This window comes from Actinomycetota bacterium (assembly GCA_030776625.1).
Taxonomy (GTDB): Bacteria; Actinomycetota; CADDZG01; order CADDZG01; family WHSQ01; genus MB1-2.
The window spans coordinates 570,109-683,837 of record JALYHL010000001.1; the positions used below are offsets into that span (position 1 = coordinate 570,109).

Here is a 113,729-nt window from a genome sequence, read left to right on the forward strand (position 1 = left end):
CGAGACGGGCGCGGTGGCCGAGCCAGATGGTCTTGCCGTCTCGTCTGACGAAGGGGTATTCGAGCGACAGGGGCTCACCCGACTTCTTGTGGCGCGCGACCGCATCCTGCGCCTGTTGGCGGTGCGACTGCGGTATCTGACTGGTCCACAGTTGGCGATCGCCGGCGAAATCCTGCGGGAGGAACCCCGTGAGATCTTCGATCTGGTCGCTTAGATAGACAGTCGCCGCCGGATGGTCCAGCGTGTTGATGTAGGTGGCGACCGGAAGCTGCTCCACCAAAGCGCGGAACTTCGCACCCTCTTCCTCGCCCTCGCGCCTGACGTTCCCGTAATGCCTCAACAGGAGCAGCGCTACAACCAGCGCGGCGACAACGTTGACAAGCGCCAGAACGGGAGAACCGCGGTCCCACGCCGCCACCGCCGCGGCGACCGCAACCGCCGCCGCAACATAGGCCCACGTGAAACGCTTCATCAGCTGACGTCCTTTGCCTGGCGCGGGCACGAGCCGCTCGTCAAAGAGACAGGTTGTCCGCCGCCGCAAGGACTCCTGTGACTAGATCAGGGCGAGTTCAGGCTATCCCGCGCCCGTAAGGGAGTATCAGTCGCGGCGTCGTCGTTACCCAATTGTTACTCGGCGGCGCCGCGAGGCCGCCACTCAACCAGGAGGCTTAGGCGCTCTTCTTGCCGTCGCCCGTAGCCGCGGCCACGCGTTGCTTCTCCGCGACGATGTCATCGGCGCTCTTGCCGCAACCAGGGCAGAACTTGGACTCGGCGGGGACGTCGACGTTGCAGAAGGGGCACGGTCCTTCGACGGGCTGCGCCTGGTAGCCCTCTTTCAAGCCGCTCTTGAACTCCTTGCCGGCCTGGCCCATGGAGCGAGCGAGTTGTGGGAGGCGCTTCGCGCCGAACAACAGCATGACGACGACCAGAACGATCAGAAGCTCGGGTCCACCCGGTAATGACATCTCGATACCTCCTAACGCAGCGCGGGGATGATCTCGGCCCCGATGAACTCGACATCCTCTTCGTCGGCTACCTGGAACGGCAGCGCGCCGAGCCCGAAGATGACTTCCTCGACCCCTAGGTCCGAGAGGCGCCCGAGCTGCTCGACCACCTCGTTTGTGGTTCCGGCGATGCGGCCCGTCCGGAACTCCTCCCAGGATACTGCGGCCCGGTCTTTGTGGGGCCGCAAAACACCGTCGGGTGTGCGGTTCAGCAAACGTTCATATCGCCGCGCGACGTCGGCTTCGTCGTGGCCCGCCAGCACGTAGGCGCCGACGGAACGCCTGAGCGTGTACGGCTCACGAGCGGCTCTCTCACACGCTTCGTCCGCGGCCCGCTTCCGCTCGGCGAATGCCTCGATCGAACCGATCCACGAGAAGTTCCAGCCGTCGGCGACCCGGGCGGCGGTCTTCAGCAGGTAGTCACCTTTGCCGCAGATCCATACCGGGGGCCGTGGTTGCTGCGGGGCCAGGGGACGACAGATAGCCCCGTCGACCGCGTAGTGCTTCCCATCCAACACCAGCTCCTCTCCCTCGAGGAGCCTCTGGACGATCTCTACGGCTTCTCCGAGCCGTGCGATCCTGGTTCCGGCGGGATCAAAAGGGATCCCCGCGGCCCCGTACTCGGGCTCGTACCAACCGGCGCCGATCCCCAGGTCCAGCCGTCCTCCCGAGAGGAGATCCAGCGTCGCGACCATCTTCGCGAGGAGCGCGGGGTTACGGAGGTCGTTGCAGAGGGCGAGGGAGCCGATCCGGACGGTGTCGGTTGCAGCAGCGAGCGCGCTCAACGTCGTCCAGCACTCGAGGGCTGCTCGAGGCTCGGTCGAGCCGCCGTACTTGCTCCAATCAAGAAATAGGTGGTCCGAAACCCAGACCGAGTCGAATCCCGCCGCTTCGGCTCGGGTTGCTATGCGGCGCACACCCGGCCAAGAAGCCGGCTCACCCGCAAGGCTGGTGTCGTAATGAGGCAGGGCGAGGCCGAAGCGCATGCGGCGGAGTGTAGAGGTCCACTACAATCTGCGGACCTATGAACGTCTCCGACATCATGACGCCCGCGGCCGTGTGCGATTCCGCCGATGACACGCTGGAGGAGGCCGCATCGAAGATGTGGCAGCAGCAGACCGGATCGCTGTTGATCATGGAAGGCCACCGTCTCGGTGGCATCGTGACCGAGCGAGATGTCATGCGGACCGTTGCAGAGGGGAAGGACCCGAAGTCGGTCTCGCTCCGGGAGGCCATGACCAGCAACGTCGTCACCATCGCCCCCGACACGGGACTCACCGAAGCCGCACAGAAGATGTTCCAGCACTGGTTCCGTCACCTCCCGGTCGTCACCTCCGGTGGGGACGTGGTGGGGATCGTGTCTCTCCGAGACCTACTGGGCCTGGTGAAAGAGGGCCTGGACGAGCCGGCGGCCCTTCAGCACCTGACCGGCCACAAGCTCGTACGCGACATGCGCCTAGAACGAGTAGAAGCCGGAGACCTCGACTAGCGCTAGAGCTTGTGGCGTTCTAGCAGGCGCCGCGCTATGACGGTCTTTTGGATCTCGCTGGTGCCTTCGCCGATCAGCAGGAAGGGTGCGTCGCGGTACAGACGCTCGATCGTGAACTCCTTGGAGTAGCCGTACCCGCCGTGCACCCGCAGCGACTTCAACACGATCTCGTTGCAGGCCTCGGACGCGAACAGCTTCGCCATCCCGGCCTCGAGATCCGACCGCTCCCCCGCTGACTTCTTCTCCGCCGCGGAGTACAGCATCAGCTTCGCCGCCTCCAGCGTCGTGCCCATCTCTGCGAGATGGATCTGGATCGCCTGGTGCTCGCTGATGTTCTTGCCGAAAGCTTTGCGCTCCTGCGCGTACTTGATGGCTTCTTCGAACGCACGACTCGAGACACCGACGGCGCGAGCCGCGACGTTGACGCGGCCTAGCTCGATCCCGTCTAGCACCTGCCGGAACCCTTGACCTTCCTCGGTTCCGAGCAGCGCCGAGGTCGGGATGCGGTAGTCGGAGAAGTTCATCTCGGTCGTCTCGACGCCCTTGTAGCCGAGCTTCTCGATGTTCTTGCCGACGTCAAGCCCGGGGGCGGGGGTGGGGTTGCCGGGCTCTTTCTCGACGATCAGCATGCTCATGCCTTTGTGCGCGGGCTGCGCCTCGGGGTCGGTCTTCACCAGCGTCATCACGACGCCCGAGCGGAGACCATTCGTGAGCCACATCTTCTGACCGTTTACGACGTAGCTGTCGCCGTCTTTGATCGCCTTCGTCCGGATCGCCTGGACGTCAGAACCAGCCTCGGGCTCGCTCATCGCGAGGGCGGCGCGGATCTCGCCGGTGGCCATGCGCGGCAGGAGGCTCTGCTTCTGTTCCTCGGTCCCGAACCGATTGATGAGGTAACAGCCCATGAAGTGCGTGTTGAGGACCCCGGAGAGGCTCATCCACCCCCGCGCCAGCTCGACCACCGTCAGTGCGTAGGTCGTGAGGGTCTCGCCGATGCCGCCGTACTCCTCCGACACCGTGATGCCGAAGAGCCCCATCTCCTTCATCTGCTCGACGATCGCCTCGGGATACTCGTCGCCGTGCTCCATGTCATCCGCGACCGGGATGACTTCCTTCTCCACGAACTCACGGACCATCTCGACCATGGCCTTCTGGGTGTCGTTCAACTGCAGCATCTCGGTTCCTCTCCGTTCTGACGTCGTAGCACCATGGTGGGCGGTAGCTGGGTTACCAGAAAGCGACTAGGACCATTCGGCTTGGAAGTCCTCTAGCTTCTTGACCCGGGTCATGCCGGCCGCGCGACCCCGTTCCGCGAACTGAACGGCCATCTTGCGGGAGGCTTCGTCGATCATCTCGTTGCCGAACATGACCGCGCCGCGGCGATCGATCTCGGTCGAGTACTTGTAAGCATCAAGCAGAGCCTCGGCCTTGTCGTACTCCTCTTGGGTCGGAGTGAAGACCTCGTTCAAGACGTCGATCTGACCCGGGTGAAGCGCCCACTTGCCGTCGTAGCCGAGAGCCCGTGCGCGCATCGCCATCTCGCGGAACCCGTCGAGGTCCTTGATCAAGAGGTACGGCCCGTCGATCACCTGCAGACCCGCGTCGCGGCCGGCGATCAGGATGCGCTCGAGGACGTAGTGCCAGTGGTCTCCCGGGTACCCGGGCATGGGCAAGCCCGCCGTCACGGTGGGGAGACCGAGCGAGGCACTCATGTCGGCCGGCCCGAGGATGATCGTCTCGGCACGGTCCGACGCGTGGGCGATCTCGTGGACGTTGCGCAGCCCCGTCGCGGTCTCGATCTGGATCTCCAGCCCGATCCGCTTGTCGAGGTCGGTATTCGTCTCGATCATCCGCAGCATGTGGTCGACGAACATGACCTCGTGGGCGTGCTGCACCTTCGGCACCATGATGCAGTCGAGGTACTGACCCGCGGCCTCGACCACCGTCTTTAGGTCGTCGGCCGCCCACTGCGTGTCGACCGAGTTGATGCGCACGACGACTGTCTTGTCGCCCCAGTCGTTGTTCTTAAGAGCATCGATGACGTTGCCGCGGGCCTCCTCCTTGGCCAGCGGAGCAACGGAGTCCTCTAGGTCCATGAAGACCTGATCCGCCGGCAATCCCGGAGCCTTCCCGAGCATCTTCGGACTCGAGCCCGGAACCGACAGACACGACCTACGAGCGCGCAACTGAGCCTCCTAGCTGGTTGAAGGTCCTACTCGACGTAGCCGAGACCGCGCAGATGGTCCTCGATCTCGCCTTCCTCATCCGAGGTTAAACCGCTGGAGGCGTCCCCCACCGAGCCGCCGGCCTGCGCTTGGTTCGAGGTCGCCTCGACCTTCAAGTCAACGCCGTCGCCAACCAGTGAACGAAGAACCTTTCCGTCGCGCGGGACCGCGCTGGTGACTCCGAGTGCGGCCATCGCGGTCGGGCCTAGGTCGATCAGCTCGGCGGTTTCCTTCAGCGGGCCCGGCGTTACCTCGGGGCCGGTGGCCACGATCACACCTTCGAGCCGGTGATCGCCGGACAGCCAATCGGCCTCTTCGACAGCGCCCTTGGCATGCGTCAACGAGTACCCCTCCGCGGGCACCAGCAGGATGTCCGGTGCGGTCTCGAGGAATGGCCCCGACAGCACCTCTTCTTTGAGATAGGTCTTCCCCACGGGGTTCTTACCGGTGACGGGGTCTTTGAATGCTTCGACCGCGGCTCGTACCTCGTCGCGTACCCTCTCGTAATCCTTGGGATCGACGATGCCGCCGGGCTCCCTCCCTTTCAGGTTCACCGAGACTCCCTCGCCTGTGGAGACGACGCTCGTGTAGGCGCGCGTCTTCGACCACTCGATCGGCGAGGCGGGAATGGAGACCTTGCCGTGCAGCTTCAACAGGTCATAGACCCTGCGCGCGATCCGGCGGCCGGGCCCCCACCGGATGAGGTTGAACGCGAACGAACCCTTCCCGAACTCCAGGTACCCCATCTGCTGCAGGATGCGGTCCATCGTGCAGCAGCGCCAGCATGCCTGGTGCCCGTGATCCGACATGAAGATGACGAGGTCGTTGTCGGTGGTGCGTTCTAGGAGCTTCGCCAGACCCGCATCCAGCTGCTGGTAAACCGCCCTCGTCTGCTTCGCGACCGGCGAGTCCTTCAGCTCCTCGTACTTCGGGTGGTCGGGTGAGATGTACTCCATCAAGCAGTGCTGGATCCGGTCGGTGGAGACGTAGACCAGAACCCCGAAGTCCCAGTCGGTCGTGTCGAGCAGGTACTCGAAGCTCTTCTGGCGCTTCTCCGTGATCTCGGCCGCCTCCTCGAGGAACGCCTCCGGACGGTTTCGGAACGTCGTCCAGCTCATCCCGTTCACGGGGAACGGCGCGTTCGCGTCCAGCTCCTCTTGCAGCTCGACCGGATGCGTATACGAGCGGCTCGCAGGAAGGACACCACCGCCGATGACCTTCCCCTTGATCGCTGGTGTCGGGAAGGTCAACGGGATGTTGATCGCGAGCGACGTTTTGTCGGCGGCCGTGAAGTCATCGAAGATCGTGCGCGCCTTTATCGACCGGTACGTGACCGGGAGGCGCCGCGTGGCACCAGGCTTGTGCTCCAAGATGTCGAAGACGCCGTGGCCCGCGGGGTTGAGGGCGGTCATGAACGACGGCCACGCGCACCAGGAATGAGAGGGCACGGTGGAAAGACAGTCCCCGTGGGCGCCGCGCTCGATCAGACCCGCTAGGTTCGGCAGCTCCCCCGCATCCAGCATGGGCTGCAGGACCTTCCAGTCGGCCCCGTCCCAGCCGATGATCAGAACTCTGTCGGGCATAGATGTACTTCCTCCTCAAAGGGCTTGGCGGGGACGGCAGGTGACGCCGTCGGACCCACAAGAGACGGGGCTGAGGTTAGCAGGGCAGCCGGCGAAGAAGCGGTTGCTAGTCGTCGCCCTCACGCCGCGCCGGCGACAAACGGTACGCGCGCAGAGCCAGCTGGAGCCGCAGCTTGTCCTCGGGGCTCCGCAGAGACCATCCGGTCAGTCTCTCGATCTGCTTGAGCCGATACGTAACGGTATGGGGGTGCGCGAAGAGGATCTCGCCCGCGAGCTTGACGCTGCCGTCGGCCGAGAAGTACGCCTCGAGCGTCTTCAGGAGCTCGCCCTTGCGCCGCGCGTCGTAGCCGATCAGCGGTCCCAACATCTGCTCGATGAAGCGTTCGACCAGAACCTGCTCGAGCTTCAGGAAGTGGTAGAGGAGTAGGTCGTCGAACCGGAACACCGGACCATCCAGGCTTAGCGCCGTCCCGATCTCCAGCGCCTCGCGCGCTTCTAGGTAGGCGCGACGGATCCCTTCGAGGCCCGGGTCGGGCCCGCCCATGCCGAAGAGCCAGCCACCTCCCAGCTCGGCCACGACCTTCTCTGGAACGACCCCCACGTCCGCGAACGGTTCCGTGGGAAGGAGGGCGATCGTCTGGTCTCCCTTCTGGATCACGATCGGGTCTGCGTTCGCCAGGAGCGACACGCGAGAGACCGCAGACGCGACCGCTGCTTCCTTCCGGCCGTCCACACCGGGACCGCACCCGACCAACGCGATGTAGCTGAGCGACAGGTCATAGCCGAACGTGTGGGCTTTCTGGAGGACCTCGGCAGGCGACGCCTCGGTGCCATAGAGAAGGTCCGCCAGGAACTCTCTGCGCGCGCCCTCTTGTTCGCGCACGATGGCGCGCTGCGCTTGCGCGTATGCCTCGGCGACCGACGTAGAGATCTGGTCGGTGTACCGCAACACCGCCTCCGCGAGGGCGATCACTGCCTCGAAAGCGTCACCGCCGACGGTTCTGCACTCGTCGGACAAGGCGTCCCAGCAAACGCGGGAGACGGTCCTGTACGCGTGGAGGACGTCGTCCAGCGGTATGCCCGCCTCGGCTCTGCGCGCGCCCACAGACTCGATCCTCATCAGCTCTTCGCGGCGAAGCTCGCGGCCCTCGTTGAGGACCTGCGCAAGAGCCGCCACGTTCGCACGCACCGCATCGCGCACGTCGCTCTGCAGCAGGTCACCCGACCGCCCGTAGGAGGGGACGGTCTCCCATATGGCGGCCTGACAACGATCCACGACCTCGTCCAGGCGCTCGAGGAAGCCGGCAACGATGGCCGAGCGCGCGGCGTCTTTCACCATCTAGCCACTCCCTGCAGCGACCAGGCGCAACATCCGTTCCAGGGCGTCCCTGGCGAGGGTGGCTGCCGCACGCGATCGCTCGTCGGCCTCTTCCACCGTGTCCACCGGATCCAGAGCCGCAACGATCGCGCCGCTATCGACCTCCTGGACCACCACATTGCAGGGTAGGTGCACCGCCGCCTGGAGCTGTGAGTCGATGTGCCGGTGCGAAACCGGAGCGTTCCAAACGCCCATGATCAGGTACTGGCGCTGGTCACCAGCGTCGGGCCCGAGCATCCCCCCAACGTGCATCTCCGAGATGATCGAGAAACCCTCGCCCTTCATCGCCAGGCGAGCGCGGAGGACGGCTTCGTCGTAACCCTGCGGAACCTCGACCGTGTAGCCGTAGTCGCTCACCGACCACCTCCTCCACTTGCGACTACGGTACCGCCCGATGACCCTCGTCGCCGTCCCCAACGTCTCGGAGGGGCGAGATCACGAGCTGCTTCGGCGCGCGGTTCAGGCGATCGAAGCGACGCACACCCGCGTGCTCGACCTTCACAGCGACGCCGTGCACAACAGGAGCGTCCTCACCCTCGCCGGCCGCGGGCTAGTGCAGGCCTGCGTGGAGCTGGCGGCCGTCGCATCGTCGATCGACATACGGAGCCACCGGGGCGTCCATCCCCGCCTCGGCGGACTGGACGTGTGCCCGTTCGTTCCGCACGATGAAGACATGGTCGCTGCCGTGCACGCCGCCCGGACGACGGCGCATCTGATCGGCGAACTGGGGCTACCTGTGTATCTCTACGGGCACGCGGCGCGGAGATCCGACACACGCGAGCTGCCGGACCTGCGGCGCGGAGGGCTGGACTCGCTCATCGAACGCTCGACGCTCGGGCTGCTGCCGGATGAGGGTCCGCCCGATATCGATCCGGCGCGAGGTGTCGTCTGTGTCGGTGCGAGGGGCGTCCTGGTCGCGTTCAACGTCTGGCTGCGGAGCGACCTGCCTACGGCCAAGAGGATCGCGGCGGCGGTGCGGAGCCGGAGTGTGCGCGCTCTCGGGCTCGATCTGGGGGAGGGACAGACGCAGGTATCGCTGAACCTGATCGAGCCGCACACGACGGGCGTCGATGAAGCGTTCGGAGCGGTGGCCGCCGAGGCCGAACGCGCAGGAGCAGCGGTAGTGGCTACGGAGTTGGTGGGTCTTGTCCCGGAACGATTCTTGCCCCAGGACGCGACAGTGGCCCGGCTCCTGATCGAGCCGGGCCACTCACTGGAAGAGGCGTTAGAGGTTCTGTCCTAGCGGGAGCCGGTCGACTTCCGTCCCGTGCTCTTCCTGCCGCCGCTCGACTTCCGGGTGCCGCTGGACTTCCGGGTGCCGGTGGACTTGCTGCCCGACGACTTACGCGCCGTGGACTTCTTGCGCGTGCCGGTGGACTTGCTGCCCGACGACTTACGCGCCGTGGACTTCTTGCGCGTGCCGGTGGACCTGCTGCCCGACGACTTACGCGTTCCGGACGAGCGACTGGATGTCGACCTCGTCCCCGATGACTTGCGTGCTGCGGTCTTGCGACCCGTCGTCTTCTTCGCTGCCACTCCTCGCACCTCCTTCGTACCCACCGAGACCATCCCGATCTCGTTCTCCCCACTCCCGGATACGCGCCGTGCGCGCAGCGGGACTAGCAACACGAACGCGCGTCACAAACACGCATTCACAAACTAGATAGACACGAAACCTGCGCGATTGCAAGCATTCACACCGCTGCCAAGAAGAGGTTGCGCGCCCGAACAACTCCCGAAAGAACGCGCAGTTAAGACACCGCGCGCAGTTGACGACGCGCGCGGTCTTTGCGAAGGCGGCGACGTTCGCGTTCGGACGTTCCACCCCAGATACCGAACTGCTCCTTGTTGTTGAGCGCGTATTCGAGACATTGCATCCGCACTTGGCAGTTCGAACACACTTGGCGCGCGGCCTTGCTGGATCCACCGCGCTCGGGAAAGAAGATCTCGGGATCGACCTCGGTACAACGCGCGTGCGTCTGCCATTCGACGGGCTGTAGGAGCTTGTTCGTGATGCGCTGCATTCCCCCGGCCTTCCTGTGAGACATCCCCGGACCCATCCCAGTCCGCCGCGCTGCTGAAGCGAACCGAATTACAATTCTGTAATTCTAAGTATGGGATTCACAGGGCGCAATAGGCCTGACCTGCGTGTTTACAAAAAAAGGGCGCGAAAAACGGGTCGGGCGCGCGGGGTTGTCTACGAGAGCAGCGAGAGAGCGTCCGCCGCGAGGTCCGATGCGTCGATCGGCTTCGTGCGGATCAAGTCGGCGCCCGCCTGGTTCGCGAGCCATCGATCCTGGTCCCGATCGAGCAACATGAGCACCGGCACCTGACGCAGACGCGGATCCTGATCCATGGATTTGCACAACGCGAATCCGCCCGCGCTACCGGTGTGCAGGTCGATCACCACCACGGCAGGCACGTCGCTCTCCATCTGCTGAAGTGCGTCGCGCGCGTCGCGTGCAAGCGCCACTTCGAGGTCGGGTGCGAAGCCGAACCGCGCCTCGTCCCTGATCGCGTCGTCATCGGAAACCACGAGAACGTGTCGCAGATCGACGGCTTCAGGCGAGGAAGACATCAGAAAAATTATTTTTTGATCAGACTGCTTTGGCGGCAGCCTCTTGCTCGCGCACCTGCTGACTGACCTCCGCAAGCAGACCTTCGACATCGATGTCGAATCCTGTTTCCATCGATTGAAGACGCGCGATCGTGTTCACGAAACGGACCGCAGAGTTCTCCGCATCCTCGACCGCGTCAACGAGAACCGTCGAGTAGTGACGGGCGAAGCGAGCGCCGCAGAACGGGCATCGTCCCGGTGCATCGGACTCGGGTCCGATCTGCGACAACAGGAACGTTCTGCGACATCTGTGGCAGTTGCCTTCGATCTTCATGTTCACCTCTCTGATCGCGTAGAGCTCGATGATATGTCCCGGAGCATGATCGCTCCGAGAACGAATGCGATGAGGAAAGAAGGAACGGAGGCGTTCAACCACGGCAGCCGCGCGGCCAGCGGCTCGCCGAAGACGGTCTGGTTGAAGCTCAACCACCACCCGAGCGGGCTTGGGTTGATCCAGTGATAGACGATGAAGCCGCCCAGCCACGGCACCGCCGCTGCCACCCTGATCCCTCCGGTGAACCAGTAACGACCCCGGCGGTCGTAGAGATCCGGCACATGCACCCGCCCCCGCCGGACGACGAAGTGGTCAGCAGCCAAGACGCCAAGCAATGGCACGAAGACCGAGCCGATCAGGAACAGGAACGATTCGTACAGCTCCATGGTCAGCACGGCCGCCAGTGCCGTCCCCACAAGCCCAACGGCGACGACCAGTCCGCGCTGCGACAGCCTCGGGAAAACGTTCTGCAGCGTCACCGCGCCCGAGTAGATGTTGGCGAACGCCTCGTCGGTCTCGCCTGCGAGCAGTCCTACGAGGAAGAGCACCCCGACGATGGACCCGCCGCCGATGGTGATGATCCCGAGAGCGATCCCGCCCGGCGTCGGTGAGGCCTCCGCCGTCAATACGAGAAGGGCGCCGAGCGCGTACAGCCAGACGTTGGCTACGAGGTAACCCCAGAACGTTCCGAAGAAGGCGGAGCGCGGCCGTGACCCGAACCGTGTGTAGTCCGCGACCAGCGGGAACCAGGACACGGGGATCGCGATCACGAGGTCGAGAGCGGGGCCGAAGGTGGGGAAGCCGCCAACACCTACGGCCGACAGCGCGGCGCCGATTCCATCGCTGGTGAGCACCACCACCGTTACCGCGAGCGATATGCCGCCGATCACCCAGGCACCGAACTTCTCCATCCACACCCGCGTCACGCCCACGGGCCCCCACAACGCCAGCCCCGTGCAGGTCAGCGCGCTGATCGCGAGCCAGAGTGGGCGGGCCGAGAAACCGAAGACGCGGCTCGCCACCAGATCGGCAACGAAGCTCATCGCCCACAGCTCGACCGCGGTCCACCCGATGAGCTGGACGATGTTCAGGGCGCTTGCGATCCAAGAGCCGCGGATGCCGAGCACGGGGCGCAGAAGAACCATCGTCGGGACGCCATGCTGCGCGCCTATCGCAGCGGGCATCGCCAACAGCAAGACGCCGATCAGCGAACCCAGCACGATCGCGGTGAAGGCAGCCGAGAACCCAAGACCCGGCACGAGGAGGCCACCGGTGACGAGGACCAACAGACCGATGCCAAGGTCTCCCCACAGAACCGCCATATCCACCGCCGACAAACGGCGTTCCTCGAGAGGAACCGGACGGATGCCCCAAGCCGCGTCGTGCTCGAGCGTGCTCATATCTATCTCCCTTCGCCGGCGTTACCCGGATCAGGTTCCAAGGGTCGGCGGCTCTCAGCCGCCCTCTCAGCCCGGTCGCACCGAGCTCCCCTGCTTGCGCCCGCAGGCTACTGCTAAAGCTCCTGCCTAACGACGTCCACTGCCTTCTTGATGTTCGAGAGCTTCTCTTTAGCCTCGTCGACCGTCCGCGTCTTCAGCCCGCAGTCCGGATCCACGAAGATGCGCTCGGGCGGGATGTGCTTGAGGGCTCGGCGGATGCCGTCGACCAGGTCCTCTACCGATTCCAACTCGTGACTGTGCACATCCGAGATGCCGAGTCCCACGTACTTCGTGAAGGGGTTGTCCGCAAACTCCTCGAGCAGCGAGTAGTCGGAGTTCGCGAACTCGAGATCGATCTGGTCTACGGGGATGTCGAGCATCTTCGGGTACGCGTTATGGAAATCCCCGTAGCAGATGTGGGTGATCGTGTGAGCCGACAGAGGCTCGGTCACGATCGCCATCGCCTCGATCACGAGGTCGAGCTCGTCCATCCGCGTCGACGCCGCGGGTTCGTCGATCTGGATGTAGCGGGCTCCCGCCTTCTCCAGGTCGAGCGCCTCGTCCCGGATGACCTTCGCGAGGTCGAGAACGAAGTCGCGTCTGGTGGCGTAGTGCTCGTTGAAGGACCAGTCACAGATCGTGTAAGGCCCCGTCAGCATCCCTTTGACGGGCGCGTCCGTCAGCGACTGGGCGAACTTCCACCACTCGACCGTGACGGGACGATCCCGCCCGATCGCGCCGACGGCGATCGGCTTCCGGTAGTAGCGGTTGCCGTAGGAGCGAACGAGGCCCCCGATCTCGAGGCCCGGAAGCTCTTCGGCGAAGTAGGCGACCATGTCGCCGCGGTACATCTCGCCGTCAACGACGAGGTCCGTACCGATCGAGTCCTGGAACTCGACCCACTCGCGCGTCGCCTTCTTCTCGAGCTCTTGAAGCTCCTCGCGCTCGATCTCTCGGCGCGCGTACTGGCCCCTTGCCTTCGTCAGATAGTCGGGCTTCGGGAAGCTTCCAACCGATGTCGTCCAGAGACCGGGTCCGGGAAGGTCCACGGTTGTCATGTCATGCACCCACTTTCCGTGCCGCTTCGCACAAGCGTTCGAGCTTCGCTCTCGCCTTTTCCCGAGGGAGGAACTCGAGACCCGACGAGGGCGCCACCTGGAGGCGGTCGGGCCCCACCTGATCGGCTAGGTCTTCGATCGTCTGCTGCAGCGCGTCCGCCTCCTCCAGCTTCGTATTGCGCCCGTCCACGATCCCGGCCTGCAACTTCTTCTCTCCTGGGAGCGACCGGATGAGCTCGCGGTTCTCGGGTCCCGCCACGAGGTCGAGGGCCACGCGGTGCACCGGCAGGTCGAACACGTCGGCCCCCAGACGCTTCGCGTCTCCGAAATAGGTCCCGAGGGTGAGCTCAGCCTCCCCCAGCTCGGCGGTCACGATGCCGAGCGCCTCCCGCGCCAACGTGAGATCCTCCGGCGCGTTCAGGAGCGCCGGTTCGTCGATCTGGATGTGGCGCGCCCCGGCCGCTTCAAGCTCGAATGCCTCTTGCGCGAGCACCCGCGCGATGGCCAGCACGAAAGCTCTGTGATCGCCGTAGTGCTCGTCCACCGACAGCCGGGCGAACGTCACGGGGCCGGGAATCACCGCTTTCACGGCACGAGAGGTCGCGTCGCGTGCGAACTCAAAGCCCGTGACCGAAGAGGGCCCGCCCCACTCGATATCGCCCGTGCAGATCGGGCGCCGGTAGTAGACGTTGTTGTCGAACCAACGCAGCAGACCGCCGATCTCGAACCCGCGCATCGTGCGGGCAAACGGCGTCAGGAGATCGTCCCAGCGCACATGGCCGTCCGTCAGGACATCGACGCCCGCACGTTCCTGCTCGGCGATGACCGCACGGGCAAGCTCGTCCTGAGCCGCGTGCAGATCGTCGAGCGACGCGCTCCCTTTATCGAGCGCCTGGATCGTCTTTCGGACCTTGAAGGTCTCTCCCTCGGTGGGTGGCTTCGGGTACGACCCCACGACGGTCGTCTGGATCGGCATCGCTCTCCTCTCTGCTGCAACTAAAAAAGCCCTCCGTTCCCAGACGGAAGGCTCATCGAGGACACAGCCCGCTCATCCGTCCGGGATTCGCACCTGCCGGCGAGCCGGTGGTTGCGGCGGGATCGTAGGGCCGGGCCCTCCCCCGCTCTTGATGAGCGTGGCGAGCCTATCCCATGAGCTCCGAGATCCAGCCGATCACTACACCGAGAACCGCCTGTGCCACCAACGCGAGGGAGAAGACCTTGAAGAAAAGCAGGGTCGAGTCTCTTCGGTTGCGCTGCTCAACCGGCGTCCTCCTCCGGTAGAGGATCACGGCCACGGCGCCGGCCGCGACCGGCACCGCCAGAGCCATCGCCGTCAATATGACGAGTGCGAGGATGATCTCGGTCATAGAGATCTCGATCGGGCCCGCCAGATCCAAGCGCACGCTGACACTCTGGCCTCTCGACCGCGAAAAGGAAAGGACTCCGGTCACGCCGGGGCCCCGGTAGATCTAGAACGACTGCCTTAGAACTGGGCGGAGTCTCCGCAGGCGCAGGTGCCCTTCGCGTTCGGGTTGTCGATGGTGAACCCGGACTGCTGCAGCGAGTCGAGGTAGTCGATCGTGGCGCCGCGCAGGTAGGGGGCGCTCATCTTGTCGACCCGGATCTCGACGCCGTGCATCTGCTCGATGTGGTCGTCGTCCAGCTTCCGGTCGTCGAAGTACAGCGCATAGCGCAGACCGGCGCAGCCGCCGGGCTGAACGGCCACCCGGAGCGCGTACTCCTTGCCCTCGTGCTCGTCCGGGGCCGCGGACGTTTCGCGATCCAGCAACTCCGTCACCTTCGAGGCGGCGTTCGGGGTGATCGAGAAGATCTGGGTCTGGGTCTCAGGCTGGGTGTTTGGGGTCTCGGTCAGTGACACAGGAGGTCCTCCTTCATATGGCACCGGAGTAAAGGTGCACGTCGATTATAGGCAACGCTCACCCTTTGGCCGCCATTCCGAGCCGCGTTAGTGGACGAATCTCAACTCGATGAACAGCAGGAGTGCCCCCGCGGCGAAGAGACCTATCAAGCTGATCTTCCCGGCGCGCGGAAGGGGCGAGTCGGCCAGCAATGGCCACAGAAGGAGGACCATCGCGGCGGCAGCACCCAACAGCGTGCTTGCGAGGACTCCGATGTGCAGGAGCTGGTGCACCGGCTAGTGGCTGGTGGTCGAGGAGAAGCTGAAACCTTCGACCCGCATCGACGGTGCGACGTTCGACCCGAAAGACCCGAAGTCGGGCGCGAACGCGGAGGAATCGGAGCCGAGCCCCGTCGTCGCGCGAAGAGCGTCGAGAACGCTCTGCGAGAAGCGCAGGTTGCGGACCGGCTCAGCGATCTCCCCACCTCGGATCCGGTACGTGCCGTCTCTCGTCATCCCGGTTAACAACGTGGTGGGCCGGTCCAGGACGTTGACGTAGTGGAACCGCGTCACCAACAAGCCGTCCGCGACTTCTGCGATCAGCTCGGAGGGTGTCGCGCCGCCCTCCCGCAGCACGACGTTCGACGCGTAGGGCCCGAACTCCGCGGAACCTGAGAAGTGACCTGTGGGATCCAAGCCGAGCTTCGGTGCCGTCCTCAGATCGGTCACCGGCCCCACGGCCTCGCCCTCGTGGATAACATCCACGGCTCGCTTGGGCACGCCTTCGAAATCGAAGCCGATCCCCACGGACCGAGCGTCGAACACGTCGTCTGCCACGGTGATGTCCGGAGCGGCAACCTGTTCGCCCGTGCGCGATGCGAGGAAGCTCTCGCCGTCGACCACCTGCTTGGCGCCCATCCCCATGTAGGAGAGGTACTCCATCAACATGGCGCTGGCCGCGGGCTCGAGCACGACCTCATACTTGCCCGGCGCCGCGGCTGCGGGCTCTCGATTCGTCGTCGCCTTGTCCAGCGCGGTTCGAGCCGCGCGTTCTACATCCACGTCGCAGAGCGAGTGCGATGACGCTTCCCCCCAGCCGGAGCCCGCACCGTGATCCGCCAGACAGGTGACGACGCAACGCGTGAATGCATCGAAGCAGTCGATCCCGAGCGAGTTCACGACGACGAAAGAGTGGGCGCTGGTCTCATAGATACCGGCGGCCGCCATCGACTCGGCGACCTGCAGGATCGTCTGGACCGCGCCCGCCCGGCGGTCCGGCGAGGCGGTCGCGGTGTCTTCGTCCCACCGAAAGATCGGCTGCGCGTGCCCCATGCGCTCCGGCGACGGGAGGCCGGGGAACTCTTCGTCGGGCCGCGAGGCACGAGCACCCTCCAGCGCGCGTTCCGCCGCAGCCCGCATCGCGGCGTCGCCCAACTGATTGGTTGCGGCGACGGCTACGTGGTTGCCGACCACGACACGGATGTACGCTCGGCGCTCGCTCCTAACCGTGTTCTGGATGATCTCGGACCGTGCGTACCTCGTCAGCCCCGTCACTGAAGCGGACACCACGACCTCGACCTGGTCCGCTCCCGGAAGCTCGAGTACGGGGGACGCCGCAGCGCGGACGTCGTCAGGATCGAGGGGCAGGGTGCGCCGAACCTCGCTCACGAGCCCACGCCCGTGCTGACGTTTCGGAAGCGGGCAGGCGACGTGCCGTGTCCGACCCGCATCGTCTGCCCAGGTTGGCCCTTGCCGCAGTTCGGCGTTCCGCGCACCAGCCATTCCTGGGACCCGGCGATGGCGTCACACGAAGCCCAGAAGATGGGGGTGATCCCGGTGTATCGCGGGTTCTTCAGCATCCTCGTCAACCGGCCGTTCTTGATCTCCCACGCGATCTCACAACCGAACTGGAAGTTCTTGCGCTTGTCGTCGATCGACCACGACTTATTGGTGGCCATGAAGATGCCATCGTCGACATCTGCGAAGAGATCCTCCAGCGACCCCTCTCCCGGGAGGAGGTTCACGTTCGGCATCCTGATCAGCGGGAAGTTCTCCCACCCCTCGGCCCGCATCGCGCCGTTGGAACGATCCGCACCCGCGGCCGCCGCGGTCTCTCGCGAGCTCTGAAAGCCGACGAGCATCCCGTTCCGGATGAGGTCGACCCTCTGCCCCTCGACCCCCTCGTCGTCGTATCCATAGGTCCCGAGGCCGCCCGGCGTCGTGGCGTCCGACACGATATTCACGATCTCCGAGGCATAGCGGAGATTCCCGAGGTCCGGTACCCCGACGAACGAGGTGCCGGCGAACGCGGCCTCCATCCCGAGGACCCGATCGAGCTCGGTCGGGTGGCCTACGGACTCGTGCACCTGCAGCATCATCTGGTGGCCGTCCAAGACCAGGGTCGTTTGCTTTGCCGGACACTCAGGAGCGCGCAGCAGCGCCGCGGCTTCTTCAGCGGTCCGGCGCGCGTTACCGGCCAGGTCCATCTGCTCCACAGACTCGTATCCGACAGCTCCGTAGTGACCGCGGAAGGAGCCGGGGTAAGACCGCACCTGCACGTCATCACCATCTACCGCCATCGCTTCGATCCCCGCGCCGGTGTGGACGATGGTTTGGTCGATGTCGGAGCCCTCCGACGAGAGGAACCACGTCCGCTGCCTCAGGAGATCGAGCGTCCCCCGCGCCACGCGGACGTCTGGCACCTTCGACATCTCCTGTGTGGCGCTGGTGAACAGCCCCACCTTTTCCTCGAGCGGGACCGCGAACGGGTCTTTCTCTACCGGGGAGCTCCACGATGCGACGTGGACTGGCTCCGGAACAAGCTCCACGGGTGTCGACAGAGCGGTCGCCGTCGCCCGCGCCACCTCTACCGCCAGACGGGCCACGCGCGCACCCTCCCGAAGGTCGAGTTTCGGTGTCGAAGCGAACCCCCACGCACCGTCGACGAGAACACGCACACCGAACCCCTGAGATGTCGCTCGATCCAAGGCCTCTACGGTCTCGCCGCGCACCGCGAGCGACTCGCTCTCTATCTCCGCGCCGCGAACGTCTGCATAGGTCGCGCCATCCGAAGTTGCCGCGTCGAGCGCGGCGGCGAGGAGGTCTTTCAAGCGAGGTTCGACGAGCGCGGGTACGCGATCTCGGGGTCGGTGAGGATGTTGACGACGCTCGGCTCACCGGAGTCGAAAGCGCGTTTCAGAGCAGGCGCGATCTCGGCGGGCTCGATCACGAGCTCGCCGCGGCCGCCGAACGACTCCATCATCTGGTCGTAGCGGATCCCCGGGCGTAGGTCGGCCGCGACGTCGTAGCCGTAGAGGCCGCGCATCGGATGCTTCTCGAGGCCCCAGATCCCATTGTTGCCAACGACGCACACGACGGGGAGGTTGTGTCGGACGAGCGACTCCAGCTCGGTTCCCGCGAAGCCGATCGCCCCGTCACCGTAGAGCAACACGATCTGTCGCTCCGGATGCGCGAGACGCGCCGCCATCGCGTACCCGGGCCCGACCCCGAGGCAGCCGAACGGGCCCGGGTCGAGCCAACAACCGGGTTCGAAGGAAGGCACCTCTCTGCCTGCGTACGAGACGAAGTCGCCGCCGTCGCCGATCACGATCGCATCTCGCTCCAGCAGGGGGACGAGCTCGCCGTAGATCCGCATCGGGTGGATCGGGTTCGCGTCCGACTGCAGCTCGGCTTGCGCGCCGGCTCGCTTCTGCTCCTCGGTCTCCGACAGCGCCTCGACCCACGCCTTCGTGTCGCCGGGGCGCTCCACCGCGTCGGCCAGAGCAGCCAGTGTCTTGTCCAGCGGCGCTCCGACGGAAGCAGCGAGATCCACGTGGCCCGCGATCAGGTCCGCGTGCGAGTCCAGGTGGACGAGGTTCGACAGCCCCTGTCCGAACCCGAGGCGGAAGTCCAGCGGTGTTCCCGCCACGATCACCAGGTCCGCCTCTTTCAGCGCCCGCGACCGCGCCCGGGAGAACGCGAGGCGATGGTCGGCCGGCACGCACCCGCGGCCTTGACCGTTCGCGAACACCGGAAGCTCTGCCGCCTCGACGAGGCGCCTGAGCTCACCCTCGGCGCGGTCCATGAAGACGTTGGAGCCGGCGATGAAGATCGGGCGCTCCGCCTTTGTCAGCAGTCCGGCGATCCGTTCGACCTCACTCGGATCCACCCCAGGCCCCTCCGCGACCTCCGGCGTCTCCCACGCGAATGGAGCCTGGTTGAACACGACGTCGAGAGGAAAGTCCAAGAACCGGGGGCCGCGCGGTGCCGTCGTTGCATCCAGGATGGCTCGGATCAGCTCGGTGGCAACCTGGGTCGTGTCCGTGACGGTTCGCGCCGGCGCTACGGGGTCCACGAAGGGAACGTGATCCATCTCCTGCAGCGACCCCTGCCCCCAGCGGAACGCGGGGGCGCGCCCACCGAGCACCACCACCGGAGCCCGGTTCGCAGCAGCCTGCGCCAGCGGGCTGATCGCGTTCGTCACACCGGGACCCGCCGTGACGGCAGCCACGCCGACCGTCCGCGTGATCCGCGCCCAGCCCTCCGCTCCGAACACGCCATTCGCCTCGTGGCGCACGTCGACGAGCCTGATCCCCTCCTGATGACACCCGTCGAGGAAGGGAAAGATGTGCCCCCCACTCAACGTGAAGACGTGAGTGACGCCAAGCGCCTTTAGAGCCTTAACGGCGAGATGCCCTCCATGCCCGTCGCCTGTCAGCGCGGCACGGGCAGCTTCGACGTCCTCAGAGGTTGGTGTCCAACGGCCAGCAGGCATCGCAGGAGCCTACAGAGTCCAGCCTCAGGAGCCTACAGAGTCCAGCCTGCGGTCACGGGTCTGGTCTCGACCCTATGGAAATGGGCCAACGCGCGGGAGTAATGTCTGGCGATGAAGCTGCTTTACGTGCTCGGGCGGGGGCGAAGTGGCAGCACCGTGTTCGCCAATGTCCTCGGCGAACTAGACGGTTTCTTCTCCGGCGGAGAGATTCGCGCCTTCTGGGATCCTGTGGTCGTTCGCGAGTCCACCTGCGGATGCGGGGCTGCCATCCGCGATTGCCCCATCTGGTCGCATGTCCTAGACCGCCTCTCAGATATCGATCTGGAGAAGGTCTCCGCCTGGCAGCGCTACATCGTCAGAGAGCACCAGACCTACCGGCTATTGCGATATCGCCGCACGCGACGTTGGCGAGCCCTCGAGCGGTATGGAGAAGTCATGTGCCGGCTCTACGACGCGCTGGCGGAAGTCACCGGAGCCCGGGTCATCGTGGACTCCTCCAAGCGGCCGTCTTACGCCGCATTCGTTCGCACCGTTCCGGGGCTGAACCCCTATTTCATCCACCTCGTGCGAGAGCCGCGCGCGTCGGCGTACTCGTGGCTCAGCCGACGCTACGAGTCGTCCCGGGTCGGCCAGGAAGTAACGCGTCGGGGTGCGCTGAACGCGACGCTTCGATGGGACCTTCTGAACCTTGGATCCGACGCGATTATCCGGAGGTCTGAGCCGAATCGCGCCCTCCGCATCCGATACGAGGACTTTGTAGCGCAACCGCGCGACCACGTCGAACTTGCTCGGATACTGCTGGACGAGCCCGCCTTAAGGTCCCCATTCGTAGACGACCACACGGTGCGACTCGGTATCAACCACGCGATCGCGGGAAACCCCTCTCGCTTCGTCACGGGAGTCGTCCAGCTGGAGGAGAGTCGCGAATGGCGTCACGCGCAAACGCGGATCGACCGGTGGGTCACAACTGCGGTGGCACTCCCCTTTCTGCGTCGCTACGGATACCCGATCCACGTGGCTTCACCGCACATCAAAACTCGCATCGCGTAACACTCTCCATCGCGTCCAGCTGCCACCTCGCCGCCTCTTACTAGGAACGGTGGGAAGGTTCTTCGATGCACGATGGGAGAACTGATCTAGATCGCCGGCGAGCCGCTTTCCTCACGAACGCGGAGAACTACGACCAGTATCGACCCGGTTATCCCGAGGCAGCGATCGAGTGGGTGGTGGGACGGTCGCGCAGGCGAATCGTCGACGGCGCCTGGCCGCGTAAGCCCCTGGGCGATGCTCTTTTCGCGTCTAACACCGCTCACCGACCTCGAACGCGAAAGAGCGATCCGGGGAGCGCCAGACTGCGGCCCGGTTATTCGCCGTCGGAGACCCAGCGGGTGCCGCCGGTGTCGCCGCTGGTCGCGGTCTCCGCGGAGGAGCGGCGGATCACGTGGTCGTCGTCGGGCTCGAGGTCGTAGCCTTCCGCTACGCGCGCCTCGGAATCCTCGAGGATGCGGCGCGCGGCCCGCCGCGCCGCTTCGAGGCTGCCGTCGGTCGCCTGGCCGTTGTCGTCACTCTCACGCAGCAGCTTCTGCGCGAGCTTCTCGATCTTCGCCTCGAGAGCCTCGTTCCGCTGAACCTGCTCGACGTACTCCGGCTCCGCGTTGTCGGCCATGCCGTGGAGCCTAGACGGTCCAGGTGTCGCCGGAGCCGAGGAGACGCTCGAGGTCGCCGGGGCCCTGTTGCTCCGCCGCCATCCGAAGCTGGTGCTCCATCCCGTCGCCGTAGACCGGGCGCTGGACGTCTCTGAACACGCCGATCGGAGTCGGCTGCGTCGGACCGGATGCGATGCGGGCGAGAGCGAAGGCGAGGCTCGGGTCGTCGCGGTGCTCGTCATGGACCAGCAGCTTGTCCTCGCCGACGTCGGCGACCTTCACAACCTCGACGCGTCCTTCGGCCGTCATCCGGACGCCGTTCTCGTTGTTCGCGCCGAAGCGGACCGGCTTACCGTGCTCGAGGTAGATGCGGTTCTGCGAGCGGCCGTCTTTGCCCGTCAGGGCAACGAAGGCGCCGTCGTTGAAGATGTTGCAGTTCTGGTAGATCTCGATGAAGGCGGACCCGCGGTGTGCCGCGGCCCTCCGGATGATCTCCGGCAGATGTTTGCGCTCGACGTCGATCGTTCGCGCCACGAAGCTGGCCTCGGCCCCCAGCGCGAGGGCAACCGGGTTGAAGGGGTGCTCCAACGAGCCGAAGGGGGTCGACTTCGTGACCTTCCCCTTTTCCGAGGTCGGCGAGTACTGGCCCTTCGTGAGCCCGTAGATCTGGTTGTTGAAGAGCAGGATCTTGAGGTTCACGTTGCGCCGCAACGCGTGGATGAAGTGGTTGCCACCGATCGAGAGGCCGTCGCCGTCGCCGGTTACCACCCACACCTGCAGGTCGGGCCGCGCGGTTGCGACGCCCGTTGCGATCGCGGGAGCGCGACCGTGGATCCCGTGGATGCCGTAGGTGTTCATGTAGTACGGGAAGCGGCTGGAGCATCCGATCCCGGATACCCACACCATCTTCTCGGGGGGCACGCCCAGAGACGGCATCGCGCTCTGAACCGCCGCCAGGATCGCGTAGTCCCCACAGCCTGGACACCAGCGGACCTCTTGATCGGAGACGAAGTCCTCGCGCGTGAGCGTCCCGATCCCGCCCGATGCCTCGGTGATGCCCCGTTCGTTCGCCGCCCCGCCGCTCATCGTCATAGGTACTTCTCCAATTCGTCTTCTAGTTCGGCTGCGCGGAACGGCAGCCCCTTCACCTTGTTGATCGAGATCGCATCGATGAGGAAGTCGGCCCGGATGAGCTTCGATAGCTGCCCCATGTTCATCTCCGGGACGATGACCTTGTCGAACCGAGCCAGCACCTCGCCGGTGTTCTTCGGCATGGGGTTCAGGTGTTTGAGGTGGGCGCGGCCCACCTTCTTCCCGCGCGAGCGCAACCGCCGACAGGCGGCCCCGATCGCGCCGTAGGTCGAACCCCAGCCCAGGACCAGCACGTCGGCCCCCTCGTCGGCGTCGAACTCGAGCGGCTCGATGTCTTCTTCGATCGCCTTGATCTTGGCCGCGCGCAGAAGCGTCATCAGCTGGTGGTTGTCCGCGTCGTAAGAGATGTTGCCCGTCCCGTCGGCCTTCTCGAGACCTCCCACGCGGTGCTCCAGCCCGGAGGTTCCGGGGATCGCCCAAGGCCGCGCGAGGGTGTCGTCGTCGCGCAGGAACGGCCAGAAGTCATCGCCGGCGTTCGGCTGCGATGCGAACCGAACCTGGATGTCGGGGAGCTTGCTGACGGCAGGGATGCGCCACGGCTCCGCGCCGTTGGCGAGATAGCCGTCGGACAGGATGATCACGGGGGTCATGTACTTGATCGCGATGCGAGCGGCCTCGATCGGTGCCCAGAAGCACGAGGACGGCGACCACGGCGCCACGATCGGAAGCGGAGCCTCGCCGTGCCGGCCGTACATGGCGTGCAGGAGGTCGGACTGCTCGGTCTTCGTCGGCAGACCCGTCGACGGGCCTCCGCGCTGGATGTCGACGACCAGGAGCGGGAGCTCCATCGACAGGGCTAGCCCCAGCGCCTCGGATTTGAGGTCGAGTCCCGGCCCCGACGTGGTTGTGACCCCCAGGTGACCGGAGAACGACGCGCCGATCGCCATGCTGATGGCAGCAATCTCATCTTCGGCTTGAACCGTGCGCACACCGAAGTTCTTGTGGCGGGAGAGCTCGTGCAGGATGTCGGATGCGGGAGTGATCGGATACGAGCCGAGGAACAACGGGAGCTTCGCCTGGACCGCACCGGCGATCAGCCCGAACGCCATCGCCTGGTTGCCCGTGATGCGCCGGTACTTGCCGGGCGCCAGCGTCGCCGGCTTGACCTCGAACGCGCTGAGCTCGGCGGTCTCGCCGAACGCATGACCGGCCTTCAGCGCCGCGATGTTCGACTGCGCGATCGCGGGCTTCTTCGCGAACTTCTTCTCGATCCAGGCCACCGTGGGCTCGATCGGACGCGAGTACATCCACGACACCACGCCGAGAGCCAGCATGTTCTTCGCCCGCTCGGCCTCCTTCTTGCTGACGCCGGAATCCTTCACGGCTTCCACCGTGAGCGTCGTCATGGGGATCTCGTAGATCTGGTAGCCGGCGAGCGACCCGTCCTTCAGAGGGTTAGCGGCGTATCCGGCCTTGTCCAGGTTGCGGTCCTCGAACGCGTCGCTGTTGACGATCAACAGCCCGCCGGGCAGCAGGTCCTTGAGGTTCGCCTTCAACGCCGCGGGGTTCATCGCCACCAGCACGCTCGGCTGGTCGCCGGCGGTCAGGATGTCGTGGTCCGAGAAGTGGAGCTGGAAGGCAGAGACGCCCGCGAGGGTGCCGGCCGGAGCCCTGATCTCGGCCGGATAGTCCGGCATCGTGGCGAGGTCGTTGCCGAAGATGGCGCTGGCGCTGGTGAAGCGGTCGCCGGTGAGCTGCATCCCGTCGCCGGAGTCGCCGGCGAACCGGATCACGACCCGGTCGAGCTCTTTCCGCTCCCCACGCGGCGGAGCGGCCTGCGCAGCCATTAAACGGTCCCCTCTTCTAGAGCCGGAGCGAGGGTCAAGGATAACTCCGGGGCCCCCGCGCTTCCCATACCTTTCAACGTCGAGAAGGGACGTTTGTTCCGGTTATGACCGAGACAGCGGGAACAACTTCGTCGCCGTCACGTCCGCGGCCGCGATCTGTTTCGTTTCACCCGATCGCGTGAGGATCGACACGATCTGGCCGCCGCTTGGGTCGCTTCTCACCGCAGACACGACGCCGATCGCCTCCGAGAAGGGATGCTCGGGGTCGTGGAGCCGGTACCGCAGCGAAACCTTGCGCCCGAGAAGCGGCTTCCAGTCGTCGATCACCGTGTGTCACACCCGGTGCCGCTATGGGAGCGGACTGCGGAGAGGACGGGGCTGGTTACTCCGAGCGCTCTTCGGACGGCGCGTACGGGCTCTCCATGGCACCCCCCTGGGCGTCGGGGTGCTCGACGAACCACTGCGCTTGGGTCTGGGTGAACTGTGCCCACTCCGAGGGGATGTTGTCGGCGGGGAAGATCGCATCCACCGGGCAGGCGGGGAGGCAGGCGTCACAGTCGACGCATTCCTCGGGGTGGATGTAGAGCTGCTCTTCGCCCTCGTAGATGCAGTCCACCGGGCATTCATCGACGCACGCCCGGTCCTTCACGCCGATGCACGGCTCAGCGATGACGTACGTCATCTCGGGTTCCCTCCTGGTTGAGTAGGTAGTTGCGGGCTGATGATACCCACGGATGCTGTTACTACCCGCTCATCTCGCGGCCTTCTCGGCGGGCAGATTGAGGTACACGATCACCGCGTTTTCGCAGGTGGAGCTGCGGATCTGGAGCGAGCCCAGCTGCTTACCCTCCTGGAGGTACAGCTCGGCCTCGAAGCCCTCGTTGTCTTCCTGCAGCACCTCCATCGAGGTCTCCGCTACCGCCTCCTTGTAGCGGACAAACGACTCGTTGACCGAGAACGGGACCGCCAAGGCGGCGATCACCCGCCCCTTCACCACGTCGGTCTTGTTCACGCTCGCCTCGCCGTCGAGGAGATAAGGCGCCGGAACCAGCGTGGGGTCCGCGTCGCGATCGGGAGCCGGTAGGCCGCACTTCCGGAAGTCGGGCGCGGCCTGAACCGTCGGCCCGTCCCGTTCGCATCCCGCCGCTGCCACGATGACCGTGAGGAGGAGGCCCGCGGCGAGGGCGGTCCGCGAGCACCTCAAGCGGATGCGTCCCGGTCCGCTTCTCGCTCGACGAACCTGAACAGCCCCGTTTTGCGCTGGATCTTCGCGGTGACGTCGGGGGACAGGGCGTGGAACACGTCGACGATGTTGCCGAGCCCCTTCGTCACCACGACCTCCGCCCTGTTCTCCTCGATCGCCTGGATCGTCTTCGCGGCGACGTCTGCAGGCTTGACGGTCCGCGCCACCATCGGAGGCGCATCGTCCGGGTGGCGACGAGCGAACATCCCCTCTTCCGCCACGAAGCCGGGGCACACGACCGAGACCTCCACGCCGTACGGCCTCATCTCCTCGCGCAGCGACCAGGAGAACCCGACCACCGCGTGCTTCGAGGACGCGTACACCGTGTTGTAGGGATACGCGGTCCGCCCGGACAACGACGAGATGTTGCAGATGTGGCCGCGCCCTCGCGCGACCATCCCCGGGAGCACGAGACGGGTGAGGCTCTCGACGGCGACCACGTTGGTGTTGATGATCCAGGCGATGTCGTCCAGGTCGAACGACTCGAAGCGGCGGACCTTCTGGACGCCGGCGTTGTTCACGAGCAGGTCGGGGGGGCCGAGTTCCGCTTCCGTTCGTTCGACCAGCCGCTCGAGGTCCTCCCGCTGCGTCACATCCGTAGGCACCGCGATAGCGCGCACGCCTTTCGACTGCACGCGCGCGAGTGTCTCCTCCAGATCGGTTGCCGAGCGCGCCGCGAGCGCCAAGTGCACGCCCCTGGCGGCGAGCGCGTCGGCTAGGTGGACGCCGATGCCGCGGGACGCGCCCGTGAGGATCCCGATCGTGTTGTGAAGCTCCATGTCTCCTCCTGTTGAGGTCTACGAGGCGAGCCGCCAGCGCTTCGCCAGCCGATACTGCACGTACACGACGAGCGCCGTCACCACGAACATCGTGAGCGCGATCGTCGATGCGTAGCCGAGACGGAAGTAGCGGAAGGCCGTGCGATACACGTAGAGCGGAACGTACGTCGTGGCGTAACGGGGACCGCCGTCGGTGACCAGCAGCGCCGGAACGAAGTTCACCTGGAGGGACAAGATGACGTCGCGCAGCGCTAGCAGCGCCAGCATCGGCGCCATCAGCGGAAGCGTCAGTCGCGACAACGTGAACCACGGCGTTGCGCCGTCCACAGCCGCGGCTTCATAGACGTGGCGCGGGATGCTGCGGCGAACCGCGAGCGCCACGATGAACGCCTCGCCGATCTGGAAGGCGCCCATCAGCGCTAGTGACACCCGCGCCCCCCATGGGTTCGTCAACGTGCCCGAAAGCCCGAACAGCGCGGCGGCAGGCCCGTAGAGAGGGTTCAACAACCACAGCCACAGGAGGGCGTAGGCCACGTCCGGCACCACCGTCGGGAGGTACACGAGCGGACGCGCCGCAACCGACGACGTCCGGTGCCGGTTCAACAAAAGCGCGGCGCCGACCGCGGCGAACAGACGCACCGGCACCGCGATCAGGATGTAGATCGCGGTGTTCCCGAAGGACCGCCACAGCGCTTCGTCTCCCAGCAATCGAGCCACATTTTCGAAGCCCGTGAAGCGCGGCGGTTGGACGCCCGAGAACTCCGTGAAGGCGAGGGCGGAGGCGGCGAGCGCGGGGAGGACCACCAGAGCCACCAGCCCCACCAGGAACGGCCACGCCAGCGAGGCAGGAGACCTCACCGGAGCCTGCTTCCGCTCGAGGAGAACTCGTGCACGTCGCGTTCGTTGAACGCCACCGCGACCATGTCACCGACCTGCGGCGCGTCGCGGATGTCTCCACGGACCAACACGATGTCGGCACCGACCTGCACGTGAACGATCACGTCTGCACCCGTGCGCTCTAGGGCCGCGACCTCGCCCCGCAGCCGACCCTCGTCGCCACCGACCAGCCGCATCCTCTCGGGCCTGACGCCGAGGAGCGTCCCGTCGCCCGAGCCGAGAAGACCCGCCGGCATCACGTTCATCGGCGGCGTTCCGAGGAAGCGCGCGACGAAGACGTTCTGCGGGCGCTCGTACACGTGCGTCGGATCGCCAACCTGCTCGAGCTTCCCGGCGCGGAGCACCGCGATCTGGTCCCCCATCGTCATCGCCTCCACCTGATCGTGCGTAACGTAGATCGTGGTGGTCGCTAGAGATCGCTGCAGCGAGCGGATCTCGGTCCGGGTGCGGGCGCGGAGCTCTGCATCCAGGTTCGACAGCGGCTCGTCGAGCAGGAAGGCAGCGGGGTCGCGGACCAGCGCCCGCGCCAGCGCAACCCGCTGGCGTTCGCCGCCGGACAATCGTTCCGGAAGCCGCTCAAGCTGCTCCGTCAGCCCCACTGCTTCGCCCGCGTGCCGGACCTGCGCGTCCACCTGAGACCGTCCGACCTTGCGCGCCCTGAGGCCGAAGGCGATGTTCTCGCGCACCGACAGGTGCGGGTAGAGCGCGTAGTCCTGGAACACCATCGCGACGTCGCGCCGGCCCGGCGGCAGAGTCGTCACGTCGCGGCCCGCAACCTCGATCTTTCCTGCATCGGGGTCCTCGAGACCCGCGATGCAGCGCAACAAAGTCGTCTTGCCCGAGCCGGATGGCCCGACCACTACCGTCATCGTCCCCTGCGGCACCGAGAGGGTCACGTCGTCGAGGACTCGGGTCGCGCCGGCGTCCGAGGAGAAGCTCTTCGACAGCCCCGTGACGCGCAGTGTCACGGAGCCGCCGCCTCTTGGAAGAGAGGTGCGGTCTGGGCGTCCAGCTCCTCGATCGCGCGGTCGATCGAGTAGTCGTCTTCGTAGAACGCGCGCGTCAGGATCTCCTCGGCTACGTCTTCTATCTCGGGCCACGTCGCGATCACCGGCGTCCTTCGGATGAACGGGATCCCGTCAAGGAACACCTCCGGATGTGCCGGAGGTTGCGTCGGGTCCAGGAAGGCGCCGGATCGGGCCACCGAGCGCAACGACGGCACCGTGCGGCCTCCGAGCGCGGTGATCGTCTGGCCCTCTTGTCCCGTCGCGAAGGCGATGAAGCGCGCCGCGGCAGCGCGGCGCTCTGCGTCGCCGCCTGCAGAGAGGCAGTACGCGTCCGAGTGCAGGAGTCCCGCCGGCTCTTCGGCGACGGGGAGGGGCGCCACGTCCCACTGCAGACCCAGCACCTCGCGCAGCACGGGCGTGTCACGCCGCGACGACAGGAACATCCCGAGCTTGCCGGTTACGAAGCGAGTCTCTAGGTCCTGCGCCGCGACCTCTTGCTCCGTCGGAACGACACCGTCTTCGCGCACGAGCGACACGATGAACTCCAGCGCCTCGCGCGCAGCCGGATCGTCGAAGGTAAACCGGGTGGGGTCCTCCAGGTCGTCGACGAGCTCGCCGCCGTTCGACCAGACGAAAGGCGCCAGCCTGATGACGCTGGGCTCGATCCCGAGCCCGTCGACCTCTCCCTTCGTCAGCCGACGCGCCGTCTCGGCGAACTCCTCCCAGGTCCAGCCCGCTTGCGGACGCGCGATCCCCGCGGCGCGGAAGAGCTTCTCGTTGAAGTAGACGACCAGCGACGAGATGTTCTGCGGCATGCACTGGAGCTCGCCGTCGAATGTGAAAGCCTCCAGCGGCTGCGGGAAGTAGTCGGCGGGATCGACCTGGTTCTGCTCGAGGAAGCCTTGGTACGGCTCGATCGCGCCGCGCACGACGAACTGCGCGTACTCGCGGAAGTTCACCAGGAAGACATCAGGCGGGTCGCCGCCGGCGAACGCCGTGGTCAGCTTCGCCAGGTGCTCGTCCTTCTCGGGGACCTCGATCAGGTCGATCTCGATGTCGTCGTTCGCTCGCTCGAAAGCGGTCACCATCGTGCGGTAGACCTTCGTCTCCTCCGGCTCGCCCGACACCTGCACCCGCAGCGGGCGCTGCACGTCGGACGCGGTTCCAGAGTCGCACGCGGAGGGAACCAGTAGCGCCACCACCGCGACGAGCCTGAGGAGCCTCATCAGACGCCGAGTGTCCTGGTGAAGAAGGATCGCTGCGCCGCTAGGAAAGCGACGACCGGAGGCGCGGTGACCATGACCGAGGCCGCGAGCAGGATGGGGTGGTTCGTCGGTTCGAGCGTCTGGAGGGCGCGCAGCCCGACGGAAACCGTCAGCTTCTCGGGCGAAGAGACGTACAGCAGCGGGTCGATGAAGTTCGCCCAGTGCCATGCGAATGCGAGCACCGCGACCGCAAAGGCCGCGGGGACGGCCAACGGCCACGCGACCTTGCGCCAGATGGCGAACGGAGACAGACCCTCTAGACGAGCGGCCTCGAACAACGTTGCTGGGATCCTCGAGTACGCCAGCGCGAAGAGAAGGACGTAGAACGGCGTCGTGGCCATGAGGGCGGGCGCGATCACCGGCCACAGCGTGTCGAGCAACCCCAGCCACCGGAACATCACGAACCGAGGCACCCACAGCGCGCTAAGAGGGATCATCAAAGTGACGAGGCACGCGATCACTAGCCGCCTACGGGTGGCGCGACTCGCGGTGGCGATCGCGAACCCCGCCCACGACGCCACCAGCACGGTGACCGGAACCGCCACGGCCACCACGATCAGCGAGTTGATCAGATACCTGCCGAGGGGCACGAACGCGAAGACCGTTTCGTAGTTGCTCCAGGTCGATCCCTCCGGAACGAGCTCGAACCCGTCTGGGGGCGGTAGTCCCGGCGAGCGCAGTGAGCCCAGGATCATGAAGATCAGCGGCGTCAGGAAGACCGCGCACAGGATCACGACCCCCAACCGCCGAAGAGCGGCGCGCTCAGTCACGCTGATCTAGCCTCCGATAACGTTCGGACTCGTACAGGAGCTTGATCGTGACCTGGCCCGCGCAAGGCCCTTCTCTCAGGCGATAGGTCCCGGTCGTCCCCTTGCCGCGTTCGAAGAATATTTCCGCCTCGAATCCTTCGTTGTCCCCACTCAGGATGCTGTAGCCGGCGTCGACCGTGGCGCGCGCCATCATCGGGTAGAGCTCGACGATCTTCGTCTCGGAGACGGCTCTCGCTCCCACGAAGCCGCCCTGTACCTCGACCTGGTCGACGATCCCCCACTCGTCGAGCGGGACGTCGCGGGGCAACAACGAAAGATCCGCGAGCGGCTGCGGGAGAGGACATCGGTTCGGGACCGCGGAATCCGCTCCGCCACACGCTGCCACCGAAGCGACCACTGCCACGATCGGGACGATGCGCCTCACTGGTCTCCTGTCTCGTGGGGGAGGGCTTCAGTAAGCTAAATGCTCGGGGAGGTGACATGGCGAACGGGTCTCGGCCACGAGTTCGGCTCGGCGCGGCGGCGGTCGCAGCTTGCATGGCTGTCGGGCTGTTGCCCTTGGACGCCGCGGCCGTCCCCGGCGTCACGAGGCGTCGCATCAAGATCGGGGTGCACGCCTCTTTGACGGGTGCGGTGCCGTTGCCCGGCGACTCCGTCCAGAAGGGAGCGAACCTCCTGTGGGAGTGGCTGAAGGAACGGAACCGGCCGGTAAACGGGCGCCACGTAGAGGTCGTGCTCAAGAACGACAACTACAACCCGAGTCAGGCCGTGGCGGTGTGCAAGCAGATGGTGGAGCAGGACAACGTGTTCCTGCTCAGCGGGCTCATGTCCGGCTCGAACGGCGGCGACCAGACCTTGAGCTGCGCGCGCTACGCCGCGTCGGTCGGGGTCCCGTACGTCACCATCGGGTCCTACAAGCTGGGGGTCCGCGAGCTCCGCAACTACTTCGCCGTGACGATGCCCATGGAGGAGCAAGCTCCGCTGCTGGTCGACCACCTGGTGTCGGACCTCGCAGCGAGGAGAGACGTCAACGGCATCGTGCGCTACGACACGCCGATGTACGAGCAGGTGCACGACCGATGGGTGACGGCGATGGCCAAACGGGAGGCCCCGGTCGCCTACGACAGAGCCCTCTCGCGCGGCGCGGCGACCACCGAGGCGCAGCTGATCGTGCGCGAGATGAAGACGGCGGGTGTGGAGAACGTGACGATGTTGGTATCGCCGATCTTCTTCCTTCAGGTGCTACGAGCGGCCGAGACTCAGGAGTTCGCGCCGCTGTGGAACGGCGTGGGGCTGACGATGACGATCTCCGACGAGATCGCGAGCATCGGCTGTCGCAACGGCACGATCGGCGGCGCCAGGTTCCTCTCGCCGCTTCCCGCCTTCATCGACAGGGACAGCTTCGATCGCACCTACGACCGGGCGGTCGAGAAGGTTTATCCGGAATCGAGCGGCGGCGATTCCGTGGTCTGGCTCGGCTGGGCGACCTCAAAGGCGTTGAAGGACATGCTCGAGCTGCCCGGACGCCGCCTCACTAGGCAGCGGTTCATCCGGCGGGCCCAAAGCGGCCGGACCATGAAGACGGGGATCCTTCCCCCGGCGCGGTTCACGAGGCGCGACCGCTTCGGCGGTCGTTCCACGCACCTGCTTGAAGCTCGTTGCAGAGACCAGCGGTGGCACACCGTGCGGAGGTTCGTGAGCGACTTCTAGCGCAGCGCCAGACGCCTCGCGGCCGCTTCGTACTGCTTTCCCGCGTGATAGCTCGAGCGCACCAGCGGGCCTGACTCGACCCATGCGAAACCGAGCTGTTCCTCGCCGTAGGCCTTGTAGCGCGCGAACTCGTCCGGGTGCACCCAGCGATCCACCGGCAGGTGCCATGACACGCTGGGCTGCAGGTATTGGCCGATCGTGACGATGTCACAGCCCGTGTCGCGCAGGTCTCGCAGTGCCTCTAGGACCTCTTCTTCGGTCTCGCCCATGCCGACGATCAGGTTCGACTTCGTGACCTGGTCCGGACGTAGTTCCTTCGCCCACGCGAGCAGGTCCAGGCTCATGCGGTAACCGAAGCCGGGCCGGATCGCCGGATGAAGACGCGCGACGGTCTCCAGATTGTGCGCGAGCACGTCTGGCCTCGCCTCGATCACCCGGGCGAGAGAGGTTCGGGGGTGTTCCCTGCGTCCCTTGAAGTCGGGGATCAGGACCTCGACGCCGCAATCCGGTTGCTCTCGCCTGACCGCTCGGATCGTCGCGGCCCAGTGGTGTGAGGCCGCGTCATCGCGGTCGTCGCGAGCCACGCCGGTGATCACGGCGAACTTCAAGCCCATCAAGCGCACCGCTTCCGCAACCTTGTCCGGTTCCTGTGGATCCAACGGTTGCGGCTTCGCCGTCATGACGTCGCAGAAGCCGCACCGGCGCGTGCACAGATCGCCGCACAGAAGGAATGTGGCCTCGCGTGCCTCCCAACACTCGTAGATGTTGGGGCAAGCCGCCTGCTCGCACACCGTCGCGAGACCCCGCTCGCGCATGATGTTGCGAAGCTCGGTGAAGTTCTCGCCCTGCCGGACGCGCACCTTCAGCCACTCCGGCTTGCGGGTGGGGCGGCCCACGGCTTCGCCGGGGGCCGCGTGCAACGGAACGCCGCGCCGGAGATCCTTTTCGATCTGTTCACGAGTCCTGATGCGAGGCGTGATCACTTGTGCCATGTCGTCAATCTAGCCGTTCGTCGGACAGCACCTCGCCCGGCTGCAGGCGCAGACAGTTGGCCATGACTGCCCTCAACGTCGCAGCCGACACCTGCTTCGCCGATGCGTACACCTGCGTGCCCTCGGGATCCGTCAAACCCGACAGCACCCACACGCCATCCGGTCGCGCTGCGACGTAGACCACAACCTGATCCGTTCGGTCTCGAGCCGTTCTCTTGACGGCGAAGACCCGCGTCACCACGTCGGCACCTGCGATCGCTGCCTCGACTTCGCCCTGCCAGCTCGGTCTCTCGGGGCCGCGCGATGTCAGTGCCGGAGCATCGTCGCGCGCCCACGACTCCGGGTCTGCGAACGATGCCAGCTCGGCCGCGCCTCTGTCCACGCCCGCCAGCCGGAAGAAATGGAGCCCGTCCTCCACACGCTCCTCGAGTACGCCTTCCTCCTGATCACCGTAGAGGAATCGTTTGGCGCGATCGGACAGTCTCTCCGCGACCACTATCTGCAGAGGAGAACGCCGCGTCGCCAAAACGAAACCGAGCGCGCTCTCCTCTAGAGGCTCGCCTGCGCGATCGAGATAGCCGCGGGCGCGCAAGGAACGACGACCCGCCTCGATCGCGACGGCCCGCGCGGGAGCCGAAAGCCCGTCGACCCGCTCCAGAGGAACCAGCCGCTCTCCTCGATGGTCCGGCTCCGCGACCGCGGCAAGCTCCTCGTCGGTGAACACCGGAAGCAGTACCTCTGCGAGCTCCTCGTCGGGGGCTTCGGGCGGCTGCATCAATCCCAAAACGTCACCGCATCGGCAACGTTGTCAACAGCATCTCCCACTGCTCCGCCCACCGCCTCGGCGGCATCTCCGATCGCTTCTCCGGCCTCCTCGATCCGATCGCCGGTCCACTCGACGGTGGACGTGATGGCCTGTCCGATGTCGTCCCTGTTGTCCCAGGCGAGGTTCCCCACCGACCAAACGGCTCCTGTTACCGCTGCCGCGCCGGCGAGCGTAACGAGTGCCGGGGCGGCTGCGAGGCCGAGGGCGGTCGCGCCTACGGCGGCGGCTCCTGTCACCAGACCCCCCAGGGCGAGGGCTCGATCGGCGTCCCCCCTGATGCCGGCGTATTCGGATCCCTGCCAGACGACCACGGCATCGGTCACGAACCCGACGGGCCCCAGTGCCCTGGAGAGTCCCCGCGCCCACTTCACGCTTCGCACGATGTCGGTCCCGTGCCCGACCTGGGTCCACCTCACGGCGACTTTGCCGAATCTGACGCTCTGCCCGAGCGCGACTGCATCGTCGCCCATGTTCGTGACGGCGCGGGCCCAATCGATGGGAAGGCCCCATGCCGAAACCGTCTCCTGCCACTTCAGCCATCGACCCAGAGACCGGAGATCGCCGTACCGTCCGAACTCGTCCAGACTGAGCGCCCGGCTATACAGCTCCCACGCTCGTCGCATCTGCTTGTGGAGACGGACGGCCGTAACGCCATGCGTCGTCTGATCTATGCCCTTCAGCAGACCGATCGCGCCCAGGATCACAAGGGTCGACTCCTCGTCCACCAGGAAGCGAACCCTCTGAACGAGGTCGATCGCCCGCTCCCTCAACCACCGTTCGCACTCCGGCAGCGAGCAGGTGAGGTCCAGCGTCTCGCCAACCGCACCCGCGACTGCGACCGCCTGGAGTCGTATCGTCGCCAGCTCCGCCGCGGCCTCCCCGCAACCTGCTGCGAGCCGGAGCAACGATTCCGGGTCGAGCGCGATGCGCCCGCCACCGGCAGCAACAGGGCTCACGCGGGCTTCTTTCTCATGCAGAGCCTCATCCGCCGAAGATCCTCAAGATCTTGCCCAGCGACCCAGCGGCCATTCCCGCATGGGATCGATCCATCATCTTCCGTTTGGTCTCCACGAGCGCCTCCGCGCGCTGTGCGGGGTCGAGATGCTCGAGTGCCGCTTCCAAGACCGTGTCGATGTGCGGGGTGCGATCGTTTGGGTCGAACCGATCACTCTCGACATACGTTCGGAACAATCCGCCAAAGACCTGCGGATTCAGTACCACACCGCCCTCAACGTCCCTGAAACTCCGACGTCCCCGCACCTGCTGGAGGGGCTCTGCGATAGACAGCACGATCACCGATGCAGCGAATGCGCTCAGGACTATCGCCTCATCCCAATGATTTGCCAGCGCGACCGCAGAGAAACTCACGATCCCGACGATCACGAACATCACTGCGATCTTGACGAACTCGTGGCGCATCTCGCGGTCGAGATCCCACTCTTTTAGCGGAGTAAGCGCCTCTCTCTCGTTGCTGAGCACATGAACATGTCCCTGTGAATCCAACCCGAACTCTGAGTCCGAAGAGATGAAGTCATAAAGAGGTCTTCGTGCAATGAGCCGGATCGCGAGATAGACGCCGGCGCCGATGAGCCACCCGAGCAGGATCTTCGTGAGAGGGAAAACGAAGAAGGGGCCGAGAAGGAGCCCGAAGAATGCTGCCGCGAAAGGCCACGCGTCGGCCAGGCGCGTGCGAAGCGGCGGAAGCTCTAGGTAGCTTCGGTCCATCGCCTCCTCCGCAAACCAGGAGTCACCGCTCCATCTCTTCCCGGCGCGCCTTGAGCGCTAGCTCGTGCTCTAGTGCCTCGGCGCGCGCGAACACCCTCTTGGCGGTCGCACGCAGCTCGTCCGCCGCGCTCCTGCAGACACGGGCCTGCACCGCGAGATCGCTGTGGAATCTCTCGGCGGCCGGACCGATCCAAGTCCCGGAACCCGCCCGGGCACGGACGTGCTCGATCGGCGCGGGGACCCGCTCCGCGAGGGCCCACAGACGACGGGCGGCTTCGCGTAACTCATGGGGAGTCATGGCGAGGGCCGCCGCAGAAGACCCACTAGATCGTCCGGCTAGAAGTCCGCTAGCTTCCGCATCTCTTGTTCGAGGCTGTCGACGTTCGGCATGAACCAGTGCTCGAGGGTCGGCGCGTACGGCATGGCCGGGACGTGCGGCCCCGCGATCCGCTTGATCGGCGCGTCGAGCTCGAACATCGCGTGCTCGGCGATCTGCGCCGCGACCTCGGCCCCCGCGCCGAGGAACTTGTTGTCCTCGTAGACCACCATCGCCTTGTTCGTCTTTCCGACAGACTCCAGCACGGTGTCGATGTCCAGCGGAAAGATGCTGCGCAGGTCGATGACCTCGACCTCGATCCCATCGCCCGCCAGGCGCTCGGCCGCGTCGACGCAGAAGTGGTGCATCAACCCGTAGGACACGACGGTGAGGTCGGCCCCCTCTCGGCGAACGGTTGCCTTCCCGAACGGGACCGTGTAACGCTCGTCCGGCACCTCTCCCTTGATCGAGCGGTAGGTCTTCTTGTGCTCGAGGTAGATCACCGGGTCCGGGTCCTCCAGCGCCTGGATCAGCATCCCCTTCGCGTCGTACGGAGTCGACGGCACCACTACCTTCAGGCCGGGGACGTGAGCGTAGAACGCCTCGACCGACTGCGAGTGATAGAGCGCGCCGTGGACGCCTCCCCCGTAGGGAGCCCTGATCACCATCGGCACGCTGAAGTCGCCGTTGGACCGGTACCGGATGCGGGCAGCCTCCTGCACGATCTGGTTGAAGCCGGGAAAGCTGAAGTCGGCGAACTGCATCTCGGCGACGGGCCGCATCCCGTCGAGGGCGAGTCCGATCCCGACGCCGGCGATCAGGCACTCGTCCAAAGGTGTGTCGATCACACGGTCCTCGCCGAACTCGTCGAGGAAGCCCATCGTGACGCGGAACACGCCACCGCGCGCCCCTACATCCTCGCCCAGCACGAGTACGCGGTCGTCGCGCTTCATCTCGTCGAACAGCGTGTCGTGAACGGTCTGAACCAGATTCTTTTCGGGCATCTGCTACTTCACCTCCACGCGCTCGGCATAGACGTTGTCGTAGCCCGTCGAGGGATCCGGGAAGTCCGCCTGCTCGGCGTCCTTCGCCTGCTCGTCGACCGTCGTCTTTGCTTCGTCTCTCATCTCTTGGATCCGGTTGTCGTCCACGACCTCCACCGAGCGCAGGTACTCCTCGAACCTCGGGATCGGGTCCTTGCGCTTCCACTCCTCGACCTCTTCCTTCTTGCGATAGGTGCGGTCGTCGTCGTCGGAGGTGTGCGAGTAGTGGCGGTAGGTCAGCAGCTCGACCAGCGACGGGCCCTCACCCGCGCGGGCGCGGTCGACCGCCTCCTTCGTCAGCTTGTAAGACTCCAGCACATCGTTGCCGTCGCCGACAGCACCGGGCATCCCATAGCCCGCTGCGCGCCCATGGACCGAGCCGGCTACCTGCTTACTGACATGCACGCTGATCGCGTACTGGTTGTTCTCGACGACGAGCACGAGCGGGAGCTTGTGGATCCCGGAGAAGTTCATCGCGCCGTGCCAGTCCGCCTCCGACGTCCCTCCTTCGCCGCACCACGTACCGACCACGGCGTCGCTGCGCTTGAGCTTCTTCGAGAGAGCGATCCCCGCCGCGTGCAGACACTGCGTCGCGATCGGCGAAGAGCCCGTGATGATGTTGCGATCCCGTGCCCCCCAGTGCGCCGGCATCTGACGGCCGCCCGACGACGGGTCATCCTTCTTCCCGAACAGCCCGAGGAAGACATCTCTCGGCGAGAACCCTGCAACCAAGGTCAGAGCGAGGTCGCGGTAGTAGGGACAGAAGACGTCCTTGCCACGCTCGAAAGCCCACGCGGAACCCACCTGCGCCGCCTCGTGCCCCGATACCGGGACCACGAAAGGAGCCTTGCCCTGCCGGTTAAGGCCCCACTGCCGCTCGTCGCAGAAGCGAGCCAGCAGCATGAACCGGTACATCTCGATCAGGTCTTCTTCCTTCAGACCCAGTTCCGTATGCCTGTCGTTACTCGAGCCGTTGGCCTTGCCCGCTGTGCCCATGTCGGGTTCTCCTCCTCGAGACTCCGGTGACTCCGTCAACTAGTTCGGCGAGAGGACCCCGCCCTCGAAAGATGCAGAAGAGATGAGCGACCGCGGCTCCGCCCAACTGAGCCGCCGCCCGAACACCTCGCTTAGATGCTTCGCCGCGAGTGACGCCACGTCCTTCACATCGTGCACCACCCGCGTCTCCGCCTGGACGGAGGTGACCCACCGATCCTGGATGCCACACGGCACGATCCCGCGGAACATGTCGAGGTCGGTGGTGACGTTGAACGCGAAGCCATGCATCGTGATGCCTCGCGTGATCTTGACGCCGATCGCGCCGATCTTGTTGCGGCCGACCCATACGCCGGTGTGCTCCGGATCGCGCCGCGCTTCGACGCCAAGGTCAGCAGCCGTTCGGATGACCACGTCTTCGAGGGCCCGCAGATAGGCCAAGACGTCGTATCGCTCGCCGAGTTGCAGGATCGGGTACCCCACGAGCTGGCCGGGTCCGTGATAGGTCGCGCGGCCCCCGCGGTCGACGTTGTACAGGCCGATGCCCTGGGACGCCATCTCGGCCTCCCCGTAGACGAGGTCATCGGCCGCGGCGCGGCGGCCGAGGGTGTAGGTGGGCGGATGCTCCAACAGCATCACGGCATCTCCTCGCTCCCCCTCCAGACGAGCGAGATACAGCTCCTTCTGCCACGCCCACGCAGCGGGGTAGTCGACCCGGCCGAGCCACGAAGCGGTGATCCAGGGATCCATCTTCAACTCTCTCTAGCCGTACTGCTGCAGGTCGGCGGAGAAGTCCGTCGTCTCGATGCGCTCGCGAAGCCGAGCGAGGAACTTCGCCGCCTCCGCGCCGTCGATGGTGCGGTGGTCCCACGACATCGACAGGAACCCCATGTGACGGATGCCGATCGAATCGTCCTCGGTCACCACGACGCGCTTCTGGATCGCCTCGAACCCGAGGATCCCGGTCTGGCCCCTCGGGATGATCGGGACCGAGATGATCGAGCCGAAGGGGCCGGGGTTAGTGATCGTGAACGTCCCACCAGCCAGGTCGTCCGGCGTCAGCTTCTTGGTACGCGCCCGTGTCGCGACGTCGTTGACGGCCCGGGCGAGGCCGACCAGGTTCCGCTCGTCCGCAGACTTGATCACCGGAACGATCAGGCCTCCACCCTCCAGAGCGACCGCGATCCCGAGGTTCACGTAGTGCTTCACCAGGTTTGCCTGGTTCTCCTCGTCGAAGGACGAGTTCACCTCGGGCATCTCCATCAGCGTGTCGCACACGACCTTGCAGAGGAACGGCATGTAGGTGAGAGAGAAGCCCTCCCGCTGCTTGAAGCTGTCCTTCACCCGAGTACGGAGCTTCGCGATGTTCGACCAGTCCGCCTCCACCGCGTTCCAAGCGCGAGCCGTTTCGAGACTGGAGGCGACCATGTGCTCTGCCGTTCGTCGCCGGATGTTCGTCCAGGGAACGAGCTCCTCACGACCACCGACTGGGGCTGCCGCGGGTTGCGCGGAGGGCTCGGGCTGCGGCGCAGGCCGCGCCTGGGTCTGCGGCTCAGGCTGCGGCTGCGCGGAGGACGTCGCGACCGCGGCGGGACGGGCTTTCCTCTCCTCCACGAAGCGGAGCACGTCCTGCTTGCGGATCCGACCACCGGTTCCGGTCCCCTCGACCTCGCCCAGGTCGACCCCGTTCTCGTCCGCGAGCCGGCGGACCAACGGCGAGATCACGCCACGCTTGGACGTGTCACCGGGGCTGCCCGTGCCGCCGGAGGGTTGTGCCGGAGACGCTCCCGCCTGAGCTGGCTCCTGGCGCGGGACCTCCTGCTGTCCACTCTGTCCGTTCGAACCCGAGGGCGCACGCTGGTCGCCGGGAGGAGCTTCGGTCTCGCTCCCGCCGCCCGACTGGTCGTCCATCTCCTGCAGCGAGACCTCGTCCTGGCCGTGCGGAGCCTCCGTCGACTCCTGCTGCGGCGCGTCCTCTTGTGCGGGCGCGCCCTCCTGCGCCGGCGGGCTCTCCTGCGCCGTCGCCTGTGCCCCGTCCTGAGCCTCGCCACCGCCCGAGGCCCCGTCGGCTTCGCCAGCCTCCCCGATGATCGCGAGCGGCGTTCCCACCTTCACGGTGTCGCCCTCCTGCACGAGGATCTTCTGGAGGGTGCCGGCCGCGGACGAGGGAACCTCGGAGTCCACCTTGTCGGTGGATATCTCCACGAGGAGGTCGTCGGCCTCCACCTGCTCGCCCTCTTGCTTCAGCCACTTGGTGATCGTGCCTTCGACGACGGTCTCGCCGAGCTGCGGCATCTTGATCTCGGTTCCCATGCGGCAGGACCCCCTTGTCCACGAGGACGCGTTTTGATCTTGAAAAGGAGTCCCCAGAGTACCCGCGGCTGGGCTTCGCCCCGCTAGGGAACGGCTTCGCCTCCGCGGCCGGCGCCCCTATCCGGCGTCAGCCGTGTAGTGGTTTGTCGGCAAGCTCGAGGAAGGTCTCGCCGATCGCCTCCGACAACGTCGGGTGCGGGTGCATCAACTCGGCCAGCTCGGAGGGATATGCCTCCCACGAGGTGACCAGCTGCGCCTCCGTGATCAGGTCGGACGCGCGCGGCCCCACGATGTGGACACCCACCACGGCGCCGTTCTTCTCTGCAACGGTCTTCACGAACCCTTGGCCGCCCCCGAGCATCAGAGCGCGTGCATTGGCGGCGAACGGGTACCGCTTCGTCTCCACCTCCATCCCGAGCTCCTGCGCCTTCCGCTCGGTCAACCCGACGGCTGCGACCTCCGGCTGGCAGTAGATGACGTGCGGGATGTTGCGGTAGTCCACCGCCGCGGGGTTCTCCCCCGCGATCCGCTCCGCCACCTTCTGTCCCTCGGCGAACGCCGTGTGCGCGAGCTGTGGGTGCGGCGTGTCGGAATCCGTGACGTGTACCGCATCGCCGATCGCGTAGACGCCCTCGACGCTGGTGCGGAAAGAGGAGTCAACCGTGATGTAGCCGCGGTCGGTGGTCACGCCGACCTCCTCGAGCCCGATCCCGTCGGTTCTCGCGGCGCGGCCGATGGCCACGAACATACGGTCGGCACTCAGCGTCTCTTCATTTCCGTCTTTCTCTATGCGCACGTTCACGCCCGAGTCTGTTGTCTCCGCGCCGGCCACAGAGACGCCGAGGTGGAACTTGATCCCTCGCCTTTGAAGCAGCTTGAGGAGCGCCTCGGACACGTCGTCGTCCTCCGAGGGAGCGATCTTCGGAAGCATCTCGACGACCTGCACCTCCGCCCCCAGCGAGCGGTAGACGCTGGCGAACTCGAGCCCGATGTAATTGCCGCCGACGATGACGACCGACGACGGGACGTCGCTCGCGCTGAGCGCGTGGTTCGAGTTGTGGATCCGGTCACCGTCGGCCGGCGCGAACGGAAGGTCGCGGGGATACGACCCGGGTGCGAGCAGGATGCCTTTCGTGCCGGTCAACGTTCGCTCTCCTGCGGCGGTCTTGACGGCGATCGTCTGCGCGTCCGTCAATCGCCCCTCGCCCTCGACGAGCTCGATCTTGTTGCGCTTGACGAGCCCCGATAGCCCCTTGTACATGCGGCCCACGACGGACTCTTTGAAGTCCAGGACCTTCCCCCAGTCCACCTGCGGCTCTTGCGTGATGATCCCGAACTCGCCGGACGACTTGATCTCGTCGACGAGGTCCGCCGCGTGCAACAGAGCTTTGGTCGGGATGCAGCCGCGGTGAAGGCACGTGCCGCCGACCTTGTCCCGTTCCACCATCGCCACCGACAGCCCCAGCTTCACGGCGCGGAAGGCAGCTGAATAGCCGCCGTTCCCGCCGCCCAATATGACGAGATCGAAGGTGTCCGAACCGTCGGCCACGAGGAACCTCCTAGCGAGAAATGTGCGAGCGCGGAGCCATTAACCGGCCCGTTTCCGGATCAGGCTCGAAGATACACTCGCCCCCATGAAGGGGGACCGGGTCGAGGTGGTCGTAGACGTCGGTGACGGCACCAAGACCTACGAGATCCTCGCGAGCAAGGCCGGGCGTCGCGTCGAGGTCTCGAATGTCAGAGGGACCGTCGAGGTGTCCGAAGTGACGCGCACCGGCATCGTCGTCAGATCCGGCCGCTTCATGGCGACGCGGGTGGTGGCGATCATCGAACATCCCGCGGAGGACGAGCGCGCGGGAAAGCCGAAGAAACCCACTGCCCAAACCTCCATGCTCTAGAGACCCTCAACCGGGTCGGCGAGCTCCACAGTGCTTGCAGAAGGGGGCGTTGGGCGAGATGACGCCGCCGCACTCGAGACACTGGTCGGGGGCTACCCGACGTGTCCTGAAGCGTCCCGCGGCCGCTATCGCCACCGCTCCGGTCACCGCGATCAATACCAGGATCGTGACGCTCGTCGTATCGAAGCCCTGGTCGACTCCCAGCGCGAGTGCCAGCGCCAAACCGATGACCACGATGCCGATGGTGGCTGCCCTCACGCGAGCGTCCTGTTCAGCCAATCGTTCAGAACGTCGCGCGCCTTTTGCTCGTGACGCAAGATGTGCTGCGCGCCTTCGATGATCACCAGCTCCGCGTGTGGAGCGCGCTCCGCGATCAGATGAGCGTGTTGCACCGGGACGATGTCGTCGGCGGTGCCGTGCACGATCAAGGTCGGAATCGTTACCTCTCCTATCGCCTCGCGCGTAGTGATCTTCTCGAACTCGGCGGCCCACGCGGTCGGGTCCTCGAGCACCTCGGGAGCGAGCGCCATCCCGGCTTCTTCGGTGATCTTTTTGACGCCCGTAGGACCGTCGCCCGCGAAGAACAACCATTCCGCGGGCGCTGCCATGAGAGCAAGAGCGTCGGCGGGCGCGCCCCGACGGATCGCTTCGGCCGCGACGCAGCCTCCGGCGGACGAGCCCACCACCGCCAGCGGAAGCCCTTTAGCAGTGTCGAGGCGCCGCACCTCGTCGACGACCGCCAGCGCGTCTCGCACCCAGCCCTCGATCGAGAAGAACCCGGGCGACCGGCGCACGGCCCGGAGGTCCGCCCACACCGTCAGCCACCCGTCCGCCGCTAGATCGTGTGCCCAGCCCGCGTACCCGCGGTCACCCGGCGGGGGCGGGTCCACGGATGGGATCCCGTGGAGCAACAACACAACGCCGTGAGGAGACTCGTTCGCCGCGTACGAGCAACCCAGCTCCAGGTCGTCGCAGGCGACGCTTACATCCCGTTCCTGGAGCGACGTCACTCCTCCACCACGATGGTTCCCTTCATCCCTTCACCCTCGTGCGGGATGCAGAAGTACTCGTAGGTCCCCGGGACGTCCAACGTCACCTCGTAGGACCCACCCGGGGGGACAAGAGCCTGTGCGAGCTCATCCCGCGCCTCATCCTCGCTGTCGAAGCCGCCGCTTGAGAAGTACGGCGCGCCCTCGGGGATTGCGTCGTCGTAGGCGGTGACCGAGTGCGCGTCATCACCCTCGTTCGGCCATCGCACCGTCGTCCCCGCCGGCACCGTCAGCGTCGCTGGCTCGAACCTGCGGCCGGGCACCATCGCGACCTCGTTTCGTGACTCGCTGGAGCACCCCGGCACGAGAGCAAGCAGCACAAGGACGATCAGCGCGATCCGCAACATCCGCGGAGATTACGAGGCCGGATCGGTCCCTCTCACTCTCGGCCGATTAATAAAACCAATCTGTGTTTGTGATATACCAACGCACTGATGGAGCAACCACAGGATGATCTGGCGGCCGTGGCGGCGCTGAGCGAACCCGCCCGGCGCCGGCTCTACGGATTCGTGCGGGAACAAGGGACGCCGGTCTCGCGAGAGGCAGCGGCAGCCGCGACGGGGATGTCCCTGAATCTGGTCGCCTTTCACCTGGACAAGCTGGTTTCACTCGGTCTGCTGAAATCGCATCACGGGCGGCTTCCCGATGCGCCGGCGCAGCGAGGCAGAGCGCCGAAGCTCTACCAAGTCTCGGGCACCGAGATAAGCGCTTCGGTCCCAGCGCGGAGCTACGACCTCTCCAGTGACATCCTGCTCGACGCGATCGAAGCTCAGCTCGAGGGGGAAACACCCCACGCGACGGTGCTGCGAGCGGCGCGGGCGCGCGGGATGCAACTGGGGCAGCAGGTCCGGGCAGATCGTGAGGACGGGGGCCGCGCGCCCTCTGCGGCCGAGCTAGCCCAACAGGTGCTGGACGAGCAAGGGTTCGAGCCGTACCTGGACGACACGTCGACGATCCGACTGCGTAACTGCGCCTTCCACCGGCTCGCACAACGCTCGCCCGACCTCGTCTGCTCGATGAACCGTGCCTTCATAGAGGGGCTGCTTCGGGGGGTCGGCGACGACGTCGCCGAGGCAGCGCTGGCTCCCCGAGAGGGGCAATGCTGCGTCGCTGTCTCGCCCGTGAAGAGGATCGCGTGACCACTGCAGAGTCGCCGACTAGCTGCAAAGGAGGAACAGCATGAGGATGTTCTCGTTCCGACCCGCCATCGAGTTCCGTGGCCGGAAGTTCAAGGGGCTACGCGGATTCGCGGGAAAGCCGTTCCACCCGCCGCTCACGGACATCCCCGTGGGCGCCTACACGATCGGACCCGTTCTGAGCATCGCCGCCTTCCTGTTCCAGGACGCATCGTGGGCAGACAAGGTGTGGAGCGCGGCGGGCTACACCATGCTGGTAGGCGCGGTCGCTTCCGTTGCGACGTCGATCACGGGGTTCGCCGACTGGCTGAACACTAAGAAGGGGACGCAGATCCGCCGGATGGCGAACGCCCACATGTGGACGATGCTCGTGCTGACCGGCGTGGTCCTGGTGGCGCTCGCGATGCGCTTCTTCGGCGATCAAAACGATTCACCCGACCTGATCGTTCTCGTGCTCGACCTCGTGATCGTGACGCTCGTTACCTTCGGCGGCACGATCGGCGGATCGATGACCTATGACTTCGGCTTCAACGTGGAAACGGCGACCGACAACCACGTCTATCACGTGAGCGAGCACGACATCGTCCATCCACATGACGAACCGCCACCCGAGACGAAGCGCGCCATGGATGCGACGCAGTGACGGGCACATCGTCTCCCATCACCGTCTTAGTCACAGGGGGAACACGGTTCCGCATAGCTTGAACAAGCGACAGCTGTCTAGCGCGCTGGGGCGCTACGTCGTGAACCCGGTTGTCTCTCTCGTGGCCGGATACGTGCCGTGGTGGTCCCTGTTGGAGACGACCGGGAGAAAGAGTGGCGAACCGCGGCGCAATCCCGTCGGGAACGGCCTCGACGGGAACACGTTTTGGATCGTGGCAGAGCACGGCAGTAACGCGGGCTACGTCCGCAACATCAAAGCGAACCCGAACGTGCGCGTGAGGGTGGGCGGGCGATGGCGCACCGGGCAGGCCACGCCGCTGCCCGATGACGATGCGCGCGAGCGACAGCGACAGTTGCGTCCAGTCAATGCCGCGTTCGTCCGCCTGATGGGGACAGATCTGTTGACGGTGCGCATCGATCTGGAACCGCTTTGACCGCCCGGGAGGTGATCGCCGACGGGTTCGCCGCGGGAGCGATCGCGGCGGTAGTGAGCGGCGCTCCTTCCACCGCGGTCGCCGTGGCAACCAGAAGCGACGTGCTCGAGCCGACGCTGGCCGCGGGCTCGATCCTGCTCCCTCACGAAGAGCGCAAGACCCGCCTCGTGCTCGCCGCGTTCGCGGTCCACATGCTGCTTTCGCTCGGCTGGGGGATCATCATCTCCGCGCTGCTGCGCGGCCGCGCCAGCGCCGTACGCGGCGTGCTTGCCGGGACCGGGATCGGCGTATTCGACCTCTTGGTGATCGGACGCCGCTGGCCGCGGATCCGCGATCTGCCGTTCGCGCCCCAGCTCGCCGACCACGTCGCCTTCGGACTCACCGTCGGCGTCGTGTTGCGGCGGAGGCACCGCGCCCGGCGGGAAACTTCCCCCAGGCGTTCAGCCACGTCCGGTTGATCGGTGCCGCGATGAACCTGGCTCACGCCGAACGGCGATGATCTTCAGCTGCGGCGACGTCCGCTGACGACGATCTCGCCGCACATCCCGAGGCACTCGCCGTTAACGAGTTCGGAATGAGACCGCACGTCGCACCGATAGCTGTACGTCCCCGGCCTGGTAAACCTCTTTTCGACGGTGGCGTCGGAAGCGACGTGCTCGGTCGTGTTCCAGGACCCCGCATAGGCCGTGACATGGTGGGTCGTAGTCGTCGGGTTCTCCCAGCGCACCGTCTGACCACGCTCGATCTCAACCGCCTTGGACTCCCATCGCCACAGCAGCGCCGCGGGCCCTCCGCCTGCGACGACCGTCGCCCCCGCTTCGACGGAAAGCTTCGCTCCTGGGACCCGTCCGGACGGGTCGAACTCGTAGCCGACCTCCACCTCGGGCTCGCCGAGCCAGTTGCAGGCCACCATGTCCACCCGCGACCCCGCCTGCAGCCGGGCCGACAGTCTCTCTTCGGCCTCGTCCGCCCCGGTCACCTGCTCGCCCTCGGATTGCGCTAGCCGCCGGCCCGCCGCGTCGACCAGATAGATGTCCCAGTCGCCGGTGAAGCCTGCCGCCGTCATGACGAGCTCGCCCGCAGCGGGAGCTTCGAATGGCTCGGTCACGTAGTTGAGCCCCTCTAGGCCCCCCAGGCAGCTGCCCTTGCCCAGGTAGTAGACGTCGGGGTCGACCAGGGGCAGCGGAAGAGCGCGGGCGGAGAACTTCCCCTGCACGCGCTGCTGCGATGCCGCCGCGGCCACCGAAGGTGCACCGGGAGCAACGAGCGACGCCAGAAGCAGGACGAGAACGAGGATCTTGTGCATCTGCCTACGTGGTTCGCCCCTTGCCGTCGGACTCCTCCGGCTCCGAGTCGGGGCCGTCATGCGTTCCGCCCTCCCGCGCCCCGGCCTGGGGATGCGCTTAGTCCTCGACTGGCGGAGGCTGTGCGTGGCGTTCGACCTGAACTTCGGCGTAGAGGTCGCGCATCTGCTCGGTCAGCTCTGCCGCCATCTCACCGCCACGAAGCCCCGCCTTTATCGCCGCCTTCACAACTGCCCGAGGTCCCTCGCGAAGGACTCCCGCGGCCGACACGACGATCCCGACGCCCATCGCCCAGCCCGCGCCTTTACGCAGCCCCTTCCAAACCTCCGACGTTCTCTCTCGCATGTCACTCAACGACTCGCCTCCTTGGACCGGTGTCCCTGCGTCTTCTGTCCTTCTCAGCTCTCAGGAGTGGCCGCAGGCCGTTGACCGCCGTGGCAACGGTGGTTCCGTTGTGGACGACCGCCGCCATGGTCGGTGCGATCCCTCGCAAGGTTGCGGCTGCGGTGGTGACGAGGTTGACACCCACGACGATGCCGATGTTCTGTCGGACGAGGCGGAGCCCGGCGCGAGCCACTGAAACGGCTGCGGGAAGAGCGGCCAGATCGTTCTCGATCAGGACAACGTCGGCGGTCTCACGCGCGACGGCGGTTGCACCGCCGAACGAAACCGAGACGTCGGAATATGCGAGTGCCGGCAGGTCGTTGATCCCGTCACCCACGAACGCGACCCGGCGGCCGCGGCGATGGAGCTCCTGCACCACTGCCGCCTTCTGCTCGGGAAACAGCTCACCGTGCACGTTGGCCGGAGCGATATCCAGGTCTTGGCCAACCGTCCGAGCCGTCTCCGATCTGTCCCCGGTTAGGAGATGGATCTCCATCCCATGACCGTCACGCAGCTCGGCGATCACCTGCTTCGCCTCCGTCCTGACCAGATCCGCATAAGACAGCACACCCCGCAGGGAGCGGTCTATGGCGACATAGATCCGCGACCCGCTGCCCCCGTTTTCGGCGCCGGAGCTCGGGATCTCCACGCCATGTCGCTCTAGCAGCCGGTCACTGCCGATCAGCACATCTGCACCGTCGATACGTGCGCGGACTCCCAGGCCGATCTCGTAATGCCACTGGCTGCGACGCCCGGGCCTGATCCCGCGCTCGCCCGCATAGCGGACGATCGCCTCGGCGACCGGGTGCGTGAGCCGCTGCTCGACGCTGGCGGCGATCTGGAGCACCTCCCGCACCCCCACATCGGGCGTAACGGCGTGAACGTCGACGATCGCGGGGTTGCCCTCGGTGACGGTGCCGGTCTTGTCGAAAACGATCGTGTCGACGGCGGCCAGCTGCTCCAGCGCGCGGCCGCTGCGGATGAGGACGCCGGCGTGCGCGGCGCTGGTGATCGCGGCCAGCACCGTCGTCGGCACCGAGACGCGGATGCCGGTGGCGAAATCCGCGATCAGGATCGATGCAGCTCGTGTCGGATTCCGGGTCAACACCAGGATCGCTCCCGCTAGGAGGAAGGACGGAAGCACTATCCGGTCCGCGATCTTGCCGGCGTAGTTCTCGATCTGCGTGTCGTGCACGGGAGCCTCGCGCATGAGCTGAACGAGCCGTCCCGCCTGGGTTTCACCGCCCACCTGCTCAACCGCGATGTGCAGGTGCCCCTCACGCATCAAGGTCGACGCATAGACGAGCTCTCCCTCTTCGTGGAGCACCGGCATCGACTCGCCGGTCAACTCATGCTCGTCGACTGACGCCCTGCCCTCGAGCACACGACCATCAACGGGGATGCGGTCTCCTGGGTAGACGACGAGAACGTCGCCACGCCTGACTTGTTCGATGGGAACCTGATGACGCTCGCCTCCGCGTACAACCCACGCGACGTCGGAGATGGAATCGAGGAGGTCGAGCAACTCCCGGCGAGAAGCTCTCGCGGTGCGCTCCCGTATGGCCTCACCGATCTCTACGAGGCCGATGATGGACGCGGGCGCCAGCAGTGACCCCTGCATAGTCGTGAGAGCGATTGCAGTCATGTCGAGGACGTCGAGATTCAGCCGATGATCGACGGTGAGGCTTCGGTAAGCACGTCGTGCTATCGGGATAGAAGCAGTCAAGATCACCACTGCGCCGACCGGAGCAGGGATCGCAAAGCCGAATATGCGGGCGACCAGCGCGGCGGCTCCGGCTACACCGACGAGGACGAGTCTCGGCCGGTGCCCGTCCTGGGATGGTCGAGCGGGCTTAGCCGCATCGGAGGCCTCGTCCGCCTCGCGCAGCAATCCGACCAGCCGTTCACGTGCGTCCGCGAGCGGCACTGACGCTGCCCATTCGATAGCCACCGATGCAGCTGGTCGCATGACACGGACGGTGGCCACCGATTCATCGACCTCGGCGAGGGCGGTCAAACGCCGCGCGTAAGCCTCGTCGCGGCGTATCCGGACGGCCCGACACCGGAGGCGGCCGGGAAGCTCGTGGACGACGGTGTGTTCGGGAGCGACCGAGTGGCCGCTCGTCATACGTCGTCGCCGGCGGTCGGAACCCCTGGCGACGACGCATCCTGCAACCTGGAGAACGAATCTGCGGCGTACATGGCCAGCAGATACCACGGAGCCTCTGTCAAGCGGTCGTCGCCGCGAACGAACTGCCGGACCGATAGAAGTCCCAGCGTCAGAGGGAGGAGCAGCCGAAGGTTTGCCCCACGCACTCGGCGCGCAACAGCGCGATCGATCGCGCTCGCGGCGTCGCGGATCGTCGACGCCGGATCCTGTCGAGGCCGCGCTTTGGCACGGTGGCGTGGGCGGATCCCCATCTCGAGCAGTTGCGCCTCGACCGTGGCCGTCGCCGCCGGGTCGAACTCGATGACCACGCTGGCGCTGTGGGGCCGCACTTCTACGTCCGCGACCTCGCGCAGAGCCGCCAGATTCTGCGCGAGGTGGGCTAGCTCAGCAGATGACTTCGGCCCGCGCACGACGCGCAGCCGGATACGTCCGGCGCTGGCGCCGACAATCTCCGCTCGCGGTGTTGATCCGGAAACGCCCGCGGTCATTTCGATGTCTCCAATCAGCCGACGAACAGCGCGGTGACAGACATCATGTCAGGCCGCCGTTTTTAGGCGGTGAACAAACCTGTGACGTACATGATCGCGAGCCCGGCCATGAATCCCGCAGCTCCAAGGCCCGAGGCCAGCCCCGTGTTCTTGTTCATCCCCTTGGAGATCTGCCAGATCACTTGACCGATCGCTCCCGCCGCCACACCGAACGCGACGGCCGCCCATGCCGGCGAGAAAGCGAACCCACCGACCCACGCGCCCGCGATCGTCGGCGCTCCGGCTACGGCTCCCAGGCCGACGAAGTGCCACAGCGACGGGCGCCTTACGTCGCCGCCGAGCGGAGACACGATCGCGAGGCCCTCGGTGGTGTTGTGGAGCGCGAAACCCAGGATGAGACCTGTCCCAAGAGCTACCTCTCCCGCGGCCAGGGCAGCGCCGACCGCCAGGCCTTCGCCGAGGTTGTGGAGACCGATCCCCGCCGCAATCAGATACGCCAGCGCCAGACCGCGCACCCCCGCTCCCGTCGAGGCCGCGCCACCTGCCGCCGACCTGCGTTTGTCGAGCGCGTTCCCCAACACCGTCAACGCGAGCACCACGCCCAGAGCCCCCGCGCCGAACAGCGCGAGGCCGTCCAGGGATGCCGCGGTCTCACCGGCGAGCTCGACGCCATGGGCGACGGTGTCGATCAACAGGAACGCCAGCAGACCCACGGTCAGAGCGAGGAAGAAACCGATCCAGCGAGCCGAGGCCCTCTTGAGCGCGGGGAAGAACAGCAGCCCGATGGCAACGGGGATGACCCCGATGTAGACGCCGAGCAGCCCGTAGATGACGAACGTGTTGACGTCGGGCTCCGGCGTCAGAGAGGCAACCTCGATCTCGTGCTCTACCAGGCCGCCGGTCGAGGTGACCAGCGCGATCCCGATCGGGAGCCCCTCCTCCCATGGATATGGGATCCGAACCGTCGCGCTTTCCAACCGCGCCAACGTCGAGTTCGTTATGGCGAAGTCGTTGTAGGCCTCGTTCACCAGAACCTGAGCGATCGTGACTGGATCGGGCCCGTCGTTCCTGATGCTGAGGATGATCTCGTTCTCGTTCAAAACCGTCCGCTCGACCGCCACGGCTTCCACCGGGGGCACCTCGCGCAGGGTCCCGATCGGGTTGAGCGCCAAGAACACGATGATCAGCAGGGCGATCGCCGCCAGAGGTATCGCCGCCGTTACCCATGTGGGCAGCCGGTGAGCGGTCGTGGTTGCGGTCGCCATCTAACTCACCTCGAACGAGCTCAGCCAGCCCAGGTCGACGAACTCGGTGACGTGGGCATGGAAGATGAAGTTGCCGGGGAACTTGTAGCTGAACTCGAGCATGTGGCGCTCGGCTTGGCCCATCGAGATGATGTCGGTGAACTCGTCGGGTTCCAGCTTGGTACCGGTGCGGTAGAGGTTGAAGAAGTTCGCGTGCAGGTGAAGTGAGTTGATCGGGTCGAACTCGGTCACGTTGATCAGGTGAACCCTCTGCAGCTCGTTACGTTCGATCTGGATGGGCTCGTTCATGTACGCGAAGGCGACGGTGTTGATCGCGTAGACCTCGTTGCCGCCGTCGAAGTTGGTGTCGAACGCGTTCATGATCATGACCATCTCGTGGGCTTCGGGGCGCCCCTTCTTGGGGTCGACGATGAAGGCGCCGTAGAGGCCGCGGTGGATGTGCTGAAGAAGCGGCAACGAGTGGCAGTGATACAGGTGGGTGCCGAACGGCTCCGCTATGAAGTCGTAGGTGAACGTGCCGCCGGGCTCGGCCTCACCAGCGCCCGGGATGCCGTCCATCTCGGAGGGGTGGATCCCGTGGAAGTGCATCGTGTGCGGGTGTGCGCTCGCGTTGGTCAGGGTCACTCGTACCCGGTCGCCCTCGGTAGCCCGCAGGCTCGGACCCGGGACGCGGCCGTTGTAGGTCCACGCCGGAAAGAACACACCCGGCGCCACCTCGATCTCCTTGTCCACAGCCAGGATCTCGAACTCGCGAACCGTACGACCAGACCTGTCGCGTGACACGGCGCCGGTGTCGAACTCAGTCAGGAGCTCCTGCGGAGTGAAACCGTTGCGGGCGTGGTCGACGCGCCCGACTGCACCGTGCCCGTGGCCGTGAGTGGGTGCACCCGTGGACGAGTGTTGGGCGTCGTGCTGCGACGTCTCCTGGGCGAGGAGCAGGTCCTTGCCGCGGAGCACCGCCGCTCCCCCGAGAGCCCCGGCGGCACCCGCGCGCCTCAAGAAGCTCCTTCTATCTATGCCACCCATACGACCTCCGATATCTCTTTCGACAGAGCGCTCACTTCGTGCGCCCCGTCCTCGACATGGACGAACAGCGGTCCTCCAACAGGCCCTTTTCCGATCACCTGCAGCCGAGAGCCGGGTCTGATCCCCAGGTCGGCGAGGTAGCGAAGCGCCTCGGCCTCCGCGTCCGAGACACGATCCACCGCGACCGACTCCCCAGCGCGCGCCTCCCACAACTTCCGCTTCGACACCGACGGCATCGACCCGTCCTTGCCCGGTATGGGATGCCCGTGCGGATCTACGGTGGGATCGCCGAGACGGGCTGCGATGCGGTCCTCTAGGTCCTCAGACAGCACGTGCTCGAGGATCTCGGCCTCCGCGTGCACCTGGTCCCACGGCACACCGAGCGCCTCCGCCAGGTAGGTCTCGAGCAGGCGGTGGTGACGGATGACCTCCAACGCGATCTTCCGCCCCGGCTCCGTGAGCTCCGCGCCTCGGTAGTTCACGTGGTCCACCAGCCCGAGGGACCCGAGCTTCTTGAGCATGTTGGTGGCCGAGGCGGCGCTGACGCCGAGGCGCGCAGAGAGGGACTGCGTCGAGACGACATGCCCCTCCGGGCGCCCCTCCGTCGACAGCATGTAGATCGCCTTGAGGTAGTCCTGCACCGCAGGTGTATGCGCTGGCATATCCATACTTTAGCCGAGGTTAATAAAGTCGCAAGTCGTGACTACTGGAGAACCGGGTACCTGCTCACGAGCGTCGTCCTTCTCCACCGCTTCCCGAGGCCGAAGACGCCCCCAGCCCCCACCTGAGCGATCCCGACCAGCACTGCGATGTAGACGACGTGCTCGTCAACGAACGGATTGTGCTCCGGAAACACCGACGTGGCGAGATAGATGGAGACCATCCAGGCGATGCCGCCGAGCGCAGCTACCCGCACCGCGATCCCAAACAGGAGCGCCAAGCCGATCCCAGCCATGGACAGCATGAAGAGCCATTCGATCGCGGAGGACCCCGCGAGGCCTTGGAAGAAGCCGACGAGCGGACCCTTCGTGTGGATCCCGTACTGGAGGAGGCCGTCGGTCGGCGACCCGCCTCTGATCCAGGCGTCGGGGCCGAAGAAGTCGATCTGCCCCGTCTCCGAATCGCGACCCGTGGCGAACCCGAGGGCGAGGAGCTTGTCGAGGAACGCCCAGAAGAACGTGAACCCCATCAGCAGACGTAGGACGCCCCAGACCGGGGCGACCGGCGGCGATCCTGCCTCCGCCTCCGGGATCACGATGACTTCCGTCGCCTCGGTACTCGGCAGGTGCTCGGCCGTTCGCAAACGTCGCCTCCTATCGTTCAGCAGCAGTGTCCGCTAAAAATTATTATTAGTCTTAGCTAATCCTGTCAAGTCGAACAGGAGCAGCGTCCCGAAGGGCACCTTTCGCCTCCTCGAGCCCCCCGCTACCCTCGAAGGGTGAAGTCGAGGCCGACGCGCAACGCCGAGCGGGCCGCTCGCGCCGCACTTTCGGTCACGGGCGCGTTGGCGGCCACGAAGATCGCGCTCTGGCTCGCGACCTCCAGCCTTGCCGTTCTGTCGCAGGCACTGGATTCAGCCCTCGACGTGGTCGCGCTGGCTCTGGTGCTGTACGCGGTCCGAGTGGGAGCGCGGCCCGCGGACCGCAGCCACCATTACGGCCACGCGAAGGCGGAGAACCTCGCGGCGTTCGCCCAGACGATCTTCCTCGGGTTCATCGTGGCGGCCGTGGCCGTCGAGGCGATCAGCCGTCTGCTCGGCGACCAGGAGAACGTGGAGGCGCCGGGTTACGCCTTCACCCTGCTGGCGGCGTCCGCAGTGGTGGATGCAGCACGGGCCGGGTTCCTGATCAGAGCGGCGCGATCCGAACGATCCGACGCTCTAAGAGCGGGCGCTCTCAACATCGCTACGGATGTCGGAACGGCTCTCGTCGTTCTCGCGAGCCTCGCCTTCACGAGGGCGGGAGTGGACAAGGCGGATGCGATAGGAGGTCTCCTGGTGGCGGCAGCGGTGGCGGTCGCTGCCTTCCGCGTGGGGAAGCGTTCCGTCGACGTGCTGATGGACAGCGCTCCCACCGCTCGCTTCAAGGCAATCGAAGAGGCGGCCGCCCGAGCGGCCGGAGTCGCCGAGACCCGCCGCGTGCGCGTCCGCGGTACGGGCGATCACTTGTTCGCCGACGTCACCGTGGCTGCGGGAAGAACGGCTTCGCTAGAGCGGGCTCACGACATCGCGGAGGCGGTCGAGCAGGAGATCCGCGCCGTGGCCCCGGGAACCGACGTGGTCGTGCACGTCGAGCCGGTCTCTGAGACGACCGGATTGGTCGAGCGGGCGCAGGCAGCAGCGAGCCGCGTCGAGGGCATCCGGGAGGTGCACAACGTCCTCATCCACTCCTTCCAGCAAGAAGGGGAACGGAAGTTCCATGTAACGCTGCACGCAAAGGTCGGCAACGAGACATCTCTTGCAGATGCACACGCTCTGTCCGACGCGGTGGAGGCCTCGGTCGCGAACGAGCTAGGCGACGGGGTTCGCGTGGACAGCCACATCGAGCCGCTGGGCGCGACCGCCGCGGGTACAGACGTCACCGCGCTGCAGGGCGATCTGGTGCAGGCGGTGGAGGCCGCCGCGGCCGCGGAGCCGGACGTGGTGGACTGTCACGAGGTGCTCGTCACCTCGAGTGATCACGGGCTGTTGGTGGTTGCCCACGTCACCGGCCGCCCGGATCTCCCGCTGGCGCGCCTCCACGACGCGTCGGACCGCATCGAGAAACACCTGCACGCGTCCCGCCCCGAGGTGGGGTCGGTGGTCATCCACTTCGAGCCCGCGCGCTGACGCCGGCGAGCGACAGACGGCGTAGAGCGAGAGTGTCCCCTCTAGGGAACGCTGCAGTTGTTGGCTTCCAGCGACTGCAGCAGCGGGAGAAGCTCGTTGAACTGCTCCTTGCTGAGGTGAGCGTCCGCCCACGCCGGACGGTCCGTGACGACCGAGGAGAACGCGACGATGCAGAGATTGGTCTGCATGCCGCGCAGGACCCGGGCGGCTTCCTCGCCGTTCATCCGCGGCATCGAATAGTCCAGGATGACGTAGTCCGGGTGGTGCCGCAGCGCCAGCGACAGAGCTTCGACGCCGTCCTCGGCTTCCGCAACGATGTCGAAACGAGGGTCCGACTCGAACATCACCTTCAGGAGGGAACGGATCCCCTCTTCGTCATCGACGACTAGGACCTTCTTCGGAGCGCCGGTTTCAGCCATGCGGGAACGTTACCTTGCCTTGTTAGCACCGGCGGGCGTTATCCAGTGTGGATAACGCCGCCGTTAGCCGGAGTGGGGTCAGCGGTAGTGGCACACCCCACCGGGCTAGCGCCAGTACCTCGCCTTACCAGCCGCGGTCTTTCCACTCCTGGAGGTGCGGCCTCTCGGCGCCGATGGTGGTGTCGGCGCCGTGTCCCGGGTAGACGCTGGTGTCGTCCGACAACGCGAACAGCTTGCGCTCGACCGAGTCCATGATCTCCGCGAAGGCCTCGGGATCTCCCCAGGTGTTGCCCGGCCCCCCCGGAAAGAGCGTGTCTCCCGACACGAGGTGCCCCGGGAGCGAGAGACACACGCCCCCCGGCGTGTGCCCCGGAGTGTGAAGGATGGTCGCGCTCCGGTTGCCGAAAGGGATCGTGTCCCCGTCCGCCACCTCCCGATCGATCGGGACCGGGTACTGGTCGCCTGCATGAGCGTGCACCGGAACGCGCAACGCCTCTTTCAGGGACGGCAACGCCTGGACGTGATCGAAGTGACCGTGGGTCTGAACGATCGCCACGATCTCGGCCCCCTCGGCGCCCGCCAGGATCGTGTCGGGTTCGAAGCAGCCGTCGATCAACAGCGCCTCGTGCGTCTCGGGGCACTCCAGGATGTAGACGTTGTTCTCCATGTCGCCGACGCGGATCTTGCGAACGATCAGATCGTCGCCTTCGTAATGGTGTGACATCTACGAAGCAACCGTCGCGCTGATGCCGCCCGCGTCCAGCCGCGAGCCCGCCCCGACCGTGTACCGGACGAGGGCGAGCGCGCCTTCGTCAGAGACGCTCGTGACGTTTCCCACCTTCTGGTCGCCCAGCGTCAGCGGCGTGCCCGGCTGCAACGGTTGCGCCGCTACCAACGCCGCGAGCCTCCTGTTGGGCTTCCCTCGGAAGTGGATCTTCGCCATCGCCTCCTGACCGAGGTAGCAGCCCTTGTCGTACCGGACCGCTATGTGGTCGACGCCAGCCTCCTGCGGGAATGTCTTCTCGTCCATGTCGCGGCCCCAGCGTGGGACGCGGTTCCGGATACGGATCGTTTCGAGGTCCTCCTCCGAGGCCTCCTCCACCCCTGCTGCGCGCAGCGTCTCTGCGGCACCTGCGACCTCCCCCCGCGGGATCCACAGGTACCCGGCCGGCGGCCCGAGCGAGACCGTCTCCTGCACCGCGATCGGCCCGGCGCAGGACGCGGCCGCATCGCGCCATCCTTTCCCCACGACGAGGATCAGCCCGAGGTCATCGCTGACGTCGTCGATCGTCACGCGGGTCGCGAACACGTAACGAGCCAGGTCGTCCGGCAACGTCGGCCGCAGTTCCGGCTCGAAGTGCATGAGGATCGCATCCTCCGTCGCGACCGCCTCCATGAACGCCTTCATCCGCCCATGAGCTGTGATGAAAGCCGCGGCGCGCGACTCACCGGGCGCTATGTCCTCGAAGGCTTGGGTAAGGATCTGGTGCAGGAACCAGCCGCGTTGCTCCCCGGTGAAGCGCAGCTTCCCGCGCTCGGAACGGTCGGCGAACATCAGCTGGTCATCCACGTCCCGAGCGTAAAGGCAGGGAGGACTACCCTGCGGTGGTGGACCTCGAGCTTTCGGATGAGCTGAAGGAGTTCCGGGCCGCTGCGCGCGAGTTCGCGCAGCGGGAGCTGGCGCCGCGGACGGAAGAGGCCGAGCGGGAGGAACGGACCCCGCTGGAGTTGTTCAGGGCGGCCGGACGCGCCGGGTTCCTCGGGATCAGGTACCCCGAGGAGCTGGGTGGCTCCGGCGCGAGCTGCCTCGCGGAGGTGATCCTGCGCGAGGAGATGGGCTACGTGTGCTCGGGGCTCGCCGCCGCGCTGTCGGTCTCGTCGCACCTCGGGACCTATCCCATCTACGCGTTCGGGACCGAAGAGCAGAAGCGGACGTATCTGGTGCCGGTGTTGAAGGGCGAGAAGGTCAGCGCGTTCGGTCTGACCGAGCCGAACGCGGGTTCGGACGTGCGCGGGATCCAGACGAAAGCCGTCGCCGGCGACGGCGGGTGGGTGCTCAACGGCACCAAGACCTTCATCACGAACGCGCCGATCGCGGACTACGTGATAGTCGTCGCCTACACCGATCCCGCGGCGGGCATAGAGGGCATGGCGTTGTTCGTCGTCGAGACATCGCTGCCCGGTGTGCAGATCAACCGGATCAAGAAGATGGGAAACCTCTCGTCGGAGATCGCGGAGGTCGTGCTCCAAGACGTCGTCGTCCCAGACGAAGCTTGCCTCGGCGGCGACCACGGCGCGTTCAAGCGCGTGATGAAGACCCTGAACATCGGCCGCGTCCTGGTTTCCGGCGGCGCTCTCGGCGTCGCGCAAGCGGCACTCGATTCCGCGGTCGCGCACGCGCGGGAGCGCAGCGCCTTCGGGAGCCCGATCGCCAGCTACCAGGGCATCTCGTTCCCGTTGGCGCGCTCACACGCGCAGATCGATGCCGCGCGTCTAGCGGTGTACCGGGCCGCGGTGATGTTCGACGAGGACAAGGACCCGGTCCTAGAGACGTCGGTAGCCAAGTACCTGGCGGGGGAAGCGGCGCTCGAGGTGACGGATCGCGCGATCCGGGTCTTCGGTGGTTACGGATACATGCGCGAGTACCCGATCGAACGCCACTACCGCGACGCCCGCTACTTCGCGATCGTCGAGGGGACGCAAGAGATCCACCTGCGCGTGATCGCGCGGCAGCTGGGATTGGGGCTGAGTTAGCCCGACGCGCGACGGCGCGGCGCGTCTTGCGAGGCCGCAGGGTCGAAGAACCGCAACATCGCCTCCGCGGTGCGGTTCGGGAACTCGATCTGCGGGACGTGTCCGCAGTCCCCCCAGACCTGAACCTCCGCGTGCGGGACGGCGCGCTTGATCTTGTGCGAGAAGTGATGGGTGATCAGGGTGTCGTGCTTGCCGTAGATGTAGAGCGCGGGAGTCTGCATCTGCGCCAGACGCGGCCAGAAGCCGGTGTCGCCGAGCGGCTCGTCCAGGTAGATGTTGCGGAGCGACCGGAAGAACGCGACCCGGGCACGGGGGCTGCGCCACACGGTCAGGAAGTCATCGACGGCGGCCTCGAACCAGCTCTCGTGCAGACGAGCCGGGCGGGCGAAGAGCTGCTTCAGACCCGCCAGCACCTGAGACCGCGGCAACCGTGGCGCCGCCACGCTCAGCTCGGGTCGGAGAAGGCGAACGAGAGCCAGCGCCGGTCGCCGGGAGAACGGCGCCGCGGGACACAGGCACACGATCCGCTCGACGCGCTCCGGCCTCTGCATCGCCATCTCCATCGCGATGCGACCCCCCATCGAGTTGCCCGCGACCAGCGTCCGTGGGATGTGGAGTCCGTCCAGCAGGTCGAACATCTTGTCGGCGAACCAGGGGGCGCTGTAGCTGCCGTACGGCTTGGACGAGGCACCGAAACCCGGTAGATCGATCGCCGTCACGCGGTACCGCCGCGCGAGGGCCGGAGCGACCGTCAGCCACGACGCCTTCGTGGCGCCGAGCCCGTGGATCAACAGGAGGGGCTCCGCGGCCGGGTCACCCGCTTGCAGCGTCGAGACGCGACACCGACCAAACCCCACGTCTTGCAGCGAGTACCGGAGGCCGCCCGCGTCGGGTCTCCTGAACGACGTCTCGAAATGAAGTGACTTTTCGATGCTGCCGCGCACGACCAGCCTTCGCTCGGCGAACGCCTCGATCCCAGACAGGCGTCCCTGATCCATCTCGCGCCAGGTCCCAGCGTCCGTGCATATCTCTGCGTCGGGCTGGCCCCATGGCGCCTCGACGTGACAGGACGAGGGCGTGACGACCACCTCGCAGGAATCGCCGTCGATGGTGAGGCGGTAGCGAGCGCTTATCGCGGAGCCGCTGAAGCGCTCCGGCAGGCGTTCGATCGATCTACGAGCCGCGCTGCTCACGACGGCCAGGATAGGCCTGTATCTACTCGGCGCGGCGCATATCCCGCGTTCCCGAGATACGCCGGCACAGGATCAGGCGAGGATCGCGGCCGCGACCGTCTTGCGGTGGTGACTCCCGAAGCCCTCGAACGACTCGATCCACTGGGCGCGCTTGTAATAGCGATGAAGGACGTGCTCCCAAGTGAAGCCGGTCCCGCCGTGGACCTGTATCGAGCGCTCGCACGCCCGCACCGCCGCCTCGGCTGCGGCCGATTTAGCCGCGGCCACTGCAACCGGCGCCTGCGCGTCCGACTCGGCGACGCACCAAGCCGCCCAGTAGGCAAGGGAGCGCGCCAACTCGGTCTCCATGTAGGTGTCCGCGACCTGATGCGAGACGGCTTGGTACGCGCCGATCGGCTTGTCGAACTGCTTGCGTTCTTTCACGTACGCGATCGCGAGATCCAGCGCCGTCTGCGCCACGCCGACAGCCTCCAGTGCCACCGCCGACAGCGCCCGCAGACGGATCCGCTCCAGCATGGCCGGCGCCTCCCCGGGACGAACCAACATCGTGGCGGGCGTCTCGTTCAGCACTACGCGCCCGAGCCGCCGCGTCGCATCCATCGTGGAGTCTGATCCAACGGTGGCCCGCGCGACCTCGACCGCGAACAGAGCGGTGCCCTCGGGGGCGGCGGCGGCCACAACCGCGATATCGGCGGAGGCTGCGTCGGGCACGAAAGCCTTCTCCCCGGACAGGGTCCAGCTCCCGTTCGATCCAGATGCTTTCGTGGAGACCGAAGCGACATCGTCGAGGCGGTGTGGACCCGACGGCTCCGCCCACGCAAGGGTCGCGGTCGCCTCTCCTGCCAGCACCCGCTCGAGCGACCCGCTGCGCGCGAGCGTTGGAAGCGCGAGGCCAACCGTCGCCAGATACGGCCCCGGATACAGCGCCCGACCGAGCTCCTCGAACAACACGGCCTCTTCGATGAAGCCGAAGCCGGCCCCTCCCTGGTCCTCCGGAACCGAGAGCCCCACCCAGCCGAGCTCGGCGATCTCGCGCCACGACGAGCGGTCCCATGCCTCCGCAGAATCGGCGAGCTCGGCCACCCGCTGGGGCGGGAACCTCGACGCGAGCCAGCTGCGCGCCGACTCCCGCAGCATCTGCTGTTCTTCAGAGAACGCGAAATCCACTAACGGCTCCTCGGCAGGCCCAGGACTCGCTCCGAGATGATGTTGCGCAGGATCTCGGAGGTGCCGGCTTCGATCGTGTTGCCCCGACTGCGGAGTTGCTGGTACTGCCAGAACCCCTCCCACGAGGCCTCGTCGTCGTCGAGTTGCGACGCCGGCCCCAGCACCTCGAGGGCGAGCTTCGTCAGTCGCTGGTTCGACTCCGACCAGTGCAACTTGGCGATCGACCCCTCCGGTCCGGGGATCCCGGTCTTCACCAGCGAGGTCAGCGCCCGGTAGTTGGTGAACTTCAGAGCCTGGAGCTCGACCCACTGGCGAGCGATGCGGTCGCGCAGCAAGGGATCGTCGGCGGCCACGGTGCCGTTGCTCTTGGTCTCTCTAGCCAGCGTGATCAGCTTGCGCATCAGGACCTCGAGCCGGGCGGTCAGCGCAAACCCGAGCGTGCCACGCTCGTGCAGGAGGGTCGTCATCGCGACCTGCCATCCCTCGTTCTCGTTGCCAAGGATGTTGCGCCGCGGCACCCGCACGTCCGAGAAGAAGATCTCGTTGAACTCGGGGTCGCCCGTGATCTGCTTCAGAGGCCGCACCTCGACGCCGGGCGAATGCATATCGACCATCAGGTAGGTGATCCCGCGGTGCTTGACCGCCTGTGGGTCGGTGCGGACGAGCAAGATGCAGTAGTCCGCGATGTGGGCGAAGCTCGACCACACCTTCTGGCCGTTCACGACGTAGTCGTCCCCGTCCGTCTCGGCGCGCGTGCGCAGCGACGCCAGGTCGGAGCCGGAGCCGGGCTCCGAGAAGCCCTGGCACCACACCTCTTCTCCCGACAGGATCTTGCCGAGGTGCGCGGTCTTCTGGTCATCCGTCCCGTGGGCGATGATCGTCGGACCCGCCATCCCGAGGCCGATGACCCCGATGTGCTCAGGTGTCTCGGCGCGGGCGCTCTCTTCCAAGAAGATCGCCTGGTGGGTGTAGGGCGCGCCGGCGCCGCCGAACTCCTTCGGCCACGTCAGGCCCGCGTATCCCGCGTCGTAGAGGCGCTTCGACCACTCGCGCGAGATCTCTTCCTCGGTGCGGCCGCGCGCAGGGCCGCGGTCCTTCCAGCCCTCCGGCAGGTTCGACTCGAACCAAGCGCGCAGCTCGGCGCGGAACGCGGCCTCTTCCGGCGTGTCTCTGAAGTCCATCCGGCGGCACTATAGCGGCGCCCAGGCCGCGCCAACAAGGCGGACTAGCAGGAGGAACGCGCAGATCCGGCGAACCAGTAGCAACTCCGGGAGGAGTACGCTTCCCGGGCCACAGGACCTCGTTTTTTCGGCCGAGGTCCGGCCCGAAGAACCTGGGTTGGGGGATGGATGCCTGAAGTAGAGATCAGTATCAAAGGGCTGACCAAATCGTTCGGTCCTCAGACGGTGCTGGAAGACATCACCTGCGATATCCCGCAGGGCAAGATCACGTTGATGCTCGGTCCTTCGGGGACCGGAAAGAGCGTGTTCCTCAAGCATCTGGTCGGCCTGCTGAAGCCGAACCGCGGCGAGATCTGGATCGGTAACAAGAACGTTCCGGCGCTGAACGAGAAAGAGCTCTACGAGGTCCGTCGGAAGTTCGGGGTCTTGTTCCAGGACGGAGCCCTCTTTGGCTCGATGAACATCTTCGACAACGTCGCCTTTCCGCTTCGCCAGCACACCAAGAAGAAGGAGAGCGAGGTCAAGTCCATCGTCGAGGAGAAGCTGTCGATGGTCGGGCTGACCGGCGCCGAGAAGAAGCTTCCCGGCGAGATCTCGGGCGGGATGAAGAAGAGGGCGGGCCTCGCTCGCGCTCTCGTCCTCGACCCACAGATCGTCCTGTTCGACGAGCCCGACTCGGGCCTAGACCCCGTTCGCACCGCTTTCTTGAACGTGCTGACGATGGACCTGAACAAGCAGCTCGGCGCCACCTTCATCGTGGTGACGCACGACATCGCGACCGCGAAGCAGGTCGCGGACTACATCGGGATGCTCTACCGCAGGAACCTCGTGAAGTTCGGCCCCGCGCGCGAGATGTTCACGTCGGATATCCCGGTCGTACGCCAGTTCCTGTCCGGTGACACCGAGGGCCCCATCGGCATGTCTGAAGAGAAGGACTCGACCAAGACCGGCGATGCCACCCGCAGCCCCTCCGACGTCCAGAGCAGCCGTGGGATGACCGCCGAGGAGACCGAGGAGATGGAGCGCGACGCGGGCGCCCGGGGCGACGGCGAGACCGAGGTCCGCGACCGCGACGACGAGGACGCCGATTTCGAGACGCAGCGGGCGAAAGAGAGCTACGGCGCGGCCCCCAGAAGGAAAACGATCTAGTGGTCGGGCCCGCACGCACCCTCGTGGTCGAGACCGGCAACATGTTCGCCATCACGCTCGAGGCCTTCCGGCTCATGCCGCGGCGGCCCGTCCCGTGGCGAGACTTCATCCGGCAGTCGTGGTTCATCGCCAGCGTCTCGATGTTCCCCGCGGTCCTGGTGTCGATCGCCTTCGGCGCGACCATCGCCCTGCAGGTGGGCAACGTCGCACGCCAGCTGGGTGCCGAGTCGCAGACTGGAGCGGCGATGGTGCTGGCCGTCGTGCGGGAGGCGGCCCCGATCGTTGCGGCGCTGCTGATCTCGGGGGCCGGGGGATCCGCGATGTGCGCCGACATCGGCAGCCGCAAGATCCGCGACGAGATCAGCGCCATGGAGGTGCTGGCGGTCAACCCGATCAAGACTCTGGTCGTCCCCCGCATCTGGGCCGCGGTGTTCGTGGCGATGCTCCTGGACGGTTTCGTCTCCGTGGCAGGGATCGCGGGCGGCTACTTCTTCAACGTGATCATCCAAGGAGGTACGCCCGGTGCGTATCTCGCCTCGTTCTCGTTGCTGGCGCAGACCGCCGACCTGATCGTGGCCATCGGGAAAGCAGGGATCTTCGGCCTGATCGCCGCCATGGTCGCCTGTTACTTCGGCTTCTATGCCAAGGGGGGGCCGAAGGGCGTCGGAGATGCGGTGAACCGCTCGGTGGTCGTGACCTTCATGCTGATCTTCTTCGTGAACTTCATCCTCACCGCGCTGTATTTCGCGATCGTTCCCCAGAAGTTCGGTTAAGGAGCCCGATGGCACAGGCAACGCTTCGCAGGACCTTCGGCGCACCCGGGCGCGTAGCCACCCGCGGCGTGGACGGCCTCGCGAACATCGGCGAACAGCTGAGCTTCATGGCGAAGTCCCTGTTCGACGTGATCCCCGCAGTCCGCCACAGCGGTGAGGTGGCGCGTCTGATCTCGGAGATCACGCTGGGTGCAGGCGCGCTGATCGTCGGCGCCGGCACCGCGGGCGTCATCTTCTTCATGGCTTTCTTCACCGGCACCCAGGTCGGGCTCGAGGGCTTCAAGGGCCTGCAGCTGATCGGGGCCGAGGCCTTCACCGGCTTCGTCTCGGCCTTCGCGAACACCAGAGAGATCACACCTCTGATCGCCGGTGTGACGTTGGCCGCCCAGGTGGGGGCCGGCTTCACGGCAGAGCTGGGCGCCATGCGCGTGAACGAAGAGATCGATGCGCTGGAGACGATGGCGGTGAAGCCCGTGCCGTACCTCATCTCGACACGGATCATCGCGGCCCTCGTCGCAATCACACCTCTTTATCTGATCTCGCTGTTCGCGTCCTACATAGCAACAGAGCTCGTGGTTACCAAGTTGCTCGGTCTGTCCGGCGGAACATACGCGCACTACTTCGGGTTGTTCCTGCCTGCTGTCGATGTCTTTTATTCGTTGATCAAGGCGGTCGTGTTCGCGATAGCGGTCGCGCTCATCCACTGCTACTACGGGTTCAACGCGACGGGCGGACCGGCCGGAGTGGGCATCGCCGTGGGCAAGGCGATCCGGGCGTCCATCGTCGTTGTGAACCTTCTGAACCTGATGATGTCCGCCTTCATGTGGGGGGTTACGGACACCGTCCGCATCGCTGGTTAAACGCTGTTCGGAGGTAGGAAGATCACAAGGCTGCGGCATGTACTGATAGGTGTCATCGCTCTCGCTGCGGGAGTGGGCATGGTCGCGCTCACCGGGATGGTGCTGACGGGCGCGGTCAAAAGCGACGTCGTGGCCGCGACCGCGAGCTTCGAGAACTGCGGCCAGGGTCTCCGCGAGGGCGGCGACGTGAAGCTGCGCGGCGTCCTCGTCGGCAAGATCTCCGCGATCCGGTTGATCGAAGGTGACTGCAAGGTCACGCTCGACCTGAACCCCAACCAGGTCGACCAGATCCCCGAAAATGTCGGTGCACAGGTGCGGGCAAAGACGGTCTTCGGCGAGAAGTGGGTGGAGCTGCTGTTCCCCGACGAGCCCGCCGACGCCCGGATCGCGAGCGGCGATGAGATCCCGAAGGACCGGACGATCGACCCGCTCGAGGTCGAGACGATCCTGAACGTGGCCCTGCCGCTGCTCGACGCGATCGACCCCGAGCACCTGGCCGGCGCGCTCGAAGCGCTGGCAAGTGGATTCGTAGGCCACGAAGAAGCCGCGATCCGCGGGATCAACGAGGGCATCGAGGCGCTGAGGCCGCTCAACGACAACCGCGAACGCCTGGAGTCCGGGATCGACGCGCTGGCAAGCTCATCCGAGGTGCTCGCCGACGTCGACGAGGACCTGCTCGAGGCGCTCGACAACCTGGACGACGTGAACCGCTTCACCGTCGAGCAGGAGGCGCTGATCGAGGAGAACTTCGAGAAGGCGCCGCGTCTCCTGGGCGAGCTGTCCAACCTGTTCGACACGCACTTCACGGACTTCACCCGCATCGTCGACCGCGGCGCCACTGTTGTCGGCGTGCTCGCGGCGCGATCGGAGGACCTCGACCGGCTGCTGAGCGTCCTGCCGCGCTTCAACTCCGCCTGGATCCGCAACATCGACCACACCTGCCGCTATCGCCAGGCGACCGACGAGCCGGGGAAGAGCGTGGGTGACGTTGTGCCCGGACGATGCTGGCGCGTCCACAACCTGCTGACCGAGACCAGGGGCGCCTACGAAGAGGGAGAGGAGCCGGGACCGGACCGAGCGGCCGCTCCGAGCGACCTAGAAGACGTTCTGTTCGCGCCGGCCGCGAGGGGCAGGTCGTGAGAGCGACCGCGACGAAGCTCGGGGTCTTCACGATCTTCACGATCATCGTGACGTTCTGGCTTGCATCGGTCATCGGCAAGCTGTCGCCGTTCGACGACAGCTACCTGGTGAAGGCGCAGTTCACCGACGCGACCGGGGTTCTGAACGGGGACCCGGTGAAGATCGCCGGCGTCGAGATCGGCAAGGTCGTCGACTTCACCGTTGTGGAGGGCATCGCCGAGGTCGAGATGGAGATCGAGGGCGACGTGGACATCCCTCAGAATGCGATCGCCGACATCAAGTTCCTGAACCTGCTGGGCCAGCGGGTCATCAACATCCTCCAGCCCGAAGAGCCGTCGACAGAGGTGCTGGCCGAGGGGGAAACGATCCTGGTGCAGAACACCCGGCCCGCGCTCGATCTCTCCGTCGTGTTCAACAACCTCCGGCCCCTGATCCAGTCGACGAATCCCGAAGAGATCAACACGGTCTCGCGGGCGATCCTGAAGGTGTTCAAGGGACGCGAAGGTGACCTCGCCGGCATCCTCGGGAACGTCGGCGAGCTGACCAAGACGCTGGCGGACAGAGACCAGCGCTTGGCTCGTCTGGTCGAGGATCTCGATGAACTGACCGCGGTCCTCAACGGCCAGGAGCGCAACCTGCGCACCAGTCTCGAGGAGTTCACGCAGTTCATGGAGTCGCTGGTGGACCTCACGCCGTTGCTCGAGCAGACGATCGACGACCTGACGCTGGCGTCGAACAAGTTCGGCGGCTTGATCGAAAGGAACCGCGTCAACATCGAGGAGGACCTTGAGGACCTGGCCATCCTGCTCGCGATCGTCAACGACAACCTGGGCCCCCTCGACCGCATCGCGAAGAACCTGAAAGAAGTGCTTCTGTCGACGGCCCGGTCGCAGGGCTACGGCAAGTGGTACAACCTCTACGTCGTCAACTTCTGTCCCGAAGAGGGCGCCTTCACCGGGATCAACCTCCCCGACCGGTTGGAGTGCCGGCGATGAGCGTCAAGAACTTCCGCGAGCGCTCCCCGGCCCTCGTCGGGATCATCTCGATCATCGCGATCGCGGCCGCGACGACCTTCGCCTTCTTCATAGATCGCCTGCCCGCCCTGAAGCAGGCGTACGAGCTCCAGGCCGAGTTCAAAGACGCGGCGGGACTTCAGGCCGAAAACCAGGTGCGCGTGGCGGGCGTAAAGGTCGGAACGGTATCGGAGATCGAGCTCCGCGACGACCACGTGCTCGTGACGATGGAGATCGACAACGGAACGGAGATCCCACAGGACTCCTACGCCAACATCAAGCTGGCGACTCTTCTCGGCACGAAGTTCATCGACCTCGAGGCGAAGAGCGGCGGCGAACCGTTCCTGGCCGACGGTGATGTGATCCCGGTGGACCGCACCACGGTGCCGTACGAGATCTACCAAGCGGCGAACCAAGGGACAGGTGTGTTGGAGGAGCTCGACGGCGACGCGCTGAACGCCGCGCTCCGCCAGCTGACGAAGCTGACGGCAGAGGCCGAGGACGAGGTCGGCCTGGCGCTCGAGGGCCTGAACGAGCTCGGGACCGGGCTGAACGAGAAGGACGAAGAGCTGCGATCCTTGCTCACCGGCTCCAGGGAGCTCACCGCGCTGTTGGCGGACGAGGGCGACGAGCTCGTGCGCCTGATCGATGCGTCGAACTCGGTCTTGGGTTCGCTCGCCGGCAAGCGAGAGGAGCTCCAGTCACTGCTGGTGGCGACGAAGCAGATGGCGGGGACCGTAACGGCGGTGCTGCGCGAGAACCGCGGCAACGTCGATGACATCCTCACCGACCTGCACAACGCGCTCGTGGTGTTGGAGCGCAACGTCGAGCACCTCGACGTTGCTTTCGAGTACGCCGGGCCCTCCGCCCGCTACTTCGGATCGATCTTCACCCAGGGCAGGTGGGGCGACATCTACACCTGCGCGCTCGTTCTCTCTCAGACCTGCGAGAACGACGAGGAGGAAGGGCCATGACAGACATGTCGCGGTTCATCCGCCCTCTTGCCCTCGCGGTCGCGGCCCTGCTGGTTCTTGGGGGCGGCTATCTCGGCTACAACCGAATCAACGCAAGCGACGACACGTATCAGGTCACGGCTTACTTCACGAAGGCGATCGGTCTCTTCGAGAACTCCGACGTTGACATCCTGGGCGTCCCGGTGGGGACCGTCGAGTCGGTAGAGCCGATGGGAAGCCAGGTCAAGGTCGTGATGAACATCCAAGACGAGTACAAGGTTCCGGCGGACGCGATCGCGCAGATCGTTCCGATCTCGGTGATCTCCGATCGGTACGTCCAGCTCGCTCCGGTCTACCAAGGCGGGCCCGCGCTGGAGGACGGCGCGGAGATCCCGGTGGAGAACACGTTCATCCCGGCCGAGCTCGACGACGTTTTCAAGCAGCTGAAGAAACTGCTCGATGCGATCGAGCCTGGTAAGTCAGGCGAGCCCGGTGCGCTGGGCGAGCTCATCGTGCAACTGAACGAGACGTTGCGCGACCGCGAAGAGGATCTCAAGGGAACGCTGATCACGGGGTCCGAGCTGACGTCGACGCTCGCCGGCGCGCAGGAAGACATCTCCGGACTGCTCACGAACCTCGACAACCTCTTCGGGCGCCTTGCGACGCGGGCCAACACGTTCGGGCAGCTCAACCGCAACTTCGCGCTCGTCATGACGGCGCTCGCGGAGAGCCGCGACGACCTCGAGGGGACGTTGGTGAACCTCGCGAACCTGACGGGTGAGGTCGGGAGCCTGGTCGAGCAGCACGGCGACCGGCTCGGCAAGGACCTCGGCCTCGCGGCGCGGGTCGTGACGACGATCGTCAGGCACCGGGCGTCGGTGGAGGAGTCGCTGGAGTGGCTGCCTGTTGTCGGTGAGGGCGCCACCAAGGCTTACAACCCGAACCACCAGAACATCGACGTGCGCGACAACGCGAGCGCCAGGATGGAGTGCGAAGCGCTCAAGCCGCTTCCGGACTCGCCGATCAAGGACGCCCTGAAAGAGCTGTGTAGGGAAGAGACGGGCGAGCCTCGCTCCTCCGGACCCGCCGCCGCGGAGCTGCCCGCCGACACCGCGCTGCCGCTTCTGGGCAAGCTCGATTGCGATAAGGGGGTCCGCCGAGTGCGGCGTCAGCTCGAGCGGATCGAGGGCGTTGGGCTTCCGCCCGAGGTAACCAACGAGATCGTGGGCCCGCTGGAGAAGAGGTTGCGCAAGCTCAAGAAGAAGTGCAGAGAGCTGGGCGAGGCGATCGAGGAAGAGGGCCTCCTGGATCGACTGAAGGACCTCGGCTCCGACCCGCTCCCCGGCGATGTGACCGAAGACCTGGATGATCTGACGGGGAACGCAGCATCCACGCCAGTGCCCGACCCGGACAAGCCCTCGGCATGGTCGCGCTTCGGCGCCTGGTTCGACGGCTTCCTGACGTACATCGGGGGCACATCGTGATCCGGCGGATCGCGTTGTTGATTGCGATGGCGACGGTGATGTCGTCGTGCGCGGTGCTCGGCTTCGCAAGCGCCTGCGAGGGAACCGAGATCATCGCCGACTTCGAGCAGGTTGGTGACCTGGTCGAGAACGCGAACGTGCAATCGTCCGACGTCGAGGTCGGAACGGTCCAGAAGATCGAGCTCGACGGGTGGAACGCGCGGGTGACGATGTGCGTCAACGAAGAAGAGAAGATCCCGGCCGACGCGCGGCTCGTGGTGCGAACGACGTCACTGCTCGGCGAGAAGTTCGTCGACATCCAGGCGCAGTCCGCAGGACCGCCGTTCCTGGAGGACGGCGCTCTCGTCGGCACGGATCAGACGGGTAAGGCAAGCGAGCTCGAAGAGGTCTTCGCGAAACTGGCCGGGGTTCTGGGCGCGGGGAACCTCGAGCAGATCAACCGGTTCACCAGCGCACAGGCAAAGATCCTGCGCGACAACGCGGGCGAGCTGCGCGAGGTGCTGTCGCGACTTAACGACTTCACCGGCGTTCTCGCGGGTCGCAAGGAAGAGATAGCCACGTCCGTCGACAACCTCGACTCCGTCGCGCAGACGATCCTCGGGGACGAGGCCGTGCTGGAGCAGTTCCTCGCATCGTTCGCGGAGTCGTCGCAGGTCCTCAACCGTCAGAAGGAGGGCCTCCGGAGGCTGCTCGTCACCCTCAACGAGTTCACCAACATCAGCGTCCGGTTGCTGGACCAGACCGAGGAGGGTCTGGACAGGCAGTTCCGAGACCTTCGGCCGGTGCTGGAGACGGCGGTCGCGAACAGCGCGAACGTGCGGGAGACGTTGCAGACGCTGGCCACCTTCGCGGAATGGTTCCCCGAGACGGCGCCGGGCGACTACATCCAGCTGGACGTCTGCCAGGCGCCACCGGACTACTACGGCCCCGGGACGACGTGCGAGAACTCGGACCAGAACGACGACCCGGACCGGACCGCAGATGCGGATGAAGACGGAGGGATGTCGGGGTCGTCGCTAGACCCGACGGGCAGCGATCTCGAGTTCATCCTGCGCCAGCCGCTGAGGAGCGCGTCGTGATCGGCTGGAGGATCAAGGTCAACCTCGTGGCCTTTTTGATCTTCTCTCTGGGCCTCGTCTACGCGATGGCGACGCAGGTGCTGTCGGTGCTGGAGCCGCGCTATTCGGTCTACGCGATCTTCCCGGACGCCGGCGGCGTGTTCACCAACCAAGAGGTCACCTACCGCGGGCTCACCGTCGGACGGGTGGGGACGATGGAGGTCGTCGAAGAAGGCGTGAAGATCGAGCTGTCGATCGAGAAGACGTACGACCAGATCCCCAAGGAAGACATCGAGGCGCGCGTGATGTTCAAGAGCGCGGTCGGCGAACAGTTCGTCGACCTCCTGCCGGCGGTGGACGGCGAGCCCTTCCTCGCGCACGGGGACGAGATCCCGAAGGAACAGAACACGATTCCCGTCAGCACGCAGGAGCTGCTGAGTACGCTCGAGGCGGTGCTGCGCGGCGTTCCCCCCGAGGCGCTGAAGGGGGCCGTGGACGCGCTCGGCGTCGGGCTCACCGGTCACGGCCCAGACATCGCGACGATCATCGAGTCAACGGCGGACCTTGCCGAGCTGTTCGCGGAGAAGGCGCCCGAAGTGCAGGGGCTCCTTCGGAACGGAAGCAAGGTCGGGGAAGCCTTCGTCGCTTCCCGCGCTGACTTCGCTCGCGCGATCGAAGGGCTGGTCGAGGTCAGCGAAGAGCTGTCGCAAGACCGGGACGCGTTGAAGCGGCTGCTGACGAACACGAACTTCACCTCCGATGAGGTCGTCAGCTTGCTGGAGACCTACGACCGCAACGTCGACCGATTCCTTCCCCAGTTCGCGGAGCTGAACGATCTACAAGCAGAGCACGCCGACGACCTCTCACAGATCTTCCAGTTCCTGCCGACGGGACTGGACAGGATCGCCCGCGCGTTCGAGCCCTCGACCGGGCTCGTCCGCTTCGGCGCCATCGGCGAACCGGCGTCCGCGTCCTGCAGCTATGGAACCGACCGGCGCCGCCCAACCGCCAGAACAAAACGGTTGCCGCCGAAGAACGCTCGGTGCGCGAACAACATCGACGGCTCCAGGTCCTCTGGCGACGCGAGCAGTGGAGGATCCGGCGCAAGCGCGGCGGCCGCCGCGGTGACCCAAGTCCTCGCAGAGGAAGCGGAAACATCCGCCTTGCCGCAGCGCATGGACGACTGGTCCTGGACCCTGTTCTATCTGAACAGCATGTAGCCGCGGGCCGGCTCGAGCGGCCCCTACACTGTCGAACGTGGTCCAGGAATCCGACGTCGCGCCCGCGCCCGCACCCGCCGAAACCGCCGACGCCGACCGCCCGCGGGCACGACTTCTCGTCCCGCTGCTGATCGGCGGGTTGGTCATCTCACTCGCGCTGGCGGGGACGTTCGTCTTCCTGTGGTTGCAGAGCGTGGACACGTCCGCGGAGGAAGTGTCCACTTACTTGAACCAGGAGACGACGGAGGTCGCGGACATCTCCACGCAGGTCGCCACGTTGATCAGCAACTACGACTCCACGAACATCGACGAGCGCCGAGACCAGGTGCTGGCGCTGGCGGTCGGACGCTTCCGCGAGCAATACGAGGAGATAGTGGGACAGGGGCTGGGGCCTGCCATCGAGAAGGCGGCGGCATCCTCGCGTGGCGAGATCCTGCAAGGCCCCGACATCAGCTTCGTGTCGGCCTCGGAGGCGGTTGCGATCATGCAGACCACACAGACGACGCAATCCAACGACAACGTCGCGGGCCGGACCTTCCTCTACACGCTGCGCCTGACGCTGCTGAACACCCCCGACGGCGGCTGGAAGGTGAACGGTTTCGAGCTGCTCAGCTCGCAGGAGAGTTAGCGGGCGGCGCTGCTGGTTCCGAACGTCTGCAGGATGGCCTGACCGATCTCGATCATCCGCTCGAAGCGAGGCCCGTACCACGGTGGCGACAGCAGGAGCCGGTCGCACAACCCATCCCACTCCTTCACCTTGTCGCGCACCTCGTCAGCGGTCCCGGCGGCCGCGATCGCATCGCACAGCTCGTCGTCGATCAGCTCGATCATCCGCTCCTTGTCCTTCGCTTCGAAGGCGTCGCGCAGGGTGGACACGATGTCGGCCTTACCGTGCATCTCGAGGATCGGCGTGTAGGTGCGGGTCGTCGCGTAGAACGCGATCTGGAGCTTGACCTCTCGCCGCGCCGTGTCTGGATCATCGTGGATCGAGATCATCGGGGCGCCGGTGAGGTTGCACTCGGATGGTTTGCGACCCGCCCTGTCTGCGCCTTCGGCGATGGCCGGTTTCACGACCTCGCGGAGGTACGCGGGGGACGCGAGGGGATGCCCGAGGAGCCCGTCGGCAACCTCGCCGCAGATACGCGACATCACGCGTCCGACGGCCGCGAAGTAGATCGGGACGTCGCGCCGGTCCGGCTGCGGACGCCCGTGGAACGTCGGCATTGTGACGTTGTAGAAGCGACCCTCGAAGGTGACGTCCTCGCCGCGATTCGCCGCCCACACCGTCCGCATCACCTGCGCGTACTCCTTCAGCTTCGGCCCGGGGTGCTCGAACCTGACGGAGAAGCGCTGTTCGTTCACCCGCTTCACCTGCGACCCCAGTCCGCAGATGAACCGGCCTCCGGAGAGTTCGTCCAGGTCCCACGCCGTCATCGCCGCTATCGTCGGAGAGCGCGGGAACGCGAGGGCGATCGCGGTGCCCACGTTGATGTTCGACGTGTGCTGGATCGCGGTCGCGGCCGAGATGAAAGCGGTGTTCGTCGTCTCCGCGGCCCAACAAGACTCGAATCCGGCGTCCTCGATCAGCTTCGCCATGGGCCCGATCATCGCCATCGAACCACCCACGCCGATCCCGTAATCCACCGCTGCTCCTCACCTTTGGCCTCTCCGGCGAGCGGACTATATTCGCCGCCGGGGCGCGGTATGGTGCGCCGCATCAGGGGCGGACATAACGAGATTTCCTAGCTGAGCGGGAGGAAGACGACTAAGTGGCCGAACTGCTGGACGACGAAGAGATCGAACAACGGCTCGACGAGTTGGGCGACTGGGAGCGCGAAGGCGACGAGATCTCCAAGGTCTTCGAGTGGGAGGATTTCGGGCGTGCGATCAAGTTCGTCAACGACGTCGCCAAGCTCGCCGACCGTTACGACCACCACCCCGACATCGACATCCGGTGGAACAAGGTGACGCTGGTGCTGTCGACTCACTCGGAGGGCGGGCTGACCTCGATCGACTTCGACATGGCCAACGACATCGAACAGACGCTCACTTAGCTCTTCGGTTGCGTCCGCTTCGCTGCGGTGGCCGGGACCTCCGTCGCTGCCCTCGCAACTGCTCGCTCTTAGCGAGCAGTTGCTCCGGAGGCTCCTCCGGAACCCGGCCATCCTCGCTTCGCTCCAGACGCCCACGAAGGGCTGCGTTCGCTTGGGTAGGAAAACCCAAACAGTGAGGCGCTCGATTCAGACGGCCTGGTAGGAGCGGCTTGAGCAGATGAGGGTGTTTGTTGCGGGGGCTACTGGGGTGGCCGGGCGGCGCGCCGTCCAGAGCCTGGTCGCGGCGGAGCACCGCGTTTCGGCGGTCGCTCGAGACTCGGCGAAGCGGCGTTGGTTGGAGGAGGTTGGGGCGGCTCCGGTCGAGGTGGATCTGTTCGAGGGCGACGCCGTCCGAAGCGCGGTCGGGGGCCACGATGCCGTCGTCAACCTCACGACGAAGATCCCGGCCCTGGCGCGTGCGGCGCTCCCGCGCGCGTGGAACGAGAACGACCGGATCCGAACGCACGTCTCGAAGAACCTCGTGGACGCCGCGCTGGCCACGGACGCCGGCTCCTACATCCAGGAATCGCTCGCCTTCATGTATCCCGACAGCGGAGACAACTGGATCGATGAAGACGTGCCCGTTGACGCTCCCCCGCACGCGCGCACCACGCTGGTGGCGGAGCGGCAGGCGAGGAGGTTCTCCGCCGCTGGCGGCAGAGGCGTCGTGCTGCGGTTCGGCCAGTTCTACGCACCCGATGCGACGCACGCCGAAAGCTGGGTCGCCGTCGCGCGTAGAGGTCTGTCTCCGTTCCCCGGCCCGCCCGATGCTTTCACTCCCCTCGTGCATGCAGACGACGTCGGCCGAGCCATCGTCGCAGCGCTGGAGGTTCCCCGCGGGACCTACAACGTCGTGGATCACGAGCCGCTGCGTCAGGGCCGGCTGGCCGAGATCCTCGCCGCTGCCCTGCGCGTCCAGCGCCTCCGCTTCGCGCCCACGCCTCTCATGCGCGCAGGCGGGGCCAAGGTGCAGATGCTCATGAGGTCGCAGCGCGTGTCGAACCGACGCTTCCGCGAGGCTGCGGGATGGCAGCCGCAGTTCTCAAGCGCGGCCGACGGGTTCCCGCAGATGGTCCGAGAGGTGGTCGCTAGGACCTAACTCGCCGTCTCCGCTTCCTTCTGCTCGCGTAGCCAGGGCGGCAGGGAGAACGTGATGTCTTCGGTCGTGACCTCGCGCGTCTCGACGGTGTCGTAGCCGAAGCTCGCCAGCTTCTGCAGTAGTCGGTCGACGAGGACCTCCGGGGCGCTGGCGCCGGAGCTGACGCCCACCGTTTCTACGCCTTGCAGCCAGGACGGATCCAGATGGGTCTCGTCCGGGACCAGGTGTGCGGGCGTGCCCATGTCGCGGGCGACTTCGACCAGTCGGTTCGAGTTGCTCGAGTTGAAGGCACCGACGATGAGAACCAGGTCGGCGTCGGGCGCTATCGCCTTCACCGCGACCTGGCGGTTTTGCGTCGCGTAGCAGATGTCGTCCGAGCGGGGCCCCTGCAGGTCGGTGAACCGATCGCGTAGCGCCTCGACCACGTTCAGCGTGTCGTCCACCGACAGCGTGGTCTGGGTGAGATACGACACCGGTTCGTTCGGGTCCAGATCGAGGTCGTCGATCTGCTCGACCCCTTCGACCACGAACGTGCGCTCCGGCGCCTGTCCCGCGGTGCCCTCGATCTCCTCGTGCCCCTCGTGTCCCACCAGCACGATCTTGCGGCCGGCGCGAGCGAACCGCTTCGCCTCCAGGTGCACTTTCGTCACGAGCGGGCAGGTGGCGTCGATCACCTGCAGCCCACGCGCTTCGGCATTGCGGCGGACCTCGGGAGAGACGCCGTGAGCGGAGAAGACGCAGACGGCGCCCTCGGGGATCTCGGTCTCTTGATCGACGAAGATCGCGCCCGCTTTCTCGAGCTCCTCGACCACGTGGCGGTTGTGCACGATCTCCTTGCGCACGTAGACGGGAGGCCCCACCGTCTTAAGCGCCCGCTCGACTATCTGCACCGCCCGGTCGACGCCCGCGCAGTAGCCGCGGGGGGCAGCGAGGATGACCTTCTTCATATTTTCATCGTAGGGGGCCGGGGTGAACAGATAGTCCACGACTCGTGAGGAAAAGCACGAGATGCCCCCTTCTCGTAACCTTTCCGGAACGGCGCGCCTGCTGGATAGGACCGGATGAAAGAGAAATCGACCTCGACCTGGGCCTGGATCGCACTCGTCCTGGTTGCGGCACTGTATTTGGCAGGCATCGTTTTGGAGCTCGTCAACGACCCTCCTCCCGACCCTCCAGCGGGGTGGGAAGGAGAGCGCGGCGCCCTGTCGGAATACTTGTTCATCGCCATGAGCTTCAGCTTCCCCGCAGTGGGCGCGGTGATCGCTTCGCGCCAGCCCGGCAACACCATTGGCTGGATCATGCTCGGGATCGGAGCTGCTGCTGGATTCAGCGAGATCAGCGAGGGGTACGCCCGCTACGGCTTGACGACCCAGCCCGGTGCTCTACCGGGGGCGGAGGTCGCCCTGGCTTTAACGGCAGGATCGTGGGCCCTCGTCATCGCTCCCATCGGGACCTTCCTGATCTTGTTGTTCCCGGATGGACGTTTGCCCTCGAGGCGATGGCGTCCGGTCGCGGTGGCGGCGGGACTCGGGATCGCGTTGACGTACGGGCTCATCACCCTCGCGCCGTTGACCTTTCCCGACCTCGGTTACCCGCAGTTGGAGAATCCTCTGGGTGTAGAAGCCCTGCGACCTCACCTCGACCTGTTCCTGTCGGTGATCGTCTTGATCCCACTCTCGATCATCGGTTCCGCAGCGGGACTCATCAGTCGTTTCCGGAGATCCCGTGGGCAAGAGCGCTTGCAGATGAAATGGTTGGCGGCCGCGGGAGCGATCGTCGCTCTGGTGTACGGGATCACGATGGCCGTATCACTGACCACCAACTTCAGGGACCCGGCGGACACGCCAGAATGGATGCTCCGGCTGCAAGAGCTCTCGTTGATCGCATTCGCACTGATCCCGGTCGCGATTGGTGTCGCAGTGCTACGTCACAAGCTGTACGACATCGACATCATCATCAACCGCACGATCGTCTACGCCATCCTGACCGCGGCATTGACCGGGTTCTATCTGGTGGGGGTTGCGGTACTGCAAGGCGTCTTCAGGCCGGTGACGGGGGAATCCCAGCTGGCGGTGGCCGTGTCCACGCTGGCGGTGGCCGCCCTCTTCCGGCCGGTTAGGTCGGTTATTCAAACCTTTATCGACAGACGGTTCTACAGACAGCGGTACGACGCTGCCCTGACTCTCGAGACCTTCTCCCACCGATTGCGCGACGAGGTCGACATCCGAACGATCACCCCTACCCTCGTAGGAGTCGTCTCGGAAGCCCTGCAGCCGACTCACGTTTCCCTGTGGGTGCGAGAGACCTCGCAGCAATAACGTCTTTCTTGTGACCCCGGTTTCGCGAGGCACTCTGTAGATCCCGACGTAGACCCTGGGGCCGCTGTCATGGTTCACCTCGAGCCGCGGTTTGATCTCGCACACGCTTCCGTCAGTTGATCAACGGTCCCGCAACGTCGGGCGAGAAGATCCGGTCATAGACCTCGCTCCGCAACAGCGACGTGCCGGTTTCGAGTGCCTTTCCGTTCGGTTTGACGAACGTGACCTCACCGGCGGGATCGCCGCGGAGGCTCCAGCCTCCCTCGTGCAGCAGCTTGTGGTGGTGGCGACACAGAGAGATCAGGTTGGGTAGCTCGGTCTTTCCGCCCTTCGTCCAGTGCTGGATGTGGTGGCCATCCAGGAATCTCGGGCGCCCACAGCCCGGGAAGCGGCACCCCTCATCGCGCCGCTGCAGCTCGCGCCGGAGCCACGGCGGCAACGACCTCGACACCTCGCCGATCCCGACGATGCGGCCGTCGACATCGCGAGAGATGTTCTGGATGCGGCAGTCACAGCTCATGCGCTCGGCCACAGCCGGAGAGATCGGTGCGCCGTTTTCGAGCGAGGCACCACCGCGACCGGTGGTCAACAGCTCCGCGTCGACGTTCACCAGGAGCGTGGCGCGGTCGGCGTCGGCGTCTGCGGCCAGCGCTCCTGCGGCGATCTCGGCCAAGGCGTCGGCGCTTCGAGCTTCGAAGCCGATGATCTCGTCGCCGTTGGTGAACGGGATGCGGTCGCGGGCTCGATCGAGCGCCTTTTCGAGGGTTGCAGCTTGCTCGGCAGGAAGGCGGCCTTCGAGCGTGGCGTAGCGACGTTCGAAACCCCACGACAGCCGCACGAACCTGCGGTCGTGTTCGGACTTGGCCTCGATGTCGCTTAGGTGCTTGCGCCGGCGCGCCAGAGCGCGAACCTGCGAAAGCGTCATGGACCGAGCCTTGTTCGCCAGTAGCTGGTCTTCTTCGGGGCGGGCAACGGGGCCGAGACAGCGGACCTTGTCCCACGACAGCGCGCCGGTCTCGAAGGCCGCGGCGATGTGCGGGAGCGACTCCAGCGCAATCGCCACCTCGACGAGTTCGCCGGAGGTGCGCGGGTCCATGTCGAGGCGCAGAGAAACCCAGTCGGCCGTCGACCTGGCGCCGTCTGATTTCCAGATCTCGCGCCGGTCGACCTCGGCCACGAAGCGCAGGAGCTGGCGACGGGCGGCGCACTCGAGGCCGTGCAACTGACCGACGCCATCGATCAACTCGCCCCGGTCACACTGGTTCAATCCACTCTCGTACACACGCTCAACATAGGCCGGGGGTGTGACAGCTTTGGGCCCCAAAACCGCAGGTCAAGCCAAGTTTTTTCAGATTTTTTCTTAATCGCTCCCGGTCTCAGATCTGAAGCCCGTTGGTCCGTGACGACCCTCGCCCGCAGCCTTCTTCGGCTCCGTCGATCCCCTCTTCTTGGCCGCGCTCGCGCGATACAGATCGGGGAGGGCCGCCTCCTGGCTCGACGGGCACAGCGGCTCCACTGGGCAATCGCCGCATAGAGGCTTCTTCGCGTCGCAGGTGCGACGCCCGTGCTCGATGAACAGCTCGGTCACCTTGCGCCAGTCCTTCTTGGGCACCAGCTCCATCAGGCGACGCTCGATCTTCTCGGCCTCCTTGCTCCCCACGTCGGTCAGGCCGAGCCGCACCGCCACGCGACCCACGTGCGTATCCACCGCTATCCCCGCATCGGCGTCCTTCCGCATGGCGTCGGGGTAGCAGTTCGCCTGCACGATGTTGGCCGTTTTGCGCGCCACCCCCGGCAACGTCATCAGCTCGGCCATCTTCTGAGGGACCTCGCCGCCGTAGTCGTCCAGCAGCTTCTGGCTCATCCCTCTGAGGGCCCGCGTCTTCTGCCGGAAGAAGCCCGTCGACTGGATGTCGCTCTGGAGCTCCTCCTCGGGCACCGCCAGGAAGTCCTGGGGCCTTCGGTACTTCTTGAAGAGGTCCTCGGTCACAAGATTCACCCGCGCATCGGTCGACTGAGCCGAAAGGATCGTGGCGACGACGCATTCGAAGGCGTTGGAGAAGTTCAGAGCGACCTGCGCCCCGGGATACCTCTTCTTGAGGCGGCGCATGATCTCCGGCATCCGCTCCTCCGGCGTCCCGGAACGGTCGGGGGCGGGCTTGGACACGGCGGAACCCTAAACTGGCTATAGGTGGCACCGCCCCTGCCGCGACCTGGCGCCGTCGGGGATCGGGGAACGACTGGCAGGATCGATGACGCAAGGACTGGAGGGTTCTTCATGACCTACGAGGAGAAGCTGGCGCGCTTCACCGCACACGTGCAAGGCGGCGGGAAGGTCGAGGCCGAGGACTGGATGCCGGACGACTTCCGCAACGGAGTCTTGAAGTTCATCGAGATGCACGCCAACTCCGAGATCATGGGCGCGATCCCCGAGCGCGAGCAGGTCCCGCGCGCTCCGTCGCTGAAGCGCAAGATGTCGCTGACCGCCAAGGTGCAGGACGAGGTCGGGCACGCGCAGCTCTTGTACCGGGTCGCCGAAGATCTTGGCAAGAGCCGCGAGGCGATGTTCGGGGACCTCGTCAACGGCAAGTCGAAGTTCCACAACGTCTTCCACTACCCCACCAAGCACTGGGGTGACGTCGCGATCATCGGCTGGTTGATCGACGGCGCCGCGCTCGTCACGCAAGCCGCTCTGCTCGACTCCTCCTACGCTCCGTACACGCGGGTGCTGAAGCGCATCTGCTCGGAGGAACAGCTGCACCTCCGCCACGGCGAGGACATCAGCCTCGAGATGTCTTCGGGCACCGAGTCGCAGCGGGCGATGTTCCAGGACGCGCTGAACCGGTGGTGGCTGCCGATCATCCACTTCTTCGGCCCCAAGACAAACGTCGAGAAAGACCTCCTGCTGCGCTGGAAGGTCAAGACGCGGACCAACGAGGACCTGCGCCAGGAGTTCCTCGACCGCTACGTTCCGCGGGTCCTCGAGCTCGGTTACACGTTTCCGGCGCCGGTCCCGTTCCACGACGACGCCTCTGGTCACTGGCTCATCCGCGACGAGGACATCGACTGGCAGCCGCTGGAGGCGATCAAGCGGAACGAGGGACCCGAGACGGCGCGACGACTCGGCTTGCGAAAGACGATCTATGACTCGCATCGGTGGGTACGCGAGGCGCTCGCGGAGCCGGCGATCCACGCCGCATGATGATGGCGCGCTGATGGAGACCTGGGAGGTGTTCCGCAGGCACGGACACCGAGATCCGTTCGAGCACTGCGGGACGGTCACGGCGTCGGATCACGAGATGGCTCTGCTCACCGCGAAGGAGTGCTTCCTGCGCCGGCGTGAGGGCGAGCACCTGTGGGTGGTGCGACGCTCCGACATCCACTCGTTCCAGGACGAGAGCCTGCTCGAGATCGCAGCGGACAAGTCGTACCGCTTCAACAGCGGGTACCGCGACGTCGTCGAGAAGCGACAACGGGCGAAAGAGCGGGCGAAGGAGCTGGCGTCGCCGTGAGTGAGTCGCTGGTCTCGATGTTGACCGCGCTCGCCGACGACGAGCTGATCCTGGGTCACCGCCACTCCGAGTGGACGGGGTTCGCGCCTCACATCGAAGAAGACGTGGCCTTCTCATCGATCGCGCAGGACGAGATCGGCCACGCGGCGGCGTACTACGCGCTGGTCGCGAAGATCATCGGAGACGATGCCGATCGGCTCGCTCTCGGCAGGGAGAAGCACGAGTATCGCAACGCGATCCTGTGCGAGCGCAGCAACGGCGACTGGGCCTACACGCTCGCGCGTCACTGGCTCTACGACCACGCTGACGCGCTGAGGCTCGAGGCTCTGGAGGATTCGGCGCACGAAGAGCTCGCCGCTCTGGTCACCAAGATCCGCCGCGAGGAGCGCTATCACCTGCTGCACGCGGACACCTGGTTGAAGCGGGTTGCGCAGGGCCCCGTCGAGGGCCGAAACAGGCTGTCGGACAGCATGGCCCGGGCTTTTCAAGAAGCGGTCGCGCTGTTCGAGCCGTTCGAGGCCGAGGAAGAGGCCGTCTCCGAAGGGTGGGCCGCGATCCCGTCACGCGAGCTCCAACGCCGGTTCCTCGAGCAGACCGCGGAGAAGCTGGACGCGCTGGGGCTCCCGACGCAGGTAACCAGCCACGTGGAAGGGGCCGAGTTCGTTGCGTCGTCCTCCGGCGACCTGATCGCCGGCGACAACGGCAACTCATCCGCCGCCAATCCGGATGACGCCTCGGGCGGGCGTAGGGGCAGGCGGACCGCAGACTTCGACGCGTTGTGGGAGGACATGACGGCGATGTACCGGGTCGAGCCCGGAGCGCGCTGGTGACCGACGTAGCGACCTTGGAGCAGGCGGTGTGGGACGCCTTGGCCGGGGTTGCGGATCCCGAGATACCTGCCGTGTCCGTCGTGGACATGGGCATGATCGAGTCGGTCGCGTTATCCGGCGACGAGGCCACGATCACGGTTCTGCCGACCTTCACCGGCTGTCCTGCGATAGCGGTGATCGAGTCCGACGTTCGCAACGCGGTCGCGGCGGTCCCGGGCGTCGCCGAGGTGCGCGTTGAAACCACCTTCAGCCCGCCATGGACCACCGAGCGCATCACGACCGACGGGCGCAGGAAACTCGAGGAGTTCGGTCTCGCTCCCCCGACGGGCTCCGGACCTGTCCTGATCGACGCGATCGGGTTGCCGACGTTCGCCGTGTGCCCCTTCTGCGGCGGCAAGAACACCCACAACGAGAACCCGTTCGGCCCGACGCCTTGTCGCGCGCTGTACTACTGCAACGACTGCAAGAACCCCTTCGAGCAGTTCAAGCCGGTCTAGATCGAGACCCTAGGCGGAGATCGGGTCCAGCAAGATCGGCTGCCCGAGTGTTCGCAGGAACGCCTCCACGATCTCCGGGTCGAACTGCCGTCCCGCGGCCTCGCGCATACGGCGACAGGCCTCCTCGATCGGAAGCGCCTTGCGGTAAGGACGGTCCGTCGTCATCGCATCGAAAGCGTCCACGACCAGGATGATGCGCGACTCGATCGGGATCTCTTCGCCTCGGATCGCGTCCGGATAGCCGCTGCCGTCGTAGTGCTCGTGACAGTGGCGGACGATCGTACGCACCTCGGCGAGCCGGTCGATCGGCTCCAAGATGCGCTCCCCGAGCTCCGGGTGCGTCCTGATGACCTGCCATTCATGGTCGTCGAGGGGGCCGGGCTTGGCCAGGATCTTTGACGGGATGCCGATCTTGCCGATGTCGTGGAAGAGGGCACCCAGCTCCAAGCGCTTCAGGTCTATGCCCTCGATACCCAGCGCGGCCCCCACGTCCAACGCCATGTCCGTGATGGACCGCGCGTGGTTGGAGGTGTACTCGTCCTTCGCCTCGAGCGCGTTCGCCAGCGCCTCCACCGTCTCGAAGAAGGTCCTCTCGAGGCTCTCGAAGCTGACCGCGTTCGTGATCGCCAGCTTCGTTTGATGAGCGATCCCGGCGAGCAGACGCATCTTGCGCTCGGAGAACCGGTACTCACCCAGAGCCGGCGCAACGGCAGCGACACAACCGAGCCTCCCGTCGAGCTGCAAGGGCGCGATCGCGAACAAGGTCTCGCGGACGATGTCTGCGGCGCCTGGGAGGTGCTCGACCTCTTGCGGACGCAGAACGAACGGCTCATCGCGCGACAACGCCTGCTCGGCGAGGTCCCTGGGTACCCGCAGCGACGCCATCCGGCTGCGCTGCGGCTCCGCAAAGCCCCACTGCGCCTCGGGAACAACGTCTCCCGTTTCGGTCTCCTGCAGCCAGATGGTGGTTTGCGGCGACCCGAGGATCTGAGCGGACAACCGCACGACCTTCGACAGGACCTCGTCCAGCCCCTCCGCGGTGGCGAGCTCGCGGCTGAACTCCAGCAGGGAGTTCGACAGCTCCGCGCTCTCCTTCTGTTCTTTGTAGAGCGTTGCCTTTTGCATCGCGACGGAGGACTGATACGAGAGCCCCGCCAGGAGCCGCAGCTTGTCGTCCGTGAAGAACTCCGTACGGCCGTCGTACCTGACGGTGATCCAACCCGACACTCCATGCCCCGAGTGAAGCGGAGCGATCGCGTTCGTCCGCAGCTCCGCTCCCGCAGGTGGGTCCCAGAAGGCGCGCTGCGCCTCCGGCGTCAGCGTGAAGGGAGCGCTACGCGCGATCAGGCGCTCTCCACTCTCTTTGGAGACGCGGAAGCGGATGATGGGCTCGGATGCCGCCTCGCCGGCGTATCCGGTGTGAGCGGCGCAGGTGAAGTCACCCGTCCTCTCGTCCTGCAACCACAGCGACGCGTGCTCTACGTCGATCAGCTGTGCAGCCATCCGGACCGTCTCGTTGCCGATCGAGTGGAACGAGGCTGCCTTGGACATCAGGTCCGAGAAGCGGAGCAACGCCTTCGCGTTCTCGGCTTCACGCCGTTGTGCCTGGTACAGGCGAGCGTTCTCCAGAGCCACGGATGCGTGTCCCGCGAGCACCTCTAGTAGTCGGACATCGTCGTCGTCAAACTGATTGAGGCCCAGCTTGGAGATGAGGACGACGCCGATAACGCGCGCACCATAGGTGAGCGGGACCGCCACGATGGACTCTTCGATCTCGTCGGTCCCCGGAACCGTTACGGCGAACTCGCACTCCAGCGCGTTGGGTATGAGCAGCGACCGCCCCGTCTGAGCGGCCCGGCCCGTGATCCCTTCACCCACGCGGGTCACGAGTGCCTCCAGCGTCTCCCCCTCGTAGGCATCGAACTCGCCACGGAACGCGATCGGCATCAGCAGGTCGTCTTCCGCGAGATAGACGCGACAGCTGTGGTAGTCGATCAACGTCCTGAGCTCGTTCGCGATCGTGGTCCCGATCTGACGGACGTCATTCAGCCGGTTGAGCTTCCCGGCCAGGCTTTGGAGCATCTTCAGGTGCGCGATGGAGCGCACGTCCTGGCGGACCGAGGTCGCATCGGGTCGCTGGGTTTCCTCGTCATCGAAGAGGACGATCCGGTTCTTGCCGCGGGACTTCGCCGTAAGCATCGCCGCGTCTGCGCACGCGACCAACTCGCGCGGGTTCATCGCGTGCTCGGGCCCTTGGGCTATACCCACCGAGAGCGTGAGGTCGCCGACGGGCTGGAAGTCGAAGGCGCGCACGCGCGTAACCAACCGGCTCGCGAGCCCGAGTGCGTCGCCCGAGTCGCAGGACGGGAGGATCACGGCGAACTCCTCGCCGCCGATCCGACACGGGAGGTCGGAGCCACGGACGGTCTCCCTGAGGATCTCGGCGAGCCCGAGAAGCACCTGGTCACCGACGGAGTGACCGTGGACGTCGTTGATGCGCTTGAAGTCGTCCAGGTCGAACATCAGCAGCGCGACCGAGTCGCGCGAACGGCTGGCCCGGGTGAGCTCGGAACGCAGACGCTCGTGAAAGTAGCGGTGGTTGTACAGCCCGGTGAGGCCATCCGTCACCGCTTGCTGCTCGAGCACGTTGCGGATCTGCGCGTTGTCCAGCGCGAGTGCAGCGGCCTCGGCGAAGCGCTGCGCCAGCTCGAATTCCTCCTGCGAGAACTTCGCCTCTTCACCGATCCGGTAGATGTTCAAACAACCCTTGACGCTGTCGCGGGCGAGCAGAGGCACGACGATCATCGACTCCGGATCCAACGGTGTGCCCGGGACGACGATCACGCGCTCGTCAAGGTGAGCATCATTCGCAAGCACGGGCGTCCGATGCTCCGCTGCCCACCCCGTCAGGCCCAAGCCGAACCGGGTGCGGCTCTTCAGGATCTCATCGGCCCAGTCGTCGCGAGCCAACACCGGCGTCAAGGTGTGTTGCGCGTCGTCGGCCGCGTAGATGGTGAAGGTGTCGTACGGGACCAGCTCCGCGAGCGTGTCCGCGATGCGGTCGAGAAGAGACTCCACGTCGTGATCGGACAGAACGTGGCTGTACACGTCCGCGAGTCGTTTGTACGACTCGAGCTGCCCCTCGTCCCGCACCGCATCATCGGGACCGATCACCGGATCTACGATCGGCACAAGCCCTCCATAGCTGCTTTTCCCTGCAACCAGGTAATCGGCCTGCTAGGGCGGTGCCTTTAAGGCCCGAAAGGCGTAGTTCCGGCGTCTAGAACTGGCCGTACGAGCGATCGAGATTGAACTGGTAGATCAGGCGCCTTTCTCTCACCATGGCGTCGCGGTACTCCTGGAGGTCATCCGGCTCGCCGGCGAGCACCCGGTAGAGCGCCAGGTTGCGATCCACGGCGTCGGGCCCATCGAGGATGTCGACGGTCGTCTCGAGGGCAAGCCACCGGTAGCGGTTGGTCTCGTCGAGCACCATCAGCGTGCAGCGCGGGTCCCTTCTGAGGTGCTTTGTCCGGATCCGGTCCTGTGTTCCCGAGCTCCACAGCCTCCCCTCGACGAGGCCGACGCTGATCCGAGCTACGTGGGGGCGGCCGTCCCGCTTCGTCGTCGTCATGACCGCGTCGTGGTGCTCGTTCAGGAAAGCCTCGACCTTTGGATCCAACGCCCCGCCTTCCGCCTACTTGAGGTTGACCCAGACGGACTTGGTCTGGGTGTAGGTCTCCATCGAGTGCTTGCCGAGCTCGCGACCGAACCCCGACTGCTTGTAGCCGCCGAAGGACACGCTTGGCTCGACGTTGCCGGCGGTGTTCACCCACACGGTCCCTGCCTTGATCCCGCGAGCGACCTTGTGCGCCTTCGTCACGTCGGTGGTCCACACCGCTGCGGCGAGTCCGTAGATCGTGTCGTTGGCGACTGCGATCGCCTCGTCCACGTCGGCAACCTCGATCACGGCGGCGACCGGGCCGAAGATCTCCTCTTGCGCGATCCGCATGTCGTTGCGCACGCCGGTGAAGACCGTCGGCTGCACGAAGTAGCCGTCGCCGAGCTCGGTTGCTCGCGCTCCCCCGACCGCGACCTCGGCCCCCTCGGAGCGGCCGATCTCGATGTATCCGGTGACCCGCTCCATTTGCTCCTGCGAGACGACGGGTCCCATCTGCGTGTCCTCCTCCAGAGGGTCGCCGAGCTTCATCGCGGCGGTGGAATCCAGCAGCGAGGACACGAAGTCGTCGTGGACCGACTTCTCGACGAGGATCCGCGTGCCCGCGGTGCAGACCTGGCCGGAGTTGAGGAAGACGCCGTTCATCGATCCCTTGATCGCGCGCTTCATGTTCGCGTCCGAGAAGACGATGTTCGGCGACTTCCCGCCAAGCTCCAACGTCACTCGCTTGAGGTTGCCCTCAGAGGCATGCAGGATCTTCCGCCCGACCTCGGTCGATCCGGTGAACGCGATCTTGTCGACGTCCCAGTGTTGAGCGAGAGCTTGGCCGGCCTCGTGGCCGAACCCCGTCACGACGTTCACGACGCCTTCGGGCACCCCGGCTTCCAGACACAGCTCGCCGAGGCGGATCGCGGTCAGCGGCGTCTGCTCCGCGGGCTTGAGGACGATGGTGTTGCCGAACGCAAGCGCGGGAGCGACCTTCCACGCCGCCATGATCATCGGGAAGTTCCAGGGAATGATCCCGCCACAGACGCCGATCGGCTCGCGCAGCGAGTAGACGAAGAGGTTGTCACCGCTCGGATTCGTCTCGCCGAACACCTTCGTAGGCCAGCCGGAGTAGTAGCGGAAGACCTCACCCACGCTCCACATCTCACCCGATGCGACCGACACGGGCTTGCCCGAGTCCAGCGACTCGAGCTGGGCAAGCTCTGAGATGTTCCTCTTCACCAGCTCGCCGAGCTTGTAGAGGATCTCCGTCCTCTTCCCCGGTCGCAGCCCCGACCAGCGCCGGTCCTCGTGCGCCTCGCGCGCGGCCTTCACGGCGGCATCGACGTCCGCGACGCCGCCGCGCGGCACCTGCGTGAAAACCTGTCCCGTCGCGGGATTGAAGACGTCGAACATCTCGCCCGACTCCGCATCGAGGCTCTTTCCCCCGATCACCATCTTCGGCGCCTCGATGAACTTCGTTACCTCGGGCAGAACCTCAACTGCGGCCATCGTCAACTCTCCTGGTAGCCCTGTGTGTGAGTCCCGAGCCTAGCCGTGCCCGGCGCGCTCTACAGGAGGCCGCGCCTTTATAAAAAAGGTGCGTTAAACGCATCTTTTGTCGAAAAGCGCCGCCGCTCTAGCGGACGAGGCCCGACGAGTAGCTGCCCAGGAGCCTCGTGAAGGTCGCGTGCTCGCTGACCTCGGCCAGAGCCTCGACCATCGCGGGCGCTGCCGCCGGGGCGTCCACGTCCGCGTAGAAGACGTACTCCCAGGGCCGGCCTGCCCGGGGGCGGCTCTCGAGCTTCGACAGGCTGAGGTGGCGCTCCGCGAACGCGCCGATGCAGCGGTAGAGAGAGCCTGCAACGTGGCCCACCCCGAAGACGAGCGACGACTTATTGGGATCGCCAAGAGGGTCCGGACTCCGCGACAGAGCGCCGAAGCGCGTGTAGTTGTCGGGATAGGTCTGGATCCTCTCTGCGAGGACCTCGAGGCCGTAGAGCTCGGCCGCGCGCCTGCTGGCGATAGCGGCGACGCCCTCGAGCTTGTCTTCGAAGATCCGCTTGGCCGCTCCCGCCGTGTCGTACTCCGCCCTGATCGAGACCGACAGCGAGTTCAGGAATTCCTCGCTCTGAGCGATCGCCTGAGGATGCGAGATGACCTCGCTCAGGTCGTCCAACTGCGCGCCCGGCAGCGCGAGCAAACAGTGGTCAACCCGGACGACGGTCTCGGCTACGAGGTGCAGCCCGTGCTTGAGGAAGAGGTCGTAGGTCTCGTTGATGCTGCCCGCCTGGCTGTTGTCCATCGGGACCAGCCCCGCGTCGACGAGGCCAACCTCCACCGCCTCGAACACCTTCCGGATCGATGACAGGGGCCGTAGCTCGGCGGCGGGAAACACCGCGATCGCGGCCTGTTCCGAGTAGGCACCCGCTTCGCCCTGGTAGGCGACGAGGTTCGTCTGCATAGAGACACCTTAGGCCGCGCAGCCGGCCCGCGCTTTCGTAGAAAACGTGCGCTTAACGCACGTTTTGTCGCAAAGCGTCGCAGGAAGGCTACTTGGTGACGTCGGTCGGCAGCTCGATGATCCGGTCGCGCGTGGCGACCTCGACCTTTAGACAGACGTCTTCGACGTAGTCCATGCCCGCCGCTTCCGCGGTCCGCCGAGCCTCTGGCGAGCGAAGGCCCACCTGCAACCACAGCGCACGTGCGCCTACGTCTGCCGCCTCCCGAGCGACGCCCGGCAGATGCTCTTGCCGCCGGAAGACGTCGACGACGTCGATATCGCCTGGCACGTCGGCGAGCGTGGGATAGGAGCGGAGACCTAAGACCTCTTCGAAGCCGGGGTTTACGGGGATCACCTCGTAGCCGTGATCGATCAGCGTCGCAACCACGCCGTAGCTGGCCCGCCAGGGGTCGTCGGATGCGCCGACGACCGCGATCCTCTTCGCGTAACCGAGGATCTTCTCGACCGCGTCATCTGTTTCGCTGTGCACGTCTCCGCGTTACCCGTCCCGGCTTCCGTCGAACCATCACCACGACGCACTGAGGGCGAGGCTCGTTCAGCCGTTCGTCAACGGCGGGACGAACTCTGGATGCGCCTCCTTCAGCCACGCTTGTTCCTTCTTTCCGAGCCGTGTTTGTGAGCCTTCTCCGAACCACATCTCGCGCGCGATCGCCTGCCAGTTGGCGGTTCCCTCGAGACGGGCCGTAAGTGAGGCGACCCCGAACGACATCCTGTTGAAGGTGACCATGACGCCGGGGATCCCGACCTTTCGCAAGGTCTGGAACGCGGGCGAGCGCGGGTCGAAGCCGGCGGCGGCGATCCCTTGCACCAGTGGTGGGTCGATCTTGAACGGGCGGTCCTCCAACATCGGCTCGTTGATCGTGAGGAGGTGGTGCCAGATCGCGTCGACCTCGGGAGTCCGGCGGTTCAGGATCCCGAGGCCCTCCATCGCCTCCCGACCGCGCTCGCGGTCGTCGTGGATGAGGCCCTGCATCAGCTCCAACAGCAGCTTCAGCGTCCCGGGGTCGATAGCTCGCACGAGCCCGTAGTCAAGGAACGCAACCTTGCCCTTCGGCAACAGCAGGTAGTTGCCCGGATGAGGGTCGGCCGAGAAGATCAGGAACCGGTTGAGGCAGCCGTAGAAGAAGCGGAAGAGGATCTCCGCGAGATCATCCTTCTTCTCCTGCGACCACTCGAACGCGCTGGTGAACGGCTTGCCCTGGATGAACTCCTGAGTGATCACACGCGTGCGCGAGTACTCCATGTAGACCTTCGGCACGACGATGAAGGGGTGACCGTCGAACAGGTCCGCGAACTTCTGCTGGTTCGTCGCCTCCCGGCGATAGTCGAGCTCTTCGAGCACGCGCTCTTTGACCTCGTTCGCCACCTCTTTCGGGTCCAGGTTCGGGGCGATCGCGACGGCCAACTTCGTCATCGCGTTGACGTTCTTGATATCGGCGCGCACGGCCTGGTCGACCCCCGGGTACTGCACCTTCACGGCGACCTTCTCGCCGGTGTGCAGCGTCGCTCGGTGCACCTGGCCGATCGAAGCTGCCGCGATGGCTTCGTCCTCGAAGGTGGCGAACACGTCCTCGACGGGACGTCCGAACTCCTCTTTGATGACGGCCTTCGACGCCTCCGGGTCCATCGGGGGGGCCGAGTTCTGGAGCATCGTGAGGGCGTCGCGGTAGGTCGAGAGGTAGTCGCCCGGCGCGGAGAACTCGTAGAACGAGGCGAGCTGGCCCAACTTCATAGCCGCGCCCTTCATCTCGCCCAGCATCTCGACGAGCTGGTGAGCGGTCTGCTGGTGGAACCCGTCGAGGAACTCACCCGCTCGCGAGGGCGCCGCGAACGACCTGGCGCGGGTGCCGAGGAACCGAACGGCGGACTTACCGGTTTGACCCGCGAGCTTCGCCCCCCGCTGCGCCCACCCCGTCGGGATCGGAGCCTTGTCTTTATCCGCCATGAGCGCCGTACTCTAGTTGGTGTGAACGCGACCCGTACGGCGCCGGCGGCACTTGCGATCGCGCTGCTGGTGAGTGCCTGCGCCGTCGAGAACCAGGTGGTCGGCGCGCCGGATCCGGTTCGGGAAAGGCCGGCCGCGAGCGCGGCCCCCGTAGTCGCCGCCACTGCTGCCGACGGTCACGGGCTCGATACGTTCTCTAAAGCCAATGCGATGGAGCACGTGCGCAAGGTCGCGTCCGACATCGGCGTGCGTGTGCGGGCGACGCGCGGCGAGCTGCGCGCCTCGCGCTACATAGCCGAGCAGTTCCGGCTCCTCGGCTACAACGTGTCGATACAGAAGTTCGAGGTCGACGACGGAACCTCTCGGAACGTCGTCGCCTCGTGGCCGGGCTCGCGGCGCTACGGCTTCGTCATGGGCGGCCATATGGACACGGTCCCCCGCTCGCCGGGCGCGAACGACAACGCATCTGGTGTGGCGGTGCTGCTCGAGCTGGCCCGCATCGTCGCCGGCAAAGACCCCTCCCGGTCCGTGCGCTTCGTCGCCTTCGGCTCCGAGGAGTACGGCTCCAACGGCGCCCACCACGTCGGGTCGCAGGTCTACGTGAACCGGCTGGGCGACGAGGGCCGGAGACGCCTCGGCGGGATGATCTCGGTCGACATGGTCGCCGACGGCAGGCCGCTGCTCGTAGGCAACTCCGGTATCGCCGACGACGTCGTGGCGCGCACCGTCTATCGCCGCCTCAGGGAGGGGGGCTTCGCCGTGCGCTACCACACGCTCTGCGATTGCTCGGATCACGGCCCCTTCGAGCACGCGGGGATCCCTGCGTCGTTCGCCTACAGCGGACCGGAGCCCAACTACCACGAGCCCTCGGACACCGTCTCGAACATGGACCCGGACGACCTGCTGCGGACGGGCCGTGCCCTGAGGGTCTTCGTCAAGGCGATCGACCGCGAGATGCTCGAGCGCTTCCGCCGCCACTAGCTCCGGGGCGGCCGGGACGAGCAGCCGGGGCCCCGCTCCGGCGGCGGCGGCACGGGCATCGCTGGACACGGTCGGCGAGCGCCTGAACGGCGCCGGCCTCCCTCGGCTCCGGGCGACGTCGCAGTGCTGGTCTGGCTATGGACGACGTCGCCCTCCGAACGGTCCGCTCAAACCCGTACACGCGACCGCGTCCGCTCGTTGCACGGCGGCGCGGCCGGCAGCCCCTCCGGCATGGGGGTCTGCGCCCCGGCGGGGTGATCTCTATGGGGAAGAGGAGCCGGGTCGGGTTCCGGAGGGCGCCTCGGTTTTGCGCCCGGAGCGTCCCGGCCCGGGCCTCCACCCCGGTCTGCGCGAGCGGGCCCGGAGCGGGCCAGAGGTCCGGGTTCGGAGGGGGTTCGCGGGCTAGGCTAGGTGGCGACAGCTACCGCGGAGGTGGATGGGCACCGCATGACCGGAACGATGAAGACGGCCCCGGCCCGGGACGAGGACGCCTGGGACGAACCCCAGGACGACGGCCCCCGCACGAACGTGGTGTGGGGACGGGTGCTCGTGTTCAGCTCGCTGCTGGTGGTCTCCTTCGTCTTGGGCCGAGTGACGGCCGGTGGCGGTCCTTCCGAGAGCGACCTGCAGGCGCTGAGAGCAGAGCTTCGGGAGGTCACGGCGGAGAACGAGGAGCTAGAGAACGAGCTCGCGACAACAGCCTTGCTGGAGGAGACCCAGACCCCCGCTCCGGAACCGAAGGATGACGAAGCGGCGGCTTCCGGCGGCGGAGACGAAGACGACGCGACCGATCCCGTTGGCGAGGATGAGGGACTGAGGTACAAGGTCCAGCGGGGAGACACCTTGCGCGCTATCGCCCGGACCTTCTGCGGCGACCCAGAGCTCGCCGGCGCGATCGCAGCCAAGAACAACATCAACGACCCGAAGTCGTTGACCGCCGGTCAGCTGCTGACGCTGCCGGCGGAATGCGCCGGCTAACGACCGGCTCTAGAGCCTCAGGGCCCAGAAGCCAACCGGTCCAGCTCGTGGATGGCCGCGCGAGCCTCTTCCTCCGTGGGTGGTCTCGCCCCGTATCGCTCGCGCTCGAACGCCCTTAGCGCCGCTTGCCGGTTCTCATCGTGGCGACCGCCGGTGCGCGCGATCAGCTCGGCGGCGGTCTCCGGAGGGGAGCGCCCTGCGCCGCGCCGCGACAGCGCCTCTTCCAGGCGACGGAACGCCCGCGTGACCTGCCCGGGCGCCAGCTGGTGACCTGCCGAGCCCGCGAGCGCAGGAGACCTCGGTCGCAACCGCCTCCACGCGACGAAGCCACCGATCCCGACGGTCGCGGCCAACAACAACAGCAGCGACAGCTTCAACAGCTCGCCAACTCCCGAGAGGTCTCCGAACTGTCCTCCGATGAAGCTGATGAGCGCCGCGAGGGGTATCGACGCGGCGAGGTCCTCCTCCGCCGGGGGGATGTCGAACGTCGGGTCGAACTCGTACCAGCCGACGCGGGGGAACCAGACCTCCACCCAGGTGTGGGCGTCGGAGTTCCGCACCTCGTAATAGCCGGTGAAGGGGTTGCGCCGGCCCGGCGTGTAGCCGGCTACGAAGCGAGCGGGGATCCCCAACGAGCGCAGCATCACGGCCGTGGCCGATGCGAACTGCTCGCAGAAGCCGACATCGGTGTCGAACAGGAAGTGATCGACCGCGTCCTGGCCCTCGGGTGGAACCGGCGACTCGATGTCGTAACGGTAGTTCTGCGCGAGCCAGGCCTCGATCGCCTTGACCTTGTCGTAGTCGTTGTCCGCGCCGGCGGTGATCTCTCTCGCGAGCTCCCGTGTGCGCTCGGTGACCGTTGGCGGGAGCTCGAGGTAGCGCTGGATGTTGTCCGGAACCTCGTTCGACGACAGGGCGCGAAGCTCCGCGGGGGTGGCGGCGCCGCGCGTAGAGACCACGCTATAGACGGTGTCGGAGGTGAGCGTTGCCGGCAACCGGATCCCGCCCAGCTCGTCCAAGGTGACCGCGCCGTCGTGCCAGATCGCGTCCGGCTGGCCCGCCGCGAACAAGACGCTGGGCTGCTCGGTCTCGACGTAAAAGGTCTGCGACACCGTGGAGCGGGGGCCGAGGCTGCGGAACTGCGGCGGGTACGCGTAGGGAGGGCCTCCCTGGAGCGTGACCGCCTCGGTGTTCTCTGCAGCGGTCCAGGAAACGCCGTTGTAGTCGGCGAAGAGGATCCCCTTCCACATCGCGGGAGCCGAGGCGCGCACGCGCATGACCAGCTCGTCGTTCAGGTCCCCTCGCACCCGCAGGTCGAGCTCGTCGTCGAAACCGTAGAAGGCGGCGCCGTTGGCGCGTAAGCCGGGAGCCCCTCCGCCGAACCCGGGAAAGCCGGGGTTCGAGATGTCGCCCTGCCCCGCGATCGCGCCGATGCCCGGACCGAGGTTGAACGGCAAGGCGAAGGTCCGCACGCCCGTCGGCTGCGGGATGACCAGGAACAGAAGAGCGGCGGCGAGCGCGGTCACGCCGAGAGCTTTGGCGACGTCCCACACCCCCGGCGGAGCCTGCCGCGATCGCTGCGACCGTGGTTGCTTCGGTCGAGGCGCCGCCTTCGCCGCGACGCCCTCTTGCAGCTCCGAGCGGTGGGCGAGCGCGAGCGAAGCGATCGCGAATGCGAAGTAGACGAGGAGCAACACCGCGAAGGTCATGTTCTGCGACACCGACCCCGCTGCCGCCATCAACGTCAGTGACGACCCGAGCGAGAAGCTCAGGTCCTTGCGCGCGGGGAGGTCGAAGCCGTGGAGCACCTGGACCCACAGGAACAGATCCGCAAGCGGGAACCTGACCTCGTCTAGTGTCGCGATCCCGCGCAGCTGCCCCAGGAACCGGATCAACGCGAAGATGGCAAGCACCGTCAACGCGATCTTGATGTGCCAGTTGTCCTCGGACCGCCGCACGTAGGAGACCCAGTAGGCGAACGGCAGCAGGACCAACAGCAGCGCGGCTGTCTGCCCCGAGATCGCGTTCTCCACCGCGAGCGTCAGAGCACCGACCATCACCGCCCCCAGAACGCAGGCGCGCAAGAGGATCGAGTCCTCAGGGGCCCGCGTCCGGTTCGCCTTCCGCACGATGTCCATCACGATCCGATGCACCTCGCCAGATCGTCGTCCCGCGACAGCATCCGCACCGCGGCACGCCCTCCCGGCAGCTGGTCGAACGACGTGTCTTTCAGCATCGTCCTGTCGCCGTGATCTGCCCACGTGGACGACCGCGCCCCGATCACGATCGCCCTGCACCCCGCGCTCTGGGCCGAACGCACCGCCTCGGGCACCGAAGCTGCAGCGATCCCGCTCGAGGGGCTGAACAGGACGACGGTCCCTCGCCGGCGCGAGCGACCGATCGACGCCGCCACCAGAGGTCCCAGCGGGGCGTCTATGGGTTGCGCCTGCGCGAGCCATTCGAGCAGCGAGAACCGGTCGGGATCGGCGATCCGGACGATCTCTCCGCGCGGGCCGGCGCGCAGCAGCTCCACCGGGTGGCCCGTCTGGAGCGCGTAGATGCCGATCGACGCGACCGCGCTGACGAGGGTCTCGTAAGCGGAATCCGGCGGCACTCCCACGTCCGCTCCGGCCAGCACCAGAGAGACCCGGCTCGCCACCTCTTCTTCGAACTCTCTAACCACCAGACGTCCCGCCCGCGCGGTGGAGCGCCAGTGGACCGCTCGCGGCGGATCCCCCGGCCGATACTCCCGCACGCCGATGAACTCCTCGCCGGCTCCCGTACGAGCGCGCTCGTGCAGCACATCCGCGGGGTAAGACGACGGCTCGAGGATGGGAAAGGACTTGAGCTCCACCCACCGAGGCACTACGACGAGGTCGGACGCGACGTCGATCGTCCTCGTAGACCTCAGGAACCCGAACGGCGCCCCGGTGGTCAGGGTTACCGCTGCGGCGCTGAACACGCCGCGCCGACGGGCGCTCTTCACCAGCTCGACGTGGGCCTCTTCACCGGGCTTCAGGCGCTCCACGAGAACCGCGGAGTGGTCGAACGCGCCGAAGCTGTCTGAGAGACGAAACAGTGGGAGCGGTCTCGCGCCGCCGTTCGACGCGCGGAGCCCGACGCGCATGTCGTCTCCGACGCGGCCCCTTCTCGGAACCGTCCTGACAACCTCCGCGTTCTTCAGGTGGTGGCGCATGAAGAGCGAACCGAACACGAGACCCAGCACGCCCGCCGCGATCACGAAGAGCCACGATGCCTGCGCGGTCGACCCGGCGATGAACAGGAGCCCCGCGATCAGCGCGACGGTCAAGGCTCTCCTGGTTAGCCTCCGCTTCACGAGCTCACGGACGTGGTGGGTACGTGCGTCTTTGCCACCACCTCTTTGATCACCTCGGTCGTGCGCCCGGGGTCGAGGCGCATGCCTGCCACGGGTACGACTCGATGCGCCAGAGCAGGTACGGCAAGGGTCTTCACGTCATCGGGAACGACGAAGTCGCGCCCGTCGATCAACGCCCTTGCCTGCGCGCAGCGGACCAACGAGATGGAGGCGCGAGGGCTGGCGCCGAGCTCGAGCTCGGGGTGTGTCCGGGTCGCTGCGGTGATGCTGAGGGCGTAATCGAGAACCGCGGTGGACACGTGGGTGTCCCGGACCACCCGTCGGACCCCGACGACCTCGTCCGGATCCAGGACCGCCTCCAGGTCGTCGATTGGGTGCGAGTGGAGCTGGGCCCTCACGATGTCGCGCTCGGCGCTCTCGCTCGCGTAGCCCAACGCCATCGCGATCGCGAACCGGTCGAGCTGACCCTCCGGAAGCGGGTAGGTCCCGTGATGCTCCAACGGGTTCTGGGTCGCCACCACGAACAGCGGGTCGGGCAGCGGGTGCCTAACGCCGTCGACCGTGACAGCGCTCTCATCCATCGCCTCCAGCAGCGCCGATTGGGTGCGCGGTGTCGTTCTGTTCACCTCATCCACCAGCACGACGTGCGCGAAGACGGGGCCGGGGATGAACTCGAAGCGCTGGTGGGCCTGGTTGTAGACCGAGGTTCCGGTCACGTCGGTAGGCAACAGGTCGGGCGTCGCCTGGATCCGCTTGAAGGTTCCGCGGATCGAGCGCGCCAGGGACCGCCCCAGCATCGTCTTGCCGACGCCCGGGACGTCCTCGATCAGGAGGTGCCCGCCGGCGAAGAGCGCCGTGGCCGCCGCCTCGATCGGCTTGTGCTTTCCCCTGATCACCCTCTCGACGTTGTCGATCAGGAGACGAGCGGCCTTGGTGGCCGCGGCGTGGTCCATAGGAAGATTGTGGCACCTTCTAGAACATGGAGGAGCACGCGGACGCAGGGTTCCAGATCCTCGAGCACACAGCCGACGTCGGCGTCCGAAGCTGGGGGCCCTCCGTCGAAGAAGCCTTCGCGCAAGCGACCCTCGGATTCCTCGACATCGTCGGTGCATGGCAGCCCGATCCCACCGGCGAGACCCGGCGCGAGGAGATCACGCTCGAGGGCCGCGACTTGGGCGCGCTGCTGGTCGATTGGCTCGGAGAGGTCCTCTACCTGCAGGACGCGCACGACGTCGTGATCAGCGGCTTCGAGGTGACGCAGGTGGACGACCGCCGAGCCGCGGGCTGGGTGGAGGTCGCGCCGCGGCCGCAAGAGATCGAGGGCACCGCGGTCAAGGCCGTGACGTACCACCAGCTGTCGGTGGAACGGGTTGACAGCCGGTGGGTCGCCACCGTCTATCTCGACATCTAGGGGGTAGGACCGGGTCATGGAACCGATCGAGGTCGCGCCGTATCAGTGGGAGATCCCGCGGGGTTACGTCGAGGGGATGCGGGTCCCGGCGCGGATCTTCGCCTCCCGGACACTGCTCGACAAGGCGCTGGAGGACCGGGCCGCGCAGCAGATCGCGAACGTCGCGACGCTTCCCGGCATCGTGGGCGCCGCTCTGGCCATGCCCGACATCCACTGGGGCTACGGCTTTCCCATCGGGGGCGTGGCGGCCACGGACGCCGACGCCGGGGGCGCGGTGTCTCCGGGCGGCGTCGGCTTCGACATCGGGTGCGGCGTAAGGCTGGTGCGCACGGACCTGTCGTGGGAGCCGCAGGTGAAGCCGCGCATCAAGGAACTGGTCTCGATGCTGGGCAAGCGCGTGCCCCGCGGTGTCGGAGGCAAAGGCCGCATGAGCTTGAGCGGCCGGGAAGTGGACAGGGTGCTGACCGAAGGCGTGCGCTTCCCGCTCTCGAAGGGCGTCGGGTGGGAAGATGACCTGGCCAACGTCGAAGACATCGGCACGATCGCGGGCGCGGACCCTGAGCAGGTCTCGGATCGCGCTAAAGAGCGCGGCGCCCCGCAGCTGGGCAGCCTCGGCGCGGGCAATCACTTCCTGGAGGTCCAGGTGGTGGACCGGATCCACCACGACGGCGCGGCGCAGGCCATGGACCTGTTCGAGGGACAGGTCGTAGTCATGATCCACTCCGGCTCCCGTGGCATGGGGCACCAGACGTGCCAGGAGTACGTGCGCCAGATAGACCGGGTGATGCCGGAGCTGGGCATCGAGGTGCCGGATCGGCAGCTTGGCTGCGCGCCGATCGGGCACAAGATCGCCGACGGCTACCTGGGTGCGATGGCGGCCGCCGGGAACTACGCGAAGGCGAACCGGCATCTGCTGACGGACGCGGCGAGGGAGGCGTTCATGCACACCTTCCGCCGTCCGGCCAGGGATCTGGGGATGAGCGTCGTCTACGACGTCTCGCACAACCTGGCGAAGATCGAGGAGTACGAGGTCGACGGCCGCACCCGCAGGTTGTGCGTTCACCGCAAGGGCGCAACGCGCGCCTTCGGCCCCCAGCACCCCGAGCTCCCGGATCGGTACAAGCCGATAGGACAGCCGGTGATCATCCCCGGCAGCATGGGGACCGCGTCTTACATGCTGGTCGGAACGGACGGCGCGCGCCGGCAGTCCTTCTCCTCCACATGCCACGGAGCCGGCCGGGCGATGAGCCGCACCGCCGCGAAGAAACAGATGAGCGGCGCAGACCTGAAGAGAGAGCTAGAGGACAAAGGCGTCACGCTGGCCGCGTCCCAATGGAAGCTGCTATCCGAGGAGGCGCCGTACGCGTACAAGGACGTCTCCGAGGTCGTCGCCACCTGCGAGGGCGCGGGCATCTCGCAGGTGGTCGCGCGGATGCGACCCGTCGGCGTGGTGAAGGGCTAGCGCCGGCTAAGCCGTTAGCAGCTGGTGACGGCCTTCAGCGCGTTGACCCGCCCGTAACCGTAGATCGAGTCGCGTCCCGGCGTGCCGAGGTCATCGGTGGTGCCGAGGATGCACGAGATGATCTGGCTGTTAGACAGGCCCTTTCCGGCCAGCAGCCCGGCCACTCCGGAGACGAACGGCGTCGCCATCGAGGTGCCCGAGAGGCCTTCGTAGCCCGCCTCGTCCGAGCAATAGGTGCGCTCCGTGCGCAGATAGGTCGAGAAGATGTCTCCGGCGCAGGTCAACCCCTCTCCTCCCGGCGCCACGAGGTAGTTCTTCATCTGGGTGGCGTCGCCATTCGAGTACCAGGAGCGCAGGTCGTTGCGGTCCGTGGCGCCGACGCAGAGGACGCCCGAAGCCGCCGAGGGCTCGGCACACACCGGCGCGCCGTCATTGCCGGCGGCGATGACTACAACCGAGCCCATCGAGTTCGCGTGCGCGATCGCGTCGTGAACCGGGTCGAGTCCTCCCACCAGGTTGACGACCTCGCCGAGTCCCGTGAGGAACCCGAGCGACAGGTTGATGACGTCCGCCCCGTGGTCCGCGGCGTAGCGGATGCCGGCCGCGACCTCGTCGGTGCTGCCGGAGCCCTCCGCGTCGAGGACCCGAACCGGCAGGATCTGTGCGCCGGGGGCGGTGCCGGCGACGCCGATGCCGTTGCCGGTAAGAGCGGCGGCGATGCCGGCGACGTGCGTGCCGTGACCGTTCTCGTCCTGGGCACCGTCCTGCGTGCAGGTCCTGGCGCCGTTCTTACCCGGTGCCTTCTTGCATTCGCCGTCCGGCTCCGAGAAGTCGGCATCCGAGTTGTTGATGATCTTCGAGGAGAGATCTTCATGGCCGAGGTCGACCCCGGTGTCGACGATCGCGATGATCGCGCCGGTCCCATCCGCGGCCGCCCAGGCTTGGTCGGCCTGGATCTTCTGGAGGCCCCACTGCTTGCCGAAGTACGGGTCGTTCGACGCTCCAGACGCAGGCCCGGCGGCGACGACGGTAGCTAGTGCTGCAGCGGCCAGAGCTCCAGTGAGCTTTCGCAAGTGGTCCTCCTGTAGGCAGGCTGGGCGGCGATGCCCTCGGTCAAGAGGGTTAACCGCCCGGGGTGTCTTTTCCTTCCGATAACTGCAGAAATGTGGTGCTGCACCCCGGACCGTCAGGTGCGCTGGCAGCGGGGGCAGTAGGTCGTCCCCCGGCCCCCCAGCACGACCTTCCGCATCGGCGTGGAGCAGCGAGGGCAGGGCTTGCCCTGCTGCCCATAAGCCACCAGGAACGAGGCATTGCGCCCGCTCTCGCCGTTGACCATCTGGTAGTCGCTGAAGGTCGTCCCCTCGCGCTCGATCGCCCCCGCGAGCACGGACCGGATGGCCGCATGCAGCTCGAGCGCCCTGCGCTTACCCACCTTCCTGCTGGCGGGGTGGATCCGGGCGAGCCACAGCGCCTCGTCCGCGTAGATGTTGCCGACGCCCGCCACCGGACGCTGCGAGAGGAGGAAGGGCTTCACGGGACTGTTCGTTCGCTGGAGCTCCCACGCGAAGACCTCGGGGTCGAACTCGTCGCTAAGCGGCTCCGGCCCGATCATCGCGAGCATCGGGATGGCGTCGTAGATGCCGGCTTCGACCACCGCGATCCGGCCGAAACGGCGCACGTCCCTGAAGCACAGCGTCCGCCCGTCGTCGAGCTCCAGGCGCGCCCGGACGTGCGGGTCGTCCAGGTCGAAGCGGAAAGCGCCGGTCATGCCGAGGTGCATCACCAGCTCGAGCCCCCCATCGAGCGGCGCGATCAGGAACTTGCCGCGGCGGTCCACCCGCTCGACCGTCCGCCCCGCCGCCAGCTCCACCTGGTGGAACTCGCGCGGCATCGTCGGGATCGGATCGGCCCACGCGCGGAGCACGCGCCGCCCCCGCAGCTCCGGGTCGAGCTGCCGCCGCACCGACTCGACCTCGGGCAGCTCGGGCATGGCTTTAGGTTAAGTCGATGGCCCAACACGAGATCGACCCCGACGCGCTCCCCTACGCGCTGGACAAGTTGCCGCGCAAACCCGACGTGGGAGCCGAGGGCTTCTTCGCGCTCGATCTGCGAGCGGGTCGCGTGATCGCGGTGGAGGAGTTCCCGGAGGCCCGCAGCCCGTCTTGGAAGGTGACGGTGGACTTCGGCCCCCTCGCCGGTGAGCTGCGAACCAGCGCCAAGATCACCAACTACACCCGGGACGAGCTCCAGGGGCGGATGGTAGTGGGGGCGATCAACCTCGGCACGCGACGCATCGCCGGGTTCAAGAGCGAGTTCTTGATCCTGGGCGCTCTCGATCCGGACGGAACCGTGCGCCTGCTGCAACTGGAACAAGAGGTGCGGCCGGGCTCGCCGATCGCGTGAGCCCGGCCGCTTCCTCTGTGAAGCGCGTCGCTGCTAGCTGTTGACCCTCTGCACTACGCCGCAGGCGAAGCGAGCACCTGCATCGCCCGTGGCCTTCGTCAGCGCGTCGGGCCCGAACGTGTAGTCAGAGGCGGTCTCCGAGTGCGAGTGGTAGCGCTCCTCGCCGGTCGTGGTGGTGGCGGGAATGTGCGCCAGGTTGTCGGGACCCGCGTGCATGATCACGGCGCTTCCATCGGCGTCCATCAGATCGCGGTTCTTGAAGCGATCCGTCTTGAACCGAAGGACTCCGGTGCCGTCGGCCGTCACCAGCAGCGGAGGCATGTCACCCGCGTGCGCACCGTGGGTAGTCGTGCCGGGGTTGTAGTGGCCGCCCGCGGTGAAGAAGGGAACGGCAGCGCCCGAGGTGTCTTGTGCATTCGGGTCGCACTGACCCGTGGTGTGGACGTGGAACCCATGGAAGCCCGGCGTCAAACCGGCGGCCGTCGCCCGCACAAGCACCTTTCCATCGTCCGTCGGAATGAACCGGACCTTGCCGACCGTGGCTCCGCTGGTGTTCTTCATGTCTGCCACCAGACCCCTCGGGGCCCGCGCTACCGCCGCGCCGCCGCTGACCAGCGCGGCCGCGACCAGCGTCGCCAGCCCAACCACCAGCACCGTTCCTCTTGCCTTGTACATCGTGCGCATCCACGTCTCCCTTCAATCCATCTGCTTCCCTGACATCAACCACCATCTCCCGACCGGCCGCTACGCGCAACGGTGTGACCACCACGATCTACGGTGCGGTTAGCACCAGCACCGAGCGGTCAGCCCTGCTCCGACAGGAACAGCAGGACGGCCTTCACCCTTCGGTGCACGTCCTTCTCCCCCGACAGCTGCAGCTTGGAGAAGATCGAGTTGATGTGCTTCTCCACCGCCCGCTCGGTGAGGAACAACCCGCCCGCGATAGCGGCGTTCGTCTTCCCCTGCGCCATCTCGCCCAGGATCTCTTTCTCGCGCGGCGTGAGCGTGGTGATGGGCGAGGCGGCGGCGCGCGACCGCGCCGTTACCAGAGCTTCCACGACCTTCGGGTCGATCACCGAACCGCCGGCAGACACCGCCCGGATGGCGCCCACCAGCTGATCCAGATCCGATACACGCTCTTTCAACAGGTAGGCGCGGCCCTCGGATCCCCGCTCCAGCAGCGCCAGGGCGTACTCCGCCTCGTCGTGCTGGCTCAACACGACGACGCCGACATCGGGTGCGCTGTCGCGGAAGCGCGCAGCCGCCCGGATCCCCTCGTCGGAGTCGGTCGGCGGCATGCGGATATCGGTAAGCACGACCTGAGGGGGCTCCTTCTCGACCGCCGCCACCAGGGAGTCGAAGTCGTCGCACGTCTCGACGATGTCGATCTCGGGGTGCTCTTCCAGGAGCCTGACGATCCCCTCGCGCACGAGGTAGTTGTCCTCGGCCAGAACGACTTTGATCACGGCTGCTGAGGATATGAGGGTGCGCACAGGCAAGACAGTGGTGCTAGCACGAGCTTCCGCCCGGTGGTCGTCACCCCTTTCAACTCACACCTCCGCAGAGGACAATCGCCCTCGTGGATAGGAAAACCGCAAGCATCCTGTTCTTCGGCCTCTTCGCGCTCGCCCTCCTAAGCGCGTGGGCGTGGCTCATCCTGGGGGCGCTCCCCCTGCTCGCCGCCATGGCGGAGTCCATCCATGACGGCCTGCACCGTCGCGGCGCGGGCGTCGACGTCGCAGGCGAGGTAGCTCGCAACGCTGCGCAGGCGGCACACGGGGTGCAGGTGTCCATGCAGTCGCTGTTCGACTACCTGTTCAGTTTCTTCAACCTCGGGCTCGCGATCTTCTTGCTCAAGCTGCGCCCGTACGACAGGACGGCGCGGTTGCTGTCGCTCGGCATGGTCGGAACCGCGCTCGCGTTCAACCTCCAGGGTCACGACGCCCAGCAGGTGGTGCCCGTCTCGTGGCTCGGCGTCGTTGCGGCCGGACACGTGATAGTCCACGTCGCCTCGGGACTCTGCTACATGTTCGCCCTGTTGCTCTTCCCGCACGGGCGGATCGCCGCTACTCGCAAAAAGGCACTACTCCGGTTGCCCCTGCTGATCCCCCTCGCGCTGTTCTTCACGATGGTCTCCCTGTTCTCGGTCGACGACCACACGCTAGGTCTAGTGCTCGTCTACGGCATCTTCATCCCGGTCGCCGGCATCGCCGCGCAAGGAGTGCGGTTCTTCACGGCCCGCGACCACGAGCAGCGTCAGCAATCAAAGGTCCTCCTCTTCGCGCTCTTGGTCTCGATCGCGGTCGCGTTGCCGCTGGTCCTCCTCACGCAGACGCCGACCGCGGGGGCTCAAAGAACCGTCGAGTACGAGGTCACCGCCCCAGGCCCCGGCACGTATTTCTTCCGCTGCGACCCGCACCCCGAAGACATGACCGGAGTCGTGACGGTGGTCCAACCTCAGCCAGGGACCGATAACTCCGTCGTCGAGATCGCCGCCCAGGACAGCAGGTTCGACAAACCGGTTCTGACGCTGGAGGCGGACGAGCGCAGCGTGATCTCCTTCACGAACAAGGACGGGGACCTACACAACGTCGCGATCTACGAGACGGCCGCGGCGGAGAAACCGATATTCATCGGACAGGAGTTCTCGGGTCACCAGACCGCCGCTGTTGCGTTCCGCGTGTTCCGCGTCGTCTTCGCGGTGATCCCGATCGCGCTGTTCGTCGGCCTGATCCGCTTCCGCCTGTGGGACATCGACCGCGTGATGAACAGGACGTTGGTCTACGGCGCCGTGCTGGGGATCATCACGCTCGTCTACCTGGCGGCGGTGGTCGGGATCGAGACGACGATCGGTGCGGGAAGGCGGCTGAACCTGGCCGTGTCGGTGGCGGTTACGGTCGCGCTCGCCGCGGCCTTCCAGCCGCTGAGAGACCGCGCTCGCAAAGTAGCCAACCGGATCGTCTACGGAAAGCGCGCCACACCGTACGAGGTGTTGAGCGAGCTTTCGGAACGCGTCGGGAACGCGTACGCGGCGGAAGATGCGATCCCTCAGATGGCCCGCGCCCTGGCCGAGGGAACGGCAGCGCGCTCGGCAGGAGTGTGGCTGCGGGTCGGTGATCGGCTGGTGCTATCGGCGTCGTGGCCCGAACCCGCAGGAGACGCGACGCCCGTTCCGTTGAACGGGTCGCAACTTCCCGAGTTCACGGGCGCTTCTCGTGCGGTGGCGGTTTCCCATCAAGGAGAACTGCTGGGAGCCCTCACGATCGACACGACGCCTGGGCAGCCGCCAACCCCGATCGAGGAACGGCTGCTCCAGGACATCGCCGCGCAGGCGGGGCTGCTGCTGCGCAACGCGCAGCTGACCGCTGAGCTCCACGCTCGGCTGGAACAACTGCGAGAGTCGCGGCAACGGATCGTGGCCGCACAGGACGCCGAACGGCGCCGCCTCGAGCGCAATATCCACGACGGTGCGCAGCAACACCTGGTCGCACTGTCGATGAAGCTGCGCCTGGCGCAGGACTTGGCGGACCGCGACCCGGCAAGGGCTCGGGCGCTGCTGGAGGAGCTCCAGGGCGATACGAGCAGCGCACTGCAGACGCTGAGGGACCTGGCCCGAGGCATCTACCCGCCGGTGCTTGCGGACAAGGGCCTCGTGCAGGCACTCGAGGCACACGCGCGGCGGTGTCCCGTAGAGGTCACCGTGTCTGAGGACGGCGTGGGACGACACGGCAGCGATGTGGAAGCGGCCGTTTACTTCTTCTGCCTGGAGGCGATCCAGAACGCGATCAAGCACGTGGGCCGCGGCCCGATCGAGGTCACCCTTCACCAAAGTGAGGGAACGCTTCACGTCGCGGTGCGCGACCCCGGACCTGGGTTCGATGTGTCGACGAGGAGCTACGGGACCGGCATCCAGAACATGTCCGACCGCCTCGCGGCGCTCGGCGGCCACCTGTCGGTCACCTCTTCGCCCACCGGCCCGACGGTCGTGGAGGGCAGCGTCCCCATCGCAGACGAGCAGGTCTCCTCCAGGTCACAGGTGCAGGCCACACCCAACTAGAGGTACCTGCGCCCTCGCCGCCGCCCTCACCTCTCTCTAACGTGGGGTCATCATCCAGACAGTGTGAGGAGGAGCCGTGACACACATCGCAGCACGTTGGGGAGGTACGGCGGCGATCGTCGCCGGGGTCGCATGGTTCGTCGGATTGAGCTACATGACGCTGGACGAGCTCGAGTACCAGGGGTGGATCGCGAGCAGCCCGATGCCCGATGCACTGGGCATGGGCGCCTACATCGTCGCGGGCATCGCGCTGGCCTTGGCGCTCATCTCGCTTCGCCCTCTGCTCCAGGGCCCAGGCGCGGGGGTGGGGCGGGGTATCGCCACTGCGGGCGCCGCTCTCGCGTTGATCCCGCTATGGCCGGCGACGTTCCTGGCACCCGTCCTAGCCGGGATCGGGCTGTTCGTGCTCGCCCTCGCCTCGTTGCGCTCGGATGACTTCAAGACCGGCGGATCCCGCGTGCACGCGTATGGCCTGCCGGGCGCCGTGCTGACAGGGATAACGCTCGGAGCTGTGGGGGTCACCAGCCCCGCTTTGCCGCTGCTGTACGCAGCGGCGCTGACAGGCGGCCTCATCTGGATCGGCATCGACATGAACGCGGTGCGGAAGGGTCAGCCGGAGGCGATCGGAGCGATGGCATGAACGTGATCGAGATAGAGGGTCTGCGCAAGGAATACCGCCGCTTGCGTGGCGGCCGCACCCTCGCCGTCGACGGGCTCGACCTGGCGGTCGGCGCGGGCGGAGTGTTCGGCTTCCTCGGGCCCAACGGCTCCGGAAAGACGACGACGATCCGGTGCCTGCTCGCGCTGGGCCGTCCGACCGAGGGCACCTGCCGCGTCTTCGGGCGGGACTCGCAGACGGAGCTGCACGACGTGATCACCAAGATCGGCTCGATCGTGGAGGCACCGGCGCTGTTCCCGACGTTCTCAGGCCGGCGCAATCTCGAGCTGCTCGGGCGGCTGTACGACATCCCCCGCACCCGCGTCGACCAGGTGTTGGAGACGGTGGACCTTGTGGGGCGCGATCGCGATCTGGTCAAGACGTACTCGCTGGGCATGCGCCAGCGGTTGGCGATCGGCGCGGCTCTGTTGAAGGACCCGCAGCTCTTGATCCTGGACGAGCCGGCGAACGGGCTGGACCCCGCGGGTATCCGCGAGGTTCGCGATCTGCTGCGGCGCTTGGCTGCCGAGGGGCGGACGATATTTGTCTCGAGCCACCTTCTCAGTGAGGTCCAGCAGGTTTGCGACCAGGTCGCGATCCTGTCCCGCGGTCGCTGTGTCGCCGCGGGCCCCGTTGACGAGGTTCTGTCGCAGGGGCGCGCGGGTGGCGTTCTGGTCCGCGTCGGCGACGCGCAGCGCGCGGTTGTCGCGTTGCAGGCGTCTGGTTTCACCGCCACGCTGGCGGGCGAGCTGGTGCGGGTCGAGATCGACGCCGCCGATGCGGCGCGGGTCTCCGAGGCCCTGGCGCGACGTGGGCTTTATCCGAGCGAGCTCCGTCCCGACGCCATCGATCTGGAGACGGTGTTCTTGCAGCTCACCGAGAGCGAGAAGAAGGAGGCCGCGGCATGATGAGGTCGATCGAGGTGGAGCTCCGCAGGTTGCTGGCGCGCCGCCTGTTCCGGGTGGTGACGCTGTTGGTGGTGATCGGCTTCACGATCGCCGGGGTCTTGACGTTCGTCAACTCGTCTAATGATCCGGCGCTGGTGGCTGCTGCAGAGGCAGAGCGACAGGCGCAGGTCGAACAGTGCGTCACAGGCTTCGAACGCGGTCACGGAGGACCAGGAAAGCCGGCGCCGGGCGACGCGCGCTCCTTCTGCGAAGAGAACGTGTGGGTCGAGAAGCCTGGCTTCACCTACACCGAGGTCAACTGGATCCTGATGACGATGGGTATCCCGATGATCATGCTGGCGTGGCTCGTAGGAGCCTCTTTCATGGGGGCTGAATGGAGCAACCGGACGATCACCTCGCTCCTCACGTGGGAGCCCCGGCGCCTGCGGGTGCTGGGCGCCAAGATCATCGCTCTCGCGCTCGTCGCCTTTCTGTGGATCGTGGCGCTGCAGGGTTACCTCGCGGCGGTGTTGTACCCCTCGGGACACTTCAGGGGCAGCACCGCGGGGATGGACGCGGCCTTCTGGAGCGACCTCGCCGGCGTCACACTGCGCGTGGGGATCGTCGCGGTGGTGGCGGCCCTGATGGGGTTCTCGCTCGCCACCGCGGGCCGCAACACCGCGGCTGCCCTCGGGGTGGGTTTCGCCCACCTGGCCATAGTCGAGGGCCTCATCCGGGCGTTCCGCCCTTCGTGGATGGACTGGCTGATAGGCGACAACCTGGGGCTTTTCCTAGTGGGGGCCGAGGACGTCAATCACCTGGGCCACTCGCAGACGGCGGCCGGAGCGCTTCTGGTGGCATACGGCCTGGTGCTGGTGGTGGCCGCGGCTGCCATCTTCCGGCGGCGAGAGGTGGCGTAGCGGCAGAGTTCGTAGAGGGTTCAAGAACCGTTCCAGAGGAGAAGCTTCCGGGGTGGAGAACCGTGCGTACATGCGATATCTGCGCGCCCTCGCCCCGCTCCTCTTGATCCTGACGGCCGCGCCGGCCACCGCGAACGCGGCGGCACCGGCGGCCTGTCCCGAGGAGGCGCTCGGTCCCGAGAAGGCCTCTTTCACGGGGACCTTCACCGAGGACCAAGAGGGCTCCTACGTGCTGGTCCCGTTCCGGGTCCCCGACGGCGCGACCCGCGTCGGCGTCAAGATCTGCTACGACCAGCCGCAGTCGCCGACCTCGTCTCAGCTCAAGCACACCCTGGACCTCGGCGTCTACCAGGCCAGGGGCGCGGACGGCTTCTTCGACGAGGACGAGTTCCGCGGCTGGGGAGGCTCTAGCCGCCCCAGCGTTCTGATCACGCCCGAGCAAGCCACCGTCGGCTTCAAGCCGGGCGCGATCCCGCCGGGCGAATGGGCGGCCGAGATCGGCGTCGCGGCGGTCGCCGGTCCCCTCGAGGGCGATCCCGACGGCGTCTCGTGGCGAGTAGAGGTCTTCACGGGCTCCGACCCGGCCGACACGGATCAGCCGTGGTCGCCGACCGCCTACGACACCACGCCGGCGCGGACCGAGGCCGGTTGGTACAAGGGCGACTTCCACGTCCACGCGGAGCACTCGTCTCCCAAGGACGCCTCGATGGCGGAGACCTTCAGGTATGCCTTCAAAGACGCGGGCTTGGACTTCATCACGCTCTCTGACTACGTCACCGATCGGCACTGGGACGAGATCGGCCGGTTCCAGTCCGACTACCCGAACAACGTCATCATGAGAAGCGCCGAGGTCATCACCTATCGCGGCCACATCAACAACCACGCGAGTGCGACCTACGTCGACTACCGGACCGGGCCGATCTACGAGTGGCGCGACGGGGCGCTGAGAGAGGTGCGCAAGGCGCAACCCGCGAGCCGCATCTTCGATGACATCCACGCGGGCGGCGGCTTCACGCAGGTGAACCACCCCACGATCTTCCCGGCGCTCGTCCCGGGCTTCGGCAACCTGTGTCGCGGTTGCTCGTGGGAGTACTCCGACCAAGAGACGCAGTGGGACAAGGTCGACGCCTTCGAGGTCCAGACGGGTCCCTCGGGTACGTCGCAGCCGCACGGTCACGAGTTCGGCCCGAACCCGTTCACGCCGCTGGCGATCCAGTGGTGGGACGAGCTGCGCGCCGAGGGCCACCGGATCACCGCGGTCGGCTCTAGCGACTCGCACCACGCCGGCGGTGGCAACGGGACGACGCAGTCACCGATCGGCGAGGCCACGACGGTCGTGTACGCGGAGGAGCTGTCGGAACACGGGATCCAGGAAGCCGTCGAGGCCGGCCACGCGTACGTGAAGTTCTTCTCGCCGGACGGCCCCGACCTCCGCTTCGAGGCGCGCGCCTTGGAGGGACCCGGCAACGGGAAGGGCAAGGGAAGGCCGCAGGCGATCATGGGCGACGTTCTGCCGGTGGGATCCGCGCATTTCAAGGCCACCGTTCTGGGGGCCGCGCCCTCGCCCGAGCCGCGCACGTTGCTGGTCTTCAAAGACGGCGGCGTCTACCGGAGCGTCCCGGTGACGAGCAACGAGTTCACGTTCGAGTTCGACGCCGCGGAGCCCGGCAACTATCGCCTCCAGCTCCAGCGCGGGTCCGCGTTCGAGGCGCTGACGAACCCGATCACGCTCCGCCCCCGCGCCACCGTCGCTGACGGACTGAGTCTCCTCTCGCTTTAGCAGAACCCGCACGCACCCGCCGCGGGAGCAACTGTCCGCAGCGTCATCGGGTCGCGCTCGCAGCGTTCAGAATGGGAGGCCCCGCTCTCCGAGCATCGGAGACGTCGCTTCTTTCGGAGGTAGCTCGCCCGGTGGCAACCGCGCTCGATCGCACGTTCGCGTCGCTGCGCGTCCCGAACTACCGGAAGTTCTTCGCGGGTCAAGTCGTCTCGTGGACCGGGACGTGGGTGCAGTGGGTGGCACAAGCGTGGCTCGTGCTCCAGATCACGGACAGCGCGCTCGGGCTCGGGCTCGTCACCGCGCTGCAGTGGCTGCCGGTGCTCCTGTTCGGCGCCTGGGCAGGGGTGATCGTCGACCGCTTCGAGAAGCGTCGACTGCTGATCTTCACGAACGTGACCAGCGGCCTCCTGTCGCTGGTCCTCGGCGTCGTCACCGTGGCGGGCGCGGTCAGCCTCTGGTTCGTGGTTCTGATCGCCCTGTTGCTCGGACTCGTGACGGCGCTCGACAACCCCGCGCGCCAGACCTTCACGATGGAGATGGTCGGCCGCGACCGGCTCGCCAACGCGGTCAGCCTCAACACCGCGACCTTCACCACGGCTCGCGTCATGGGCCCCGCGCTGGCCGGGTTCTTGATCGCCGGCGTCGGCATCGGCGAGTGCTTCCTGCTGAACGCGCTCTCGGTGGTGCCCGTCACGCTCGCGTTGCTCTCGATGAACAAGCAGGAGCTCGACCCGACGGCGATCGTCGAGCAGAGCAAGGGCCAATTGCGAGAGGGGCTGCGCTACGTCGCGCACCACCCCGTGCTCAAGCCGCTGCTGATCATGATGGCGGTGATCGGGACGCTCCAGTACAACTTCCAGGTCGTCTTGCCCCTGCTCGCCAAACACACCTTCGGCGGGGACGCCAAGACCTTCGGGCTCATGGGGGCGATCTTGGGCATCGGGATGTTCACGGGATCACTCACCTCGGCGACCTTCGGCCGCTCCTCTCGAGGGGTGCTGGTCGGTGCGGGCTTCGCGCTGGGCTCGATGTCGTTGTTGCTGTCGCTGGCGCCGAACCTCGTGGTCGCGATGCCCCTGATGATCCCGCTGGGAGCCGCTTCGATGTGGTTCATCGCGACGATGAACTCCACCCTGCAGCTGAGCTCTTCCGACGCGATGCGCGGCCGCGTGATGGCGCTGTACTTCGTGCTGTTCCTGGGCTCGACACCGATCGGCGCGCCGATCATCGGGTTCGTGGCCGAGACCTTCAGCCCTCGCGCCGCGCTGGCGCTGGGAGCGTCCGCATCGATCTGCGCCTGTATCTACGGCTTGCGGCGCCTGCCCTGGCTGGAGGGGCACGGCGCGACGGGCGACGCGGAGACATCGGAGGGCGAGGAGCCCGTCCTGCAAGCAGGCTGATCTCCCAGCCGCCCGCAGCCTGTCGCAGCGCCCGCGTAGGGTGAGACGAGTGAAGACGGCGCACATATTCGAGGGGCTGAACGACGAGCAAGCACGTGCCGTCGGTGCGGTGACCGGGCCGCTGTGCATCCTCGCGGGGGCCGGGTCCGGCAAGACCACCACGATCACCAGACGGATAGCGAACCAGGTCGCCACCGGCGCGTTCGCGCCCGGCGCGATCCTGGCCGTGACCTTCACCGATCGCGCCGCGGGTGAGATGCGGGAGCGACTGCAGAGACTCGGAGCGGACGGCGTGCGAGCGCGCACCTTCCACGCCGCGGCACTCGCGCAGCTGCGTTATTTCTCCAGCGACACACCGCCACAGATCCTTCCGTCGAAGGGGATCGCGTTGCGCCAGATCGCGAACACGCTCCCCAAGCCGTACCGCTTCCGACCCGCCGCAGACCTGGCGACCGAGATCGAGTGGGCGAAGAACCGCCGCATCGGTGTCAACGCCTACCCGACGTCGCTGGGCGCCCACGAGCCGCCGATACCCGTCGACCTCATGGCGTCCGTCTACAAGCGCTACGAGGGCGGCAAGCGCGAGCGCAACCTGATCGACTTCGAAGACCTGCTCGAGCTCACGATCCAGATGTTCCAGAGGGACTCGTGGGTGCGCGAGCAATTCGCGGCGAAGTACCGCGCGTTCACAGTCGACGAGTACCAGGACGTCAACCTCCTGCAGGAGACGCTGCTGCGCCACTGGGTCGGCGACGGGGACAACCTGTGCGTGGTGGGTGACGACTACCAGTCGATCTACGGGTTCACCGGCGCGACCGCGGACTACCTGCTGGAGATGCCGAAGCGTTTCGTGAACACCACCGTCGTCCGGCTGGAGACGAACTATCGCTCCACGCCGCAGGTGCTCGAGATGGCCAACCGGCTGGTGCCCAAGCTCGGCGGCGCCGAGAAGGTGCTTCAAGCCGTGCGACCCGCGGGCCCGGAGCCCGCGCTTCGACGGTTCGGTGACCCCCACGCCGAGCTGCGTTTCATCGTCGAGCGGATACAGCAACTGCATGACGAGGGCCTCGCTCTGGAAGACATCGCGATCCTGTACCGGGCGAACTTCCGCTCGGAGGATCACGAGGAGGCGCTGGCGGCCGCCGGGATCCCCTACCAGGTCACCGACGGCGCCTTCCTGTCCCGGACCAGTGCCCGCCAGATGCTCGCCGCCCTCAAACGCTCCCGATCGACCGACGTCGCGGCAGAGGTGCTCAAGATCGCCCGGCGCGCTGGCTACGTCGACGAGCCGGGAGACGATCTCGGCGCCCAAGAGCTGACGCGCCAGAACGACCTCGCGCGTCTCGTGCGCCTGGCGGAAGAGTTCGACGACGGGGTCCGCAGCGCCACGGAGTTCGTGGCGGACGTCGAGCAGCGGTTCGCCGGGGCCGGACAGGGCCGCGGCGTCAACCTACTGACGTATCACCGCGCCAAGGGACTCGAGTACGAAGCGGTCTTCCTGCCGCGCATCGAAGAGGGCGAGCTGCCGTTCAAAAGGGCGCGCACCGACGACGCCATCGCGGAGGAGAGACGTCTTTTCTACGTCGGGCTCACGCGGGCGAAGACGCACCTCGCGGCGACGTGGGTGAACGACGGCCGTCGCAAAGGAAGCTCGTTCCTCGCCGAGCTGATGGATCGAGGCCGCGCGTCGCGCAGCGGCGGCAAGGTCGTCCCGCCGGCGGAGACGATCGCGGCGGAGGTGGGCCTGGAGGTCGCCGTCTCCGGCGGCTACTCCGGCACGATCGTGGAGGTGGAGGAGGACCGCGCTCTGATCGAGATGAGCGGCGGGAGCTTGCTCACCATCCCGTTCGGTGAGGTCGTGGCCGCCGGTGACCGCAAGCTGCCGCTGGGGCCGCCGGAGAGCGACCAAGACGAGGCGTTGCTGGAGGCGCTGAAGAAGTGGCGACGCGAGCGGGCGAAGGCCGACGGCGTGCCCGCCTTCGTCATCTTCCACGACACCACTCTGGACGAGCTCGCCCGGCTGCGCCCGCACTCGGTGGACCAGCTCGACGCGGTTCCCGGGATCGGTCCCGCGAAGCTAGAGCGCTACGGCCCGCAGGTGATCGAGGTGGTGAGCTCCGTCCACACCCACGACGGGTAGAGACGTGCTCAGCGTCTCATGCGGCCGAGGGCATCACACAAGGACGAGTACGCCGCCAGCTCCAGCTCCACGGGATCGATCACCCGTGCGCGCGCTACCCGGCCGACCTCCTGTCGCAGTTGCTTGTCCGCCCGCCGTCGCCGCCGCGCCGCGCCGACCCGCGCGAACTGGCCGAAGATCACGCTGACGAGGAACCCCGCCAGCAGGCCCCCGAACAACAACAGCGTCGGCCAGGGGACCTCCTCGACCTCCGGCGTCGGGGGCCGGGGTATCTGGAACCATTCCAGTACGAACAACATGGTCAGCCAGGCAAAGCCGATAAGAGCGACGGTCGTGAGCAAGACCTGCAGAGCGCCGACGGCGCTCCACCACGCGGGCCGGCGCTCGTCTCCCAGGTCGGCCGCCGAGATCGCGCGGTCGAGATCCTCGAGGAGCGCGTCGATGGATCCTGCCGCCCGCTCGCGCACAAGCTCGGGCCAGGGTTGTGGAAGACCCGAAGACGCCTCCGCCGCGACCGCGCGGACCGCGCTTTCTGCCTGGGCGCGTTGCAACGGCGTGGCCGCCGGCAACGAGGTACGTCCCCCGCCGGAATCTCGTCGCAGATGCAACCGACCGAGAGGGTCGGGCCGGAACCGCCGCAGCCAGCGCGTGAAGGGCCACCCCATCGTCAACGCCGCGTCCCGCCGGTGCGCCCGCGCGACCGCGTCCGTCACGACTTCCACCCCGGCCGCCGCGGCGAGAGCGCGCGTCAAGCCGTCGCGGTGAGAGCCGGCGAGCGGCGTTGCCCGCGGCCCGCAGTAGCGTGACAGTCGCACGACGAGGCCGTCCAGGTCCGCGCTCAGACGCTCTAACGCCGCCCGCTCTTCTCTCACGCGCGCCACGATGGCTTCCCGTAGCTCGGCCACGCCTTCACCGGTTCGTGCCGAGGTGGAGAGCACCCGCACGTCGCGCAGACCGTCCGCCTCGATCAGCCGCGTGGCGTCGCCGACGCAACGGCGACGCTCCGACTCCGTCAATCGATCGATCTGGTTCAGCACCACGAGCGTGACCGCGGCGTGCGTGGCGAGCGGCCGGAGATAGCCGTCGTGGATCGCTGCGTCTGCATACTTCTGTGGATCGAGCACCCACACGAACACGTCGACGAGTTGCGCCAGGCGGTCGACCTCGAGGCGGTGCTCGACCTGGGTCGAGTCGTGGTCCGGGAGGTCCAGCAGCACGAGACCGTCGAGCTCCGCGCTGCGCTGGTGGTGGCGGCGCGGGACGCCGAGCCAGTCCAGCAGTCGTCCGGGGTCACCTTCGCCCCACACCGTCGCGTGCGCAGTTCCGGTCGTCGGTCGCAGCACGCCTACCTGCGACAGGTCGCTCCCGCTGAGCGCGTTGAACAGAGACGACTTGCCGCTCCCCGTCGCCCCCGCCAGCGCCACGACGGTGTGCTCCGCCCCGATCCCGATGCGTTCCGCGGCGCGATCCAGAAGCGTCCGGGCCGAGTCGACGTCCGCGGGATCGAGCCGGTCGCGGCCGGTCTCGACGACCACGCGCAGCGCCTCGAGCCGGTCCTCCAGGTTCGCACCCCGTCCCCGGGACAGCAGCGTCTTCACGAGAGCCGCGCCTCCTCGACCGCGGCAAGGCTCGTCCTGAGGGCTGCTACCTGTTCGGGGGCCGGGG

The 113,729-nt window shown here is 66.4% G+C and carries 118 protein-coding genes, 1 pseudogene and 2 riboswitches (2 of these 121 only partly in view); of the genes and pseudogenes, 41 read left to right on the forward strand and 78 right to left on the reverse strand.

Features of this window, described 5'->3' with window-relative positions:
• The 3 genes and pseudogenes from M3N53_02745 to M3N53_02755 form a co-directional block, all read right to left on the reverse strand.
• Positions 1-472: the 5' portion of a PAS domain S-box protein gene (locus M3N53_02745; protein MDP9067252.1), read on the reverse strand. 2,450 nt of this gene lie to the left of the window's left edge; 472 of the gene's 2,922 nt are visible here — the first part of the coding sequence; its start codon is at positions 470-472; its stop codon lies beyond the left edge, outside the window.
• Positions 473-839: 367 nt separating this feature from the next.
• Positions 840-965: pseudogene (tatA, locus tag M3N53_02750) on the reverse strand (twin-arginine translocase TatA/TatE family subunit).
• 11 nt (positions 966-976) lie between these two features.
• Positions 977-1,990 (reverse strand): LLM class flavin-dependent oxidoreductase, encoded by a 1,014-nt coding sequence (locus M3N53_02755; GenBank protein ID MDP9067253.1) that lies wholly within the window; start codon positions 1,988-1,990, stop codon positions 977-979.
• Between the two features lie 38 nt (positions 1,991-2,028).
• Between M3N53_02755 and M3N53_02760 the strand changes: the two genes are divergently transcribed.
• Complete coding sequence (locus M3N53_02760; GenBank protein ID MDP9067254.1) at positions 2,029-2,493, forward strand: CBS domain-containing protein; 465 nt, start codon at positions 2,029-2,031, stop codon at positions 2,491-2,493.
• Positions 2,494-2,495: 2 nt separating this feature from the next.
• Here the strand turns inward: M3N53_02760 and M3N53_02765 are convergent, their stop codons facing one another.
• The 5 genes from M3N53_02765 to M3N53_02785 all read right to left on the reverse strand — a co-directional run bounded on the left by M3N53_02765 (position 2,496) and on the right by M3N53_02785 (position 8,036).
• Complete coding sequence (locus M3N53_02765) at positions 2,496-3,668, reverse strand: acyl-CoA dehydrogenase family protein (protein ID MDP9067255.1); 1,173 nt, start codon at positions 3,666-3,668, stop codon at positions 2,496-2,498.
• A gap of 66 nt (positions 3,669-3,734) precedes the next feature.
• A complete protein-coding gene (locus M3N53_02770; protein MDP9067256.1) occupies positions 3,735-4,631 on the reverse strand; it encodes a CoA ester lyase in 897 nt (298 codons plus the stop codon).
• Positions 4,632-4,705: 74 nt separating this feature from the next.
• Positions 4,706-6,301 (reverse strand): alkaline phosphatase family protein, encoded by a 1,596-nt coding sequence (locus tag M3N53_02775; protein ID MDP9067257.1) that lies wholly within the window; start codon positions 6,299-6,301, stop codon positions 4,706-4,708.
• A 106-nt stretch (positions 6,302-6,407) separates the two neighbouring features.
• Positions 6,408-7,640: a helix-turn-helix domain-containing protein gene (locus tag M3N53_02780; protein MDP9067258.1), complete on the reverse strand. Its 1,233-nt coding sequence runs from the start codon at positions 7,638-7,640 to the stop codon at positions 6,408-6,410.
• Positions 7,641-8,036: a DUF302 domain-containing protein gene (locus M3N53_02785; protein ID MDP9067259.1), complete on the reverse strand. Its 396-nt coding sequence runs from the start codon at positions 8,034-8,036 to the stop codon at positions 7,641-7,643. It lies immediately after the preceding gene.
• Between the two features lie 37 nt (positions 8,037-8,073).
• Between M3N53_02785 and M3N53_02790 the strand changes: the two genes are divergently transcribed.
• Together M3N53_02790 and M3N53_02795 are read left to right on the forward strand one after the other, a co-directional pair.
• Positions 8,074-8,922, forward strand: coding sequence for a glutamate formiminotransferase (locus tag M3N53_02790; protein ID MDP9067260.1), 849 nt, complete (start codon positions 8,074-8,076; stop codon positions 8,920-8,922).
• 24 nt (positions 8,923-8,946) lie between these two features.
• Positions 8,947-9,342 carry a hypothetical protein gene (locus M3N53_02795; GenBank protein ID MDP9067261.1) on the forward strand — a complete coding sequence of 132 codons (396 nt, stop codon included), beginning with the start codon at positions 8,947-8,949 and terminating at the stop codon, positions 9,340-9,342.
• 88 nt (positions 9,343-9,430) lie between these two features.
• Here the strand turns inward: M3N53_02795 and M3N53_02800 are convergent, their stop codons facing one another.
• From M3N53_02800 to M3N53_02855, 12 genes are all read right to left on the reverse strand, one after another.
• Positions 9,431-9,703: a WhiB family transcriptional regulator gene (locus M3N53_02800; protein ID MDP9067262.1), complete on the reverse strand. Its 273-nt coding sequence runs from the start codon at positions 9,701-9,703 to the stop codon at positions 9,431-9,433.
• 173 nt (positions 9,704-9,876) lie between these two features.
• The gene (locus tag M3N53_02805) at positions 9,877-10,257 is read right to left on the reverse strand and encodes a response regulator (protein MDP9067263.1); all 381 of its coding nucleotides are present in this window, start codon (positions 10,255-10,257) and stop codon (positions 9,877-9,879) included.
• Between the two features lie 19 nt (positions 10,258-10,276).
• Positions 10,277-10,570: a zinc-ribbon domain-containing protein gene (locus M3N53_02810; GenBank protein MDP9067264.1), complete on the reverse strand. Its 294-nt coding sequence runs from the start codon at positions 10,568-10,570 to the stop codon at positions 10,277-10,279.
• Positions 10,571-10,572: 2 nt separating this feature from the next.
• Positions 10,573-11,970, reverse strand: a complete 1,398-nt coding sequence (locus tag M3N53_02815; protein MDP9067265.1) for a cytosine permease — start codon at positions 11,968-11,970, stop codon at positions 10,573-10,575.
• Positions 11,961-12,072, reverse strand: a riboswitch (TPP riboswitch). It overlaps the preceding gene by 10 nt.
• An 11-nt stretch (positions 12,073-12,083) precedes the next feature.
• The gene (locus tag M3N53_02820) at positions 12,084-13,067 is read right to left on the reverse strand and encodes a methionine synthase (protein MDP9067266.1); all 984 of its coding nucleotides are present in this window, start codon (positions 13,065-13,067) and stop codon (positions 12,084-12,086) included.
• 1 nt (position 13,068) lies between these two features.
• Positions 13,069-14,043, reverse strand: a complete 975-nt coding sequence (locus M3N53_02825) for a hypothetical protein (protein MDP9067267.1) — start codon at positions 14,041-14,043, stop codon at positions 13,069-13,071.
• A 69-nt stretch (positions 14,044-14,112) separates the two neighbouring features.
• A riboswitch (SAM riboswitch) is annotated at positions 14,113-14,201 on the reverse strand.
• Positions 14,202-14,209: 8 nt separating this feature from the next.
• Positions 14,210-14,470 carry a hypothetical protein gene (locus tag M3N53_02830; GenBank protein MDP9067268.1) on the reverse strand — a complete coding sequence of 87 codons (261 nt, stop codon included), beginning with the start codon at positions 14,468-14,470 and terminating at the stop codon, positions 14,210-14,212.
• 80 nt (positions 14,471-14,550) lie between these two features.
• Complete coding sequence (locus M3N53_02835) at positions 14,551-14,946, reverse strand: iron-sulfur cluster assembly accessory protein (protein ID MDP9067269.1); 396 nt, start codon at positions 14,944-14,946, stop codon at positions 14,551-14,553.
• An 87-nt stretch (positions 14,947-15,033) separates the two neighbouring features.
• Positions 15,034-15,219 (reverse strand): hypothetical protein, encoded by a 186-nt coding sequence (locus M3N53_02840; protein ID MDP9067270.1) that lies wholly within the window; start codon positions 15,217-15,219, stop codon positions 15,034-15,036.
• 3 nt (positions 15,220-15,222) lie between these two features.
• Positions 15,223-16,593: a TldD/PmbA family protein gene (locus M3N53_02845; GenBank protein MDP9067271.1), complete on the reverse strand. Its 1,371-nt coding sequence runs from the start codon at positions 16,591-16,593 to the stop codon at positions 15,223-15,225.
• Complete coding sequence (locus M3N53_02850) at positions 16,590-18,035, reverse strand: TldD/PmbA family protein (protein ID MDP9067272.1); 1,446 nt, start codon at positions 18,033-18,035, stop codon at positions 16,590-16,592. Before M3N53_02850 ends, M3N53_02845 begins: the two co-directional genes overlap by 4 nt.
• Positions 18,032-19,699 (reverse strand): acetolactate synthase, encoded by a 1,668-nt coding sequence (locus M3N53_02855; GenBank protein ID MDP9067273.1) that lies wholly within the window; start codon positions 19,697-19,699, stop codon positions 18,032-18,034. The genes M3N53_02850 and M3N53_02855 overlap by 4 nt, the downstream gene beginning before the upstream one ends.
• Positions 19,700-19,810: 111 nt before the next feature.
• Between M3N53_02855 and M3N53_02860 the strand changes: the two genes are divergently transcribed.
• Positions 19,811-20,749, forward strand: coding sequence for a sulfotransferase (locus tag M3N53_02860; GenBank protein ID MDP9067274.1), 939 nt, complete (start codon positions 19,811-19,813; stop codon positions 20,747-20,749).
• Positions 20,750-21,062: 313 nt separating this feature from the next.
• On the opposite strand, the gene M3N53_02865 is transcribed toward M3N53_02860, so the two are convergent.
• The 12 genes from M3N53_02865 to M3N53_02920 all read right to left on the reverse strand — a co-directional run bounded on the left by M3N53_02865 (position 21,063) and on the right by M3N53_02920 (position 30,669).
• A complete protein-coding gene (locus tag M3N53_02865) occupies positions 21,063-21,365 on the reverse strand; it encodes a hypothetical protein (GenBank protein ID MDP9067275.1) in 303 nt (100 codons plus the stop codon).
• Positions 21,366-21,375: 10 nt separating this feature from the next.
• Entirely contained in the window at positions 21,376-22,431 is a 1,056-nt protein-coding gene (locus M3N53_02870) for a 2-oxoacid:ferredoxin oxidoreductase subunit beta (GenBank protein ID MDP9067276.1), read from the reverse strand.
• A gap of 2 nt (positions 22,432-22,433) precedes the next feature.
• The gene (locus tag M3N53_02875) at positions 22,434-24,284 is read right to left on the reverse strand and encodes a 2-oxoacid:acceptor oxidoreductase subunit alpha (GenBank protein ID MDP9067277.1); all 1,851 of its coding nucleotides are present in this window, start codon (positions 24,282-24,284) and stop codon (positions 22,434-22,436) included.
• Between the two features lie 102 nt (positions 24,285-24,386).
• Positions 24,387-24,611, reverse strand: a complete 225-nt coding sequence (locus tag M3N53_02880; protein ID MDP9067278.1) for a hypothetical protein — start codon at positions 24,609-24,611, stop codon at positions 24,387-24,389.
• Positions 24,612-24,666: 55 nt separating this feature from the next.
• Positions 24,667-24,966 (reverse strand): ferredoxin family protein, encoded by a 300-nt coding sequence (locus tag M3N53_02885; protein MDP9067279.1) that lies wholly within the window; start codon positions 24,964-24,966, stop codon positions 24,667-24,669.
• A 69-nt stretch (positions 24,967-25,035) separates the two neighbouring features.
• Complete coding sequence (locus M3N53_02890; GenBank protein MDP9067280.1) at positions 25,036-25,488, reverse strand: hypothetical protein; 453 nt, start codon at positions 25,486-25,488, stop codon at positions 25,036-25,038.
• Entirely contained in the window at positions 25,485-26,306 is an 822-nt protein-coding gene (locus tag M3N53_02895) for an SDR family NAD(P)-dependent oxidoreductase (GenBank protein MDP9067281.1), read from the reverse strand. Before M3N53_02895 ends, M3N53_02890 begins: the two co-directional genes overlap by 4 nt.
• A gap of 18 nt (positions 26,307-26,324) precedes the next feature.
• Positions 26,325-27,146: a sugar ABC transporter permease gene (locus M3N53_02900; GenBank protein MDP9067282.1), complete on the reverse strand. Its 822-nt coding sequence runs from the start codon at positions 27,144-27,146 to the stop codon at positions 26,325-26,327.
• Positions 27,147-27,160: 14 nt separating this feature from the next.
• Positions 27,161-28,171 carry an ABC transporter ATP-binding protein gene (locus tag M3N53_02905; GenBank protein ID MDP9067283.1) on the reverse strand — a complete coding sequence of 337 codons (1,011 nt, stop codon included), beginning with the start codon at positions 28,169-28,171 and terminating at the stop codon, positions 27,161-27,163.
• The gene (locus M3N53_02910) at positions 28,168-29,436 is read right to left on the reverse strand and encodes a sugar ABC transporter substrate-binding protein (protein MDP9067284.1); all 1,269 of its coding nucleotides are present in this window, start codon (positions 29,434-29,436) and stop codon (positions 28,168-28,170) included. The genes M3N53_02905 and M3N53_02910 overlap by 4 nt, the downstream gene beginning before the upstream one ends.
• The gene (locus M3N53_02915) at positions 29,436-30,245 is read right to left on the reverse strand and encodes a carbohydrate ABC transporter permease (GenBank protein ID MDP9067285.1); all 810 of its coding nucleotides are present in this window, start codon (positions 30,243-30,245) and stop codon (positions 29,436-29,438) included. Before M3N53_02915 ends, M3N53_02910 begins: the two co-directional genes overlap by 1 nt.
• Positions 30,238-30,669, reverse strand: a complete 432-nt coding sequence (locus tag M3N53_02920) for a hypothetical protein (protein MDP9067286.1) — start codon at positions 30,667-30,669, stop codon at positions 30,238-30,240. The genes M3N53_02915 and M3N53_02920 overlap by 8 nt, the downstream gene beginning before the upstream one ends.
• 56 nt (positions 30,670-30,725) lie before the next feature.
• Between M3N53_02920 and M3N53_02925 the strand changes: the two genes are divergently transcribed.
• Complete coding sequence (locus tag M3N53_02925; GenBank protein MDP9067287.1) at positions 30,726-31,955, forward strand: ABC transporter substrate-binding protein; 1,230 nt, start codon at positions 30,726-30,728, stop codon at positions 31,953-31,955.
• On the opposite strand, the gene lipA is transcribed toward M3N53_02925, so the two are convergent.
• The 10 genes from lipA to lpdA form a co-directional block, all read right to left on the reverse strand.
• A complete protein-coding gene (lipA, locus tag M3N53_02930; GenBank protein ID MDP9067288.1) occupies positions 31,952-32,947 on the reverse strand; it encodes a lipoyl synthase in 996 nt (331 codons plus the stop codon). The two genes, M3N53_02925 and lipA, sit on opposite strands and share 4 nt — an antisense overlap.
• A 4-nt stretch (positions 32,948-32,951) precedes the next feature.
• A complete protein-coding gene (locus M3N53_02935; GenBank protein MDP9067289.1) occupies positions 32,952-33,722 on the reverse strand; it encodes a hypothetical protein in 771 nt (256 codons plus the stop codon).
• Positions 33,722-34,729, reverse strand: a complete 1,008-nt coding sequence (locus M3N53_02940) for a hypothetical protein (GenBank protein MDP9067290.1) — start codon at positions 34,727-34,729, stop codon at positions 33,722-33,724. Before M3N53_02940 ends, M3N53_02935 begins: the two co-directional genes overlap by 1 nt.
• A gap of 25 nt (positions 34,730-34,754) precedes the next feature.
• The gene (locus tag M3N53_02945; protein ID MDP9067291.1) at positions 34,755-35,498 is read right to left on the reverse strand and encodes a hypothetical protein; all 744 of its coding nucleotides are present in this window, start codon (positions 35,496-35,498) and stop codon (positions 34,755-34,757) included.
• Between the two features lie 22 nt (positions 35,499-35,520).
• Positions 35,521-35,796 (reverse strand): hypothetical protein, encoded by a 276-nt coding sequence (locus M3N53_02950; GenBank protein ID MDP9067292.1) that lies wholly within the window; start codon positions 35,794-35,796, stop codon positions 35,521-35,523.
• 38 nt (positions 35,797-35,834) lie between these two features.
• Positions 35,835-36,818, reverse strand: coding sequence for an alpha-ketoacid dehydrogenase subunit beta (locus M3N53_02955; protein ID MDP9067293.1), 984 nt, complete (start codon positions 36,816-36,818; stop codon positions 35,835-35,837).
• A 3-nt stretch (positions 36,819-36,821) separates the two neighbouring features.
• Positions 36,822-37,853: a thiamine pyrophosphate-dependent dehydrogenase E1 component subunit alpha gene (locus tag M3N53_02960; GenBank protein MDP9067294.1), complete on the reverse strand. Its 1,032-nt coding sequence runs from the start codon at positions 37,851-37,853 to the stop codon at positions 36,822-36,824.
• Positions 37,854-37,892: 39 nt separating this feature from the next.
• On the reverse strand, positions 37,893-38,600 hold the full coding sequence (lipB, locus tag M3N53_02965; GenBank protein ID MDP9067295.1) for a lipoyl(octanoyl) transferase LipB: 708 nt from the start codon (positions 38,598-38,600) through the stop codon (positions 37,893-37,895).
• Between the two features lie 12 nt (positions 38,601-38,612).
• Entirely contained in the window at positions 38,613-40,163 is a 1,551-nt protein-coding gene (locus tag M3N53_02970; protein MDP9067296.1) for a 2-oxo acid dehydrogenase subunit E2, read from the reverse strand.
• 127 nt (positions 40,164-40,290) lie between these two features.
• Positions 40,291-41,712 carry a dihydrolipoyl dehydrogenase gene (lpdA, locus tag M3N53_02975; GenBank protein ID MDP9067297.1) on the reverse strand — a complete coding sequence of 474 codons (1,422 nt, stop codon included), beginning with the start codon at positions 41,710-41,712 and terminating at the stop codon, positions 40,291-40,293.
• Between the two features lie 85 nt (positions 41,713-41,797).
• Here lpdA and M3N53_02980 point away from each other — a divergent pair, with 85 nt between their 5' ends.
• Entirely contained in the window at positions 41,798-42,061 is a 264-nt protein-coding gene (locus M3N53_02980) for a hypothetical protein (GenBank protein MDP9067298.1), read from the forward strand.
• A 6-nt stretch (positions 42,062-42,067) separates the two neighbouring features.
• Here M3N53_02980 and M3N53_02985 read toward each other — a convergent pair whose 3' ends face one another.
• The 3 genes from M3N53_02985 to M3N53_02995 are packed head-to-tail and all read right to left on the reverse strand — an operon-like array spanning position 42,068 to position 43,457.
• A complete protein-coding gene (locus M3N53_02985) occupies positions 42,068-42,319 on the reverse strand; it encodes a zinc ribbon domain-containing protein (GenBank protein MDP9067299.1) in 252 nt (83 codons plus the stop codon).
• Complete coding sequence (locus M3N53_02990; GenBank protein ID MDP9067300.1) at positions 42,316-43,071, reverse strand: lysophospholipase; 756 nt, start codon at positions 43,069-43,071, stop codon at positions 42,316-42,318. The genes M3N53_02985 and M3N53_02990 overlap by 4 nt, the downstream gene beginning before the upstream one ends.
• Positions 43,068-43,457 carry a plastocyanin/azurin family copper-binding protein gene (locus tag M3N53_02995; GenBank protein ID MDP9067301.1) on the reverse strand — a complete coding sequence of 130 codons (390 nt, stop codon included), beginning with the start codon at positions 43,455-43,457 and terminating at the stop codon, positions 43,068-43,070. Before M3N53_02995 ends, M3N53_02990 begins: the two co-directional genes overlap by 4 nt.
• A gap of 87 nt (positions 43,458-43,544) precedes the next feature.
• On the opposite strand from M3N53_02995, the gene M3N53_03000 reads away from it, so the two are divergent.
• The 4 genes from M3N53_03000 to M3N53_03015 are packed head-to-tail and all read left to right on the forward strand — an operon-like array spanning position 43,545 to position 45,801.
• Positions 43,545-44,249: a transcriptional regulator gene (locus tag M3N53_03000; GenBank protein ID MDP9067302.1), complete on the forward strand. Its 705-nt coding sequence runs from the start codon at positions 43,545-43,547 to the stop codon at positions 44,247-44,249.
• A 40-nt stretch (positions 44,250-44,289) separates the two neighbouring features.
• Positions 44,290-44,889 carry a DUF2231 domain-containing protein gene (locus M3N53_03005; protein ID MDP9067303.1) on the forward strand — a complete coding sequence of 200 codons (600 nt, stop codon included), beginning with the start codon at positions 44,290-44,292 and terminating at the stop codon, positions 44,887-44,889.
• 58 nt (positions 44,890-44,947) lie between these two features.
• Entirely contained in the window at positions 44,948-45,343 is a 396-nt protein-coding gene (locus M3N53_03010) for a nitroreductase family deazaflavin-dependent oxidoreductase (protein ID MDP9067304.1), read from the forward strand.
• The gene (locus M3N53_03015) at positions 45,340-45,801 is read left to right on the forward strand and encodes a hypothetical protein (protein MDP9067305.1); all 462 of its coding nucleotides are present in this window, start codon (positions 45,340-45,342) and stop codon (positions 45,799-45,801) included. The genes M3N53_03010 and M3N53_03015 overlap by 4 nt, the downstream gene beginning before the upstream one ends.
• A 44-nt stretch (positions 45,802-45,845) precedes the next feature.
• On the opposite strand, the gene M3N53_03020 is transcribed toward M3N53_03015, so the two are convergent.
• The 8 genes from M3N53_03020 to M3N53_03055 all read right to left on the reverse strand — a co-directional run bounded on the left by M3N53_03020 (position 45,846) and on the right by M3N53_03055 (position 53,283).
• Positions 45,846-46,649 carry a hypothetical protein gene (locus tag M3N53_03020; protein ID MDP9067306.1) on the reverse strand — a complete coding sequence of 268 codons (804 nt, stop codon included), beginning with the start codon at positions 46,647-46,649 and terminating at the stop codon, positions 45,846-45,848.
• Between the two features lie 97 nt (positions 46,650-46,746).
• Entirely contained in the window at positions 46,747-47,001 is a 255-nt protein-coding gene (locus M3N53_03025) for a hypothetical protein (protein MDP9067307.1), read from the reverse strand.
• Positions 46,994-49,159 (reverse strand): heavy metal translocating P-type ATPase, encoded by a 2,166-nt coding sequence (locus M3N53_03030; GenBank protein ID MDP9067308.1) that lies wholly within the window; start codon positions 49,157-49,159, stop codon positions 46,994-46,996. The genes M3N53_03025 and M3N53_03030 overlap by 8 nt, the downstream gene beginning before the upstream one ends.
• A complete protein-coding gene (locus M3N53_03035) occupies positions 49,156-49,689 on the reverse strand; it encodes a hypothetical protein (GenBank protein ID MDP9067309.1) in 534 nt (177 codons plus the stop codon). Before M3N53_03035 ends, M3N53_03030 begins: the two co-directional genes overlap by 4 nt.
• A gap of 62 nt (positions 49,690-49,751) precedes the next feature.
• Positions 49,752-50,954: a ZIP family metal transporter gene (locus M3N53_03040; protein ID MDP9067310.1), complete on the reverse strand. Its 1,203-nt coding sequence runs from the start codon at positions 50,952-50,954 to the stop codon at positions 49,752-49,754.
• On the reverse strand, positions 50,955-51,953 hold the full coding sequence (locus M3N53_03045; GenBank protein ID MDP9067311.1) for a multicopper oxidase domain-containing protein: 999 nt from the start codon (positions 51,951-51,953) through the stop codon (positions 50,955-50,957). It lies immediately after the preceding gene.
• Between the two features lie 14 nt (positions 51,954-51,967).
• Complete coding sequence (locus tag M3N53_03050) at positions 51,968-52,648, reverse strand: metal-dependent transcriptional regulator (protein MDP9067312.1); 681 nt, start codon at positions 52,646-52,648, stop codon at positions 51,968-51,970.
• 35 nt (positions 52,649-52,683) lie between these two features.
• The gene (locus M3N53_03055; protein ID MDP9067313.1) at positions 52,684-53,283 is read right to left on the reverse strand and encodes a hypothetical protein; all 600 of its coding nucleotides are present in this window, start codon (positions 53,281-53,283) and stop codon (positions 52,684-52,686) included.
• A 135-nt stretch (positions 53,284-53,418) separates the two neighbouring features.
• Between M3N53_03055 and M3N53_03060 the strand changes: the two genes are divergently transcribed.
• The gene (locus tag M3N53_03060; protein ID MDP9067314.1) at positions 53,419-54,807 is read left to right on the forward strand and encodes a cation-efflux pump; all 1,389 of its coding nucleotides are present in this window, start codon (positions 53,419-53,421) and stop codon (positions 54,805-54,807) included.
• Positions 54,808-54,848: 41 nt separating this feature from the next.
• On the opposite strand, the gene M3N53_03065 is transcribed toward M3N53_03060, so the two are convergent.
• The 3 genes from M3N53_03065 to M3N53_03075 form a co-directional block, all read right to left on the reverse strand.
• Positions 54,849-55,226 (reverse strand): response regulator, encoded by a 378-nt coding sequence (locus M3N53_03065; GenBank protein ID MDP9067315.1) that lies wholly within the window; start codon positions 55,224-55,226, stop codon positions 54,849-54,851.
• Between the two features lie 124 nt (positions 55,227-55,350).
• Entirely contained in the window at positions 55,351-55,950 is a 600-nt protein-coding gene (locus tag M3N53_03070; GenBank protein ID MDP9067316.1) for an MBL fold metallo-hydrolase, read from the reverse strand.
• Positions 55,951-56,796, reverse strand: coding sequence for a hypothetical protein (locus M3N53_03075; protein ID MDP9067317.1), 846 nt, complete (start codon positions 56,794-56,796; stop codon positions 55,951-55,953).
• A gap of 38 nt (positions 56,797-56,834) precedes the next feature.
• Between M3N53_03075 and M3N53_03080 the strand changes: the two genes are divergently transcribed.
• Positions 56,835-57,980 (forward strand): acyl-CoA dehydrogenase family protein, encoded by a 1,146-nt coding sequence (locus M3N53_03080; protein ID MDP9067318.1) that lies wholly within the window; start codon positions 56,835-56,837, stop codon positions 57,978-57,980.
• Here the strand turns inward: M3N53_03080 and M3N53_03085 are convergent.
• From M3N53_03085 to M3N53_03095, 3 genes are all read right to left on the reverse strand, one after another.
• Positions 57,977-59,173: an alpha/beta fold hydrolase gene (locus M3N53_03085; GenBank protein MDP9067319.1), complete on the reverse strand. Its 1,197-nt coding sequence runs from the start codon at positions 59,171-59,173 to the stop codon at positions 57,977-57,979. The genes M3N53_03080 and M3N53_03085 overlap by 4 nt on opposite strands.
• A 72-nt stretch (positions 59,174-59,245) precedes the next feature.
• Positions 59,246-60,340, reverse strand: a complete 1,095-nt coding sequence (locus M3N53_03090) for an acyl-CoA/acyl-ACP dehydrogenase (GenBank protein MDP9067320.1) — start codon at positions 60,338-60,340, stop codon at positions 59,246-59,248.
• Complete coding sequence (locus tag M3N53_03095) at positions 60,340-61,521, reverse strand: acyl-CoA dehydrogenase (GenBank protein MDP9067321.1); 1,182 nt, start codon at positions 61,519-61,521, stop codon at positions 60,340-60,342. The genes M3N53_03090 and M3N53_03095 overlap by 1 nt, the downstream gene beginning before the upstream one ends.
• A 168-nt stretch (positions 61,522-61,689) precedes the next feature.
• Here M3N53_03095 and M3N53_03100 point away from each other — a divergent pair, with 168 nt between their 5' ends.
• The 10 genes from M3N53_03100 to M3N53_03145 all read left to right on the forward strand — a co-directional run bounded on the left by M3N53_03100 (position 61,690) and on the right by M3N53_03145 (position 71,799).
• Complete coding sequence (locus M3N53_03100) at positions 61,690-62,670, forward strand: ABC transporter ATP-binding protein (protein MDP9067322.1); 981 nt, start codon at positions 61,690-61,692, stop codon at positions 62,668-62,670.
• Positions 62,671-62,711: 41 nt separating this feature from the next.
• Positions 62,712-63,443 carry an ABC transporter permease gene (locus tag M3N53_03105; protein ID MDP9067323.1) on the forward strand — a complete coding sequence of 244 codons (732 nt, stop codon included), beginning with the start codon at positions 62,712-62,714 and terminating at the stop codon, positions 63,441-63,443.
• A gap of 8 nt (positions 63,444-63,451) precedes the next feature.
• Entirely contained in the window at positions 63,452-64,303 is an 852-nt protein-coding gene (locus tag M3N53_03110; protein MDP9067324.1) for an ABC transporter permease, read from the forward strand.
• Between the two features lie 78 nt (positions 64,304-64,381).
• Positions 64,382-65,443: an MCE family protein gene (locus tag M3N53_03115; protein ID MDP9067325.1), complete on the forward strand. Its 1,062-nt coding sequence runs from the start codon at positions 64,382-64,384 to the stop codon at positions 65,441-65,443.
• On the forward strand, positions 65,440-66,438 hold the full coding sequence (locus M3N53_03120) for an MCE family protein (GenBank protein ID MDP9067326.1): 999 nt from the start codon (positions 65,440-65,442) through the stop codon (positions 66,436-66,438). Before M3N53_03115 ends, M3N53_03120 begins: the two co-directional genes overlap by 4 nt.
• Positions 66,435-67,430 carry an MCE family protein gene (locus M3N53_03125; protein ID MDP9067327.1) on the forward strand — a complete coding sequence of 332 codons (996 nt, stop codon included), beginning with the start codon at positions 66,435-66,437 and terminating at the stop codon, positions 67,428-67,430. Before M3N53_03120 ends, M3N53_03125 begins: the two co-directional genes overlap by 4 nt.
• Positions 67,427-68,893 (forward strand): MCE family protein, encoded by a 1,467-nt coding sequence (locus tag M3N53_03130; GenBank protein ID MDP9067328.1) that lies wholly within the window; start codon positions 67,427-67,429, stop codon positions 68,891-68,893. Before M3N53_03125 ends, M3N53_03130 begins: the two co-directional genes overlap by 4 nt.
• Positions 68,890-69,972, forward strand: a complete 1,083-nt coding sequence (locus M3N53_03135) for an MCE family protein (protein MDP9067329.1) — start codon at positions 68,890-68,892, stop codon at positions 69,970-69,972. The genes M3N53_03130 and M3N53_03135 overlap by 4 nt, the downstream gene beginning before the upstream one ends.
• On the forward strand, positions 69,969-71,171 hold the full coding sequence (locus M3N53_03140) for an MCE family protein (GenBank protein MDP9067330.1): 1,203 nt from the start codon (positions 69,969-69,971) through the stop codon (positions 71,169-71,171). Before M3N53_03135 ends, M3N53_03140 begins: the two co-directional genes overlap by 4 nt.
• 37 nt (positions 71,172-71,208) lie before the next feature.
• The gene (locus tag M3N53_03145) at positions 71,209-71,799 is read left to right on the forward strand and encodes a hypothetical protein (protein ID MDP9067331.1); all 591 of its coding nucleotides are present in this window, start codon (positions 71,209-71,211) and stop codon (positions 71,797-71,799) included.
• Here the strand turns inward: M3N53_03145 and M3N53_03150 are convergent.
• Positions 71,796-72,815: a TIGR03617 family F420-dependent LLM class oxidoreductase gene (locus M3N53_03150; protein ID MDP9067332.1), complete on the reverse strand. Its 1,020-nt coding sequence runs from the start codon at positions 72,813-72,815 to the stop codon at positions 71,796-71,798. The two genes, M3N53_03145 and M3N53_03150, sit on opposite strands and share 4 nt — an antisense overlap.
• A 125-nt stretch (positions 72,816-72,940) precedes the next feature.
• Here M3N53_03150 and M3N53_03155 point away from each other — a divergent pair, with 125 nt between their 5' ends.
• Both M3N53_03155 and M3N53_03160 read left to right on the forward strand, forming a co-directional pair.
• Positions 72,941-73,225 carry a 4a-hydroxytetrahydrobiopterin dehydratase gene (locus M3N53_03155; GenBank protein ID MDP9067333.1) on the forward strand — a complete coding sequence of 95 codons (285 nt, stop codon included), beginning with the start codon at positions 72,941-72,943 and terminating at the stop codon, positions 73,223-73,225.
• Positions 73,226-73,442: 217 nt separating this feature from the next.
• Positions 73,443-74,363: an NAD(P)-dependent oxidoreductase gene (locus M3N53_03160; protein MDP9067334.1), complete on the forward strand. Its 921-nt coding sequence runs from the start codon at positions 73,443-73,445 to the stop codon at positions 74,361-74,363.
• Here the strand turns inward: M3N53_03160 and M3N53_03165 are convergent.
• Positions 74,360-75,310, reverse strand: a complete 951-nt coding sequence (locus M3N53_03165) for a 4-hydroxy-3-methylbut-2-enyl diphosphate reductase (GenBank protein MDP9067335.1) — start codon at positions 75,308-75,310, stop codon at positions 74,360-74,362. The genes M3N53_03160 and M3N53_03165 overlap by 4 nt on opposite strands.
• 114 nt (positions 75,311-75,424) lie before the next feature.
• On the opposite strand from M3N53_03165, the gene M3N53_03170 reads away from it, so the two are divergent.
• Positions 75,425-76,681: a hypothetical protein gene (locus M3N53_03170; protein ID MDP9067336.1), complete on the forward strand. Its 1,257-nt coding sequence runs from the start codon at positions 75,425-75,427 to the stop codon at positions 76,679-76,681.
• 112 nt (positions 76,682-76,793) lie between these two features.
• Here the strand turns inward: M3N53_03170 and M3N53_03175 are convergent, their stop codons facing one another.
• Together M3N53_03175 and nth are read right to left on the reverse strand one after the other, a co-directional pair.
• A complete protein-coding gene (locus tag M3N53_03175; GenBank protein ID MDP9067337.1) occupies positions 76,794-77,963 on the reverse strand; it encodes an HNH endonuclease in 1,170 nt (389 codons plus the stop codon).
• Positions 77,964-78,041: 78 nt separating this feature from the next.
• On the reverse strand, positions 78,042-78,848 hold the full coding sequence (gene nth / locus M3N53_03180) for an endonuclease III (protein MDP9067338.1): 807 nt from the start codon (positions 78,846-78,848) through the stop codon (positions 78,042-78,044).
• A gap of 111 nt (positions 78,849-78,959) precedes the next feature.
• Between nth and paaA the strand changes: the two genes are divergently transcribed.
• Genes paaA through paaJ form a run of 4 tightly spaced genes read left to right on the forward strand, consistent with a single transcriptional unit; the run spans position 78,960 to position 81,520 of the window.
• The gene (gene paaA, locus M3N53_03185; protein MDP9067339.1) at positions 78,960-79,883 is read left to right on the forward strand and encodes a 1,2-phenylacetyl-CoA epoxidase subunit A; all 924 of its coding nucleotides are present in this window, start codon (positions 78,960-78,962) and stop codon (positions 79,881-79,883) included.
• Between the two features lie 13 nt (positions 79,884-79,896).
• Positions 79,897-80,193 (forward strand): hypothetical protein, encoded by a 297-nt coding sequence (locus M3N53_03190; GenBank protein ID MDP9067340.1) that lies wholly within the window; start codon positions 79,897-79,899, stop codon positions 80,191-80,193.
• Positions 80,190-81,023 (forward strand): phenylacetate-CoA oxygenase subunit PaaC, encoded by an 834-nt coding sequence (gene paaC / locus M3N53_03195; GenBank protein ID MDP9067341.1) that lies wholly within the window; start codon positions 80,190-80,192, stop codon positions 81,021-81,023. The genes M3N53_03190 and paaC overlap by 4 nt, the downstream gene beginning before the upstream one ends.
• The gene (paaJ, locus tag M3N53_03200; protein ID MDP9067342.1) at positions 81,020-81,520 is read left to right on the forward strand and encodes a phenylacetate-CoA oxygenase subunit PaaJ; all 501 of its coding nucleotides are present in this window, start codon (positions 81,020-81,022) and stop codon (positions 81,518-81,520) included. Before paaC ends, paaJ begins: the two co-directional genes overlap by 4 nt.
• A 9-nt stretch (positions 81,521-81,529) precedes the next feature.
• On the opposite strand, the gene M3N53_03205 is transcribed toward paaJ, so the two are convergent.
• The 6 genes from M3N53_03205 to M3N53_03230 all read right to left on the reverse strand — a co-directional run bounded on the left by M3N53_03205 (position 81,530) and on the right by M3N53_03230 (position 89,650).
• Entirely contained in the window at positions 81,530-84,712 is a 3,183-nt protein-coding gene (locus M3N53_03205; GenBank protein MDP9067343.1) for a GAF domain-containing protein, read from the reverse strand.
• 88 nt (positions 84,713-84,800) lie between these two features.
• The gene (locus M3N53_03210; protein ID MDP9067344.1) at positions 84,801-85,199 is read right to left on the reverse strand and encodes a PPOX class F420-dependent oxidoreductase; all 399 of its coding nucleotides are present in this window, start codon (positions 85,197-85,199) and stop codon (positions 84,801-84,803) included.
• A gap of 15 nt (positions 85,200-85,214) precedes the next feature.
• Positions 85,215-86,693, reverse strand: a complete 1,479-nt coding sequence (locus tag M3N53_03215) for an aldehyde dehydrogenase family protein (GenBank protein ID MDP9067345.1) — start codon at positions 86,691-86,693, stop codon at positions 85,215-85,217.
• 127 nt (positions 86,694-86,820) lie between these two features.
• Entirely contained in the window at positions 86,821-87,645 is an 825-nt protein-coding gene (locus tag M3N53_03220) for a prephenate dehydratase (protein MDP9067346.1), read from the reverse strand.
• An 88-nt stretch (positions 87,646-87,733) separates the two neighbouring features.
• Entirely contained in the window at positions 87,734-88,174 is a 441-nt protein-coding gene (locus tag M3N53_03225) for a CoA-binding protein (protein ID MDP9067347.1), read from the reverse strand.
• Between the two features lie 66 nt (positions 88,175-88,240).
• The gene (locus M3N53_03230; protein MDP9067348.1) at positions 88,241-89,650 is read right to left on the reverse strand and encodes an AarF/ABC1/UbiB kinase family protein; all 1,410 of its coding nucleotides are present in this window, start codon (positions 89,648-89,650) and stop codon (positions 88,241-88,243) included.
• 21 nt (positions 89,651-89,671) lie between these two features.
• Here M3N53_03230 and M3N53_03235 point away from each other — a divergent pair, with 21 nt between their 5' ends.
• Both M3N53_03235 and M3N53_03240 read left to right on the forward strand, forming a co-directional pair.
• On the forward strand, positions 89,672-90,631 hold the full coding sequence (locus M3N53_03235) for a M20/M25/M40 family metallo-hydrolase (GenBank protein ID MDP9067349.1): 960 nt from the start codon (positions 89,672-89,674) through the stop codon (positions 90,629-90,631).
• Positions 90,632-91,042: 411 nt separating this feature from the next.
• The gene (locus tag M3N53_03240) at positions 91,043-91,609 is read left to right on the forward strand and encodes a LysM peptidoglycan-binding domain-containing protein (GenBank protein MDP9067350.1); all 567 of its coding nucleotides are present in this window, start codon (positions 91,043-91,045) and stop codon (positions 91,607-91,609) included.
• A 17-nt stretch (positions 91,610-91,626) separates the two neighbouring features.
• Here the strand turns inward: M3N53_03240 and M3N53_03245 are convergent, their stop codons facing one another.
• The 3 genes from M3N53_03245 to M3N53_03255 are packed head-to-tail and all read right to left on the reverse strand — an operon-like array spanning position 91,627 to position 95,899.
• A complete protein-coding gene (locus tag M3N53_03245) occupies positions 91,627-93,747 on the reverse strand; it encodes a DUF3488 and transglutaminase-like domain-containing protein (protein MDP9067351.1) in 2,121 nt (706 codons plus the stop codon).
• Positions 93,747-94,919 carry a DUF58 domain-containing protein gene (locus M3N53_03250; GenBank protein ID MDP9067352.1) on the reverse strand — a complete coding sequence of 391 codons (1,173 nt, stop codon included), beginning with the start codon at positions 94,917-94,919 and terminating at the stop codon, positions 93,747-93,749. Before M3N53_03250 ends, M3N53_03245 begins: the two co-directional genes overlap by 1 nt.
• Before the next feature lie 23 nt (positions 94,920-94,942).
• Entirely contained in the window at positions 94,943-95,899 is a 957-nt protein-coding gene (locus M3N53_03255; GenBank protein ID MDP9067353.1) for a MoxR family ATPase, read from the reverse strand.
• Between the two features lie 26 nt (positions 95,900-95,925).
• On the opposite strand from M3N53_03255, the gene M3N53_03260 reads away from it, so the two are divergent.
• A complete protein-coding gene (locus M3N53_03260; protein MDP9067354.1) occupies positions 95,926-96,357 on the forward strand; it encodes an archease in 432 nt (143 codons plus the stop codon).
• Positions 96,358-96,373: 16 nt separating this feature from the next.
• Positions 96,374-97,819, forward strand: coding sequence for an RtcB family protein (locus M3N53_03265; protein ID MDP9067355.1), 1,446 nt, complete (start codon positions 96,374-96,376; stop codon positions 97,817-97,819).
• A gap of 14 nt (positions 97,820-97,833) precedes the next feature.
• Here M3N53_03265 and M3N53_03270 read toward each other — a convergent pair whose 3' ends face one another.
• Positions 97,834-98,892, reverse strand: coding sequence for a S8 family serine peptidase (locus M3N53_03270; protein MDP9067356.1), 1,059 nt, complete (start codon positions 98,890-98,892; stop codon positions 97,834-97,836).
• A gap of 113 nt (positions 98,893-99,005) precedes the next feature.
• A complete protein-coding gene (gene mutM, locus M3N53_03275; protein ID MDP9067357.1) occupies positions 99,006-99,809 on the reverse strand; it encodes a bifunctional DNA-formamidopyrimidine glycosylase/DNA-(apurinic or apyrimidinic site) lyase in 804 nt (267 codons plus the stop codon).
• A gap of 17 nt (positions 99,810-99,826) precedes the next feature.
• On the opposite strand from mutM, the gene M3N53_03280 reads away from it, so the two are divergent.
• The gene (locus M3N53_03280; GenBank protein MDP9067358.1) at positions 99,827-100,222 is read left to right on the forward strand and encodes a tRNA-binding protein; all 396 of its coding nucleotides are present in this window, start codon (positions 99,827-99,829) and stop codon (positions 100,220-100,222) included.
• Positions 100,223-100,255: 33 nt separating this feature from the next.
• Here the strand turns inward: M3N53_03280 and M3N53_03285 are convergent, their stop codons facing one another.
• Together M3N53_03285 and M3N53_03290 are read right to left on the reverse strand one after the other, a co-directional pair.
• Positions 100,256-100,897, reverse strand: coding sequence for a superoxide dismutase family protein (locus M3N53_03285; GenBank protein ID MDP9067359.1), 642 nt, complete (start codon positions 100,895-100,897; stop codon positions 100,256-100,258).
• A 128-nt stretch (positions 100,898-101,025) separates the two neighbouring features.
• Positions 101,026-101,688: a response regulator transcription factor gene (locus M3N53_03290; protein ID MDP9067360.1), complete on the reverse strand. Its 663-nt coding sequence runs from the start codon at positions 101,686-101,688 to the stop codon at positions 101,026-101,028.
• 113 nt (positions 101,689-101,801) lie between these two features.
• Here M3N53_03290 and M3N53_03295 point away from each other — a divergent pair, with 113 nt between their 5' ends.
• From M3N53_03295 to M3N53_03325, 7 genes are all read left to right on the forward strand, one after another.
• Positions 101,802-104,279, forward strand: a complete 2,478-nt coding sequence (locus tag M3N53_03295; protein ID MDP9067361.1) for a histidine kinase — start codon at positions 101,802-101,804, stop codon at positions 104,277-104,279.
• 76 nt (positions 104,280-104,355) lie between these two features.
• The gene (locus tag M3N53_03300; protein MDP9067362.1) at positions 104,356-104,919 is read left to right on the forward strand and encodes a hypothetical protein; all 564 of its coding nucleotides are present in this window, start codon (positions 104,356-104,358) and stop codon (positions 104,917-104,919) included.
• Positions 104,916-105,845: an ABC transporter ATP-binding protein gene (locus tag M3N53_03305; protein ID MDP9067363.1), complete on the forward strand. Its 930-nt coding sequence runs from the start codon at positions 104,916-104,918 to the stop codon at positions 105,843-105,845. The genes M3N53_03300 and M3N53_03305 overlap by 4 nt, the downstream gene beginning before the upstream one ends.
• Complete coding sequence (locus M3N53_03310; protein MDP9067364.1) at positions 105,842-106,744, forward strand: ABC transporter permease subunit; 903 nt, start codon at positions 105,842-105,844, stop codon at positions 106,742-106,744. Before M3N53_03305 ends, M3N53_03310 begins: the two co-directional genes overlap by 4 nt.
• Before the next feature lie 52 nt (positions 106,745-106,796).
• Positions 106,797-108,524 (forward strand): CehA/McbA family metallohydrolase, encoded by a 1,728-nt coding sequence (locus tag M3N53_03315; protein MDP9067365.1) that lies wholly within the window; start codon positions 106,797-106,799, stop codon positions 108,522-108,524.
• A 131-nt stretch (positions 108,525-108,655) separates the two neighbouring features.
• On the forward strand, positions 108,656-109,924 hold the full coding sequence (locus M3N53_03320; GenBank protein MDP9067366.1) for an MFS transporter: 1,269 nt from the start codon (positions 108,656-108,658) through the stop codon (positions 109,922-109,924).
• A 49-nt stretch (positions 109,925-109,973) separates the two neighbouring features.
• Positions 109,974-112,064, forward strand: a complete 2,091-nt coding sequence (locus M3N53_03325; protein MDP9067367.1) for an ATP-dependent DNA helicase UvrD2 — start codon at positions 109,974-109,976, stop codon at positions 112,062-112,064.
• An 8-nt stretch (positions 112,065-112,072) separates the two neighbouring features.
• On the opposite strand, the gene M3N53_03330 is transcribed toward M3N53_03325, so the two are convergent.
• Both M3N53_03330 and M3N53_03335 read right to left on the reverse strand, forming a co-directional pair.
• Positions 112,073-113,662 carry a 50S ribosome-binding GTPase gene (locus M3N53_03330; GenBank protein MDP9067368.1) on the reverse strand — a complete coding sequence of 530 codons (1,590 nt, stop codon included), beginning with the start codon at positions 113,660-113,662 and terminating at the stop codon, positions 112,073-112,075.
• Positions 113,659-113,729, reverse strand: partial view of a GTPase domain-containing protein gene (locus M3N53_03335; GenBank protein MDP9067369.1) — the final stretch only. Its footprint extends 1,621 nt past the window's final position; the window shows 71 of its 1,692 coding nt (coding positions 1,622-1,692); the start codon falls outside the window, past its right edge; its stop codon occupies positions 113,659-113,661. Before M3N53_03335 ends, M3N53_03330 begins: the two co-directional genes overlap by 4 nt.

Bases quoted from the DNA above. Each gene is read 5' to 3' on its own strand.
- M3N53_02755 (MDP9067253.1), bottom strand. From the start codon at position 1,990: ATGCGCTTCGGCCTCGCCCTGCCTCATTACGACACCAGCCTTGCGGGT.
- M3N53_02760 (MDP9067254.1), top strand. From the start codon at position 2,029: ATGAACGTCTCCGACATCATGACGCCCGCGGCCGTGTGCGATTCCGCC.
- M3N53_02765 (MDP9067255.1), bottom strand. From the start codon at position 3,668: ATGCTGCAGTTGAACGACACCCAGAAGGCCATGGTCGAGATGGTCCGT.
- M3N53_02770 (MDP9067256.1), bottom strand. From the start codon at position 4,631: ATGCTCGGGAAGGCTCCGGGATTGCCGGCGGATCAGGTCTTCATGGAC.
- M3N53_02775 (MDP9067257.1), bottom strand. From the start codon at position 6,301: ATGCCCGACAGAGTTCTGATCATCGGCTGGGACGGGGCCGACTGGAAG.
- M3N53_02780 (MDP9067258.1), bottom strand. From the start codon at position 7,640: ATGGTGAAAGACGCCGCGCGCTCGGCCATCGTTGCCGGCTTCCTCGAG.
- M3N53_02790 (MDP9067260.1), top strand. From the start codon at position 8,074: ATGACCCTCGTCGCCGTCCCCAACGTCTCGGAGGGGCGAGATCACGAG.
- M3N53_02800 (MDP9067262.1), bottom strand. From the start codon at position 9,703: ATGCAGCGCATCACGAACAAGCTCCTACAGCCCGTCGAATGGCAGACG.
- M3N53_02805 (MDP9067263.1), bottom strand. From the start codon at position 10,257: ATGTCTTCCTCGCCTGAAGCCGTCGATCTGCGACACGTTCTCGTGGTT.
- M3N53_02810 (MDP9067264.1), bottom strand. From the start codon at position 10,570: ATGAAGATCGAAGGCAACTGCCACAGATGTCGCAGAACGTTCCTGTTG.
- M3N53_02815 (MDP9067265.1), bottom strand. From the start codon at position 11,970: ATGAGCACGCTCGAGCACGACGCGGCTTGGGGCATCCGTCCGGTTCCT.
- M3N53_02820 (MDP9067266.1), bottom strand. From the start codon at position 13,067: ATGACAACCGTGGACCTTCCCGGACCCGGTCTCTGGACGACATCGGTT.
- M3N53_02825 (MDP9067267.1), bottom strand. From the start codon at position 14,043: ATGCCGATCCAGACGACCGTCGTGGGGTCGTACCCGAAGCCACCCACC.
- M3N53_02855 (MDP9067273.1), bottom strand. From the start codon at position 19,699: ATGCCTGCTGGCCGTTGGACACCAACCTCTGAGGACGTCGAAGCTGCC.
- M3N53_02860 (MDP9067274.1), top strand. From the start codon at position 19,811: ATGAAGCTGCTTTACGTGCTCGGGCGGGGGCGAAGTGGCAGCACCGTG.
- M3N53_02865 (MDP9067275.1), bottom strand. From the start codon at position 21,365: ATGGCCGACAACGCGGAGCCGGAGTACGTCGAGCAGGTTCAGCGGAAC.
- M3N53_02870 (MDP9067276.1), bottom strand. From the start codon at position 22,431: ATGAGCGGCGGGGCGGCGAACGAACGGGGCATCACCGAGGCATCGGGC.
- M3N53_02875 (MDP9067277.1), bottom strand. From the start codon at position 24,284: ATGGCTGCGCAGGCCGCTCCGCCGCGTGGGGAGCGGAAAGAGCTCGAC.
- M3N53_02885 (MDP9067279.1), bottom strand. From the start codon at position 24,966: ATGACGTACGTCATCGCTGAGCCGTGCATCGGCGTGAAGGACCGGGCG.
- M3N53_02895 (MDP9067281.1), bottom strand. From the start codon at position 26,306: ATGGAGCTTCACAACACGATCGGGATCCTCACGGGCGCGTCCCGCGGC.
- M3N53_02910 (MDP9067284.1), bottom strand. From the start codon at position 29,436: ATGAGGCTCCTCAGGCTCGTCGCGGTGGTGGCGCTACTGGTTCCCTCC.
- M3N53_02925 (MDP9067287.1), top strand. From the start codon at position 30,726: ATGGCGAACGGGTCTCGGCCACGAGTTCGGCTCGGCGCGGCGGCGGTC.
- lipA (MDP9067288.1), bottom strand. From the start codon at position 32,947: ATGGCACAAGTGATCACGCCTCGCATCAGGACTCGTGAACAGATCGAA.
- M3N53_02935 (MDP9067289.1), bottom strand. From the start codon at position 33,722: ATGCAGCCGCCCGAAGCCCCCGACGAGGAGCTCGCAGAGGTACTGCTT.
- M3N53_02945 (MDP9067291.1), bottom strand. From the start codon at position 35,498: ATGGACCGAAGCTACCTAGAGCTTCCGCCGCTTCGCACGCGCCTGGCC.
- M3N53_02950 (MDP9067292.1), bottom strand. From the start codon at position 35,796: ATGACTCCCCATGAGTTACGCGAAGCCGCCCGTCGTCTGTGGGCCCTC.
- M3N53_02955 (MDP9067293.1), bottom strand. From the start codon at position 36,818: ATGCCCGAAAAGAATCTGGTTCAGACCGTTCACGACACGCTGTTCGAC.
- M3N53_02960 (MDP9067294.1), bottom strand. From the start codon at position 37,853: ATGGGCACAGCGGGCAAGGCCAACGGCTCGAGTAACGACAGGCATACG.
- lipB (MDP9067295.1), bottom strand. From the start codon at position 38,600: ATGGATCCCTGGATCACCGCTTCGTGGCTCGGCCGGGTCGACTACCCC.
- M3N53_02970 (MDP9067296.1), bottom strand. From the start codon at position 40,163: ATGGGAACCGAGATCAAGATGCCGCAGCTCGGCGAGACCGTCGTCGAA.
- M3N53_02980 (MDP9067298.1), top strand. From the start codon at position 41,798: ATGAAGGGGGACCGGGTCGAGGTGGTCGTAGACGTCGGTGACGGCACC.
- M3N53_02995 (MDP9067301.1), bottom strand. From the start codon at position 43,457: ATGTTGCGGATCGCGCTGATCGTCCTTGTGCTGCTTGCTCTCGTGCCG.
- M3N53_03000 (MDP9067302.1), top strand. From the start codon at position 43,545: ATGGAGCAACCACAGGATGATCTGGCGGCCGTGGCGGCGCTGAGCGAA.
- M3N53_03005 (MDP9067303.1), top strand. From the start codon at position 44,290: ATGAGGATGTTCTCGTTCCGACCCGCCATCGAGTTCCGTGGCCGGAAG.
- M3N53_03020 (MDP9067306.1), bottom strand. From the start codon at position 46,649: ATGCACAAGATCCTCGTTCTCGTCCTGCTTCTGGCGTCGCTCGTTGCT.
- M3N53_03030 (MDP9067308.1), bottom strand. From the start codon at position 49,159: ATGACGAGCGGCCACTCGGTCGCTCCCGAACACACCGTCGTCCACGAG.
- M3N53_03035 (MDP9067309.1), bottom strand. From the start codon at position 49,689: ATGACCGCGGGCGTTTCCGGATCAACACCGCGAGCGGAGATTGTCGGC.
- M3N53_03040 (MDP9067310.1), bottom strand. From the start codon at position 50,954: ATGGCGACCGCAACCACGACCGCTCACCGGCTGCCCACATGGGTAACG.
- M3N53_03050 (MDP9067312.1), bottom strand. From the start codon at position 52,648: ATGGATATGCCAGCGCATACACCTGCGGTGCAGGACTACCTCAAGGCG.
- M3N53_03065 (MDP9067315.1), bottom strand. From the start codon at position 55,226: ATGGCTGAAACCGGCGCTCCGAAGAAGGTCCTAGTCGTCGATGACGAA.
- M3N53_03070 (MDP9067316.1), bottom strand. From the start codon at position 55,950: ATGTCACACCATTACGAAGGCGACGATCTGATCGTTCGCAAGATCCGC.
- M3N53_03095 (MDP9067321.1), bottom strand. From the start codon at position 61,521: ATGGACTTCAGAGACACGCCGGAAGAGGCCGCGTTCCGCGCCGAGCTG.
- M3N53_03100 (MDP9067322.1), top strand. From the start codon at position 61,690: ATGCCTGAAGTAGAGATCAGTATCAAAGGGCTGACCAAATCGTTCGGT.
- M3N53_03105 (MDP9067323.1), top strand. From the start codon at position 62,712: ATGTTCGCCATCACGCTCGAGGCCTTCCGGCTCATGCCGCGGCGGCCC.
- M3N53_03110 (MDP9067324.1), top strand. From the start codon at position 63,452: ATGGCACAGGCAACGCTTCGCAGGACCTTCGGCGCACCCGGGCGCGTA.
- M3N53_03115 (MDP9067325.1), top strand. From the start codon at position 64,382: ATGGTCGCGCTCACCGGGATGGTGCTGACGGGCGCGGTCAAAAGCGAC.
- M3N53_03125 (MDP9067327.1), top strand. From the start codon at position 66,435: ATGAGCGTCAAGAACTTCCGCGAGCGCTCCCCGGCCCTCGTCGGGATC.
- M3N53_03130 (MDP9067328.1), top strand. From the start codon at position 67,427: ATGACAGACATGTCGCGGTTCATCCGCCCTCTTGCCCTCGCGGTCGCG.
- M3N53_03160 (MDP9067334.1), top strand. From the start codon at position 73,443: ATGAGGGTGTTTGTTGCGGGGGCTACTGGGGTGGCCGGGCGGCGCGCC.
- M3N53_03165 (MDP9067335.1), bottom strand. From the start codon at position 75,310: ATGAAGAAGGTCATCCTCGCTGCCCCCCGCGGCTACTGCGCGGGCGTC.
- M3N53_03170 (MDP9067336.1), top strand. From the start codon at position 75,425: ATGAAAGAGAAATCGACCTCGACCTGGGCCTGGATCGCACTCGTCCTG.
- paaA (MDP9067339.1), top strand. From the start codon at position 78,960: ATGACCTACGAGGAGAAGCTGGCGCGCTTCACCGCACACGTGCAAGGC.
- M3N53_03190 (MDP9067340.1), top strand. From the start codon at position 79,897: ATGGAGACCTGGGAGGTGTTCCGCAGGCACGGACACCGAGATCCGTTC.
- M3N53_03215 (MDP9067345.1), bottom strand. From the start codon at position 86,693: ATGGCCGCAGTTGAGGTTCTGCCCGAGGTAACGAAGTTCATCGAGGCG.
- M3N53_03220 (MDP9067346.1), bottom strand. From the start codon at position 87,645: ATGCAGACGAACCTCGTCGCCTACCAGGGCGAAGCGGGTGCCTACTCG.
- M3N53_03230 (MDP9067348.1), bottom strand. From the start codon at position 89,650: ATGGCGGATAAAGACAAGGCTCCGATCCCGACGGGGTGGGCGCAGCGG.
- M3N53_03245 (MDP9067351.1), bottom strand. From the start codon at position 93,747: ATGGACATCGTGCGGAAGGCGAACCGGACGCGGGCCCCTGAGGACTCG.
- M3N53_03255 (MDP9067353.1), bottom strand. From the start codon at position 95,899: ATGGACCACGCCGCGGCCACCAAGGCCGCTCGTCTCCTGATCGACAAC.
- M3N53_03260 (MDP9067354.1), top strand. From the start codon at position 95,926: ATGGAGGAGCACGCGGACGCAGGGTTCCAGATCCTCGAGCACACAGCC.
- M3N53_03265 (MDP9067355.1), top strand. From the start codon at position 96,374: ATGGAACCGATCGAGGTCGCGCCGTATCAGTGGGAGATCCCGCGGGGT.
- mutM (MDP9067357.1), bottom strand. From the start codon at position 99,809: ATGCCCGAGCTGCCCGAGGTCGAGTCGGTGCGGCGGCAGCTCGACCCG.
- M3N53_03280 (MDP9067358.1), top strand. From the start codon at position 99,827: ATGGCCCAACACGAGATCGACCCCGACGCGCTCCCCTACGCGCTGGAC.
- M3N53_03285 (MDP9067359.1), bottom strand. From the start codon at position 100,897: ATGTACAAGGCAAGAGGAACGGTGCTGGTGGTTGGGCTGGCGACGCTG.
- M3N53_03305 (MDP9067363.1), top strand. From the start codon at position 104,916: ATGAACGTGATCGAGATAGAGGGTCTGCGCAAGGAATACCGCCGCTTG.
- M3N53_03310 (MDP9067364.1), top strand. From the start codon at position 105,842: ATGATGAGGTCGATCGAGGTGGAGCTCCGCAGGTTGCTGGCGCGCCGC.